100 protein-coding genes, 3 tRNA genes and 15 pseudogenes (2 of these 118 cut by a window edge) are annotated in these 114,760 nt (G+C 65.9%); 40 read left to right on the top strand and 78 right to left on the bottom strand.

The window, feature by feature from the left end:
• The 4 genes and pseudogenes from N0A20_RS07050 to wecB form a co-directional block, all read right to left on the bottom strand.
• Positions 1–579, bottom strand: partial view of an FAD-dependent oxidoreductase gene (locus tag N0A20_RS07050; protein WP_260583199.1) — the 5' portion only. Its footprint begins 528 nt before the window's first position; the window shows 579 of its 1,107 coding nt (coding positions 1–579); the start codon lies at positions 577–579; the stop codon falls past the left edge of the window.
• Positions 580–619: 40 nt separating this feature from the next.
• Positions 620–1,186, bottom strand: a complete 567-nt coding sequence (gene hslV, locus N0A20_RS07045; RefSeq protein WP_260583198.1) for an ATP-dependent protease subunit HslV — start codon at positions 1,184–1,186, stop codon at positions 620–622.
• Positions 1,187–1,345: 159 nt separating this feature from the next.
• Positions 1,346–2,642 (bottom strand): annotated as a pseudogene (gene wecC, locus N0A20_RS07040) (UDP-N-acetyl-D-mannosamine dehydrogenase).
• Entirely contained in the window at positions 2,632–3,747 is a 1,116-nt protein-coding gene (gene wecB / locus N0A20_RS07035; RefSeq protein WP_260583197.1) for a non-hydrolyzing UDP-N-acetylglucosamine 2-epimerase, read from the bottom strand. Before wecB ends, wecC begins: the two are co-directional and overlap by 11 nt.
• Positions 3,748–3,968: 221 nt before the next feature.
• Between wecB and N0A20_RS07030 the strand changes: the two are divergent.
• Both N0A20_RS07030 and N0A20_RS07025 read left to right on the top strand, forming a co-directional pair.
• Positions 3,969–4,268, top strand: a pseudogene (locus N0A20_RS07030) (metallophosphoesterase); the annotation flags it as partial.
• 142 nt (positions 4,269–4,410) lie between these two features.
• The gene (locus N0A20_RS07025) at positions 4,411–4,752 is read left to right on the top strand and encodes a hypothetical protein (RefSeq protein ID WP_260584000.1); all 342 of its coding nucleotides are present in this window, start codon (positions 4,411–4,413) and stop codon (positions 4,750–4,752) included.
• Here the strand turns inward: N0A20_RS07025 and N0A20_RS07020 are convergent.
• The gene (locus N0A20_RS07020; RefSeq protein WP_260583196.1) at positions 4,668–5,231 is read right to left on the bottom strand and encodes a hypothetical protein; all 564 of its coding nucleotides are present in this window, start codon (positions 5,229–5,231) and stop codon (positions 4,668–4,670) included. The two genes, N0A20_RS07025 and N0A20_RS07020, sit on opposite strands and share 85 nt — an antisense overlap.
• Before the next feature lie 49 nt (positions 5,232–5,280).
• Between N0A20_RS07020 and N0A20_RS07015 the strand changes: the two genes are divergently transcribed.
• Complete coding sequence (locus N0A20_RS07015; protein ID WP_260583195.1) at positions 5,281–6,714, top strand: polysaccharide biosynthesis protein; 1,434 nt, start codon at positions 5,281–5,283, stop codon at positions 6,712–6,714.
• A gap of 24 nt (positions 6,715–6,738) precedes the next feature.
• Here N0A20_RS07015 and N0A20_RS07010 read toward each other — a convergent pair whose 3' ends face one another.
• From N0A20_RS07010 to N0A20_RS06840, 34 genes and pseudogenes are all read right to left on the bottom strand, one after another.
• The gene (locus tag N0A20_RS07010; protein WP_260583194.1) at positions 6,739–7,533 is read right to left on the bottom strand and encodes an FkbM family methyltransferase; all 795 of its coding nucleotides are present in this window, start codon (positions 7,531–7,533) and stop codon (positions 6,739–6,741) included.
• A gap of 93 nt (positions 7,534–7,626) precedes the next feature.
• Positions 7,627–8,229: a sulfotransferase family protein gene (locus N0A20_RS07005; RefSeq protein WP_260583193.1), complete on the bottom strand. Its 603-nt coding sequence runs from the start codon at positions 8,227–8,229 to the stop codon at positions 7,627–7,629.
• Between the two features lie 87 nt (positions 8,230–8,316).
• Positions 8,317–9,465: a hypothetical protein gene (locus N0A20_RS07000; RefSeq protein WP_260583192.1), complete on the bottom strand. Its 1,149-nt coding sequence runs from the start codon at positions 9,463–9,465 to the stop codon at positions 8,317–8,319.
• 8 nt (positions 9,466–9,473) lie between these two features.
• Positions 9,474–10,631 carry an N-acetyl sugar amidotransferase gene (locus tag N0A20_RS06995; protein ID WP_260583191.1) on the bottom strand — a complete coding sequence of 386 codons (1,158 nt, stop codon included), beginning with the start codon at positions 10,629–10,631 and terminating at the stop codon, positions 9,474–9,476.
• Between the two features lie 10 nt (positions 10,632–10,641).
• Positions 10,642–11,418, bottom strand: a complete 777-nt coding sequence (locus tag N0A20_RS06990) for a HisA/HisF-related TIM barrel protein (RefSeq protein ID WP_260583190.1) — start codon at positions 11,416–11,418, stop codon at positions 10,642–10,644.
• Positions 11,419–12,249, bottom strand: a complete 831-nt coding sequence (locus tag N0A20_RS06985) for a sulfotransferase family protein (protein ID WP_260583189.1) — start codon at positions 12,247–12,249, stop codon at positions 11,419–11,421.
• 6 nt (positions 12,250–12,255) lie between these two features.
• A complete protein-coding gene (gene hisH / locus N0A20_RS06980; protein WP_260583188.1) occupies positions 12,256–12,864 on the bottom strand; it encodes an imidazole glycerol phosphate synthase subunit HisH in 609 nt (202 codons plus the stop codon).
• A 9-nt stretch (positions 12,865–12,873) separates the two neighbouring features.
• Positions 12,874–13,518 carry a hypothetical protein gene (locus N0A20_RS06975; RefSeq protein WP_260583187.1) on the bottom strand — a complete coding sequence of 215 codons (645 nt, stop codon included), beginning with the start codon at positions 13,516–13,518 and terminating at the stop codon, positions 12,874–12,876.
• Positions 13,497–13,934 (bottom strand): hypothetical protein, encoded by a 438-nt coding sequence (locus tag N0A20_RS06970; RefSeq protein WP_260583186.1) that lies wholly within the window; start codon positions 13,932–13,934, stop codon positions 13,497–13,499. The genes N0A20_RS06975 and N0A20_RS06970 overlap by 22 nt, the downstream gene beginning before the upstream one ends.
• A 72-nt stretch (positions 13,935–14,006) precedes the next feature.
• Positions 14,007–14,714, bottom strand: coding sequence for an acyltransferase (locus N0A20_RS06965; protein ID WP_260583185.1), 708 nt, complete (start codon positions 14,712–14,714; stop codon positions 14,007–14,009).
• Positions 14,711–15,298 carry a lipopolysaccharide biosynthesis protein gene (locus tag N0A20_RS06960; protein WP_260583184.1) on the bottom strand — a complete coding sequence of 196 codons (588 nt, stop codon included), beginning with the start codon at positions 15,296–15,298 and terminating at the stop codon, positions 14,711–14,713. Before N0A20_RS06960 ends, N0A20_RS06965 begins: the two co-directional genes overlap by 4 nt.
• Complete coding sequence (locus tag N0A20_RS06955; protein ID WP_260583183.1) at positions 15,295–16,020, bottom strand: lipopolysaccharide biosynthesis protein; 726 nt, start codon at positions 16,018–16,020, stop codon at positions 15,295–15,297. The genes N0A20_RS06960 and N0A20_RS06955 overlap by 4 nt, the downstream gene beginning before the upstream one ends.
• A gap of 327 nt (positions 16,021–16,347) precedes the next feature.
• The gene (gene asnB / locus N0A20_RS06950) at positions 16,348–18,765 is read right to left on the bottom strand and encodes an asparagine synthase (glutamine-hydrolyzing) (protein WP_260583182.1); all 2,418 of its coding nucleotides are present in this window, start codon (positions 18,763–18,765) and stop codon (positions 16,348–16,350) included.
• Between the two features lie 700 nt (positions 18,766–19,465).
• Positions 19,466–20,584: a DegT/DnrJ/EryC1/StrS family aminotransferase gene (locus tag N0A20_RS06940; RefSeq protein WP_312846613.1), complete on the bottom strand. Its 1,119-nt coding sequence runs from the start codon at positions 20,582–20,584 to the stop codon at positions 19,466–19,468.
• Positions 20,581–21,144, bottom strand: coding sequence for an acyltransferase (locus N0A20_RS06935; RefSeq protein ID WP_312846612.1), 564 nt, complete (start codon positions 21,142–21,144; stop codon positions 20,581–20,583). Before N0A20_RS06935 ends, N0A20_RS06940 begins: the two co-directional genes overlap by 4 nt.
• Positions 21,144–22,205 (bottom strand): Gfo/Idh/MocA family protein, encoded by a 1,062-nt coding sequence (locus N0A20_RS06930; RefSeq protein ID WP_260583181.1) that lies wholly within the window; start codon positions 22,203–22,205, stop codon positions 21,144–21,146. Before N0A20_RS06930 ends, N0A20_RS06935 begins: the two co-directional genes overlap by 1 nt.
• 82 nt (positions 22,206–22,287) lie before the next feature.
• Positions 22,288–23,274 (bottom strand): hypothetical protein, encoded by a 987-nt coding sequence (locus tag N0A20_RS06925; RefSeq protein ID WP_260583180.1) that lies wholly within the window; start codon positions 23,272–23,274, stop codon positions 22,288–22,290.
• Complete coding sequence (locus N0A20_RS06920) at positions 23,271–24,215, bottom strand: NAD-dependent epimerase/dehydratase family protein (protein WP_260583179.1); 945 nt, start codon at positions 24,213–24,215, stop codon at positions 23,271–23,273. Before N0A20_RS06920 ends, N0A20_RS06925 begins: the two co-directional genes overlap by 4 nt.
• Positions 24,215–26,098, bottom strand: coding sequence for a glycosyltransferase (locus tag N0A20_RS06915; RefSeq protein WP_260583178.1), 1,884 nt, complete (start codon positions 26,096–26,098; stop codon positions 24,215–24,217). Before N0A20_RS06915 ends, N0A20_RS06920 begins: the two co-directional genes overlap by 1 nt.
• Positions 26,095–27,498 carry a hypothetical protein gene (locus N0A20_RS06910; protein ID WP_260583177.1) on the bottom strand — a complete coding sequence of 468 codons (1,404 nt, stop codon included), beginning with the start codon at positions 27,496–27,498 and terminating at the stop codon, positions 26,095–26,097. The genes N0A20_RS06915 and N0A20_RS06910 overlap by 4 nt, the downstream gene beginning before the upstream one ends.
• A gap of 3 nt (positions 27,499–27,501) precedes the next feature.
• Positions 27,502–28,443, bottom strand: coding sequence for a GDP-mannose 4,6-dehydratase (locus N0A20_RS06905; RefSeq protein ID WP_409574743.1), 942 nt, complete (start codon positions 28,441–28,443; stop codon positions 27,502–27,504).
• 47 nt (positions 28,444–28,490) lie between these two features.
• Positions 28,491–29,588, bottom strand: a complete 1,098-nt coding sequence (locus tag N0A20_RS06900) for a glycosyltransferase family 4 protein (RefSeq protein ID WP_260583175.1) — start codon at positions 29,586–29,588, stop codon at positions 28,491–28,493.
• Positions 29,585–29,929 (bottom strand): glycosyltransferase, encoded by a 345-nt coding sequence (locus N0A20_RS06895; RefSeq protein WP_260583174.1) that lies wholly within the window; start codon positions 29,927–29,929, stop codon positions 29,585–29,587. Before N0A20_RS06895 ends, N0A20_RS06900 begins: the two co-directional genes overlap by 4 nt.
• Positions 29,874–30,602 carry a hypothetical protein gene (locus tag N0A20_RS06890; RefSeq protein ID WP_260583173.1) on the bottom strand — a complete coding sequence of 243 codons (729 nt, stop codon included), beginning with the start codon at positions 30,600–30,602 and terminating at the stop codon, positions 29,874–29,876. Before N0A20_RS06890 ends, N0A20_RS06895 begins: the two co-directional genes overlap by 56 nt.
• Positions 30,599–31,720, bottom strand: coding sequence for a glycosyltransferase (locus N0A20_RS06885; protein WP_260583172.1), 1,122 nt, complete (start codon positions 31,718–31,720; stop codon positions 30,599–30,601). The genes N0A20_RS06890 and N0A20_RS06885 overlap by 4 nt, the downstream gene beginning before the upstream one ends.
• Before the next feature lie 85 nt (positions 31,721–31,805).
• Positions 31,806–32,669, bottom strand: a complete 864-nt coding sequence (locus N0A20_RS06880; RefSeq protein WP_260583171.1) for an FkbM family methyltransferase — start codon at positions 32,667–32,669, stop codon at positions 31,806–31,808.
• 58 nt (positions 32,670–32,727) lie between these two features.
• Complete coding sequence (locus N0A20_RS06875; RefSeq protein WP_260583170.1) at positions 32,728–33,933, bottom strand: hypothetical protein; 1,206 nt, start codon at positions 33,931–33,933, stop codon at positions 32,728–32,730.
• Between the two features lie 46 nt (positions 33,934–33,979).
• Positions 33,980–35,209, bottom strand: a complete 1,230-nt coding sequence (locus N0A20_RS06870; RefSeq protein ID WP_260583852.1) for a polysaccharide biosynthesis tyrosine autokinase — start codon at positions 35,207–35,209, stop codon at positions 33,980–33,982.
• Positions 35,190–36,206: a Wzz/FepE/Etk N-terminal domain-containing protein gene (locus tag N0A20_RS06865; protein ID WP_260583169.1), complete on the bottom strand. Its 1,017-nt coding sequence runs from the start codon at positions 36,204–36,206 to the stop codon at positions 35,190–35,192. The genes N0A20_RS06870 and N0A20_RS06865 overlap by 20 nt, the downstream gene beginning before the upstream one ends.
• Before the next feature lie 4 nt (positions 36,207–36,210).
• The gene (locus N0A20_RS06860; RefSeq protein ID WP_260583168.1) at positions 36,211–36,867 is read right to left on the bottom strand and encodes a polysaccharide biosynthesis/export family protein; all 657 of its coding nucleotides are present in this window, start codon (positions 36,865–36,867) and stop codon (positions 36,211–36,213) included.
• A 181-nt stretch (positions 36,868–37,048) separates the two neighbouring features.
• The gene (locus N0A20_RS06855) at positions 37,049–37,858 is read right to left on the bottom strand and encodes an O-antigen ligase (protein ID WP_260583167.1); all 810 of its coding nucleotides are present in this window, start codon (positions 37,856–37,858) and stop codon (positions 37,049–37,051) included.
• Positions 37,747–38,439: a hypothetical protein gene (locus N0A20_RS06850; protein ID WP_260583166.1), complete on the bottom strand. Its 693-nt coding sequence runs from the start codon at positions 38,437–38,439 to the stop codon at positions 37,747–37,749. Before N0A20_RS06850 ends, N0A20_RS06855 begins: the two co-directional genes overlap by 112 nt.
• A 90-nt stretch (positions 38,440–38,529) precedes the next feature.
• Positions 38,530–39,798, bottom strand: coding sequence for a nucleotide sugar dehydrogenase (locus tag N0A20_RS06845; protein ID WP_260583165.1), 1,269 nt, complete (start codon positions 39,796–39,798; stop codon positions 38,530–38,532).
• 34 nt (positions 39,799–39,832) lie between these two features.
• Positions 39,833–40,830, bottom strand: a pseudogene (locus tag N0A20_RS06840) (SDR family NAD(P)-dependent oxidoreductase).
• 196 nt (positions 40,831–41,026) lie between these two features.
• Here N0A20_RS06840 and gmd point away from each other — a divergent pair.
• The 17 genes and pseudogenes from gmd (at position 41,027) to N0A20_RS06755 (ending at position 60,648) form a co-directional block, all read left to right on the top strand.
• Complete coding sequence (gmd, locus tag N0A20_RS06835; protein ID WP_409574742.1) at positions 41,027–42,085, top strand: GDP-mannose 4,6-dehydratase; 1,059 nt, start codon at positions 41,027–41,029, stop codon at positions 42,083–42,085.
• Between the two features lie 51 nt (positions 42,086–42,136).
• Positions 42,137–42,916 (top strand): hypothetical protein, encoded by a 780-nt coding sequence (locus N0A20_RS06830; RefSeq protein WP_260583163.1) that lies wholly within the window; start codon positions 42,137–42,139, stop codon positions 42,914–42,916.
• Between the two features lie 25 nt (positions 42,917–42,941).
• Positions 42,942–43,871 (top strand): GDP-L-fucose synthase family protein, encoded by a 930-nt coding sequence (locus N0A20_RS06825; protein ID WP_260583162.1) that lies wholly within the window; start codon positions 42,942–42,944, stop codon positions 43,869–43,871.
• Positions 43,872–43,925: 54 nt separating this feature from the next.
• Positions 43,926–44,660, top strand: a complete 735-nt coding sequence (locus N0A20_RS06820; protein WP_260583161.1) for a protein adenylyltransferase SelO family protein — start codon at positions 43,926–43,928, stop codon at positions 44,658–44,660.
• Positions 44,600–44,731: pseudogene (locus N0A20_RS06815) on the top strand (protein adenylyltransferase SelO family protein); the annotation flags it as partial. The gene N0A20_RS06820 and the pseudogene N0A20_RS06815, both read left to right, overlap by 61 nt.
• Before the next feature lie 49 nt (positions 44,732–44,780).
• Positions 44,781–45,392: a protein adenylyltransferase SelO family protein gene (locus tag N0A20_RS06810; RefSeq protein WP_260583160.1), complete on the top strand. Its 612-nt coding sequence runs from the start codon at positions 44,781–44,783 to the stop codon at positions 45,390–45,392.
• Between the two features lie 121 nt (positions 45,393–45,513).
• On the top strand, positions 45,514–46,299 hold the full coding sequence (rfbF, locus tag N0A20_RS06805; RefSeq protein WP_260583159.1) for a glucose-1-phosphate cytidylyltransferase: 786 nt from the start codon (positions 45,514–45,516) through the stop codon (positions 46,297–46,299).
• Positions 46,293–47,420, top strand: coding sequence for a CDP-glucose 4,6-dehydratase (rfbG, locus tag N0A20_RS06800; RefSeq protein ID WP_260583158.1), 1,128 nt, complete (start codon positions 46,293–46,295; stop codon positions 47,418–47,420). Before rfbF ends, rfbG begins: the two co-directional genes overlap by 7 nt.
• A gap of 15 nt (positions 47,421–47,435) precedes the next feature.
• Positions 47,436–47,885 (top strand): dTDP-4-dehydrorhamnose 3,5-epimerase family protein, encoded by a 450-nt coding sequence (locus tag N0A20_RS06795; protein WP_260583157.1) that lies wholly within the window; start codon positions 47,436–47,438, stop codon positions 47,883–47,885.
• Complete coding sequence (locus N0A20_RS06790) at positions 47,878–48,795, top strand: NAD(P)-dependent oxidoreductase (protein WP_260583156.1); 918 nt, start codon at positions 47,878–47,880, stop codon at positions 48,793–48,795. The genes N0A20_RS06795 and N0A20_RS06790 overlap by 8 nt, the downstream gene beginning before the upstream one ends.
• A gap of 516 nt (positions 48,796–49,311) precedes the next feature.
• Positions 49,312–49,953, top strand: a complete 642-nt coding sequence (locus N0A20_RS06785) for a glycosyltransferase (protein WP_260583155.1) — start codon at positions 49,312–49,314, stop codon at positions 49,951–49,953.
• A gap of 178 nt (positions 49,954–50,131) precedes the next feature.
• Positions 50,132–52,464 (top strand): annotated as a pseudogene (locus tag N0A20_RS06780) (autotransporter assembly complex protein TamA).
• Entirely contained in the window at positions 52,464–56,693 is a 4,230-nt protein-coding gene (locus N0A20_RS06775) for a translocation/assembly module TamB domain-containing protein (RefSeq protein ID WP_260583154.1), read from the top strand. Before N0A20_RS06780 ends, N0A20_RS06775 begins: the two are co-directional and overlap by 1 nt.
• Positions 56,693–56,902: a hypothetical protein gene (locus N0A20_RS06770; RefSeq protein ID WP_260583153.1), complete on the top strand. Its 210-nt coding sequence runs from the start codon at positions 56,693–56,695 to the stop codon at positions 56,900–56,902. Before N0A20_RS06775 ends, N0A20_RS06770 begins: the two co-directional genes overlap by 1 nt.
• Positions 56,903–57,232: 330 nt before the next feature.
• Complete coding sequence (locus N0A20_RS06765) at positions 57,233–57,802, top strand: TMEM165/GDT1 family protein (protein WP_260583152.1); 570 nt, start codon at positions 57,233–57,235, stop codon at positions 57,800–57,802.
• 31 nt (positions 57,803–57,833) lie between these two features.
• The gene (gene dmeF, locus N0A20_RS06760) at positions 57,834–58,790 is read left to right on the top strand and encodes a CDF family Co(II)/Ni(II) efflux transporter DmeF (protein ID WP_260583151.1); all 957 of its coding nucleotides are present in this window, start codon (positions 57,834–57,836) and stop codon (positions 58,788–58,790) included.
• A 256-nt stretch (positions 58,791–59,046) separates the two neighbouring features.
• Positions 59,047–60,648: a hypothetical protein gene (locus N0A20_RS06755; protein WP_260583150.1), complete on the top strand. Its 1,602-nt coding sequence runs from the start codon at positions 59,047–59,049 to the stop codon at positions 60,646–60,648.
• Positions 60,649–60,685: 37 nt separating this feature from the next.
• On the opposite strand, the gene N0A20_RS06750 is transcribed toward N0A20_RS06755, so the two are convergent.
• The 6 genes from N0A20_RS06750 to N0A20_RS06725 form a co-directional block, all read right to left on the bottom strand.
• Positions 60,686–60,880, bottom strand: coding sequence for a hypothetical protein (locus N0A20_RS06750; protein ID WP_260583149.1), 195 nt, complete (start codon positions 60,878–60,880; stop codon positions 60,686–60,688).
• A 102-nt stretch (positions 60,881–60,982) separates the two neighbouring features.
• Positions 60,983–61,216 carry a hypothetical protein gene (locus tag N0A20_RS06745; RefSeq protein WP_260583148.1) on the bottom strand — a complete coding sequence of 78 codons (234 nt, stop codon included), beginning with the start codon at positions 61,214–61,216 and terminating at the stop codon, positions 60,983–60,985.
• Positions 61,206–61,472, bottom strand: a complete 267-nt coding sequence (locus tag N0A20_RS06740; protein WP_260583147.1) for a hypothetical protein — start codon at positions 61,470–61,472, stop codon at positions 61,206–61,208. The genes N0A20_RS06745 and N0A20_RS06740 overlap by 11 nt, the downstream gene beginning before the upstream one ends.
• Positions 61,473–61,813: 341 nt before the next feature.
• Positions 61,814–62,038 (bottom strand): hypothetical protein, encoded by a 225-nt coding sequence (locus tag N0A20_RS06735; protein WP_260583146.1) that lies wholly within the window; start codon positions 62,036–62,038, stop codon positions 61,814–61,816.
• Positions 62,039–62,203: 165 nt separating this feature from the next.
• A tRNA-Ser gene (locus N0A20_RS06730) sits at positions 62,204–62,293 on the bottom strand.
• A 52-nt stretch (positions 62,294–62,345) separates the two neighbouring features.
• Complete coding sequence (locus tag N0A20_RS06725; RefSeq protein ID WP_260583145.1) at positions 62,346–63,071, bottom strand: FkbM family methyltransferase; 726 nt, start codon at positions 63,069–63,071, stop codon at positions 62,346–62,348.
• 370 nt (positions 63,072–63,441) lie between these two features.
• Between N0A20_RS06725 and N0A20_RS06720 the strand changes: the two genes are divergently transcribed.
• From N0A20_RS06720 to mazG, 11 genes and pseudogenes are all read left to right on the top strand, one after another.
• Positions 63,442–64,506, top strand: coding sequence for a lytic transglycosylase domain-containing protein (locus tag N0A20_RS06720; RefSeq protein ID WP_409574741.1), 1,065 nt, complete (start codon positions 63,442–63,444; stop codon positions 64,504–64,506).
• A 10-nt stretch (positions 64,507–64,516) separates the two neighbouring features.
• The gene (locus N0A20_RS06715) at positions 64,517–65,455 is read left to right on the top strand and encodes a septal ring lytic transglycosylase RlpA family protein (RefSeq protein WP_260583144.1); all 939 of its coding nucleotides are present in this window, start codon (positions 64,517–64,519) and stop codon (positions 65,453–65,455) included.
• A gap of 94 nt (positions 65,456–65,549) precedes the next feature.
• Positions 65,550–66,050: pseudogene (locus N0A20_RS06710) on the top strand (D-alanyl-D-alanine carboxypeptidase family protein); the annotation flags it as partial.
• Between the two features lie 34 nt (positions 66,051–66,084).
• A complete protein-coding gene (locus N0A20_RS20580) occupies positions 66,085–66,693 on the top strand; it encodes a hypothetical protein (RefSeq protein ID WP_409574773.1) in 609 nt (202 codons plus the stop codon).
• Positions 66,690–67,313, top strand: coding sequence for a dTMP kinase (gene tmk / locus N0A20_RS06705; RefSeq protein WP_260583850.1), 624 nt, complete (start codon positions 66,690–66,692; stop codon positions 67,311–67,313). Before N0A20_RS20580 ends, tmk begins: the two co-directional genes overlap by 4 nt.
• Positions 67,304–68,284: a DNA polymerase III subunit delta' gene (locus tag N0A20_RS06700; RefSeq protein ID WP_260583143.1), complete on the top strand. Its 981-nt coding sequence runs from the start codon at positions 67,304–67,306 to the stop codon at positions 68,282–68,284. Before tmk ends, N0A20_RS06700 begins: the two co-directional genes overlap by 10 nt.
• 121 nt (positions 68,285–68,405) lie before the next feature.
• Entirely contained in the window at positions 68,406–69,986 is a 1,581-nt protein-coding gene (gene metG, locus N0A20_RS06695; RefSeq protein ID WP_260583142.1) for a methionine--tRNA ligase, read from the top strand.
• Positions 69,987–70,110: 124 nt separating this feature from the next.
• The gene (locus N0A20_RS06690; RefSeq protein ID WP_260583141.1) at positions 70,111–70,887 is read left to right on the top strand and encodes a TatD family hydrolase; all 777 of its coding nucleotides are present in this window, start codon (positions 70,111–70,113) and stop codon (positions 70,885–70,887) included.
• A gap of 136 nt (positions 70,888–71,023) precedes the next feature.
• Entirely contained in the window at positions 71,024–71,788 is a 765-nt protein-coding gene (locus N0A20_RS06685) for an MBL fold metallo-hydrolase (protein ID WP_260583140.1), read from the top strand.
• Positions 71,785–71,958, top strand: coding sequence for a hypothetical protein (locus tag N0A20_RS06680; RefSeq protein WP_260583139.1), 174 nt, complete (start codon positions 71,785–71,787; stop codon positions 71,956–71,958). Before N0A20_RS06685 ends, N0A20_RS06680 begins: the two co-directional genes overlap by 4 nt.
• A gap of 185 nt (positions 71,959–72,143) precedes the next feature.
• Complete coding sequence (gene mazG, locus N0A20_RS06675; protein ID WP_409574740.1) at positions 72,144–72,869, top strand: nucleoside triphosphate pyrophosphohydrolase; 726 nt, start codon at positions 72,144–72,146, stop codon at positions 72,867–72,869.
• 103 nt (positions 72,870–72,972) lie between these two features.
• On the opposite strand, the pseudogene hflX reads toward mazG, so the two are convergent.
• The 5 genes and pseudogenes from hflX to N0A20_RS06650 all read right to left on the bottom strand — a co-directional run bounded on the left by hflX (position 72,973) and on the right by N0A20_RS06650 (position 78,595).
• A pseudogene (gene hflX / locus N0A20_RS06670) lies at positions 72,973–74,308 on the bottom strand (GTPase HflX).
• 8 nt (positions 74,309–74,316) lie between these two features.
• The gene (gene hfq, locus N0A20_RS06665) at positions 74,317–74,808 is read right to left on the bottom strand and encodes an RNA chaperone Hfq (RefSeq protein ID WP_409574739.1); all 492 of its coding nucleotides are present in this window, start codon (positions 74,806–74,808) and stop codon (positions 74,317–74,319) included.
• A gap of 122 nt (positions 74,809–74,930) precedes the next feature.
• Positions 74,931–76,310, bottom strand: a complete 1,380-nt coding sequence (locus N0A20_RS06660; RefSeq protein ID WP_260583137.1) for a sigma-54-dependent transcriptional regulator — start codon at positions 76,308–76,310, stop codon at positions 74,931–74,933.
• Positions 76,300–77,748, bottom strand: a complete 1,449-nt coding sequence (locus N0A20_RS06655; protein WP_260583136.1) for a sensor histidine kinase — start codon at positions 77,746–77,748, stop codon at positions 76,300–76,302. Before N0A20_RS06655 ends, N0A20_RS06660 begins: the two co-directional genes overlap by 11 nt.
• Positions 77,720–78,595, bottom strand: a complete 876-nt coding sequence (locus N0A20_RS06650) for a hypothetical protein (RefSeq protein WP_260583135.1) — start codon at positions 78,593–78,595, stop codon at positions 77,720–77,722. Before N0A20_RS06650 ends, N0A20_RS06655 begins: the two co-directional genes overlap by 29 nt.
• A gap of 692 nt (positions 78,596–79,287) precedes the next feature.
• On the opposite strand from N0A20_RS06650, the gene N0A20_RS06645 reads away from it, so the two are divergent.
• The gene (locus N0A20_RS06645) at positions 79,288–79,800 is read left to right on the top strand and encodes a hypothetical protein (RefSeq protein WP_260583134.1); all 513 of its coding nucleotides are present in this window, start codon (positions 79,288–79,290) and stop codon (positions 79,798–79,800) included.
• Here the strand turns inward: N0A20_RS06645 and ntrC are convergent.
• The 3 genes and pseudogenes from ntrC to dusB form a co-directional block, all read right to left on the bottom strand.
• Positions 79,710–81,129: pseudogene (gene ntrC, locus N0A20_RS06640) on the bottom strand (nitrogen regulation protein NR(I)). The gene N0A20_RS06645 and the pseudogene ntrC sit on opposite strands and share 91 nt — an antisense overlap.
• On the bottom strand, positions 81,126–82,217 hold the full coding sequence (locus tag N0A20_RS06635) for a nitrogen regulation protein NR(II) (RefSeq protein ID WP_260583133.1): 1,092 nt from the start codon (positions 82,215–82,217) through the stop codon (positions 81,126–81,128). The pseudogene ntrC and the gene N0A20_RS06635 overlap by 4 nt, the downstream one beginning before the upstream one ends.
• Positions 82,214–83,230 (bottom strand): tRNA dihydrouridine synthase DusB, encoded by a 1,017-nt coding sequence (gene dusB / locus N0A20_RS06630; protein WP_260583132.1) that lies wholly within the window; start codon positions 83,228–83,230, stop codon positions 82,214–82,216. Before dusB ends, N0A20_RS06635 begins: the two co-directional genes overlap by 4 nt.
• Before the next feature lie 71 nt (positions 83,231–83,301).
• On the opposite strand from dusB, the pseudogene N0A20_RS06625 reads away from it, so the two are divergent.
• The 3 genes and pseudogenes from N0A20_RS06625 to N0A20_RS06615 all read left to right on the top strand — a co-directional run.
• Positions 83,302–84,448, top strand: a pseudogene (locus N0A20_RS06625) (bifunctional 2-C-methyl-D-erythritol 4-phosphate cytidylyltransferase/2-C-methyl-D-erythritol 2,4-cyclodiphosphate synthase).
• Positions 84,449–84,789: 341 nt separating this feature from the next.
• Complete coding sequence (locus N0A20_RS06620) at positions 84,790–85,023, top strand: hypothetical protein (RefSeq protein ID WP_260583131.1); 234 nt, start codon at positions 84,790–84,792, stop codon at positions 85,021–85,023.
• A gap of 57 nt (positions 85,024–85,080) precedes the next feature.
• Positions 85,081–85,596, top strand: a pseudogene (locus N0A20_RS06615) (CinA family protein); the annotation flags it as partial.
• A 174-nt stretch (positions 85,597–85,770) separates the two neighbouring features.
• Here the strand turns inward: N0A20_RS06615 and N0A20_RS06610 are convergent.
• Both N0A20_RS06610 and ettA read right to left on the bottom strand, forming a co-directional pair.
• Positions 85,771–85,995 (bottom strand): PaaI family thioesterase, encoded by a 225-nt coding sequence (locus tag N0A20_RS06610; RefSeq protein WP_260583848.1) that lies wholly within the window; start codon positions 85,993–85,995, stop codon positions 85,771–85,773.
• A gap of 227 nt (positions 85,996–86,222) precedes the next feature.
• Complete coding sequence (gene ettA, locus N0A20_RS06605; protein ID WP_260583130.1) at positions 86,223–87,902, bottom strand: energy-dependent translational throttle protein EttA; 1,680 nt, start codon at positions 87,900–87,902, stop codon at positions 86,223–86,225.
• A gap of 127 nt (positions 87,903–88,029) precedes the next feature.
• Here ettA and N0A20_RS06600 point away from each other — a divergent pair.
• Positions 88,030–89,459: pseudogene (locus N0A20_RS06600) on the top strand (M28 family peptidase).
• A gap of 43 nt (positions 89,460–89,502) precedes the next feature.
• On the opposite strand, the gene N0A20_RS06595 reads toward N0A20_RS06600, so the two are convergent.
• The 5 genes from N0A20_RS06595 to N0A20_RS06575 all read right to left on the bottom strand — a co-directional run bounded on the left by N0A20_RS06595 (position 89,503) and on the right by N0A20_RS06575 (position 93,409).
• Complete coding sequence (locus N0A20_RS06595; RefSeq protein ID WP_260583129.1) at positions 89,503–91,080, bottom strand: hypothetical protein; 1,578 nt, start codon at positions 91,078–91,080, stop codon at positions 89,503–89,505.
• Positions 91,081–91,341: 261 nt separating this feature from the next.
• Positions 91,342–91,418 (bottom strand) — tRNA-Pro (locus N0A20_RS06590).
• 54 nt (positions 91,419–91,472) lie between these two features.
• Complete coding sequence (locus N0A20_RS06585; RefSeq protein WP_260583128.1) at positions 91,473–91,778, bottom strand: hypothetical protein; 306 nt, start codon at positions 91,776–91,778, stop codon at positions 91,473–91,475.
• A gap of 20 nt (positions 91,779–91,798) precedes the next feature.
• Positions 91,799–93,271, bottom strand: coding sequence for a M20 family peptidase (locus tag N0A20_RS06580; protein WP_260583127.1), 1,473 nt, complete (start codon positions 93,269–93,271; stop codon positions 91,799–91,801).
• Positions 93,272–93,333: 62 nt separating this feature from the next.
• A tRNA-Ile gene (locus N0A20_RS06575) sits at positions 93,334–93,409 on the bottom strand.
• Positions 93,410–93,539: 130 nt separating this feature from the next.
• On the opposite strand from N0A20_RS06575, the gene N0A20_RS20040 reads away from it, so the two are divergent.
• Positions 93,540–94,457, top strand: coding sequence for a hypothetical protein (locus N0A20_RS20040; protein ID WP_312846610.1), 918 nt, complete (start codon positions 93,540–93,542; stop codon positions 94,455–94,457).
• Between the two features lie 56 nt (positions 94,458–94,513).
• Here the strand turns inward: N0A20_RS20040 and N0A20_RS06565 are convergent, their stop codons facing one another.
• Positions 94,514–96,169 (bottom strand): histidine kinase dimerization/phospho-acceptor domain-containing protein, encoded by a 1,656-nt coding sequence (locus tag N0A20_RS06565; RefSeq protein ID WP_260583126.1) that lies wholly within the window; start codon positions 96,167–96,169, stop codon positions 94,514–94,516.
• 167 nt (positions 96,170–96,336) lie between these two features.
• Here N0A20_RS06565 and N0A20_RS06560 point away from each other — a divergent pair, with 167 nt between their 5' ends.
• Positions 96,337–96,810, top strand: coding sequence for an Lrp/AsnC family transcriptional regulator (locus N0A20_RS06560; protein WP_260583847.1), 474 nt, complete (start codon positions 96,337–96,339; stop codon positions 96,808–96,810).
• A 906-nt stretch (positions 96,811–97,716) separates the two neighbouring features.
• Here N0A20_RS06560 and N0A20_RS06555 read toward each other — a convergent pair.
• Both N0A20_RS06555 and N0A20_RS06550 read right to left on the bottom strand, forming a co-directional pair.
• The gene (locus tag N0A20_RS06555; protein ID WP_260583125.1) at positions 97,717–98,235 is read right to left on the bottom strand and encodes a hypothetical protein; all 519 of its coding nucleotides are present in this window, start codon (positions 98,233–98,235) and stop codon (positions 97,717–97,719) included.
• A 167-nt stretch (positions 98,236–98,402) separates the two neighbouring features.
• Positions 98,403–98,699 carry an Hpt domain-containing protein gene (locus N0A20_RS06550; protein WP_260583124.1) on the bottom strand — a complete coding sequence of 99 codons (297 nt, stop codon included), beginning with the start codon at positions 98,697–98,699 and terminating at the stop codon, positions 98,403–98,405.
• Positions 98,700–98,767: 68 nt separating this feature from the next.
• On the opposite strand from N0A20_RS06550, the gene N0A20_RS06545 reads away from it, so the two are divergent.
• Positions 98,768–101,116 (top strand): apolipoprotein A1/A4/E family protein, encoded by a 2,349-nt coding sequence (locus N0A20_RS06545; RefSeq protein WP_260583123.1) that lies wholly within the window; start codon positions 98,768–98,770, stop codon positions 101,114–101,116.
• Between the two features lie 102 nt (positions 101,117–101,218).
• Here the strand turns inward: N0A20_RS06545 and N0A20_RS06540 are convergent, their stop codons facing one another.
• The 4 genes and pseudogenes from N0A20_RS06540 to N0A20_RS06525 form a co-directional block, all read right to left on the bottom strand.
• Positions 101,219–101,479 (bottom strand): DUF1467 family protein, encoded by a 261-nt coding sequence (locus N0A20_RS06540; protein ID WP_260583122.1) that lies wholly within the window; start codon positions 101,477–101,479, stop codon positions 101,219–101,221.
• Positions 101,480–101,489: 10 nt separating this feature from the next.
• Positions 101,490–103,127 (bottom strand): annotated as a pseudogene (locus tag N0A20_RS06535) (ribonuclease J).
• A complete protein-coding gene (locus N0A20_RS06530) occupies positions 103,124–103,906 on the bottom strand; it encodes a type III pantothenate kinase (protein ID WP_260583121.1) in 783 nt (260 codons plus the stop codon). The pseudogene N0A20_RS06535 and the gene N0A20_RS06530 overlap by 4 nt, the downstream one beginning before the upstream one ends.
• 3 nt (positions 103,907–103,909) lie before the next feature.
• A pseudogene (locus tag N0A20_RS06525) lies at positions 103,910–104,585 on the bottom strand (biotin--[acetyl-CoA-carboxylase] ligase).
• Here N0A20_RS06525 and N0A20_RS06520 point away from each other — a divergent pair.
• Positions 104,541–104,693, top strand: coding sequence for a hypothetical protein (locus N0A20_RS06520; protein ID WP_260583999.1), 153 nt, complete (start codon positions 104,541–104,543; stop codon positions 104,691–104,693). The pseudogene N0A20_RS06525 and the gene N0A20_RS06520 sit on opposite strands and share 45 nt — an antisense overlap.
• Here N0A20_RS06520 and nuoN read toward each other — a convergent pair.
• The 11 genes and pseudogenes from nuoN to N0A20_RS06465 all read right to left on the bottom strand — a co-directional run.
• Positions 104,633–106,065, bottom strand: a pseudogene (nuoN, locus tag N0A20_RS06515) (NADH-quinone oxidoreductase subunit NuoN). The gene N0A20_RS06520 and the pseudogene nuoN overlap by 61 nt on opposite strands.
• Positions 106,062–107,595 (bottom strand): annotated as a pseudogene (locus N0A20_RS06510) (NADH-quinone oxidoreductase subunit M). Before N0A20_RS06510 ends, nuoN begins: the two co-directional pseudogenes overlap by 4 nt.
• A gap of 26 nt (positions 107,596–107,621) precedes the next feature.
• Positions 107,622–109,670 carry an NADH-quinone oxidoreductase subunit L gene (nuoL, locus tag N0A20_RS06505; protein WP_260583120.1) on the bottom strand — a complete coding sequence of 683 codons (2,049 nt, stop codon included), beginning with the start codon at positions 109,668–109,670 and terminating at the stop codon, positions 107,622–107,624.
• A 4-nt stretch (positions 109,671–109,674) separates the two neighbouring features.
• Entirely contained in the window at positions 109,675–109,980 is a 306-nt protein-coding gene (gene nuoK, locus N0A20_RS06500) for an NADH-quinone oxidoreductase subunit NuoK (protein WP_260583119.1), read from the bottom strand.
• Positions 109,977–110,588 (bottom strand): NADH-quinone oxidoreductase subunit J, encoded by a 612-nt coding sequence (locus N0A20_RS06495; RefSeq protein WP_260583118.1) that lies wholly within the window; start codon positions 110,586–110,588, stop codon positions 109,977–109,979. Before N0A20_RS06495 ends, nuoK begins: the two co-directional genes overlap by 4 nt.
• A gap of 12 nt (positions 110,589–110,600) precedes the next feature.
• On the bottom strand, positions 110,601–111,089 hold the full coding sequence (gene nuoI, locus N0A20_RS06490) for an NADH-quinone oxidoreductase subunit NuoI (protein ID WP_260583117.1): 489 nt from the start codon (positions 111,087–111,089) through the stop codon (positions 110,601–110,603).
• Complete coding sequence (gene nuoH, locus N0A20_RS06485; RefSeq protein WP_260583116.1) at positions 111,086–112,312, bottom strand: NADH-quinone oxidoreductase subunit NuoH; 1,227 nt, start codon at positions 112,310–112,312, stop codon at positions 111,086–111,088. The genes nuoI and nuoH overlap by 4 nt, the downstream gene beginning before the upstream one ends.
• Positions 112,309–112,449, bottom strand: coding sequence for a hypothetical protein (locus N0A20_RS06480; protein WP_260583115.1), 141 nt, complete (start codon positions 112,447–112,449; stop codon positions 112,309–112,311). Before N0A20_RS06480 ends, nuoH begins: the two co-directional genes overlap by 4 nt.
• Positions 112,446–112,721 (bottom strand): hypothetical protein, encoded by a 276-nt coding sequence (locus N0A20_RS06475; RefSeq protein WP_260583114.1) that lies wholly within the window; start codon positions 112,719–112,721, stop codon positions 112,446–112,448. The genes N0A20_RS06480 and N0A20_RS06475 overlap by 4 nt, the downstream gene beginning before the upstream one ends.
• Positions 112,718–114,730 carry an NADH-quinone oxidoreductase subunit NuoG gene (gene nuoG, locus N0A20_RS06470; RefSeq protein WP_260583113.1) on the bottom strand — a complete coding sequence of 671 codons (2,013 nt, stop codon included), beginning with the start codon at positions 114,728–114,730 and terminating at the stop codon, positions 112,718–112,720. Before nuoG ends, N0A20_RS06475 begins: the two co-directional genes overlap by 4 nt.
• Positions 114,730–114,760: the 3' end of a hypothetical protein gene (locus N0A20_RS06465; protein ID WP_260583112.1), read on the bottom strand. 593 nt of this gene lie beyond the right edge of the window; 31 of the gene's 624 nt are visible here — the last part of the coding sequence; its start codon lies beyond the right edge, outside the window; its stop codon occupies positions 114,730–114,732. The genes nuoG and N0A20_RS06465 overlap by 1 nt, the downstream gene beginning before the upstream one ends.

The raw sequence follows: 114,760 nt of genomic DNA, 5'->3' as shown, positions 1-114,760 counted from the left end.
ATCTTCGCCGACCATGATCTGGAAACGCCGCCAGCTATAATCGCGCGCGGCCTTGTATTGCGCGCGCCACTCGGGCGTCACGGCATCCTCCGCGAAATGGCCATAGGGCGACCATTCGCCGCCCGCGATGTTCGACGTGGTGTCGGGCGGCAGCGCCGCGGTGTAGAGCGTGACCGGAAAGCCCGCTTCCTGCACCAGCCGCGCGGTCGACAGTCCCATCACGCCCGATCCGAGCACCGCCACCGGCCCTCGATGCCCCGGCAGGCCGAGATCGGCGGCGAGGCGCGACGTCCCCCAGCTCAGCGTAATGCCGGCGCCGCCGTGGCCGTAATTGTGGACCAGCCGCTTGTCGCCGAGCGTGTCGGCGCGGACGACGAACCCCTGCGCGCGATACGGACGCAAACCCGCTACGGTACGGATGACGCGGTCGGACGCGACCTTGACCGGCGGCAGGCAGGCGGGATTGGGCAAGATTTCGGCCGGGCGCGCCAGGGTCGCCGCGCAGCCCGAAACCAGGCTGGCCGCGCCCAGTGCCGAAGAGGTGGCGATCAGTTTCCGGCGGTCGAGGAGCAGCGTCATGCCGCGACGCTAGATCAGCGCCCGTGGCGCGGCAAGCTGGTCAGGCCGTGCTGTCGATCACTTCCTGCGTGAACTGGTCGTTGGTATAGACGCAGATGTCGGCCGCGACCTCCATCGCCTTGCGCGCCAGCACCTCCGGGTCCTTTTCATAATCGGCGAGCGCCCGCGCCGCCGCGAGGGCAAAATTGCCGCCGGACCCGATCGCCGCGATCCCCCCCGTGGGTTCGAGCACGTCGCCGTTGCCGGTGACGACGAGCGTCACCTCCTTGTCGGCGACGATCATCATCGCTTCCAGATTGCGGAGATATTTGTCGGTGCGCCAGTCCTTGGCGAGCTCGACCGCGGCGCGCAGCAGCTGGCCGTTGTGGCGCTCGAGCTTGGCTTCGAGCCGTTCGAACAGGGTGAAGGCGTCGGCGGTCGCGCCGGCGAACCCGCCGATGACGCTTCCGTCGTGCAGGCGGCGCACCTTCCTGGCATTGGGCTTCATCACCGTCTGGCCCATCGAGACCTGGCCGTCGCCGATAACGACGACCTTGTCGGCATTGCGGGCGGAGAGGATGGTGGTTCCGTGCCAGGGAGCGGCACTGTGCGCATGAGGATCGGTCATGCGGCGCGATATGGGCGATGGGCTGGTGGGGTGCAAGGGGAGGGGATCGAGCTGCCCAATCCCGCTCGCATCGAGCGAAGTCGAGATGCCCCTCGGGCCAGACGCTGTTTCGATAGGTGTCTCGACTTCGCTCGACACGAACGGATCGAGAGGGAGGCGTCAGGCCACCGCGCGCGGCCCCTGCGCCACCGCCGGCCATCCCTGATCGGGCCACAGGCCGCGCGTATCGTAAACGATCTTGCCGCTGCGTTCCTCGAGTGGGACCGATTTGAACACGTCATGGTCGACGAGCACGATCATCACGTCACACTCGGCGAGCGCGTCGTCGAGATCGACCAGCTCGGCGCCGCTGCCCGCGAATTCCATCGGCAGGCCGCGCGCGAAGGGCTCGACGATGCGGATGCGCTGGCCGAACTGGCGGGCGAGCGCCGCGGCGACCTCGACCGCCGGACTTTCGCGGAAATCGTCGATATTGGGCTTGAAGGCGAGGCCGAGCACGCCGACCTTCGCCTGCGGATGGCTCGCGACGAGCGCGGCGGTCGCGGCGATGACGTGCGTGGTCTTCGCCAGATTGACCTCGCGCGCCGTGCGGATGAGACGGCTCTCGTCGGGCGCACCATGGACAAGGAACCAGGGGTCGACCGCAATGCAATGGCCGCCGACGCCGGGGCCGGGCTGCAAGATGTTGACGCGCGGGTGGAGGTTGGCGAGGCGGATCACGTCCCACACATCGACCCCCATCTTGTCGGCGATCATCGACAGTTCGTTGGCGAAGGCGATGTTGACGTCGCGATAGCTGTTCTCGACCAGCTTCACCATTTCGGCGGCGCGCGCCGTGGTGGTTACGCAGGCGCCGCGCACGAACTGGCGATAGAAGGTCATCGCCCGGCGCGCGCAGCGCGGGGTGATGCCGCCAATGCAGCGGTCGTTGTCGACCAGCTCGACGAGGATGCGGCCGGGCAGCACGCGCTCGGGGCAATAGGCGATGAAGATGTCGGGCGTGCCCGCGCAGCGGCCCGGAACCTTCAGGTCGGGGCGCTCGGCGGCGAGCAATTCGGCGACCTTCTCGGTCGTCCCGACCGGCGAGGTCGATTCGAGAATCACCAGATTGCCCGGTTGGAGAACCTTTGCGATCCCGCGCGCGGCGTCGAGGACGTAGCTGATGTCGGGGCGATGCTCGTCGTCGTGCGGGGTCGGCACCGCGATCACGAAGGTGTCGGCGCTAGGCCATTTCGGTCGAGGCGACGAGCGCGCCGCGCGACACGACGCCCTGGACGAGGCCGTCGAGATCGACCTCCTCGATATGCACCTTGCCGTTGTTGACCGTCTCGACGACCTTCGCGCTGACGTCGATGCCAGTGACCTTGCAGCCCGAGCGCGCGATCAGCGCGGCGGTCGGCAGGCCGATATAGCCGAGGCCGACGACGGTGACTTTCTGTTCGATATCAACGGGCACGCGCGACAATCTCCGCAATCTGTTCGCCTGCCGTGCCGTCGCCGAAAGGATTGTGGGCGCGCGCCATGGCGGCATAGGCCTCGCTATCGTCCAAAAGGCTGAAAATTTCGGAAACGATGGTATCGCGGTTGGTACCTACCAGCCGCGCCGTGCCCGCCTCGATGCCCTCCGGCCGCTCGGTGGTCTCGCGCATCACCAGCACCGGCTTGCCGAGCGAGGGCGCCTCTTCCTGCACCCCGCCGCTGTCGGTGAGCACCAGCTCGCTCGATGCAAGCAGGCGCACGAAATGCGGATAATCGAGCGGATCGATCAGCGCGACGTTGGAAAGCGCGCCGAGGATCGGCTCCATCGCGGCGCGCACATGCGGGTTGGGATGGACCGGGAAGATCACCGCGACGTCGCTTCGTGCGGCGATCGCGGCGATCGCGTCGGCGATCGCCTTCATCCCGTCGCCGAAATTCTCGCGGCGATGCGAGGTGACTGCGACGATGCGCCGCCCGGCGAAGCGCGCGAGCAGCGGATCGAGACCTGCCGCCAGCGCCGGCTCCTCGTCGATCCGCGCCTTGGTGGCGAGCAACGCGTCGATCACGGTGTTGCCGGTGATGTGGATATGCGCCGCCGGCACATTTTCGGCCCGCAAGGCCGCCGCTGCGGTTTCGGTCGGTGCGAAATGCAGGTCGGCGACCGCGCCGGTGACCTTGCGGTTCACCTCCTCGGGCCAGGGGTGATAGATATTGCCGCTGCGCAGCCCGGCCTCGACATGGCCGACCGGGATCTTGCGGAAATAGGCCGACAGCGTCGCCGCCATCGTCGTCAGCGTGTCGCCATGGACGAGGATGCGGTCGGGCTTTTCGGCGTCGAAGGTCTCGCCGAGCCCCGTCACCAATCGCGCGAGCAGTCCGTCGAGCGTCTGGTTCGCCGTCATCACGTCGAGATCGACGTCGGGCACGATGCGCGCGATGTCGAGCACCTGGTCGAGCATCTCGCGGTGCTGCGCGGTGACGCAGACGCGGACGTCGAGCCCCGGTTGCGCGCGCAAGGCGTGCACCACGGGGAACATCTTGATCGCTTCGGGACGCGTCCCGAACACCGTCATCACCTTCATCGCGCGCTCGTATATCGGGGGTTCATGCGCCTGGCCCTAGAATATTTTGGTTGTTATCCGCTTAACCGCGCGGGAAAATCGGCGGGGTGTGATCCTTGTCATTGCGCGTGCAACGAGTAAATGCACGGATCCATGCATCCCGATCGCGGTTCGCGTGTTAATGCTGCACTGCGGCATAGGCCGACGGTTGGGGTAGGGCATCAGATTCAATCGGTAAGACCATGTTAAAACGACTTTTCAACCGCAAGCCGGCCCCCGAGCCCGTTGCCGAGGATTGGCCGCAGGTGCCGCCGGGCACGCGCGTCTATGCGATCGGCGACGTTCACGGCCGTCTCGACCTGCTCGACGCGCTGCTTGCGCGGATCGCCGACGAAAGCCGCCGCGACCCGGCCGATACGGTTCATCTGGTCATGCTCGGCGATCTCATTGATCGCGGCCCGCAATCGGCACATGTCGTCGAGCGGCTGCTGGCCAAACCGCCTGGCGTCGACGAGATGCACCTGCTGATGGGCAATCACGAAGAAGCCCTGCTCGAAATCCTTGACGGCGCCCATTCGCAGCTTCCCGGCTGGATCCGCTATGGCGGCGAACAGGCGCTGCAGAGCTATGGACTTGAAGACGCAACCATTTTCGGCGATAGAGAGGCTCTGGTCGCCAAAATCCATGCCGAGCATACCGGCATCGCATGTCCGTTTGTTCCGCTCGATGGTGGATTATGTGCAGATCGGCGATTATCTCTTTGTCCATGCGGGGATTTTTCCCGGACGTCCGCTCGATCAGCAGCAGGTCCACGACCTGCGCTGGATCCGCGACGAATTTCTCGACGATGAGCGGGATCATGGCGTGATGGTCGTCCATGGTCACACCATCACGCCCGACGTCGATTGCCGCACCAACCGGATCGGGATCGACACCGGCGCCTATCGCAGCGGCATACTCACGGCGCTGGTGCTCGAAGGACGGGCGCGGCGTTTCCTGAAGACCGGAGAGAGCGTCGCCGCATGATCCTGACGCGCATCTGGGGAGCGGTCGAAGCACGCATATTGGCGATCCTGGCGTCGCTTGTCGCGCTCGGACGCAGCGAAAAGCGCGCAATCCTGATCGTCGCCGACGCGGTGCTGTGCGTCGCCGCCGTGCTCGTCGCCTTTTCGCTCCGCGTCGGCCAATGGGTGATCTTCGACGCGGCGGTGGGGCTCGCATCGGTGGTCGCGCTGTCGAGCTGGCTGCCGATCTTCCTCATTCGCGGCACCTATAGCTCGATCCTGCGCTTTTCGGGCGGGCGGACAATGGTCGGACTCGGCTATTCGGTGATGCTCTATGCCATCCCGATGATCGTGCTGTTCGGTTTCGTCGGCATGGAAGGCGTGCCGCGTACGGTCGCGGTGATCCAGCCGATCGTCTTTCTGCTGTTCCTTGCGATCACGCGCATCGTTGCGCGCTATGCCGTCGTCGATCTGCTCAAGCGCCGCGACGTCGGCCAGCAATCGATCGCGCTCATCTACGGCGCCGAGCGAAGCGGGGCAGCAACTCGCGATGGCGCTGCGCGGCGACCCGGCGCTGCGCGTCGTCGGCTTCATCGACGACGATCGCAAGATCGAGGGCGAGATCATCGACGGCATTCCCATCTATTCGCGTCCGAAACTGCCCTATCTGGTCGATACTTATGGCGTCACGGACGTGCTGCTCGCGCTGCCGCATGTGACGCGCGCGAAACGCCGCCGGGTGATGAAATCGCTCGAAGATTGGCCGATCCGCGTCCGGATGCTGCCCAACATGCGGCAGATCATCGACGAGCAGGTGTCGATCAGCGACCTGCGCGACGTCCAGATCGAGGATCTGCTCGGCCGCGACCCGGTGCCGCCCAACCAGCTGCTGCTCGGGCGCACGATCGTCGGCAAGGCGGTGATGGTCAGCGGCGCCGGCGGCTCGATCGGCAGCGAATTGTGCCGCCAGATCGTGACGATGCGGCCCGACAAGCTGATCCTTGTCGAATCGTCGGAATATGGGCTGTACGCGATCGGGCAGGAATTGCAGGCAGTGATCCGCGGCCTGCCCGAAGGGCAGCAACCCGAACTGATCGAGGAACTGGGCAATGTCACCGACCAGCCGACCGTGCGCCGCCTGCTGGCGCGCTGGCGGCCCGAGACGATCTTCCACGCCGCCGCCTACAAGCATGTGCCGCTGGTCGAGGCGAACCCGATCGCGGGCATCGGCAACAATGTCTGCGGCACCCTGTTCATGGCAACCGAGGCCGACCGCGTCGGCGTGACCAATTTCGTGCTGATCAGTACCGACAAGGCGGTGCGTCCGACCAATATCATGGGCGCCTCCAAGCGCGTGTGCGAACTGGTGCTGCAGGGTCTGGCGGCGCGCGGCAGCAAGACCATCTTCGCGATGGTGCGCTTCGGCAATGTGCTGGGGTCGAGCGGGTCGGTCGTGCCCCTGTTCCGCGAGCAGATCAGGAATGGCGGCCCGGTGACCGTCACCCACCGCGACGTCACCCGCTTCTTCATGACGATTCCCGAGGCGGCGCAGCTCGTCATCCAGGCGGGCGCGATGGCGAAGGGCGGCGAGGTGTTCGTGCTCGACATGGGCAAGCCGGTGCGGATCATCGAGCTGGCGCGCACGATGATCAACCTGTCGGGCCTGACCGTGCGCGACGAGGATCATCCCGACGGCGACATCGAAATCGCCGAGATCGGCCTTCGCAACGGGGAAAAGCTCTATGAAGAGCTGCTCATCGGCGACGATCCCAAACCGACGAGCCACAGCCGCATCATGCAGGCGCGCGAGGCGATGCTCGAGTGGAGCGAGCTGTCGGTGCGGCTCGACGCGCTGCGCGCGGCGATGGATGCCGGCCTGGCCGACGAATGCCTGGCGATCCTGCGCGGCCTGGTGCCCGAATTTCGGCCTGCCGAAGAAGTCAATCAGGCCGGCGGCGAAATCCAGGCGCCGCTCGCGAGCTGAACGAAGTCCGCTGACCGCTCCCGATCAGCGCGTCAGGCACGCGGCGACGCGCTCGGCGGGGCACATCACATATTCGCACAGGGCGAGGTCGCCATGCACCCCGATCGCCTCGATCGGTGCCAGTTCATAGTCGCCCTCGCGGCCCTCGTGCAGGACACGCAGTATGCGGTAATCGAGTTCGGCAAGGCGCGCTTCGATCCGCGCCTGGCGCGCGATGCGGTCGGTACGGCTTGCGTCGTAGCAGGGCAGGATTTCCATCGAGATCAACGGACGGTCGCGCGCGATGACCGGCGCGAGCGCGTCGATGACGTCGGCCTCGGCCCCCTCGACATCGATCTTGATCAGGCCGACCGGCGGTGCGAGCAGGTCGTCGGGCAAATCGGCGGCGGCGAGGATGGCGACGGTCTTGCGAAAGGTGATCGCCTCGCCCGGGCGAAAGCCTTCCACGATAGATGCCGCCGAATCGCCGCTGCGGCCGTGATAAAGTTGAAGCGTCACGATGCCGCTTTTCAGCCCCAGTCCGGCAGGGATGAGCCGTACATTGGCCCAGCCATTGGCTGCGACCAGTTCCTCGACATAATGGACGCAAACGGGGTTGGGTTCGAAACCGATATAGCGCCGTGCGGGGTCGATTGACTTCGCCTTGATCAGCGTCTGGCCGATATTGACGCCCACATCCAGGAAGGTGCCGGATGTCAACGGCATCAGCCGCCGGAGCAATGTGAGCATCCAGGGTTCGGTGAGTTCGACTATCAGCCCGGCGATGACCGGCAGAACGATACGCTGGCCGCCGATCTCGGTCTCCAGATTGCGGTTCAAGCGATGGAATTGACCGAGCCGCTGGAGAATGCGGTTCCCGAACCATTGGTTTGACCGAATTTCATCTGTCATGGGAACGGTCGCCGCAGCCGGTCAGCGCGTGATCAGGCGTTTGATGAACATCTTGCCGCTGGTTACCGCTCGGGCCAGCGGCCTTCGGCCACCGGCCGGATTCGAATGGGGAAAGGGCACGGCCGGGACCGGATGGTCGAGGAAAGCGCAAAGCTTTTCCCATTCGTCGCCCGCCAGCAGGTTCATTTCGAGCAGCTTGCCCGGACGGTCGGAAAAATAGTCGCGAACGGCGGCATTATGCGCTTCCATAACAGCGACATAATGGTCTTCATTACCGATCGGCGCGCCGCGCCCGATACCATAGATATGCTCGCGCATCGGTGTCGAGACATGCGCGAAATGGCCGGTTTGCGATGCGATCCACGACGCCGGATCGCGCAGCGTCAGAATAAATTTGGCATCCGGCCATTGGGCATCCATCTCGCGATAGACAAGCGGCCAGGGATTGTCCTGGAACGCATCGAACTGCTCCGACAATGCTCGCGTCCGGGCGAGATAGGTTTCGCCGATATCGGGCTCGGACACATCGTTCGGGCCCGTCACGCGATAGCCCAGCACAGAGAGCGCCGATGCCAGCGACGTCGTGCCCGTCTTGTGAAACCCGATTCCGAAAACCTTTCGCATGGGCCGGTCCTATCGCACTGCCGGTGTAGCGCAAGGCGATATTGGCCCGGCACGAGCGGAAAGCGCCCCACGGGAGCGCTTACCAGGTCAGCCTGACCGATCGAGCGCCGAAAGATGGGCGGCGATCTGGCGGAGGTTGGACGCATAGCTGTTCGCGAGCGCAAGTTCGATGCGTTGCCGCCAGCCGGTATCGCGCCCCTCGCGAACCGCAGTCAGCGCCTCGGAGAGGCATTGCGCGATCCGGTCGGGCGCATCGGCGGGGGCCATGAAGATGCCCGGCGCGTTAGCTTGCGCGAGAATGTGGCTGCTCACCACTTCGCCGCCGGTCGCAAAATATTCCAGCAATTTATGGGAGTTGACCCCGTGGTTCGGGTCGAGTTCGCGATCGTAGCAGAGCAGCCAGACATCGACATCGGCCGTCGCGTCGATCAGCGCCTGACCGGTCAGCAGGCCCGGAAGCGCGACATTGGGCTGCAGACGCAATTCCTCGACCCACGCCTGCATCCGGAGCAACTCGGCCGACATTCCGCCCTGGGTCGGTCCGATGAAACGGAACGCGATATCGGGATTGCCCGTAACGAGCCCCATCACCCTCGGCCGGTCGAGCGCGGCTTGGGCGAAGTTTCCGACAAAGCCGACCACTGGCGGTTTGTCCGGACTGCGGCGCGTCGCGCTGCCCAAACGGCGGCGTGCCGCCTCGGCAAACCAGGGGGCGAGCCCGTGCCCGATGACGTGGCGCGGCTGTCCGGCGTCCGGGATTCCCTGCAGGAAGAGCGCATCGACCGCCAGGATCAGGTCGGCATGACGATGGCTGGGTACCCCTGTCGAGATATGATCGACGAGGTGCAGGATCGAGCGGCCGGCACCGAAGGGACGATGGTCGGCGAACTGGCGCGCATTGTCGAAATCCCACAGCAGGTCGATCGGCCCGATGGCCCTCGCGATGGCCGCGGCCCGCAGCGGGGTGATCCTGTCGAACAGCCAGCGCGCCCGGAATTTTAGGCGCGCAAATGGCAGTTCGGGATGCTCGACGACCATGACTCCGGGCGTTTCGCTCGGCGAAACGGTAATAGCCGCGCTGCCGCCCGGCGGGTTCAGGAAGAATACCCGATGACCGAGCGCCGCGAGCTCACGGGCATAATGATGCTTGGACACCTGCAACCCCGCCCAAGGCTGCGGCGACAGGATCAAGATGGTCAGTGGCTCTCCCAGAAGGTCGTAGCGGGGAACGCTCATCGTCGGCTTCACCGCTTCAGCCCAACCGACCGCATGACGCGGCCGACCATGCCGACGAGGCGGAAATAGCGTTCCCGATCCTTGCTGTCGGTGCCGTAAATCTCGTGCCGCTGGTTGGGCAACGCAAGAAGCGCCTCAAATTCGCTTTCGGTAAAGCCCAGCTTCTTGCGGACATAGGCCTTGTCGCGTTCCTGCAACGCCTCTTCATAGGTCGGCTGCTGCAACTCGCGCAGCGCCTCCTCGCGCGTCATCTGGCCCGACAGGATCAGGTTCGACAGATGCGCCTTGCGCTTGTCGATCCCGAATTTCCGCGGGAGGAAGTAGCCCTGATAGAAGCGCGTGAAGAGCGATTCATAATGTTTGCCGCCATAATCGACCCAGTCGAGCTCGCGGATCAGCAATTCCTTCGCCTCGGCCTTGTTATAGTCGATCAGATCGAGCACCGGCTCGCTATGGATGCCGCGGACCAGCTGGTACCACGCCCGCTGCCACACGCCGAGCGCGGGAAGCTTCCTGAGCGGTTTTGTCCCGAATTTTTTGTGAATATTCCGAATGTTTACGAGATCGAATTTCGCATAGTTCCACGACGGCGGCATCACCGATTCGGTCGCGAAATTGAGGCCCGAGAGCATATATTTGAGCCTGTGCTTCGCCGCGAGGCGATAGAGCGCGCCCGAGATCATATGGTCGGTCGGCACCTCTAAGTCGACGACCGAGGCCTTGAAATAGGCGCGCTGAAGATCGCGGAACTCCTCCCAGTCCATCACGAAGGTGTGCAGCTCGAAGCCCAGCTTCTTGCAGATATTCTCGATATTGCGGACCGCGAGCTCGTTGTTCCAGCCATTGTCGAAATGGACAATCAGCGGGCGCAGGTCCCATTGTTTCGCGAGCCAGGTGACATAGCTGCTATCGACCCCGCCCGACAGGCCGATGACGCAGTCATAGGGCTTGCCTTCGCCGTCGGTGCGGATGTCGGCGAGCAGTTTTTCGAGCCGCGCTTTCTTTTGCTCGGCGTTCGGCTGCGTCGCCATCAGCGCCTGATATTCGTGCCAGTGATTGGACACACCCTCGTCGTCGAAGACGATGTCGGGGTCGCTCCCATCCATCACCGTGCGCGTGCAGACGCGCGTCGACGAGGCGGGCAGGGGAGAGGTTGCTTCGGTCACGGGGCCCCGTTCAATCGAGCCTGGCGAACAACTGCTCGCGCAGATCGCCCTCGTCGGGATAGGAGATCAGCACGCCTTGATTCGGCGCGCGGTAGACGAACAGGCTCGACGCCGCCACCGCCGAGGCGCCGGCATCGCGGATCGCGGGCAGGAAATCACCAAGTGCCGCCGCGCCGCCGCACGCGACGACCGGCACATCGACCGCCTCCGCCACCGCGGTCACCGTCGGCAGGTCGAAGCCGGTCCATTTGCCGTCGCGGTCGATGCTGTAGATGATGATCTCGCCCGCCCCCGCCGCGGCCATCGCCTTCGCGGCCTCAACGGGCGACTGGCCCGTCCTGACCTTGCCGCCATGTGTCAGCACCTGTTGCCCGCCGAGCAATTTCTTCGCGTAGGGGAGGGAGACCGCGACCGCCTGCGTCCCGAAGCGTTCGGCGATCGCGCTGACCAGCGCCGGCCGCGCAAGTGCCTCGCTCGACAGCACGACCTTTTCGAGGCCGATCTGGAACAGCTTCGCCGCATCTTCGACACTGCGGATGCCGCCGCCATAGCCCATCGGCAGGAAGGCCTCCTCGACGATGTCGCCGATAGCCGCGAAATTCGGCCCACGCCCATCGGTCGTGGCGTCGATATCGAGCAGCAGGAGTTCGTCGACCATCTTGGTGTTGAAGATGCGGACGGCGTTGATCGGATCGCCGATATAGGTGCGCTTGCCGAACCCGACGGTCTTCACCAGCCGCCGGTCGCGATCGATGGTGAGCACCGGAATGACGCGGACGCGGCGCATTCAGACCTGCCAGTTGGCGAATTTCTGCCCGGTCAGCGCGCGCAGTTCGGCGACATCGGGCGCATAGCGTTCGCGCAGTTCCGCCAGCTCTTCGGGCGACATTTCGCGCTTGTTGAGGCCCCGATACAGATATTTGCGAAAAAAACGGTTCGCCATGAACCGGTGGAAATCGAAAGGCGCGAGGCGCAGCGCGATCCGGTAGAATATCGACCGGCGCCAGTGCAGCGGCGCGATATTCGAATCGTTCGTGTTCGATTCGAAGCGGAACAGCGCCGGATCTTCGACCGCCTCGACGCCGAGAAAGGCGAAGATCCGGTTCATGGTCGCCAGCCGGTCGCGGCGCAGATCGTCGCTATCGACGACCAGTATCTGCTCCATCGGATAATGCTCGAGGAAGAAACGCAGTTGCCAGGCATAGGCGCCGGTCAGGAAATAATGGTCGCTGGCGACGGCCCAGGCCACGTCCTCGGGCGGCTGCTCGGCATAATTTTCCACCAGATGCGACCGATAGCGCTCGATCGGGTCGCGCACGATGTAGACGAGTTTCGCATCGGGGCAGAGCTGCGCCATCTTTTCGGGGGCGCCCTTGTAAAAGGGATGATGCGCCTTGCTGTAATTCTGCGACGCTTCGCCGCGCACGGGAAAGGCGGCATCGAACTGCGCGCGATACCATTCGACCGACCGGTGCGCCTGCTCGCCGGAGAACCAGTTGATTTCCTTGGCCGCCGCCATGTGGATTTGCGGGTGCAGCGCAAGATAGTCGTTGAGGCTCGTCGTGCCGCACTTCATCGCGCCGATGACGAAGAGGTTGGGAAGGGCGCCGTCGGTCATCGTCTGTTACAGGCCTGCAAAATGCCGGAGAACCGCCATGCCGAAGGACAGGCTTTTTTCCGGGTGGAATTGAACGCCGAAGACATTGTCCTGTTCGACCCCGGCTGTGAAGCCATAGCCGTGCTCGGCCCGGCAAAGTTCGGTGGTTGGATCGTCGCAGACGATATGAAAGCCGTGAACATAATAATAGCGCGGATTGCTGGTCGACACGGTCATCCGCCGACCCGCGGCCCATTCGGTATCGGCCCAGCCGATGTGCGGAACCTTCAGCCTCGCGTCCAGCTGGCTGCGGTCGAACGCCACCGTACGCGCCGGAATCCAGCCTAGGCCGGGAAGCTCGCCTTCCTCGCTGCCGCGCGTCAGCAATTGCGCGCCGAGGCAGATGCCGAGTATCGGCACGCCGCGCTTCACCGCTTCGTCGAGCGGACCCGCCAGCCCCTTGTCGTGGAGCCGCCGCATGCCCCAGTCGAACTTGCCCACGCCCGGCAGGATCAGATGGCCGGCTTTGGCGACCGTGTCGGGATCGCCTGTCAGTTCGGCGCTCACGCCCAGATAGGCCAACATGTTGATGATCGAGCGCGGATTGCCCGCATCATAATCGACGATGGTGATCATGGCCGTCGGTCACTCCCCATCGCTCAGCTCCGATATCGCGTTCGAAATTGTCGCGATATGCTCGGCATAGCTGTTCGCAATCGCGAACTGCGCACGCACTTCCGCGAATGGCCGCCCGATTTGGGCATAGTCTTTCCGCATCGCGGCAAGCAACTCGACCATATCGCGATTGTCGTCGAAGGCGGAGTGCTGGATCGCGCCGAGGGGAAAGGGGAAGGACAGCCGGTTCGACAGGATCGGCTTTCCGGTCGCCAGAAATTCGTTGACCTTGTGCGGATAGATCAGGCTGCTTCCTTCCGGATAGCGATAGGTGAGCAGCCAGATGTCGATGTTGTCCGCGGCGGCGATGATCGCCTCGCTGGTCATCCGGCCGGGCAGCGCGACGTTGGCGTTGCCGCGCAGCCGGGCCGTTTCGCGAACCGACGGCGCCTCCCGGCCATAGGGACCGATGATGCGGAACATCAGGTCGGGATGGCCTTCGATGACCGCGTGCAAGGCCTCCCAGTCCATATCGTTGCGGTCGAGGTTTCCGACATAGCCGACCGTCAGCGGCTTGTCGCGGAATGAGGGGAAACCGCGGGCCAACTGCGCCTTGCCGAATTCGACATAGGCATTTTGCGTACCATGCGGGATCAATATCTTGCGCGCCCGCACGGGGGCAGCGACGCCATATAGGCTTCGTTGTTCGACAGGATCAGCTGTGCATGCTTTGCCGACGAAAGTTCGGGCGCGATATTGTCGACGGGATGAAAGACGCGGCGCCCGGCGGAAAAGCGGCGCAGGTCATTGAACAGCAGATTGTCGTCGAAATCCCATACCAGGTCGATAGGCTCTCCGACCGCCCGGACTATCCGCGGTGCGGTGCGGTTCATCAGCGACTGGAACAGCCACCGCGCATGGAATTTCGTGCGATAGGGAAAAGGGATACGGTATCGTACGACATCGACGCCCGTCGCCACGGAGCGTTCGATCGCGACCGTCGTTCCCCGCGCTGCCAGGTCGGGCGGTTCGACGAAAAAGACGTGGTGCCCCTGTTCGCCCAGGAGGCGCGCATAATGATGCTTCGACACCGCAGGCGCGTCCCATCGCTGCGGGGAAATCAGAAGTATCGTTCGCGGCTGCCCAAAGAAACCCTCCATCGGTCAGCAGTCCAGCAATTCCGAATGGAGGGCGAGGCGGGAAAATTCCGGGAAATCCTCGACCGGAATATAGCCGTGGTAGCGATGCTCGCGGCTGTAATCGACACATTGCTCGCGTTCGATGCGGCGGACCGGCTTGGCCGGAACCCCGGCCAGGATCTGATATCCCTCCGGAAAGGAGCGTGTCACGACAGCCCCCGCCGCGACGATGGTGAAAGGGCCGAGTTCGACCCCCGGCATGACCTTGGCACCGCCGCCCAGCCAGCTGTGACGCCCGATCGTCACCTTCGTCGGACTGTGCTGGCGATGATCGTGGATGTCGTGATTGGCAGAGATGATATGGACGCCCGGCGCGATCCAGACATAATCGCCGATGTCAATCAGCCCGATGCCCTGGATATAGCAATTGGGCATGAAGCCCGGCGCGGAATCGATCCCGACCCGGATATTGCGCCAGTTCACGATCTTGCTGGTGCGATCGACCGGCCAATAGGCGCGGTCGGCCTCGCTGAAGACGAACTGGTCGAACCAGTGGACGATGGTCGGACTGACCGCATAGCCTACGGTTTCGCGCTGAACCCGCCACGCCGGATGATTTTTCGCCATCGCACGCAGCGCGAGCCAGCGCGGCAGGAAGCGCGTCGCGCGCAACAGCGATGTCGCCCCCACTTGCTCGTTCAGCCGGTCGGTGGGGCTTTGCCCTTCAATCATGTCGCTGCGGATTCCCTCGATGTCCTGCGATGGCGGTAGGCGATCAGAAAGGCCGTGCCAAGGAATGTGACGTACATGAGGCCCTGCGCCACCGCATAGGCGATGATCGCCCCGATCGGCTCGGCGTGCAGCCAGATGCTGAGCGCGGTCGCGCCGGCGGTCGTCGCGGCGAAAAAGGACGACATCCAGAAATCCAGACGCTGATAACCATGCAGCCACAGGATCTTGGTCAGCGGCATGGTGATGAACTGAAGCCCGATCACCGGTGCCAATATGCGGGCGACCTCGCCCGTTTCGTGCCAGTTCGGCCCGAGGACGAACACGAACAGCGTCGGCGCGATCAAATAGAGCAGGGTGAAGAGGGGAATGCCGATCGCGGTCAGCCCGATCGCCAGCCGGACGAACAAATGGCTGCAACTGCCATAATGGCCGATCTCCTCCGCGCCGCGGCGGAAGAAGACCTGTCCGATCGCCTGCGCGAAGAGCTGGACCGGCATCGCCAGCAAGCCGCGTGCGCGGTTGAAATGGCCGACCAGCGCGAGCATCCCCGCCTGAAGCCCCAGCACATAGACCGGCGCCATCATCGCGGCCTGTTCGACGACCGACGTCGGCGTCGACCAGATCGCGAACTTGCGGTGGCGGATCGCGGCGGCGCGGCGCTGCCCGGGGAGGTCGCGCGCGCGGTCCGCAGCGCGGCGCGATTGCCGTTGACCAGATAGGCGAAGGCGCCGATCTGGCCCATGAAATAGGCGGCCATCAAGCCGGTCGAGCCCCATTTCAGAAAGCCGAAGAGGATCGATGCCGAAACCGTGATGACGATATTGACGATCTGGTAGCGGCTCATGAAGCGATAGCGGTTCTCGCGGTTGGCAAGGGCCTGCAGCGTCGTGGCATTGCCCGACACCAGCACGGTCAAGGGCAGGAACCATAGCCAGGGCCACAGCGCGTCGATGGCCGAGCCACCCGGCAGCAGCAGATAGGCCAGCGCGACCCCAACGAGGACCAGCGCCGATGTGCCGAAGGCGACGCGCAACGCGAGCGCGAGCGTGGCAGCGGCCTCCTCGTCGTGCTTGTCGACGATGATTCCCTTGAAATACTGAAGGTTGCTTAGCGTTCCGAGTACAACGCCGAGCGCCATATAGCTGCCCAATATGCCATAATCGGCGGGCAGGTAGAGACGCCCCAATATCGGCGCGGCGAGGATCGGAACCAGCGCCGAAATGCCTTGCCCCAGCGAGAGCGTGGCGAAATTGCGCACGAACCGGATGCGCGGCAGGTGAAAGAGGCGGTCGAGCAGGAATTTCAATGTCTACACCCGGGTCGCGGCGAAGCGGTCGAGTCCCGCCACGCTGAAGGACGGGCTCTGTTCCGGGTGGCGTGGCACCCGGGAAACATGGCCCGATTCAACGCCGCGCGGCGAACTCGCAACCGGGGCGCGTGCGGCGGAGCTCGATCTCGGGATCGTCGCAAGGAAGATGGAAATGGCGGGCGTCCGGATGGTCGACGATCGTGATCATGACTGCAACAGCACCGTTTCCACCATATCGGCCAGCCCGGATCGTTGAAGACGACCGCGACCCGGGGGCGATATACCGATATCGGGGCGCTCGCAAAGACCGAATTGGGCACGGGATCACAGCCGGACATCGAAAGCCCTGACCCAGGCGGCGAGGCTGATCAGGCGGAACATCGCCTGGTCGTAATCGCCCGCCGTCGGCGTGAGGCCGTCCAGCCGACGCCTTACGAGCGCGGCATCGACGAACGGCGCGAGCGTGCCCAGCGCATCGTCGATCATTGCGCGCATCGCGCCGTTGTTCGCGACCCAATAGCCGGCGTCGGGCGACGAAAAGCCGTTCTTCTGCCGCCGCCAGCGCACCGCGTCGGGCAATTCGGGCACCGCGTCGCGCAAGATGCGCTTCTGCCAGCCGCCGCCGACGCGATAGCGGACCGGCAGGCCGGCGACATATTCGACGAGCCGGTAATCGAGGAAGGGCAGGCGCGATTCGACGCCGAAGGCCATTGCGAAGCGGTCCTGCGAATGGAGCTGATAGGGGATCGACAGCCGCCCGATCTCGGCCAGCACCAGTGCCTCGAAATCGCGCGGCAGTTCGCTGTCGGAGGCGATGGTGCCCGCGATCCCGGCGGGGAAGGCGCCGTCCATCAACACCGAGACGCGCGGCACGGCGCCGAGCTGGCTCGCGATCCATTTGCGCGTCGTGAGCAGCAAGGGTTCGCCGGTCGACAGGCTGCGCGCGCGCAGGTTCGTCCAGACCTCGCCGAACCGTCCCGACAAGAGCGCCGCGCGCTGCGCCGCGAACCAATATTCGCCGTAGCCGCCAAAATATTCGTCCGAACCCTGGCCGTCGAGAAAGACCGTGACGCCATGACCGCGCGCCGTTTCGAACAGCGCATATTCGTTGAAATGGCTGCCGCTCGGCAGCGGCTGATCCTGCAGGCGCGCGAAGGTTTGAAGCCAGCCGGGCGTGAAATAGCCGGGCAGGTCGACCGGCACCTCGATATGGCGATAGCCGAAGCGGTTCGCGACGCTGGCGGCGAGCGCGCGCTCGTCGTGGCCCGCGGCATCGTGCCACGTGGTGAACACCGGATGCTGCGAGGGATCGGCCAGGAGCGGGCGGCTGAGCGCCGCGATCGCCGTGCTGTCGAGTCCGCCCGACAGCGCCGCGCCGAGCGGAACATTGGCGATATGGCGCAGTCGCACCGAATCGCCGAGCAGGTCGCGGATCGTGCTGACGGCCTCGGCATAAGGCGGCCGTGCGGGCTCTATGCGCTCGGCAAGGTCATACCAGCGCCGCCGCTCGACCTTATGGCTCGCGAGATCGATCTCGAGCCAATGGCCGGGAAGCAGGTTCACGATATCGGCGAATAGCGTATGTTCGTCGACATTGAGCCGTCCGGTTTCCAGGAAGATGCGCGCCGCCGACAGATTGGGCCGCGGTTCGACGAGGCCGGTCGCCAGCAATTGCTTCGCCTCCGAACCCGCGATCAGCAGATTGCCCGACAGATGATAGCAGAGCGGCTTGATCCCGAACCGGTCGCGCGCGAGGAGCAGGGTGCCGCGCCTCGCATCGTGGAACGCGAAGGAGAACATGCCGTTGAGGCGGGGCAGGGCATCGCTGCCCCACTCGTCGAGGGCATGGAGCAGCACCTCGGTATCCGACCGGGTGTGGAAACTGTGCCCCAGCACCTCGAGTTCGCCGCGCAATTCCTGGAAATTATAGATGGCGCCGTTGAAGATCAGCCAGCTGTCGCCGAGTTGCATCGGCTGGTTCGACCGGTCGTGGACGTCGATCACCTTGAGCCGCCGATGTGCGAGGCCGACCGATCCCAGTCCGATCACCCCCTCGGCATCGGGTCCGCGGTGCGCGACCGCATCGGCCATCGCCTGCAGGTGCCGCCGCTCGACGGAACGTCCGTCGCGGTGGACGAGGATGCCCCAGCCGCACATGCTCAGTCGCCGTCGGCAGCGGCCAATGCGGCGCCGAAACGCCCCAGATAGCGATGGCGCAGATTGCGGCGCGCGAAGTTGTCGAAATCGCTTGCACGGATATAGCCGTGCGGCGCATCCGCGGCGATTACCGGTGCCGAGCCGATCATGGGTGCCGACGACGCGGGCGGGATTGCCGCCGAGGATCGCGCGGGGCTGCAGGCAGGATCGCGTCACCACGCTGCCGCGCGTCACGACGATATGCTCGGCGAGTTCGACCCCGGGCAGGATCGTGCAGCCGTCCTCGATGATGCAATGATTGCCAATGATTTGCGGATCGGAGTCGAGATAGTTCGTCAATCGGGTCGGATCATGGTCGCCCGAGATCAGCCCGACCTCGCGGCCGACCGTCACCCCGTCGCCGATCACGATACCCATATTGGCGCTGACATAGCATAAGGGCGCGATGCCCGGCCAGCTGTCGCGCCCGAGCAGGACGCGGTTCGGATAGTCGAGCTGGCTGTCGGGATGCATCGGCCAATAGGCCGCGCCGTTGATGCCCAGTACATGCTGCGCGAAGCGGATTTTCCAGGGCACGGCGTGCATCAGCGATCGCCCCATATGCGGTCGAAAAGCGCGGCGTCGACCGCGGTGGCGCGCAGACACGCGATTTCGCCAAGCGGCGTATAGCCGACATAGGCGTTCGGGCGCCGCCAATGCTCGCACGCCGCCGGATCGAGCCTCTTGATGATGCGCGCAGGGCTGCTGGCGATCACGCAATAGCCTTCGGGAAAGCTGTCGGTGACGACGCTGTTCGCTCCGACGATCGTGAAATCGCCCAATGTCACGCCGGCTTCGACGGTGACGTTCATCGTCAGCAGGCAGTATTTGCCGATAAAGATCGAGAAATCGCCGGGCGGCTCAACGGGCTCTTGCCCATCGGGAACCGAGTGCATCCGGACCGCCGGCGCCACCTGCGTATAATCGCCGATATGGATGCCCCCGCGCCCGTCGATGTCGCAGCCGACGCTCCAGCCCGGCGAGGTCTCGGGACCGATCACGACAAAGCGCCCGCCGCGCACGCGGGTCGAGGGGTGCACCGGCCAATAGGCATCGGCATTGCGGCGCAGGATCTTCTGCGAAAACCACATGCGGAAACGCAGTTCGACCTGCGTGCCCGCGGTGTCGATGAAATAGCGGCGCCCGCTCAGCCGGTGCCAATGCGCTTCGAACAGGCGGCGCGCCCGCTCGAGCAGGGTCGCCGGCCAGCTTAGCTGCATGTTCAAAAGGCGGCCCATGCCGGACCCTAGGCCGCGCTCAGCCCCGGCCAGCACGGCGGCGATGACGCGGTCCTGCACTGCGTCGGCCAGATAGGCGTGCATCGGCAGGCTGAACACCTGTGCTGCCCAGCGATCGGTTTCGGCCATGCTGCCCGCGACACGGCATGTGTCCCGATAAGCTCAGCTGGACGTGCATCGGCTCGGGATAATGGACTCCGGTCGGCACGCCTAGCCACCTTCAGCGCATCGAGGATCGCGGCGCGGTTCGGCGATTTCACGGCAAAATAACCCCAGACACTCGTTCGATCCTCGGCGATCATCGGCAGTTCGAGCGCGTTATGCCCTGCGAAAGCCGTCAGATAGCGAGCACCGAGCGCTTGGCGTCGCACGATTTCGTCGTCGAAGACTTCGAGCTTGGCGAGCAGCACCGCCGCCTGGATCGTGTCGAGCCGCCCGCCGACGCCGATGCGCGTGTGATGAAAGCGCTTCGACTGGCCGTGGACGCGGATTTCGCGGCACGCCTGCGCCAGACCGTCGTCGCCGGTGAAGATCGCGCCGCCGTCGCCATAACAGCCGAGCGGCTTGGCCGGGAAAAAGCTGGTGCAGCCGACCAGCGACTGGTTGCCGCTGCGCCGCCCCTTGTAGGTTGCACCGAAGCTCTGTGCGCCATCCTCGATCACCGCGACGCCGTACGGCGCGGCGATCGCGTTGATCGCGTCCATGTCGGCGCACTGGCCATAGAGCGAGACGGGAATGATCGCGCGGGTCTTGCCGGAAATCGCTGCCTTTACCGCCTGCGGGTCGATGGTCGAGGTCGCCGGGTCGATGTCGACGAACACCGGCGTCGCGCCGAGCAGCGCGATCACCTCGACCGTCGCGACGAAGGTGGCCGAGGTGGTGACGACCTCGTCGCCGCTCCCGATATCGAGCGCCATCAGCGCGATCAGCAGCGCCTCGGTCCCCGATGCCACGCCGATGCAATGTTTCGCGCCGGTATAGGCGGCGAGCTTCGCCTCCAGCTCGGCGACCTCGGGCCCCATGATATATTGGCCATGGTCGAGCACCGCCTGAATGCGCGCATCGACCGAGTCCTTCACCGCGCGATATTGCGCCTTCAGGTCATTGAATTCGATCGTTTCGCTCATCGCGGCGCGCATTCGTCGTCGCCGATCCGATAGGCCTTGCCGCATGCGGCGCAGGTCACATCGCCGTCGCCCTCGAGCCGGACGCCGCATTCGCACATCCAGCCGATCCGGCGCGCGGGCACTCCGACCATCAGCGCATAGGGCTCGACGTCGCGGTTGATCACCGATCCGGCACCGACGAAGCCATATTCACCGATCTTCACGCCGCACACGATCGTGCAATTCGCGCCGAGCGTCGCGCCCTTGCGCACGATCGTCTCGCGATATTCGTCCTTGCGCGGGATCGCCGCGCGCGGATTGTAGACGTTGGTGAACACCATCGCGGGACCGCAGAAGACATCGTCCTCCAGCGTCACCGCGTCATAGACCGACACACCGTTCTGAATACGGACATTGTCGCCGATCGTCACATGGTTGCCGACATAGACATTCTGTCCGAGCGAACAGCCCGCGCCGATCCGCGCGGTGCCGCACACATGTACCCAGTGCCAGATCGCGGTGCCGTCGCCGATCTCGGCGCCGGGGTCGACGATCGCGGTGTCGTGGATCTTCACGCCCATCAATAATCCAGCGGCAGGGACACGCGCTTGCCGTCGCGTGCGGACAGATAGGCGGCAATCAGCACTTCGAGGCTCCGAAGCCCTTCGCGGCCGTCGGTCGCGGCATCGCATTCGCCCGCCAGCGTGCCGATGACATTGTCGTAATAGAGCTGGTGCCCGAAGCCATAGACTGACGGTGTGTCATAGGAGGCGCCCGCGACCTCGGCATCGTCGGGGTGCGGCGTGTCGAACTGCCAGTTTTCGATCCTGTTGAGTGCGGTCCCGCCGATTTTCACACTGCCTTTCTCGCCGAGAATGGCGATCGAGCCTTCGAGGTTCTTCGGATAGGTCAGCATCGTCACGTTCATCGACCCCAGCGCGCCCGAACGCCAGCGGATGTTCATCACCGCCGTATCCTCGACCTCGATGTTCCGCGCCAGCGTCGCGGTATAAGCGTGCAGGCTCTCGATCGGGCCGCCGAGCCAGTCGAGCAGATCGACATAATGGCTCGCCTGGTTCATCAGCGCGCCGCCGTCATATTCCCATGTCCCGCGCCACGCCGCGCTGTCGTAATAGTCCTGCGGGCGCGTCCAGAACACATTGACCGCGATCATATAGATACGCCCGAACCGGCCGTCGCCGACCGCCTTCTTGAGCAGTTGCAAAGTCGCATTGCGCCGGTTCTGCTTGACGATGAAAAGTTGGACGCCGGCCTTCTCGCAGACCTCGACCATGCGCAGCCCATCCTGCCAGCGTGTCGCCATCGGCTTTTCCGAAACGATATGACGACCGGATTCGGCGATCTCGATGACCTGCGCCGGATGCAGGCCGCTGGGCGTCGTGACGATCACCGCGTCGGCATCGGTCGCGGCTAGCATTTCGGTCAGCGAAGCATGGCCGCGCGCGCCGGTGCGCTCGACCGCTGACCCGAGCGCGACCGGATCGACGTCGCAGACATCGACGATCTCGGCGCGGTCGGAATGCGCCTCGATCGCCGCGAAATGATTGGCCGAAATCCGGCCGCATCCGACCAGCGCGAAACGCTGGCGGCGGCCCGTAATTGGCTGAATTGCAACGCTCATAAGGTCAGCATTTTCCCGTTGCGACCACCCCGCCTCGGCGCAGATAGTGGCGGAAGGTCTATGGACAAGCTTCCCGCAAAGATCAATCGGCGCGCGCGGTTCCGGCCCGGAAGAGCGCGGCGAAGATCGCGAGCAGCACGAGGTCGATGCCGGCGGTCCAGAAGGGCAGGTAAAGCCAGGCGATGGCATAGGCGACCGGGATCTGCACCAGCAGGGTTACGGCGAACAGAACATAACTGACGCGCGCATGGCCCCAGCGGCGTTTTGCGTGCTGATAGGCATGTTCGCTATGCGCCTGGGTGACATTCTGGCGGCGCAGGAAACGGCGCAGCAGCGTGACCGCGCTGTCGCACAGGAACACCCCCTGCAGCAGCAGCAGCGCGAGCCCGAAACGCCAGTTCGACGCCGCCACCGCCAGCGTCACGGCGGCGGCGAACAGCCCGAGCGGCGCACTGCCGCTGTCGCCCATGAACAATTTCGCCGGCGGGCGGTTGAACAGGAAGAAACCGAGCACCGCGGCGCCGAGCAACAGGATCGGCGGGTCGAGGATCGTCGGCGGCAGGATCAGCAGCGCCCCCGCGACGAAGGCGAGCATCTGGAGCGCAACGATACCGTCGATGCCGTCCATGAAATTGGTGATATTCGCCGAATAGACGAGATAGAGCAAAGCCACGACGAATAGCGGCGCAAACCAGTCCGCGGGCAGTTCGGGCCAGGGCCACAGCAGCAGAAACAGCCCCGCGCAGCCGAATTGGACCGCGAAGCGCAGCGAGGTGGGCAGGGGCGTGCGGTCGTCGAGCCAGCCGAGCCACATCAGTGTGACGACCGCTGGACCCAGCGCCAGCGCCGCAGTGACCTGATCGGGGATCAGCCACGCCGCCGCCGCGAGCAGGACGACCCATACCGAGAGGAACACGATGCCGCCGCCCGTCGGCGTGGCGACGATATGCGCGCTGCGCTCATTGGGCGTGTCGACGAGCCGCTGTTTCGCCCAGCCGACATAGAGGCTCAGCAGCATGACCGTCGCGATCAGGCAGATGCCGGCGAGCGCCAATCCGATGTCGATCATCGCGACACCTCCGCCGCCGCCATTTGCGCGAGCGCCTCGGCCATCGTCATCGGCGGGTGCCAGCCGAGCAATTGCCGCGCTGCTTCGCCATCGACCACCAGCGGATCGCAGAGCCGGTCGATCGCGGCGCGCTGACCGGTCACGCTGCCGGCAAGGCGCAGCAGCGGCGGCGGAACGGGAAACAGCCGCGCCGGGCGGCCGAAGGCCGTGCCGATGCGCGCGAGCAGGTCGCGAACGCTCACCGTCTCGCCGTCGCTCGCAAGCAGCGTGGTGCCCGCCGCGGCCGGATGGCGGCTCGCGGCGACGGCCAGCGACGCTAGGTTGCTCACGGCAACAAGGCTGCGCTGGTTGCGGCACAGACCGAAGGGCAGGGGGCGCCCGCGCGCGACCCACGACACCATGCGCGCGAAATTGGCGCGCACGCCGGGGCCGTAGACGAGCGGCGGGCGGATGACGGTGACTTCGAGGCCGGTTTCGGCGGCAATGGCGTGCAGCGCCTGCTCGGCCTCCCATTTGGATACGCCATAGGGATCCTGCGGATCGGGCCGGTCGTCGGCGGTGAAAGGTCCGCGGCCCCCGGTGGTTTCGCCGTTGACCTTGATCGAACTCAGGAAAACCAGCCGCTTGACGCCCGCCTCAGCCGCCTGGCGGGCGAGCGCCGCGGTGCCATCGCGATTGACCGCGCGAAAGGCCGCGAGCGGATCGGCGCCCTTGTCGTCCATCTGATGCACCCGCGCGGCGCAGTGGATCACGCGCTCGACGCCGGCGAGCGCGGAACGCCAGTCGGTGTCGGGGCCGATGTCGCCGATCGCGGCGTCACCGGGCTCCGCCGCCCGCCGCACCGCCGACCGGACCGGCGCCCCCTGATCGCGAAGCTGCCGCACGATTTCGCCTCCGACGAAGCCGTTGGCGCCGGTCACCAGCGTCAGCGCCCTATCCATCAGGAGGCCCGGCGCGGCACATATTGGAAAATCTTGGTCAGATATTTCGACCAGATCATCAGCGCATTGGTCTTGACCCCGTTGCGCTTGCACGCGACCCTGATCTCGCGGTTGATGATCTTGCGGCTCTGCAGGCCCTGGTTCGACACGCCGCCGGTCGCCATGGTGACGATTGGAGCCGGGACGTGCACCGACGTCCGCCCACCGGTGCAGAAAAAGCGCAGCATCAGGTCGTAATCGGCGGCGATCCGGTAATCGGTCGCGAATCCGCCCATTTCGCGAAACAGGTCCGTGCGCATGTAAAAGCCCGGATGCGGCGGCATCTGGCCCCAGCGCAAGCGCCGCCGCCAGTTGCCCGCGCCCGAATAATAGCGCTGGCGCGCCGGTTTCGCGGGATCGACGATCACCACATCGCCTTGAACCGCGTCGGCGCCGGGATGGGCTGCGGCGGCTTCGGCGAGCCGCGCCACGGCATCGGGATCGCCGAGCCAGTCGTCGGCGTTGAGAAAGCCGACATAATCGCCCGTCGCCAGCGCCGCCCCCTTGTTCATCGCGTCGTAAATGCCCTTGTCGGGCTCCGATACCAGCTTGCCCCTGAACCAGTCGAGCTTGCCGATACGCTCGGCCGTACCGTCGGGCGAGGCACCGTCGACGACGATATGCTCGATATGCGGATAACCCTGGTCGGCGACCGAACGCAGGCAGGCGTCGATCGCCTCGCCGGGATTGTAGCAGACAGTGACGATCGTAAAACGCACGCTCGGTACAACCACCGAGAATCCCCTGATTAAGCTCGGCGACGGGCTGGCAAGCATGTCCGCATAGGCATCGGCAAACTGCTTGGCAATGGCGGGCCAGTGCAGGTGATCGGCAACCCATGCCCGGCCCGTCGCACCCATGGCGACGAGCTCGGCGTCGGGCCGGGCGGTCGCGTCGGCCAGCGCGCCCGCGATGGCGGCGGCCTCGGGGGCGACCCACCAGCCGCAGCCTTCGGTCTCCAGCACCTGCCACGGCGTGCCGGTCGTGGTGATCACGGGCAAGCCATGCGCGAGGGCTTCGGCGGCCGAAATACCGAAATTCTCGGTATAGCTCGGCAGCACGAACAGCGAGGCGGCGTCATAATGGGCGCGCTTGGCGTCGCCGCTCGCCGGCCCGTCGATCGCGATCACCTCCGAAAGCCCGTTCTGGATGATCCGGGCCTCCAGTTGCGCCCGGAAACCCTCTTCGTCGGGGCCGACCAGCTGGAGCCGCCATCCCGCGGGCCGCACCTCGGCCCAGGCATCGACGAGCATCGTCAGCCCCTTCACCGGATGCAACCGCCCCAGGAACAGGGCGGTACGCATCGCATCGACTGCCTTGGGCGCGCGCGGAGCGGCATCGGGAATATCGATTCCGTTGGCGATCAGCAGCGGCTGCCGCTCGGGGTAGCGCTCGCGGATCCGCGCGACCTCGTCCGCCGCCGTCGCGTGCAGCCGCGCCGCGCTTTCGACCCCGCGCTTCTGGTACAGCGCCCAGGCGAGCCGCTTTTTCCAGCGGCGATGCTGCCAGGCCCACGGCTGCATCATGCCCCTGACGCTCAGCAGGCGCGGGATGCGGCGCTCGCGGCAATGGCGGGCGACTTGTGCGCCATAGGGCAGCCACAGTCCGTTGTCGTGCACGGCATCCCAGGGCTGCGACGCCAGCACGTCGCCGACCGGCGCGGTCGAGGGGATCACCCGCCCCGTCGGATCGAAATCGCGCGCGCGTTCGGCGCTGCCGTCGGGCGCCCAGACCGTCACGTCATGCCCGATCCCGCCGAGCGCCCCCGCCAGCCGCCCGACCGAATAGGCCGGGCCGCCCTGTTCGAGGCGGAAGCTGGGATTGATCAGCAGCAGGCGCGTCATACGCGGCTGATTTTCGCCTGCGCTTCCGCAAAGGTCCGGATGTCGAGATAGCGTTCCATCATCTTGGCGATGATGAAGCCGATGATGATCGACGCATAGAAGGACGAAAAAACCGACGACATCGTCGACAGCGGTTGCACCAGCGCCAGCGCGCCGACCGCGAGCGGGACCGCCTCGGTCATCCGGCCATAGACCATCGCGCGATAACATCGCAGGTCGATCCATCGCACCAGGGCGGCGAACATCATCGAGAAGACAATGACGCCCCACAGTCCAAAATTGACGTAGAATTCGAAAAAGGGACCGATGCCATAGGTCGTCTCGCGGCTCGCCTGATAGCCGGTATGGCGGGTCAGGAATTCCGAACCGCCGCGTACGGGCTTGTCGACCCAGATGATGCGCGGGACGAAGGAGAACATGTAGGCCAGCAGCGTCGAACCATTTTCATAGGTATCGGGCTGATACTCGAGCTTTTCGACCGCCATGCCGGTAAACAGCGCCTGGTTGAGGCGCGCGTCGAGCGCGAAGAGCTGATCCTCGTCGTCGGTCGACAGCGGTGTGAATTTCGACAGCGCGTCGAACAGCCCGTCGACGCGCTGTTCCAACGTCGAGGTCTGTTGCCATACGATTTCGCGGAATTCGCCGCGAACGAGCAGATAGTTGATCGACAGGTACAGGAAGACATAAAGGCCGAGCATGAGCGCCAGCAGCGCGCGCCACACGCCCAGCCGCCGACCGACGATCGCAAGCCAGAAACAGCCGATGAAAATGACGGTCGCAAGGGCTTCGGCCAGGATCGCGGTGCCGAGCAGGTTGGCGAGCGGGATTGCCGCGGTCAGCGCCCCGATTTGCCACATGCTGAGGCCCTCGCCCAGCCAGACGCGCCGCAGCAGCGCGAAGCAGATGGCGATGGGCAGCAGGCTGCGGCTGCTGAACACCACGGCGCCGAGACTGGGCACGGCGGTCAATTCGGGTGCCACGAGAATGGCCACGAAAAAGATGCTGCCGACGATCAGCATCGAGCGTTCCGCGGTGCGCAGGAAGCGGGCGGGGTAACGCGCGCGATCGAATTCGAGGCTGTAGTTCTGGCGGAAGTAGGTGGTCAGCCAGATGGCGAAAGCCATCGCGACATAACCGATCATCGACACTTGGATGCCTTTGGCGACGGAAATCCGCGTATAGCCGATACCGAACAGAAAGGCGTTGTTCTGGTGGAAATAGCCCGGCACCAGATGCACGATCGCGCCGATGTGCATGACATAGAGGGCTAGCATGAAGGCGAGCGGGAAACCCAGCGTGCCCTTCGGCGATTTGACCAGATGGACGAGCGTGCCGACAAAGGCCGCAAAGCCCACCGCCAGCCAGAAACCGATCGTCGTTTCGGGGCTCTCGAACAACATGGGTCAGCTATTTCCTGTCTTGCCGGGCCACGCCTCGCCGTCGCGCTGCGCCGCCGCCATTCGCCGCGCCACATCGGCGGCGCCTGCCGCCGCGCGCCAGCCGAGACGCTCGGCCGCTTTCGCTGGCGACGCCGCGCTATAGCGCAGGTCCGAAGGACGGATCAGTCCCGAATGCGTCGTCACATGGCGGCGCCAGTCGAGTCCGAACTCCTCGAAAACGGTCGCGACAAAGGCCTCGAGGCTCGTCGTTCGTCCGGTCGCGATGATATAGTCCTCCGCCTCGTCCTGCTGCAGGATCAGGTGCATGGCCTCGACATATTCGCTCGCCCAGCCCCAGTCGCGCCAGATGTCGAGATTGCCGAGTGTCAGCGTATCGGCACGCCCCGCCGCGATGTCGGCGGCGCCGCGCACGATCTTCTGCGTCACGAAACGCTCGGGGCGCAGCGGCGATTCATGGTTGAACAGGATGCCGTTGCACGCGAACAGGCCATAGGCCTCGCGGTAATTGGCGACTGTCCAGTGCGCCGTCGCCTTGGCCACGGCATAGGGGCTGCGCGGGCGAAAGGGCGTGTCCTCGGTCGCGGGCGTGTCGCCGATATCGCCGAAACATTCGCTCGACCCCGCGTTGTAGAAACGCACCGGCCGCCCGAGGAACCGGATCGCCTCGAGCAGGGTCAGCGTCGCACCGCCGATGCTGTCCATCGTCTCCACCGGCTGGTCGAACGACAGGCCGACCGAGCTTTGCCCAGACAGATTGTAGAGTTCGTCGATCTCGAGCCGGTCGAGCGTCTGGATGATCGAGCGGAAGTCTGCGGTCGCCATCGAATGGATCGTCACCGCGTCGCGGATGCCCAGCCGGTCGAGATTGGCCCCGCGCACCATGTCGCCATCGCGCGACGTGCCCGCGACCTTGTAGCCCAGCGACAGCAGATGCCGGGCGAGCAAGCTGCCGTCCTGGCCGCTGATTCCACAGATAAGCGCAGATTTGGCCACTAACTCGCTTTCGATGTCCCTGCGGCGATGACGGCCGCCTTCAGGCGCGCGACGAAATCGGGCCAGCTGAAGTAATCCAGACCTTCCGGTATTTGCTTGGGCTTTGCAAGCGCGCGCGAAACCGCGTCCGCGATATCGTCGAGATGGTCGGGGTCGATCAACTCGCCGAGCAGGCCGTCGCGCAGCGCCTCGCGGCTGCCATCGACCTTGCTGCCGACGCACGGGATGCCGCAGGCGGCGGCCTCGAGGAACACGAAGCCGAAGCCTTCGCCGCGGCCGGGCAGGGCGAAGACGTCGGCGAGGCGGAAGATATCGGCCTTCCGGTCCTCGGGCACGAATCCCATGAAGGTCGTGTGCCCGGCAACGCCCAGCTCCCGTGCCTTGGCCTCCAGCCGCGCGCGGTCGGGGCCGTCGCCCGCGACGACATAGTGGACGTCGGGATGTTTCGCGACCAGCGACGGCAATATTTCGAGCATCTCGTCGACGCCCTTGTGGCGGTCGCGGCCGGGAAGGCGGGCGAGGGTCAGGACGATCCGCTTGCCCTGCAGGTCCCATTTCTCGACCAGGTCGGCGGGTTTCGGCCCCATCGCATAGCGATCGAGCCGGATCGCATTGGGCAACTGGACGTAATCCGATGCGGGCAGCCGCGCCCAGGCGTTCATCCGGTCGGTGGTGATCTGGCTGATCGACCAGATCGCGACGCACGCTTTCAGATTGGGGATGTGCTTCGGCAACGGATCCCAAACGTCGATGCCATAGACGATCAGCACCAGCGGGCAATTGTTCCGCCGCGCGAGCAGCCGCGCGAAGCTCAGGAAATTGATATGCGCGCAGATCACCAGATCGTAGCGCGATACGAGCATTTCGCGCAGGATCGCCATGGCGAAGCGCGCCTTGCCGCCCGCCGCGCTCTCCACGATCCGCGTCCGCGCCGGCAGCTTGTGCGGCGGCGGGTCGAGCAGCCGCTGCAGCAGCGTCACCTCGGCGTCCGGAAACGCCTCGACGATCGCATCGACGATATCGCGGTTATAGAGGCCGATGCCGCCATTGCCGTTGTCGAGGCCAAAGGCGCCGGGGGTCAGGAAAGCGATGTTCATGGCGTCACCAGTTCGGTCAGCGCGGCCAGCATGACGCGGGCGCGGTCGTCGAAATGCGACCGCAGCGCGACGGTGCGCGCGCGGGCCGCGCCGCGGATCGCCTCCGCCTCATCGGCCGGCAAGGCCAGCAGCTTGCGCGCTTCGGCCAGCATCCCCTCGGCATCGGAGAAATAGAAGGCGTCGCGGTCGGCGATGAAGAAATCGCGATGTTCGGGGCTGTCGGGGCCAAGGCTGATGCCGCCGACCGCCGGCACCTCGAAGCTGCGCAGATTGTGCGATCCCTCGTTATGCGGCCGGAACAGGTTGAGCTGGAAGCGGTAACGGCGCAGGATGCGGAACATGTCGATCCCGGCCTCGGGCGTGCAAATCCGCAAGGTCGCGGTCGGCGTCACGAATTTCTCCCAGCCATAGCCGTAAAGGTCCATCGGCACGCCATTGCCGAGCCAGAAAGCGCACCGCCTCGGCGCGCTCCTCGTCGGGGTTGCCGTTGAAGCAGCCGCGCACGACCTCGGCTTCGGTCGCCAGTTCGTCGTGCAGCGCGTCGTCGATGGCATGGCCGAACGGCAGCACAAGGACCTTCTGCTCCGGATTGGCGGCTTCCAGTTCGCGGCCGATCGGGCCGCTGTACGTCATGTAGAGACGATAGAGCGGCACGCTGTCGCGGACATTCGCGTTGCCCGATCCCGGTGAGAAGAAGCGGAACGGATGGTCGGTATTGTAATTGGCGAGAATGATCCCGCGTGCCGCGATCCGGCGGAGCAGGGCGGGCGGATAGTCGAAGCCCTTGAACACGACCAATATATCGGGGCGGACCGCTTCGACCGCCGCTTCGAGCCGTTTCGCCGCCGCCGAACCCGTCATCCGCTCGAAACGGCGCAATATCCGCCCGGCGAGCGACGTCGGGGCTTCGCCGACGTCATAGGAAACCGCGTCGGCCCCGGCCGCCACCAGCCCGCGAAAATAGCAATCGGGAACGGCCCAGCGATTGCCGCTGACCGGGGTCAATATTTTCACCGCGCCCGCTCCATCCGCTGCGTCACGGGCTTCAACTGCTCGTCATAGGCCCAGTCGCCCGCGATCCGCCGACGCGCGCGTTCGCCCATCGCCCGCACCTGCTTCCGGTCATCGCCGAGGCCGCGAAAGGCGGCCGCGATCGACGCCGCGTCGGCGGGGTCGCAGGCGACGGCGAAGCCGGGATCGACGAACATCGTCCGCCAGTCCTCGCCCGGCCCCACGATCAGTGCCAGCCCCTGGCCCATCGCGTCGAAGCTCTTGTTCGAGGCGCCCGCCATGTAGCGCAAATTGATATCGTCGGCCTCGACCGGCAATGCCGCGAAGGTCGCGTCATAATCGCGCAGCGCAACGACCAGATCGTGATAGGGCATCGCATCGCGGATCAGCAGCCGGTCGGCGCAGCCGCGCTCGGCGGCGCGCGTGCGGAGCCGGTCGTTGTGGCCGCGCGACGAAATGGTCTCATAGCCGATCAGCGTCAGTTCGACCTCGGGGACTTCGGCGAGCGCGTCAATCATCGCCATCGGCACCCGCTGCGCATTGATCGATCCCGCATAGACGATCCGCACCGGCCCTTCGGCATCGCCCTGGCGCGGCGCTCCGACCTCGTCACGGCAGGGCGTGTTCCAGGCGACGATCGGCGCGCGTTCGGGCGGCAGGCCGGCGTCGCGCGCGAGCAGTGCCGCGCGGTCGGCATTGGGCAGGACGACGGCGTCGGCGCGCCGCGCCAGCGCGCCGCGGGCGTTCCATTGCAGGCGGATCCGCCACGAGGCGGCGAGGGCGGGGGAATCATGCTCGTGATAGACGGTGGCGCCGCGATGCAGCAGGCGCAGCGGGCTGCAGGCCAGCGCCGCCATGCTGTCGGCGATATAGAGGCAATCGGGTCGCCAGCGCCGCACGATCGCCGCCGCGCGCGCCGCGAAGCGAAAGGGCGCCGGTCCGCCGTGGCGCACCCAGTCGCAGCTTTCGGCAAGGTCCGCGGGAATCGCCAGCGGGTCGCCGCCGCCGAAATCGACCCCCAGGTACCGCACCTCGTGCCCCGCCGCGCGCCACAGGCGTCCGGCCCGCATCGCGACCGGGAAGGCGCCGGGGTTTGCATATTGGATATACAGGATTTTCATAGCGCGGGCCGCTCCCTACACAGCGCGGCGAGCCGCGGCAACTCTCGTCGCGCGCCCAGGGGCGGCGGACGCCGCTCTACGCCGTCTAGACGGCGATTCCGTGAATATCGATGGCGGGTGCCGATCGCAGCCGTTCGGCGACAAAGGCTTCGTCGCGCACGTAAAGGATGTTGTTCACGGGGGCCACCGGCTGATCGACGAACTCGCGCCCGAAGGGGTCGTAATAGCGTTGGACAAAGCCATGGTCGGCGAACATTTTTTCCATGTCGGGGGTCACCGTCTCGGCCTCGATCGCGCGCAGGCCGGGCGCTGCGAGCGTCGCGGCGGCGCCGGCGAGGACCGACGGTTCATAACCTTCGACATCGACCTTTATCGCCATCGGCACATCGCCGTCCAGCGCGCGGTCAAGCGTCGTGCCGTGGAGCAATATGCTGCCCGGCTCGCTGGCCGGCAGGACATGGTTTTCGGTCCCCATTCCGGTCGAGAACCACAGATCATGTTCGGCGTGGCTCAGCGCCTGTTCGTGCAGCGCGACCAGATCGCCGATCGCGTTCAGCTCGACGTTGCGGCGCAAGATACCCATCGTGTGACGGTCGGGCTCGAACGCCGCGACGCGGGCGCCGGCCACCTTGGCGGCGAGGATCGTGTAGCTGCCGATATTGGCGCCGACATCGACGAACAGGTCGCCCGGACGCAGCAGATGGACCATGAACGCCATGTCGACGAATTCGTGCAGCCCGAAATAGAGATTGCCCGTCGCGCCGGTCATCCCGTGTCGTGCCAGCAGCTTGGCGCCGCCGACCCAGTCGCACACCATCGGTTCGCGCTGAAAACGCGAGCGCAGCTGCCAGCTGAGGATGCGGCCAAGCGTGCGCAGGCGCTGGCGCCGCCCGATCGGGTGGGCCATCGCGTAACGCAGCAGGCGGTGAAGTCCGAACTGTTCGCTCATGGAGCCGGGTCCCGCTGCGAAACGGATAGGCGACCGGTCCGGGCCGACAGCATCGGTCTCACCGGACGGGTTGCAGTTGAACCGACTGGAATTCGGCCTGCAGCGACGCGCTGCCAAAGCCGGCCCCGGCGATCAAGGTGATCCAGTAGTTGCGGCACGGCCCCGGGGGCACGGTGAAGTCAACCGGCTCGGGCTCCGCCCCGCGCGCGAAGCGCAGTTCGGCCAGCTGCCGCGGCCCGCCGGTCTCGGCGCAATCTACCTGCCAGCGCAGCGCGGCATCGTCGTTGCCCGAAATCATGCGGCCGCGCGCGGCGAAACGATAGGCGCCGGGCGCGAGCTGGACGAGCTGGCGAGCGACCATCGCGGGATTTTCCTGGTCCGATACGACGACCAGGCGATTGCCCTTCGCCGTCTCTTCGATGTCCGACCCATAGGAGGCTTCGCGCAGCAGGTGCCAATCGATCGGCGGGTAGGGACCTTCCGCCTCGAACCGGCTGTTATGGATGATTTGCGTTCCCGCCTTGGACACCGGATCCGCGATCGCCCTTTCGAAGGCGCGCGCCGCGTCGAAATCCTGCTGCGCGACCATCAGGCCGATGAGCGTGCGGTCGAGACCGCGATAATTGCCCGGCAAATCCTTGCGGATCGGCAGGATGATCTGCGCCAGCGGCGCCGCCTTTTCGCGCGAATTGACATAATAGCCAAGGAAACTCGGCAGCCAGTCGGGATTGGCGCGGAACAGCCGCTGAAATTGCGGGCGCATCTCGGGTTCGGCGACCGCCTGGGCCAGAATCGGGAAGAGCAGGGCCTGACCGCGCCGCGAGGTGCGGAGCGACGCGTCGACGTCGGTCATTGCCTGATCCATCCGGCCGCGTTTGACCGCGTCCTCGATCAGCCACAGATTGGCGACATAGTCGCGCCGCGTCAGATAGGTCGCGGCAAGAACCAGTGGCTTCACGGGCTTGCCGCGACGCGCATTGTCGAGCCCGATCATGCGATAGGCCGTCGCCAGCGTCGGATTGCCGTCCAGCGCCTCGCGGCTCAGTTTCGCGGCGGCGCCGGTCCGGCCGGCGTCGCCGGTGGCATAGACCATGTCGTTCGCCAGCTGCGCCTTGGCGGTCGCGTTGAACGGGTTGAGCGCCAGCGCGCGCGGGGCGCTGTAGAAGGTCATCACCGTGGACGCCGTGAACAGGGTCACGAGCACCCACAGCACGAACATCGCCGCGCCATGGATCAGGATGCCCCGGTCCGGCAGGCGCACCATTTGCCGTGCGCCCGGTTGACCGATCCTCCTGCCGCCGACTGTGGTCTTATTCCCCCGGCTGCGCGTCGGCATAGCCATAACCATATTCATACCCATAGCCATAATAGGCGCGCTTTTCGTCGAACTTGGTCAGCACCACGCCGAGCAAGGTCGCCCCGGCGGCGCGCAGGCGCGCCAGCGAGTAGCGGATCGCGTTGGTCCGCGCGCCTTCCGCCTCGACGCAATAGACGACGCCTTCGACCTTGCTCGCGAGCAGCGGCGAGTCGGCGAGACCGAGCACCGGCGGCGCGTCGAGCACGATGTGCTGATAATGCTGGCTGAGCGCGGCGATCAGGTCTGCAATGCGGTCGCTCGACAGCAGTTCGGCGGCATTTGGCGGCATCGGGCCCGCGGTGATGAAGGCCAGCCCGTCCGATTCGTCGTGATGCACCATCGAAAGGATATCGTTGTTGCCCGACAGGAAGTTGCTGGTCCCCGCGCCGTTGGCGACCCCGGCGAGGCGATGCACCGACGGCGAGCGAAGGTCGCAATCGACGACGATCGCGGTGCGGCCGATCCGGTGCAGCGACAGCGCGAGCGCGTAGGACGATGTCGACTTGCCCTCGCCCTTGCGCGTCGACGTGCACATCAGCGATTTCGGCACGCCCGTCGTGGTCGAGAAGCGCAGCGCCGTCTGGACCGACAGATAGGCTTCGGACTGGGACGATTTGCGGTCGCGCACCTCTTCGATCGCCAGTTCGTTGTCGGTGTCGGGGATGACGCCGAGCAGAGGCAGTTCGGTGACATCCTGCGCTTCGGCCGGATCGCGGACCGTCGTGTCGATCTGCGCCAGGATGATCGTCAGCAGCGCGGCCAGCGCCAGCCCGACGAGCAAGGCGGTGAACATGTTGCTGATCAGATTGGGACTCGACGGACTGCCGGGCGTCAGGGCGCGATCGACGATCGCGACATTGTTCGTGCCGACGCCGCCGGCGATGCCGACTTCCTTGTAACGCTGGAGCAGGCCGTCGTACAATTCGCGGTTGGTATCGACCTCGCGCTGGAGGATGCCGTACTGGACGCTGCGGCGGCGCTCATCGACCAGATTGGTCTTGGTTCCCGCGACGCGCGAACGCAGCTCCTGTTCGCGGGCGAGCGCGGCGTCATAGGCCGAACGCGCGGCCGCGACGCTCGATCCGCCGACCTGATTGGACTCGGTGGTGATCGCACGGTCGAGTTCCTTGATCTGGCGGTCGAGCGCCTGCGCAGGCGGATAGTCAGGCTGAAAGATCACCATCAGCTTGGCATATTCGGACTGCAGATCCGCCTTGCGCTGGCGCATGGCGGTGACACTGGAGCTGCCGTCGGCGACCGCGGTCGCCTGGCCGGTCGCGGCTTTCAGCGCGCCCTCCGCGGCGATGCGCTCGATGACGGCGCGATTGAGCGCATCGTTCAGCGCGACAAGGTCGGTCGCCATGATCGAGCGTTCGACGGTCGGCGCCTTCGGGTCGCTGCTGTCCGACTGCGCGATGGTCAGGATTCCCTGCCGTTCGGCATAACTCATCATCTCGCGCTCGGCCTCTTCCATCTTGGCCTTGGTCTGCTTGAGCTGATCCTCGAGGAAGCGGCGGGCATAGGACGCCGAGATCGTACCGGCGCTCGAGGTTGTCGGCGATGAAATTCTCGGCCCAGCTGTTGGCGATCTTCGCCGACAATTCGGGATTCGGGGTCGCCACCGAAATATCGACCAGCGCCGAACCGATGACGGGTTTGATCTGGACGACGTTGCCGCCCAGTTTCGATGCGACGCTGCGGGTGGCCTGATCGAGTTCGGCCTTGGACATCACGCGCAGCGACGACGGCGGCGCCTTGCCGCCAAAGGCGGCGAGGAAGGCGGGGTCGCGTGCGAGGTTCAGGCTCTTCGCGACGCGTTCCGCCTGCGAGCGCGCGCGCAGCAGATTATATTGCGTCTGATAGAATTCCTGCTCGACACGCCCGCCGCGCTCGGGCTCGACGCCGTTTATGTTGAGCACCTTGGATTCGGTGCGCGAAATCTCGATCCGCGCGTTCGCGGTATAGATACGTTGCGCGAGCATCGTATAGATGGCGCCGCCGATCAGGCAGGCGACGATCGTGCCGACGATCACCCATTTCCAGCGCAGCGCGACGCGCCAATATTGCAGGATCCACGGCATCGCCGTGGCGAAGCCGCTGCCTTGCCGGGCGGGGTCGCCGTCGCCGGTCTGGCTCGCGGGAATGGCCATCGTCGGCGGCTGGGGTATTGCGTCGGTCATGGAATTAATCGAACTTCCTGCAGATTACCGGATGAGGGCGACGAGAGGCGACACCAGCAGCGGCGTCGTCGCCAAAATATCCTTGAACAGACGGCGGGCGGGCGAGATCGCCGACCACGATGACGTCGTTCGCGAACACCTCCGGATCGTCATAAAGGCCGGTACGGATCGCCTTCAGATTGTAGAGCGCGGCCATCTTCTGGCCGTTGACCGTCCGGAAAACCACGACATCGTCCAGCTTGGCGAATTCGGTGGTGCCCTTCGCGAGCGCGACGGCCCGTATCAGCGACATCTTGCCGACCACCGGATAGAGGCCCGGCTGGGTCACCTGTCCATCGACGGTCAGCACCTGGCTCACCGATTCGGTCACGTTGACGCTGACGTCGGGACGGCGAACGAAGCGGGCGAGCCGCCCTTCGATCGCTTCGGCGAGCTCCGCGGTTGTCTGGTTGGACGCCTGAACCTCGCCGATCAGCGGCAGCTGGATCTTGCCCGACGCGTCGGCCTGGACCTGCTTGCTGAGGTCGGGCACGCCATAGACGTCGACGCTCAGCCGGTCGAACGGGCCGATCAGATAGGGCCGCGTCTCGCCAACCAAGTCGCTTCCCGACGGTGCCGGAAGCGAATTGCCGTCGGTAACCTGCAAGGTCGGTGTGCTCATGAGCTGCGGACGACCGCCACAGCCTAGCCAACAGGCAGGCGGCGGTCAGGCTAGCGATAGCCAAACGAAAATTCACCGAAACATCTTCCCTTTTTTATCTGCCGGCCGCTTGCGAGGGACTAGCCCGCCCGCCCGGCAAAGGAAACCGCAAAATCAAACCTGTCGGAACCCGCCGTCCGCCTCAGCGGAACCCCGCCGAGGTCCGTTGTCCCTTGCGCCGGGCTTTCGGAATATCGGGGCGGCGATACAAAAGGACCGTCGCCAGCGTCGCCATCGACGCCAGCGCGGGGGTGCGCAGCGGATAATCGACGAGGCTCGCCGCCGCGAAAATTCCCAGCATCATCAGCGACGCGACGATTCCGACGCGATCGGTCGCCGCCGCCTGCTCGTTGCTCCAGCCGCGCCTTGCCGCACGCCAGACGATGAAACCCCAACCGGCGAGCAGCCCCAGCGCCGGCAGGCCGCCGTCGATCAACAGCTCCAGATAGTCGTTGTGCGCATGATTCAGATATTGCAGCGACAGCAGCTCGACCGGTTCGACGATCTTGTACGCCGCCTCGAAGCCGCCGAAGCCGCTGCCGAAGGGCGCATAATCCCAGATGATGCCGTTCAGCGTCGGCAGGATCGCGAAGCGCAGGTCGGTCATCACGTCGCCCTGGTCCAGCCGGTCCATGAACCCGCCGCCGAGCACCAGCATCGCGGCCGCGCCGCCGATCGTGGCGACGATCGAGCCAAGCAGGGTCAGCCGCACGATCTGGGCGGCCGATTCGGTCCCCACCGCGGCCCCCCGCATCCGATAGAGGAGCACACTCGTCGCCAGGAAGCTGACGCCGCCGATGGCGAGGCCGGCACGCGACCCGGTCGCCATGATCGCCAGCATCACGGCAACGCCGCCCAATACGCCGAGCAGGGTGGCGGCATGGCTGCCCGCGCGGTCGTTCCGGCCGTGGATGAACCACAGCAGCAACGGCCAATAAAGCGCCAGGAACACCGCGTGGTGATTGCGGTTGGCAAAGAAGCCCACCGCCGCACCGACATTGGTGATGCGGTGGAAATAGGGAGCGCCTTCGTCGGCATGAGCAATTGTAGCATGCCAAAGGTCGCTGCGACGGCGAGAAAGGCGAGCAGGCGCAGCGGCAGCGCGCGCAGGCTCGTGTCGGAGGTGCGGCCGACCACCAGCACGACGGCGAGCGGCACGAGCAGGTCGAGCAGCGAATGGATCGCGCGCCCCGGCGACAGGGCCAGCGGCCGCCAGCCGACCTCGACCCCCGCGGCGGTCATTTTCGCGGCGAGGTCGCCATGGCCCGGAAGCATCGCCCAGAGGCCCGCGGGCAGGGGGATGAGCTGGATGACCATCCACGCCGCCGCCGCGCCGAGAAGAAGGAGCAGCGGGCGATAACGATCGACCAGCTTGCTGCGCCGGGCTTCGTCCCACCAACCGGGCAAGGTAAAGGCGATCGCGGCGATCGCCAGCGTGCGCACGATCACCAGTCCGACGCTGTCCACCCGTGCGGAACCGCCGAATAACAGGATGGCAACCAGAAAAATCGCCAGAAACCAGCGGTCGAACAAGGACTCCCGAGTACGCGACATTCACACTTCCATTATTTTCGTTGACCGGGGCATTAGGCAGATATTGGCGCGAGCGCCACCCCCGGATGGTTAAATTGACCAGTATCGGACCGATGACGCTGCCTCGCCGGGCGGCGGCGACCACATGCGCCGCAGGTCGGCGACGAGTCCGCCGGGGCGCAGCATCGCCGCGAGCCCGGCCGGGGTCAGCGCCTTGATGGCGTCGTGCCGCACCGCCCCGATCACGCAGTCATAGGCCGCATCGCGCGGCAGGGCGGCCAGATCGAGTCCATATTCGTGCCGCGCTTCGCCGGCGTCGGCGTGCGGGTCGTGCACCGCGACCTCATGGCCATGCGCGCGCAGCGCCCGGACGAGGTCGATCACCTTGCTGTTGCGCAGGTCGGGGACATTTTCCTTGAAGGTCAGGCCCAGGATCAGGATGTCGGCCTTGTCCTTGCCGAGCGCGGCATGGACCTCGTCGGCCATCCACTGCGCCATGCCGTCGTTGATCGCGCGCCCCGACAGCACGACCTGCGGATCAATGCCCAGTTCCTGCGCCCGGTGGCTCAGATAATAGGGATCGACCCCGATGCAGTGGCCGCCGACGAGGCCGGGCTCGAAGGGCAGGAAATTCCACTTGGTCCGCGCCGCGTCGAGCACGTCCCACACCGAAATGTCGAGCGCCGAGAAAATCTTGGTCACTTCGTTGATGAAGGCGATGTTGATGTCGCGCTGCGCATTCTCGATCACCTTGGCGGCTTCGGCGGCGCGGATCGATTTCGCGCGGAACACTCCGCCGCTGGTCACCTTGCCATAGACGCTCGCGAGCAGGTCGGTCACCCGGTCGTTCTCGCCCGCCAGCACCTTCATGATCTTGTCGACCGTATGCTCGCGGTCGCCCGGATTGATGCGCTCGGGCGAATAGCCGAGAAAAAAGTCGCGGCCGCGGACCAGTCCCGACAGTTCCTCGATCATCGGCCCGCAGATATCCTCGGTCACGCCGGGATAGACGGTGCTTTCATAGACGACCGTCGGTGTCTTGGCCGGGTCGATCAGCGCCGCGACCGTGCGCGTCGCGCTGCGCACCGGCGACAGGTCGGGGCGGTTGTCGGCGTCGATCGGCGTCGGCACGGTGACGATATAAAGGTCGGCGGCGCGGCCATCCTGCGCGTCGCTGGTCAGCGCCAGGCCGCTACCGGCAAGCGACGCCGCGTCGACCTCGCCGGTGCGGTCGTGCCCGTCCTTGAGCTCGGCGATGCGTCCGGCATTGCTGTCGAGCCCGACGGTGTCGAAATGCTTCGCAAGCTGGACCGCGAGCGGCAGCCCGACATAGCCCAGCCCGACGACGACGATCTTCATTCTCTACAGCTCCTTGGGGGACAGGGGCGGGGCATCAAATCCGGTGATAGTCGCGGTACCAGTTGACGAAATTGGGGATGCCGACGTCGATCGGCGTCGTCGGTTCGTACCCCAGATCGCCCGAGATCGCGCTGATGTCGGCGTAGGTTTCGGGCACATCGCCGGGCTGCAGCGGCGCCATTTCCTTGATCGCCTCGCGCCCGCACGCTTCCTCGATCAGCGCGATCATCCGCGTCAGTTCCTCCGACCGGTTGTTGCCGATATTGTAAAGCCGGTGCGGCGCGGCGCTGCCGCCGGCCTTGAGTTCGCCGTCGTCGGGCGGCGGGTTGGCGATGCAGGCAGCCACGCCAGACACGATATCGTCGATATAGGTGAAATCTCGGCGCATCGCCCCGGCGTTGAACACCTGGATCGGCGTGCCCTCGAAGATCGCCCTGGTGAAGATCCACATCGCCATGTCGGGTCAGCCCCATGGGCCATAGACGGTGAAGAAGCGCAGGCCCGTCAGCGGAATGCGATAGAGATGGGCGTAGGTTTCGCTCATCAATTCGTCGGCTTTCTTGGTCGCGGCATAGAGCGACATGGGATGGTCGACACGATCCTCGACGCGGAAGGGCAAGTCCTTGTTGCCGCCATAGACCGAGGAGGAGGAGGCATAGACCATCGGCACCTGCCGCTCGCGCGCGACTTCCAGCAGGTTCAGATGGCCGACCAGGTTCGACTGGACATAGGCGCGCGGGTTGTCGATCGAATAGCGAACCCCCGCCTGCGCGCCGAGATGCGCGATATCGGCGAATTTCAGATCGACGAGCGCGGCGTCGAGTGCATTCGCATCGGCAAAATCGACCTGGCGAAAGGTGAACAGGTCACCGAATTCCTCGGACAATTTCGCCAGGCGCGCGCGCTTCAGCGCCGGGTCGTAATAGTCGTTGACGATGTCGATGCCGACGACTGGCTGAGCCTTCGCCCATCAGCCGCCGCGCAAGGTGGAAACCGATGAAGCCGAGCGGCCCCTGTGATGAGCACGGTCACATATGTCTCCTGTACGAGGGTAGGCCCCCAAGCGGAAGCGCCGCGATAGACAGCTAGACCCCTGCGAACAAGCGCGAAGTTGTGCAGGCGCGAACAGGCCGGTTGACTTCGCGGGTCAGGCGCGGGAAGGGAAGGGCCGCTTTAGAATCGACCGATTGCCTCCCCTGCCGCCCCATAGTGAATGAGGAACAACCTCTTGTCTGAACAGGAAAAAGTCGCTCTTGTAACCGGCATTACCGGGCAGGACGGGGCTTATCTCGCACGGCTCTTGCTCGAAAAGGGCTACGTCGTCCATGGCCTGAAGCGGCGCTCGTCGTCGTTCAACACCGGCCGGATCGAGGATATCTATCAGGATCCGCATGTCGAGGGCGCGCGCTTTCACCTGCATCACGGCGACCTGACCGACAGCACGAACCTGATCCGCATCGTTCAGGAAACCCGGCCGACCGAAATCTATAACCTCGCGGCGCAGAGCCATGTCCAGGTCAGCTTCGAGACCCCCGAATATACCGCGAACAGCGACGCGATCGGCACGCTGCGCCTGCTCGAGGCGATGCGCATCCTCGGCATGGAAAAGACGTGCCGTTTCTATCAGGCATCGACCTCGGAACTTTATGGCCTGGTTCAGGAAGTGCCGCAGCGCGAAACCACTCCCTTTTATCCGCGCAGCCCCTATGCGGCGGCGAAGCTCTATGCCTATTGGATCGTCGTCAACTATCGCGAAGCCTATGGCATGCACGCGTCGAACGGCATCCTGTTCAATCACGAAAGTCCCTTGCGCGGCGAGACCTTCGTGACGCGCAAGATCACCCGCGCCGCTGCGGCGATCAGCCTCGGCAAGCAGGACCGGCTCTACCTCGGCAACCTCGACGCCAAACGCGACTGGGGCCACGCCGCCGAATATGTCCGCGGCATGTGGATGATGCTGCAACAGGACGAACCCGACGATTATGTTCTCGCGACCGGTGAGACGACCCCGGTGCGCGACTTCGTCGAATGGGCGTTCGAGGACGTCGGCATCGCGCTCGAATGGAAGGGCGAGGGCGTCGAGGAAAAGGGCTATTGCACCAGCACCGGCAATTGTCTCGTCGAGGTCGATCCGCGCTATTTTCGTCCGACCGAGGTCGACCTGCTGATCGGCGACGCGTCGAAGGCGCATCAGAAGCTCGGCTGGCGCCACGAGACGCCGGTGCGCGAATTGTGCCGCGAAATGGTGCGCGAGGACGTGCGACAATTGGCGTCCGCCGCGGGCTGATCACGCGCGATGCTGTACCATAATCCATCTCTGAGTTCCGTGGATTTTGGGTTGTTCCGGACGCCGGGCGCGGGTCTCGGCAATCTGCTGTTCCCGATCCTGCGCGCGGTCATCGGGCAACAGGAGCGCGGCGGCACCTTCGTCTACCCGACCTTCGCGCAGTTCAAATGGGGGCCGCTGCTGCGCGGCGAGCGTGACAAGCGTTTCTATACCGATGTAGCAAGGGCGCGGCGCGGCGGCGAATGGGGCGACTGGCTGCGCTCGCGCCTCCAAGGCCCCTCGGTCGGCGAGGACGAGGAGCGCGCCGCGACGCTCACCGACGGCGTGATCCGATATTCGGGCCTGCGCGACTATTTCCACGATCTCGCGGGTCATCAGCCGCTCGTCCGTCAATGGTACGCCGCCAACATGCGCACCGGCCCGGCCGGCGAGGATTACGACATCGCCGTGCATATCCGCCTCGGCGATTTCGTCGCCGATCCGGGCCAGACCGGCGACGTCAACACCCGCACCTCGTTCGACTGGTACCGCGGCGCGATCGAGGCCGGGGCCAAACAGCTGGGACTCGCCAGCCCCCGCCTGCTCATCTTCACCGACGGCAGCTTCGACGAAGTGCGCGAAGGACTCGGCGCCGCCGACCTCCGCTTCGACGAAAGCGGCCAGGCCGCCGCCGCGATGGCCCGCATGGCGCGCGCGCGGCTGATCGTCACCTCGCGCTCGACCTTTTCGATGTGGGGCGCCTTTCTCGGCGACGCGCCGGCGATCTGGGACGGCAATTTCGACTACCGCGAATTTTTCCCGCACCGCGCCGGCCTCGACATCAGCCTGTAACCGGCGCCGCGAAGAGAAAGAGACTATGAACCTCGAAAACAAACGCGTCTGGGTGGCGGGCCATCGCGGCATGGTCGGCAGCGCGCTCGTGCGCCGGCTGGCCAGCGAGAATTGCGACGTGCTGACCGCGGGCCGCGACACGCTCGACCTGCTCGACCAGGCCGCGGTGCGCGCCTGGGTGGCGCGGGAAAAGCCCGACGCGGTGTTCCTCGCCGCGGCGAAGGTCGGCGGCATCCTCGCCAACGACAGCTTCCCGGCCGATTTCCTCTACCAGAATCTCGTCATCGAAACGAATATCGTCGATGCCGTGCACCGCGCCGACGTCGCCAAGCTCTGCTTCCTCGGCTCGTCGTGCATCTATCCGAAGTTCGCCGAACAGCCGATCGTCGAGGAAGCCTTGCTCACCGGCCCGCTCGAACCGACGAACGAATGGTATGCGATCGCCAAGATCGCCGGGATCAAGCTCGCGCAAAGCTATCGCCGCCAATATGGCGCCGACTATATCTCCGCGATGCCGACCAACCTCTACGGTCCCGGCGACAATTTCGACCTCGCGTCGAGCCACGTCCTGCCGGCGCTGATCCGCAAGGCGCATGAGGCGAAGATCGGCGGCGCGCGGACGATGACGCTGTGGGGTACCGGCACGCCGATGCGCGAATTCCTGCACGTCGACGATTGCGCCGACGCCTGCGTCTTCCTGATGAAGACCTATTCCGGCGCCGGACATGTCAATGTCGGCTCGGGCACCGATATCGCGATCATCGACCTCGCGCGCCTCGTCGCCGACGTGGTCGGCGCCGATGTCGAGATCGAGCTGGACACGACCAAGCCCGACGGCACGCCGCGCAAGCTGATGTCGAACGCCAAGCTCGCCGCCATGGGCTGGTCGCCAAAGGTCGGATTGCGCGACGGCATCGCCGCCACCTACGACTGGTTCCTCGCGCACCACGCCTGACGCGCTTGCATTCGGGGGCGCGAGGCTCGACATAGAAAGGCGAGGAACAGGCTCATGGACATCGCCTTCGACAACAGCTTCCACCGCGAGATGGAAGGCTTTTACGCCCCCGCCGGAGCGGCGGCGCCGCCGGCCCCGGAGCTGCTCCTCTTCAACCGGACGCTCGCCGAAAAGCTGGGTCTCGCGGCCGCCGACGCCGATGACGAAGCGCTCGCGCGCCTCTTCTCCGGCCATTCCGTGCCGGGGGGCGCCAACCCGCTCGCCTTTGCCTATGCCGGGCACCAGTTCGGCCATTTCTCGTCGCAGCTCGGCGACGGCCGCGCGCTGCTGCTCGGCGAGATCGTCGCGCCCGGCGGCGAACGCTACGATGTGCAGCTGAAAGGGTCGGGGCCGACGCCCTTCTCGCGCAACGGCGACGGCAAGGCGGCGATCGGCCCGGTGCTGCGCGAATTTCTCGTTTCGGAGGCGATGGCGGCGATGCATGTGCCGACGACGCGCGCGCTTGCGGCGGTCGCGACCGGCGATCGCGTCCAGCGCGAACGCGCGCATCCCGGCGCGGTTCTGACCCGCATCGCGTCCAGCCACATCCGCGTCGGCACCTTTCAGTTCTTTGCCGCCCATTTCGGTCCCGACCATGTCATCCAGCTGTCGGACTATACGATTCGCTTCGGCATTTCCCCGACCTTGCCGGACGGGCCAACCCGCATCTTGCCCTGCTGTCGGCGGTCATCGAGCGCCAGTGCCTGCTCGTCGCGAAATGGATGGGAATCGGCTTCGTTCACGGGGTGATGAACACCGACAATGTCGCGGTCAGCGGCGAAACGATCGACTATGGTCCCTGCGCCTTCCTGGATCGCTTCGCGGTCCACACCGTCTACAGCTCGATCGACGCCAACGGCCGTTACGCCTATGGCAACCAGCTCGGCGATCATGAACTGGAACATGGCCCGCTTCGCCGAAGCCCTGCTGCCGGCGATCCATTCGGTCGACCCCGGCGATGTCGAGGCCGCAAAGACGCTGGTCGCCGATGTCGGCGAGCAATTCCGCGCCATCTGGCTCGCGACGATGCGGCAAAAGCTGGGCCTCGGCGCGCCGCATTCCAGCGATGCCGCGCTGATCGACGGGCTGTTCGACGAACTGGAGCGGCATCGCCCGGACTTCACCCTGTTTTTCCGGGCATTGGCGACGATATTGCGCGGCGATTCGTCGGCGATGGAGGCGCTGCTCCCGGCCCCCGATGCGATGGCGCCGTGGATCGCGCAATGGTGGGCGCAGCTCGACCGCGAACCGATCAACCCGATCGAGCGCGCCGCCGCGATGGACGCCGTCAATCCGCTCTACATTCCGCGCAACCACAAGGTCGAGGAGGCGCTGGCGGCGGCGGAGCAGGGCGATCTGGCCCCCTTCCTGGCGCTGCTCGACGTCGTGCGTGCGCCCTATGCCGAACGGACCGACTGGTCGGACTACGCCGGACCGGCACCCGCGGACGACGCGCCCTATGTCACCTTCTGCGGCACATGAATTGCCGCTCGGGCCTCGAAGCGCGTTGCAGCGTCGCGGCTTTGCGGCTACCGACCGGGCGCCTGACCAACCGATTGTTTCCGCTGCATCCTGACCATCAGAACGGAATGAGCTCACCCATATGAAAGCCTTGATTCTCTGCGGCGGTCGCGGGACCCGTCTCCGCGAAGTCTCCGAAACGCTGCCCAAGCCGATGGTGCCGATCGGGGGCAAGCCGATCGTCTGGCACATCATGAAAATCTATGCCGCGCACGGCATCAACGAATTCGTCCTGCTGCTGGGCTACAAGGGCGACATCATCCGCGACTTCTTCCTCAACTATGCGAACCAGTCGTCCGACGTCACCGTCGACCTGTCGAAGCGCGGCGAGGACCGGTTGCAGTTCCACAAGCATCAGAGCGAGGACTGGAAAGTCACGCTCGCCGAAACCGGCGAGGATGCGATGACCGGCGCGCGCATTCGGCGCGGCGCCCGCTATCTCGACGACGTGACCCATTTCTGCGCCACCTATGGCGACGGCGTCGGCGATGTCGACATCAGCGCGCTGGTCGATTTCCACAAGGGGCATGGCAAGACCGCGACGCTGACCGGCGTCTATCCGCCGGGTCGCTTCGGCGAACTCGGCACCGAGGGCGGCGTCGTTGCCAGCTTCAACGAAAAGCCGCAGGTTTCGGGCGGACACATCAACGGCGGCTTCTTCGTCTTCAACCGCGATTTCGTCGACCATTATCTCGATGACCGCGAGGATCTGATCCTCGAACGCGAGCCGATGGAGCGCCTGGCCGCCGACCGCGAACTGATGATGTTCGAACATAATGGCTTCTGGCAGCCGATGGACACGCCGCGCGAATATTCGCTGCTCAACGAACTATGGGCCGATGGGCAGGCGCCCTGGAAGACGTGGTAAGCGGCCCGATGTTCGGCGACGCCTATCGCGGCAAGACGGTGCTGCTGACCGGGCATACCGGTTTCAAGGGTTCGTGGCTGGCCGAATGGCTGCTGACGCTCGGCGCCAACGTCGTCGGTTTCTCGCACAAGGTCGATGACGGCCCGACGCATTTCGCCAGCATCGGGCTGGCCGACCGCCTGACGCACATCATCGGCGATGTGCGCGACGCCGGTGCCGTCGACGATGTCGTTGCGACACACAAGCCCGACTATGTGCTGCACCTCGCCGCGCAGGCGCTCGTTCGCTATAGCTACGACAATCCGGTCGAGACGATGGCGACCAACGTCATGGGCACGGTGCATGTGCTCGACGCGCTGCGCCGTGCCGGGCGGCCCGCGGTCGCGGTGTGCGTCACCTCCGACAAATGCTACGAGAATCGCGAGATATTGTCGGGCTATCGCGAGGACGACCCGATGGGCGGCCACGACACCTATAGCGCGTCGAAGGGGGCCGCCGAAATCGCCGCCCACAGCTATCGCCGCAGCTTCTTCTCGGCGCCCGACAGTCCGGTGAAGATGGCGACGGTACGCGCGGGCAACGTCATCGGCGGCGGCGACTGGTCGGTCGACCGCATCGTCCCCGACTGCGTGCGCAGCCTGTCGAAGGGCGAGGCGATCCGTATCCGCAACCCGCGCGCGACACGCCCGTGGCAGCATGTGCTGGAATCGCTGAGCGGCTATCTGTGGGTCGGGGCGCTGCTCGGCGGCGCGGCGACGACCGCGCGGGTGAAATCGCCGACCGATGTCACCGAAGCCTTCAACTTCGGTCCCTGGGTCGAGGCGAACGGATCGGTCGAGCGGCTCGTGACCGAATTTCTCAGGCACTGGCCCGGCGAATGGGTGAATGCGGCCGAAGCCGGCGCGCCGCACGAAGCGGGTCTGCTCGGCCTGTCGATCGACAAGGCCTATCACAAGCTCGAATGGGCGCCGACGCTAGACTTCGCGGGCGGCGTCGCGCTGACCGCGGGCTGGTATCGCGCGGTGGTCGCCGACGGCGCCGATCCGCTCGGACAGACGCGTCACGATATCGAAACCTATGTTGCCCGGGCGCGGACGAAATCGCTCGCCTGGGCGGCCTGACCATAAGGAAAAACCATGATCGACGGCGTCATCATCACCCCGCTGCGGCAGATTCCGGACGAACGCGGCAAGATCATGCACATGCTGCGCGCCGACGCGCCGCATTTCGAGAAATTCGGCGAAATCTATTTCTCCTGCGTCCAGCCCGGCGCGATCAAGGCATGGCATATCCACAGCGAGATGGTGCTCAACTATGCGGTCGTTCACGGCCGCATCAAATTCGTCCTCTACGACGATCGCGAAGGATCGCCGACGCGCGGCGAACTGATGGAAATCTTCATGGGCGAGGATAATTATTGCCTCGTCACCGTGCCGCCCTTCGTGTGGAACGGCTTCAAGGGTTACGGCCAATATCCGGCGATCGTCGCCAATTGCACGACGATCCCGCACCGTGCGGACGAGATCGACCGCATGGACCCGTTCACCGACAAGATTCCCTACAACTGGGATCTCAAGCATGGCTGAAGGCCGCCTGCTGCTCGTCGGCGGCAGCGGATATTTCGGGGCGCGGCTGGCCGGGGCGCTGGCGGGCGAGTGGGATGTCGCGGTCACCGTGCGTTCGGATACGCCCGCGCGCGCCGCGTGGCTGTGTGAAACGGGCATCGCCTCCTGCCATTATGACAGCAAGGTCGATGCGGAACTGCCGGGCGGCGATTTCGACGCGATCGTCAACCTCGCGATGCCGGGCGCGCAGGCGGCGGGCAAGGATGCCGGCGGCGCCATGGAGCAGGGGCTTTCCACAGCAGCGGCATGCCTAGCCGCGTTGCGGCAGGGCAGGGCGCAGCGGCTCATCCATTTCTCGACCTTCCACGTTTATGGCGGCAATGCCGCCGAACTCTACAGCGAGGACATGCCGAAAGCGCCCGGCCATCCCTATGGCCAGACCCATCTTGCGGTCGAGGGCGAACTGACCGCCAGCGACGTGGCCGACCGCATCGCGATCCTGCGTCCCACCAACATGGTCGGCGCGCCCGCGCACCGCGACCTTGGCGAACAGGCGGGGCTGATCTTCCTCGATCTGTGCCGCCAGGCTGCCGAAAGCGGCGCGATGACGCTGCGCAACGACGGGCGAAGTTACCGGGACATTCTTCCTTTCGAAGACGCCATTGCCGCCGTCGCCCTGCTGCTTCGCGCCGAAACCGGGTGGAACAGCCTCTTCAACCTCGGCGCCGGGCAGGCGATCACGATGCGGGCGCTGGCCGAAACCATCGCCTCCGCCGCGCCGCAACCCGCCGCTATCGCCTATGGCGACGGCACCGACGCTTTCCGCAGCCCGTTCACCGTCGATATTTCGCGCCTCGCCGCGCTCGGCTGGGACCCTTCGGCGAGCATCGCCGACGAGGCGCGCCGTACCATTGCCGCCTTTGCCGCGTGACGGGTCCGCGCCTCCTCGCCATTTCGCTGTCGTGCCACGAGCCGGTGAACCGCGCGCTGTTCCGCGAGATCGGAGCGCTCGATATCCCGGTTCATCTGGTCGTCCCGCGCCGCCACTTCGTCGGCGGAAAATGGCGCGACACACCCGATTTCCCGCCGGAAAATTACGAACTGACCTTGCTCGACCTGACCGGCACCAACCAGCGCACCCACACGCTGCAGGGCTTGCAGGCGGTCGTCGATGCCTTCCGCCCCACCCACATCTATTGCGACAGCGACCCCGCGAGCATGATGGTGCGGCAGGCGAAACAGGTCGCGCCGGACGCGCGGCTCTGGTCGCTGACGGCCGAGAATATGCCGCAGAGCCTGGGCGGCGACCTGCGGAAAGCCGCCGAAACCCGCAGCCCCGCTCGGCATCGCCTCGGCGCTCGTCAAAGCCTGGCTTCGTCATTCGGCGAAGCGCAAGGTCGATCGTGTCCTGACGCTCAGCAAGGACGGCACCGCGCTGATCGAGGCGATGGGACTGACCGCGACGCAGGTCCCGCTCGGCTTCGACCCGCGCCTGTTCCAGCCGCTGCCCGCCGTGCGCGAAGCGGTGCGGGCCGAGCTTGGCCTGACGCGCCCGACGATCGCCTATTTCGGGCGCCAGACGCCCGAAAAGGGCATCCATCTGCTGATCGATGCGCTCGACCGCATCCGGGACGGGAACTGGCAGTTCCTGATCGACGATTTTATCGGCGCTTCGGCCTATACCGCTCAGCTTCAGGCGCAAATCGAACGGCTGGGCCTGCGCGAGAGGGTGATCTTCTTCGAATCGAAGCATGAGGACATGGCGCGCTACATGAATGCGGCGGACATCATCGTCCTGCCGTCGATCAGCACGCCCAAATGGAAAGAACAATACGGCCGCGTCATTCAGGAAGTCATGGCGTGCGGGCGCACCATGGTCGGCAGCCGCTCGGGCGCGATTCCCGAGGTGATGGGCGGACAGGGGCATCTCTTCGACGAAGGCGATGTCGGCGCTCTTGCAAAGCTGCTCGCTACCCTGCTCGAAAAGGGCGATTTCGCCGACGAAGCGGCGCGCGCCTATGCCCTCGCCAACCTCTCGGTGAACCGCCAGGCCGAAATCATGGCCGGCCTGCTGCGCCGGGAAGGCTGAGCGCGCGGAACCACTTTCGCCCGCTCGACGTTGCTGCGGACAACGGCAGGGGACATGATTTGCGGACCGTCATCCATCCGTCGCATCCTGCCAGAAACCGGTTGCGCCGCCGACCGCTGCGGGTCAGAAGCCGGTGATTGGCAGTCCGCAGATGCAAATTTCTGAAAACCCTCGCATAATGATGCGCCCGGCCGCGGCGAGGCCGTCGTTGCGCCCGCTGCTCGCGCTTTCGGTCTCGCTGCTCGGCCTTGCCGCAACCGCGGCGCAGGCCCAGGACGCGCCCGCACCGCCGCCGGTCACCGAAACGGTCGCGCCCGAAGCTGAGATGGCCAAGCCCACGCCGCCGCCGCCCGGTGCGCCATTGCCGATCGTCGAGCCGATCATCGAGGATGAGGAATTCGATCGTTCGATCCCGCCGATTTCGGCGGAGGACGACCCCGAACTCGACGTTCCGCTCGAATCGATCGCCGAGTTCGAGCGCCGTCAGGCGGCGAAGGCCGCTGCCGGGGGCGAACCCGTTCCCGGCTCCGAACCCGCCCCGACCCCCGCGCTCGCCGACGGCGACCCCGTCGAGGCGATCGGCGACGCGCCGGTGAACGATGCCGAACTCGCGGCACCCTTGCCGCCGCTCGACAGTTTCAACGTCGAGCCGGTCGAATTCGCCGAACCCGAATCCGCCGACGATGATGTGAAGATCGCCTATAGCGTCCAGGTCAACGGCCTCGCGCCCGCCGACGACAGCACCCACGCCGACCTCGCCGACCTCTTCGAGGATCTGTCCGCGCTCCACGACGGTGACGGCGAGGCGGCGAACGCCGCCATGGTCCGCGCCCGCCTGACCGCCGACGCCGACCTGATGCGCCGCATCCTCGCGTCGGAGGGCTATTATGACGCGCTGGTCGATACCCGCATCGACCGCGGCGGCGGCAATGACGGCGAACGCGCGCAGGGGGGTGCCCCGTCTACAGGCGCCCAGGCACCGGCCAACACCGGCCCGCGCCAGCGCCGCCCGCTGACCGCGATCATCGACGTCACGCCGGGGCAGCGGTACACGCTGTCCGATATCGTGATCGACGCGGCCCCGACCGTACCGCCGACGCTGATCAAGGATAATTTCCCGCTTGCCGTCGGCGAACCGATCGTCGCGGAGCGCGTGCAGGGCGCCGAGGCTGCGATCGCGCTCAAATTGCCCGAGGAAGGCTATCCCTTCGCGGTGGTCGGCCAGCGCGACATCTTGCTCGACGGCGCGATCGCCGCCGGCGTGTATACGCTGCCCGTCGATATCGGCCCGCGTTCGCGTTTCGGCGGGTTCGAGACGACCGGCAAGCTCGCGTTCGATGTCGAGCATGTCGAACTGCTGGCGCGTTTCAAGCGCGGCGAACTCTACGACAGCCGCAAAACCGACGACCTGCGCCAGGCGCTCGTCGCCACCGGCCTGTTCGCGACGGTGGCGGTTGAGCCGCAAAAGACCGGCGAAAGCGCGGGCGACGGCACCGAATATGTCACGATGCTGGTGACGCAGGAGGCGGGGCCGCCGCGCACCCTCGCCGCCAGCGCGGGCTATGGCACCGGCGAGGGTATCCGCATCGAGGGCAGCTGGACCCACCGCAACCTCTTCCCGCCCGAAGGAGCGCTGATCGTCCGCGGGCTGGCGGGCACGCAGGAACAGGCGCTGGGCGTGACCTTCCGCCGCTCGAACGCCGGGCGCCGCGACCGCACCTTCGCACTGGTCGCCGAAGCCTCTCATAGCGATTACGACGCGTTCGAGGCCCTGACCGGACACATAGGCGCGCGCATCAGCAGCGAATCGACCCCGATCTGGCAAAAGAAGATCACCTATGCCTATGGTCTCGACCTGATCGCGACGAGCGAAGACGACTATGATTTCACGCGTGGCGCACGCAACCGCAGCGTCTATTATATCGCGGGCCTGACCGGCCAACTCGGCATCGACCGCAGCGACAGCCTGCTCAACCCCACCAAGGGGTTTCGCGTCACCGGCCTGCTGCAACCCGAAGGTTCGCTGAGCGGAAGCTTCTCGCCCTATGCCCGCGCGCGCGTCGACGTCAGCGGCTATTATCCGGTGACCGAAAACATCGTGCTCGCGGGCCGCGTTCGCGTCGGTTCGATCCTTGGCGCCTCGCGGGAAAACCTTGCCCCGTCGCGGCGCTTCTACGCCGGCGGCGGCGGCTCGGTGCGCGGCTTCGGCTATCAGGAACTGGGCCCCAAGGACCCGAACGATGATCCGATCGGCGGGCGCAGCGTCAACGAGGCGGCCGTCGAGGCACGCTATCGCTTCGGCAACTACGGCATCGTCGGTTTCGTCGATGCGGGGCAGGTGTACCGCGGCTCGACCCCGGACTTCTCGAACCTGCGCTATGGCGTCGGCATCGGCGGGCGTTTCTATACGAATTTCGGCCCGATGCGCCTCGACATCGCGACGCCGATCGACCGCTGCGGCCCGGCGAATCGCGGATCAGCGTCTATGTCTCGATCGGACAGGCCTTCTGATGGCCGAAGATGCCGCCTTCGACGACAGCCCGCCGCCGCCGAAACCGGCGCAGTCCTGGCCGCGCCGCATCGCGCGCTGGACCGCGATCGGCATTGCCGGGCTGATCGCGCTGATCGGCCTGTTCCTGATCGGGCTCAACAGCGACGCCGGGCGGCGCTTCGTCGTCACCCAGATCGAGAAATATGAATTCGAAAACGGGATGAAGATCGGCATCGGCCGCCTCGACGGGTCACTGTTCGGCGCCATGTCGATCCGCGACCTGACGCTGTCCGATCCCAAGGGCGTTTTCCTGCGCTCGCCCGAGGTCAAGGTCGACTGGCGGCCCTTCGCCTATTTCCGGAATCATATCGACATCCGTTCGGCGACCGCGCAGACGATCACGATGCAGCGGATTCCGGCCTTCAGGCCCGTCCCCGACCGGGGCGAGCCGCTGCTGCCCGACATCGACATCGATGTCGCCCGATTGCAGGTCGACCGCTTCATCTTCGAAGCCCCGGTCGCGGGTCGGCGGCAGGAAGCGCGCCTGACGGGCAAGATCGCCATCGCCGACCGCCGCGCGCAGGTCACAGCCAATGCCGAAACGATCGGCGCCGATGCGAAGGGCGACAAGCTGGCCGTCATCCTCGACGCGGTGCCCGAATCGAACCGGCTCGCGATCGACATGGATATCAACGCGCCGCAGGGCGGCGTGCTCGCCGCGATGGGCGGGTTCAAGGAGCCGCTGACCGCGAAGCTGTCGGGCAAGGGCGACTGGAAGGCGTGGAACGGCACGCTCGTCGGCGATCTCGGCACCCAGCCGCTCGCGCGCCTCGGCCTGACCGCCCGCGACGGCACCTTCGCGGTCAAGGGCACCGCCCGGCCGTCGCGCCTGCTCGCCGCCGGGCCGGCCGCCGACCTGCTCGGCTCCGAAACCGCTATCGACCTCACCGCGCGCCTCGACGAGCGCAAGGCCGACCTCGACGGCCGCGTTTCGTCCGAAGCCTTTCGCCTGGGTATCAGCGGCGGCGTCGATCTCGGCGCCAGCCGTTACGACACCCTGCAACTCGCCTTCGTGCTGCTCAAGCCCGGCGCCATCGCCCCCGCCGTGCGCGGCAGCGGACTGCGCGCGCAGGCGCGGCTGGACGGCGAGTTTCGCCTACCGACGGTCGAATATCAGGCGAACGCGGCCAGCCTCGCGGTCAACGACATCGTCATCGAGGCGCTGAACCTGTCGGGCAAGGCGCGCGTCGATCCCGACCAGATATTCATCCCCGTGGCGGGCCGCGCGACGCGCATCCGCGGGCTCGACACCGTCGCGGGTGGCACGCTGGTGCAAGTCCGCCTCGACGGCGATCTCGCCTATAAGGACGGCCGCCTGCTCAGCGACAATATGCGTCTGAAATCCAGCCGCATCGAGGCCAAGGCCATATTGATCGCAGACCTCAACCGCGGCTTCTACACCGGCGCGATCGACGGGCGGATCGACGATTATCGCATCGAAAGCGTCGGCATTTTCGACATTGATACCGACGCCGACCTCAAGACCGCGGCGAACGGCGGCTTCGAGATCGTCGGCCGCGTCCGCGCGCGCTCGACCCGGCTGTTCAATTCGGGGGTCCGCGACCTGCTCGGCGGCAATGCGGTGGCGTCGGGCGACGTGCGCTACGGCACCGACGGCATCATCCGCTTCGCCAACCTGCGCCTCACCGCTCCGCTGATGCGCGTGACCAGCGGGCAGGGAAGCTACGACCCCAACGGCCAGATCCAGCTCACCGCGCGCGCTTCCTCGACCGACTACGGTCCGCTCGGCCTCCAGCTCGCCGGCACGATCACCGATCCGCGCGCTACCCTCACCGCCGACCGCCCCGGCCTCGGCATCGGGCTCCAGAAGCTCGTCGCGCGCATCACCGGCGCCCCGAACGGCTACCGTCTCGCCGCGACCGGCGAGACCGATTACGGCCCGCTCGCCGCCGATGTCGTGCTGCTGACCGCCAAGGGGCCGCTGACCATTGATGTCGAACGCGGCGACCTGTCGGGCATCGGCTTCAAGGGCCGCCTGGTACAGAGCGCCGCCGGCCCCTTCACCGGCCAGCTCGACGCCTCGGGGCAGGGGCTCGGCGGCCTCGTCCGCCTCAGCGCCGCGGGGAAATATCAGGCGGCGGCGATCAATGTCCGCGCCAATAATGTCGTGCTGCCGGGACCCGCGCAGCTCGCCATCGGCTCGGCGGTCGTCGATGCCGACGTCATCCTTTACGATCGCCCGCGCGTCATCGCCGACATCCAGGTCGCGCAGACGCGCATCCGCGAATTCGACATCGCGGTCGGCCGGGTGAAGATCGATTATCAGGATGGCGCGGGCAAGGCGCAGGCGCTGGTCGAGGGATCGAGCGGCGTGCCCTTCCGCGTCGCCGCCAACGCCGACCTCGCGCCGAATCTTTGGCGGGCTTCGGTGCAGGGCCGCGCGACCGGCATCAATTTCCGAACCACCAGCCCCGCGCGCATCATTCCCGGCAAGGACGGTTACGAACTGCTCCCGACCAATGTCGATTTCGGGCGCGGCAGCAGCGCGCGGCTCGCGGGCCGTTTCGGCGAGGGCATCATGGTCCAGAGCCGCCTCGACCGCGTCAATCTGGCGCTGCTCAACGCGGTCTATCCCGACATGGGGCTCGGCGGCCGCGCCACCGGCAGCCTCGATTTCGAGCAGGCGAACAGCACCGCCTTCCCGCGCGCCGACGCGCGGCTGACGATCACCGACTTCACCCGCACCACCGCCGCGACGGTCAGCCAGCCGGTCGACGTCAATTTCGCGGGCAAATTGCTTGCCGATGGCGGCGAGGCGAGCGCGGTGATGCGCAAGCGCGGCAGCGTCATCGGCCGGCTCAAGGCCTCGCTGCGTCCGCTGCCGCCGGGCAGCGGCGACTGGATGACGCGGCTGCGCGCCGCCCCGCTCGGCGGCGGCATCCGCTATAACGGCCCCGCCGACACGCTTTTCTCCTTCGTCGGGTCGGGCGATCAGCGTGTGGGCGGGCCGATTGCGGTCGCCGCCGATTTCAGCTGCCGTCTCTCCGACCCGTGTCTGAACGGGGTGATCCGCGGTAATGCGCTGACCTATGAGAATATCACTTACGGCACGCGGCTGACCAACATGGTCGCGAACGGACGTTTCTCGGGCGACCGGCTGGAAATCGAACAGCTCACCGCGACCGCGGGCGACGGCACGGTCAAGGCGTCGGGCTTCGTGAGCCTTGCCGCCGCCGACGGCTATCCGATGAAGATCGACGCGGTACTCGACAATGCGCGCCTCGCGCGCAGCGACGACCTGTCGGCGCGCGCGACCGGCACGCTGACGCTCGAAAAGGTCGCGGGGCAGACCGCCTTGCTCTCGGGCGACCTTCGCCTTCCCGAAACCCGCTACCGCATTGTCCGCCAGGGCGCCGCGAGCGTGCCCGTGCTCACCGGTGTGCGCCGCAAGCCGCCCGCGGGCCGTCCCCGGATCAGCGGCGACGGCCTCGCTTCGGTCGGCACCAGCCTGTTCGACCTGATCCGCCTCGACATCCGCCTGCGCGCGACCGACGAAATCTATGTCAGCGGCATGGGGCTTGAATCAGAATGGATGGCCGACGTGACACTGAAGGGCACCACACAGGCGCCGCGCGTCACCGGCGAGATCGAACTGGTGCGCGGGACATTGGGTTTCGCGGGTCGTTCGTTCGAGCTGTCGGAGGGCAGGGTGAGCTTCCCGACCGGCGACGCCTTCGACCCGTCGATCCGCCTCGTCGCGAGCGATACGATCGAGAATGTGACGGTGACCGTCAACGTCTCGGGCCGCGCCCAGAACCCCCAGATCGCTTTCTCGAGCGTGCCCGGCCTGCCGCAGGACGAGATCGTGTCGCGTATATTGTTCGGGAGTTCGATTACCGAGCTGTCGCCGCTGCAGGCGGTGCAGCTCGCCGCCTCGCTCAACAGCCTGCGCGGCAGCGGCGGTTTGAGCCCGCTCGGCGCGCTGCAATCGGCCACCGGCATCGACCGGCTGCGCGTGCTCGGTCCCGACGACGCGCAGGGCCGCGGTACCGCGCTCGCCGCCGACCAGCATATCACGAACGACATCTATCTGGAGGTCATCACCGACGGCCGCGGCTATACCGCGACGCAGCTCGAAATCAGCCTGACTCCGGCGCTGTCGATCCTCAGCCAGGCGGGCGGGTCGGGCCAGACCAATTTCAGCGTCCGGTATCGTAAGGATTATTGATGCGCGCCGCTCCTCTCCTCCTGCCGCTGCTGCTGCTCGCCGCCTGCAAGGACGAACCGAAATTCGAGGATCGCTATGAAAAGGCGGCCGACGAGATTCAGTCGCGCGCCAAGGCGATGGATGCCGACATCGCCGCCGCCGACAAGGCGGCGAAGGACGCGGGGGAGGCAACTTCGTCCACCTCCTCCCCTTCGGGAGAGGGGCAGTGAGACTTGATCCGGCATAGCCGGGCCGTAGTCGAGCGGGGTGGGCCAGCGGCCCTGCGCAACTTCGCTGGCCCCACCCCAACCCCTCCCCCGAAGGGGAGGGGCTTGCACAGGCAGCAACTCCCGTCTAACGCGACCAAGTCATCTGGGGAGTAGCCAGCCGTCCGTTCGGGACGGGCCATCGTGTCAACATACTCGGTCGAGAGGCCGTGGTGCGGTGGAAGCGGGAACACCGTTTGGGCGAGACCAATGGCATCGACCCCACGTCCGGGCCGGGCGGCGGGTTTCGATGTCCGTTGGAATCGCAACGCCGCCCGGCCCCGGAGTCACTCGATGGAAGCTCTCTTCACCTCGACCGCGGTCGTCGCGCTCGCCGAGATCGGCGACAAGACGCAATTGCTCGCGATCCTGCTCGCAACGCGCTTCAACAGGCCGCTGCCGATCATATGCGGCATATTGGTCGCGACCCTCGCCAACCATGCGCTCGCCGCGCTGCTCGGCGCCTCGGCCGCCGCCTTTCTCGACAGTCCGGTCTTCCGCATCGCTATCGGCATCAGCTTCATCGCCATGGCCGCCTGGACGCTGATCCCCGACAAGTTCGGGGACGACGAAGCCCCCAAACCGCGCTTCGGCGCCTTCGTCACGACGCTGATCGCCTTCTTCCTCGTCGAGATGGGCGACAAGACGCAGGTCGCGACGATCGCGCTCGGCGCGCAATATCACAGCGTCGCACTGGTCACCGCCGGCACCACGCTCGGCATGATGATCGCCAACGTCCCCGCGATCTTTCTCGGCCACGAACTGCTCAAGCGCGTGAACCTCGACACCGTGCGCAGGGTCGCGGCGGGACTCTTCCTCGTCATCGGCATCTGGGTCTTGGCGCAGGCCGCGGGCTGGCTATAGGGTGGCAGGCGGACAAGAGGGGTCGCGGCTTATGTCTTTCGATAGCGAGATCAACGGGCTGACCCACGATCATGTCTTCCTCGGCCCCGGCCATGACGAGAATGGCCGCCGCACCCTGTGGGTCGTCGCGATCACCGCGGTGATGATGGTGGCGGAGATCGTCGCGGGGCTCGCCTTCAACTCGATGGCGCTGCTCGCCGACGGTTTCCATATGGCGACCCATGCCGGCGCGCTCGGCATCGCCGCCATCGCCTATGCCTATGCGCGCAAGCATGCGCGGAGCCCGCGCTACAGCTTCGGCACCGGCAAGGTCGGGGACCTTGCGGGTTTCGCCTCGGCACTGATCCTCGGCATCGTCGCGATCGGCATCGCGGTCGAATCGGCACAGCGGCTGATCGACCCGCGCCCGGTCGATTTCCTCGACGCCACCGTCGTCGCGGTCATCGGCCTGATCGTGAACATCGTCTGCGCGGTTTTGCTCGGCGGCGGGCACAGCCATGGTCCGGGCCATGATCACGACCACCACGCGCATGACCATGATCCCGGCCACCATGACGATCACGGCCACGCCGAACCCGTCCGCCACGGCGACAACAATATGCGCTCGGCCTATGTCCATGTCCTCGCCGACGCCTTGACCTCGGTGATGGCAATCGCGGCGTTGCTCGGCGGACGCTATCTCGGCTGGATATGGCTCGATCCGGCGATCGGTATCGCCGGTTCGATCGTCATCGCGGTCTGGGCCTGGTCGCTGATCCGCGACACCGCCGCGGTGCTGCTCGATGCTAGCGAACCCGCACTCGAAGCGAAGATCCGCTCCATAGTCGGAGCCGATGCCGGCTTCCGGCTCGCCGACCTCCATGTCTGGCGTGTCGGCCCCGCCGCGCATGCCGCGATCGTTTCGGTCGAGGGCGGCGACTGCGAAACGATCCGCGACCGGCTGAAGGCGATCCCTGAAATCGCCCACCTCACCGTCGAAACCCGCTGAAAGGCGTACATGGACATCGGCCCCGCGCGCCTGTAGCCTCCGCGCCGATGCATCATGAGCACGGGGGCCTCGCCGATGTTCAAGCTTGTCACTCTGGCCGCAGCCACCGCGATGGCGGTCACCATCTCCAGCGCCGCCGAGCGGCGCGCACCGGTTTTTTCCGAGGCGACGCTCGCCGCGCTCGACCCGACCCGCGCGGGCCGCATGGGCGTGCCGTCCCGCCGCGGCCGCCGCGGCGCTCGACCGCCGCCTCGCGATGGCGCGGCGCTATATCGCCGATACGCCGAGCGGCGGGGCCGCACCCATGCCGCTGCTCGCCAGCATCCCGCGCACCCAGCTTCCTGCCGGCAAGCTCGATGGCGACGCGCGCCGCTATTTCGACCAGGGCCTGCTGCTCGCTTATGGTTTCAACCATGCGGGCGCGATCCGCTCGTTCCGCGAGGCACGCCAGCTCGATCCCGGCTGCGTGATGTGCTGGTGGGGCGAGGCGCTCGCCAACGGCCCCAATATCAACGCCGGCATGGACGATGCGAACAACCGTGCCGCGCTCGCCGCGCTCGACCGGGCCAAAGCCGCATTGGGCTCGGTCTCGCCCGAGGAACGCGCGCTGATCGAGGCGCAGTTGCTCCGCTATTCGCCCGCCGGCGACAGCGACCGCGCCGCGCTCGATATCGCCTATGCCGACGCCATGCTCGCCGCCGCCGCGCGCTTCCCGGCGAACGACGACATCGCGATCCTCGCCGCCGAAGCCGCGATGAACACCAGCCCCTGGAATTACTGGACGGCGGACGCGGCCCCGATCACCGATCGCATCGGCACGGCGATCGCGCTGGTCGAGCAGGTGATCGCGCGCAATCCTGCCCACCCGCAGGCCGCGCATCTCTATATCCACCTGATGGAGGCGGCGCGGCCGGGAAAGGCCGAGGCGGCCGCCGACACATTGGTGGGGGCGACGCCGGCGACGCTCGGCCACCTCGTCCATATGCCGTCGCACATCTATTACCGCATCGGACGTTACGCCGATTCGATGCGCGCCAACATCCTCGCCGCCCGCGCCGACGAGGAGTATCTGGCGCTCGTCGGCGACGATGCGCTCTACCGCTACGGCTATTATCCGCACAACGTCCATTTCCTGCTGACCTCGGCGCAGATGGTCGGCGACATGCGGACGGTGATGGCGGAGACGAAGCGGCTGCGGGGCATTCTCGACACCGACACCGCGCGCGGCCTGCCCTGGGTTCAGGCGATCCACGCCGCCCCGGCCTTCGCGCTCGCCCAATATGCCGACCCGGCGCAGATTCTCGACGAAACCGCACAGCCGTCCGACCTCGCCTATGTCGAGGCGATGCGCCATTATGCGCGCGCCATCGCTTTTGCGGAACTCCGCAAGGACAAGGACTTCGCGGCCGAAATAGCCGCGATGCGCGAACTGGAAACATCGCCTGCGGTTGCCGCGATGGTCGAGCTCGGCTTCCCGGGCCCCGACGTCATCCGCCTCGCGACGCTCGTCGCCGAAGGGCGGCGGGCGCATTGGCGCGGCGACCCGATGAAGGCGGTTGCCTTGTTCGAGCAGGCCGAAAAGATCGAGGCGACGATCCCCTATAACGAGCCCCCGATCTGGTATTTCCCCGTCGCCCAGTCGCGCGGTGCCGCGCTTTTCTCTGCCCGCCGCTACGAAGACGCCCGCGCCGCCTTCCGCAAGGCGCTGTTCGAGGCGCCGAACGACGGCTGGGCGCTCTACGGCCTGTGGATGACCGAGGCGAAGCTGGGCAACAAGGCCGAGGCGGCAGCGGCGGATGCCGCGTTCCGGCGGACCTGGACGGGGGATGCGGCGTGGCTGAAGATGCGGCGGCTTTAGCCGGAGCACGGACCATCTCCGGAATTGCCGGGCCCCGTCAGAACCGGGGCAGCGACAACAGGGCTATGGGCGGGAAATTGCCGCCCGCGATGGTGAGGTAATAGCGCCGCGAAGAGCCTTGCTCCCTGACGATGACATCGACCTCTTCATTCTGAAACCACACCCAGAAGCGATGCGTTCCGGCGCTGATCCAGTCGATGATCTGATCGGCCAGAAACAGGCTCTCGCCCACCTTCACCGCGTCAATATGATGCGGCCGCCTGCTGCTAGGCGCTCGGGCGAACGGCGGTGATCTCATAATCGGCCATGGGCTCGGGTCTTCCCGTCCGAAGCGCTAGTAGCGCACGGGAACAATGCGGATCCGGTCGATGGCGCCGGGGGAGGCGCGCGATCGCGCGATGGCGGCCGCGCGCAGCTCGTCGAGAATGATCGTGTCATAGCCGCTTTCGTCGGGCTGCATGGGAAGATCGGTTTCGACGACCAGGATGACCTTCCGGGCAAGCCCGTCGATTTCCCATTCGAACCAGCACCGCACGATATGGCTTGCGCCCTCGCGATCATCCGTCATGTCGGTCGCCCGGTATCACCGACCGCGAACGGATTTCGCGTTCGACGCTCACATAGCCCGCCTTGCTGCGCGTCGCGACCGCGATGGGGCGGCCGCCCAGAAGCGCGTTTTCGGTATTGAGGAAGTCCAGCGCGGGTTCCCGCCCGCCGAGCAGCTGGAATGCGAGCGCACTGATCGCGCCCTGCCGCTGTGCCTCCTGCGGAGGAAGCGGCGTGACCGTGCGATTTCGCCGAAACGGATTCGAACGGGTGATCACCGGAGCGGCGCCGGATTGGCTTCGATCAGACGTCACTGGTCTGCTCCCCCGGCGCGCCGGATTCGGCGCGACAAGCCCGGCTCAATGCCATGAGCGTCATCTGGTGATGATAGAGAAATTGGCTGAAATCCACGTGCATCTCCCTGTTGCGGGAGCGCGGTCGTCTCTCAGTCGCCGAATGCAGGACGAAGCCAGCGATCGTCTATATATGGGAGCGATGCCCCCGTTTTCAAGGGTTCGTCCCAGCTCGCGGCGACGGGCGCAGGCTTGGCGGCAGCGGCGTCCCGGTGGCCGCTTGCCAGCCTTCTCCGGTCATCGGACCCCGATAAACGCCGCGACGTTCAATGCCCCCTGTCGTTTATGAGCATCGCGACCGACCAGCCCCGATTGTTCAACTCGGTGGTTTCCTCTCCGCGGCTCGGCTGACGGATATGGACGAGTCTGAGGCCGGTCAATTCATCATCGCCCTCTTCCCATGGCAATGCATGCCTGCTGCTGAAGAGGGACATGAGACGCGCCCGCTGGGCCGACTGCAGCGCGTCGAAAATTTCCTGATGATTGGTCATCGTTTGGCAAATACCACGTCCACAGCCGCGGAACCATCGGTTTCGGGTGATCGGCGGGCCGCTGGGTCACGGGCACGCCGCTCCATGGGGCCGTACCGGTTAGAAAAACCCGAGCGGGATATATCGAGCGATCGAGGACAATCGGCGGTATTTTGCGGACGCATTTGGCGGACAGGGTGGGATTCGAACCCACGGTGAGCTTGCGCCCACGGCGGTTTTCAAGACCGCTGCCTTAAACCACTCGGCCACCTGTCCTCGCCGCGCGCCATAGCGCGCCGCCCGCGCGCGGCAAGCGAAACCTCGTCATTCAGGCTTTCGGCACGACCACATAATCGGCGCCGGTCAACGGATCGTCGACGTCGCAGCGCAACAGCCGCATCCGATGGATCAGCCCCCCGATGGCACGGGTATCGAAGCGATAAAGGTCGAAATCATAAGGCACGGTGCCTTTGATCCCGCCGTAATCGGTAAAGCGCTCGATGGTCGATTCGGATACTTCGAACCACAGCAGCGGCCAGCACCGCTCCAGCGTTGCGCGCAATCCGGTCAGAACCTGCGGCTCGAAGCCCTGCACGTCGATCTTGATCGCATCGACCCGGTCGCCCAGCCCCTGCTCGTCGACCACCTCGTCGCCGATCCGTATGGGCAGGGCGATTTCGCGGGCGTTGGCAGGCGCGGAATCGGCATCGAACGTCCCCATGCCCTGCCTCGCATCCGTGGGCTGATAGAAAATCAACGTGCCGTCGCGATCGGCCAGCCCGATGTTCAGCGCCGTAATATTGCGTGCCGACCCCGTCTCGATATTGCGCTCCAGTCGTTCGAAGACCAACGGATTGGGGTCGAGCGACACGACGCTGCGAAATGTTTCGGCAAAGGTCAGCGAATGCAGGCCGACATTGGCTCCGACATCCAGGCACACGTCCGTCTTGCCGCGGCGCCTGGCAAGGTCGCAGAAAATCCGTTTCTCCTCGCCTTCGTAATCGCCGAGGAACAGCACGTTCCATTCGACAAACGAGGCGGGATCCAGGTTCACCGTGCCGCGCGAAAAGCGGATCGTGACATCGCCATGCGCAGCGCGTTCCGGTCTGCTGACGGTCGATACCAGCCGAGCGCCATCCGCGCACCCGGCGCAAGGGAGAGAAGAATCTCAAAACGCTCGGCGCGATAGTCATATTGTCCCCAGGCATCGGCGGAAGTCTCGGCCTACAGATGGCCGGGGACGGCGTCAACAAGACACCATGTTCCGGGTATAGCGGCGATTTTTCCGCCGCTGCCTGCCGTTCCGCACGCCTGGCCGGAGGCCGTCCGCATCGCTCCATCCGCCGCGCGAATGACTCGTTTCGTCCCTCGGGTGGCTGTTCATGGCGCGTGCATCCGTGCCAGATCATGCCTATGGGGTGGACATGATACGCAGCAAATCTTCTGGAATCGGATCCTTTCTCGGTTTCGCGGCGGTAATCGCCTCGGCCTGGTCGATGGCGGCCTCGGCCCCGCTCCATGCGCAGAGCGGCGACGCCGGTTTCGACGCCTATATCCAGTCGCTGTGGCCCAAGGCGCAGGCGAGGGGAGTGTCGCGCGCGACCTTCGACCGCGTCACCGCGGGGCTGCGCTACAATGCGCGCGTCGTCGCGCTCGACCGCGACAATCTGGGCGCCCCGCCCTCGGCCGACACGCCGATTCCGGCCTTCGCGCCGTACAAGGCGAAACATGTCGATGCCGCGCGCATCGGCGGCGGGCGCCGCGTCCACGACCGGCTGCTGCCCCTGCTGTCGCGCATCGAGCAGCGCACCGGCGTGCCGACCAGCATCATGATTGCCATTTACGGGCACGAAACCGCCTATGGCCAGGTCACCGGCGGTTTCGACCTGCCGGAGGCGCTCGCGACCCTCGCCTATGAAGGGCGCCGCCGCAGCCTGTTCGAGCCCGAACTGCTCGCGACGATGGAAATGGTCGAACGCGGCGTGCCGCGCGGCGTGCTCAAGGGCAGCTGGGCTAGCGCCTTCGGCTATCCGCAATTCCTGCCTTCGGTCTATCTGCGTGTGGCGGAGGATGGCGACGGCGACGGCAAGGCCGAAATCTGGTCGAGCGAGGCCGATGCGATCGAATCGATCGGCGGCTATCTGCGCAATGCCGGCTGGCGCGCGGGCCAGCCGTGGGGCGTCGCGGTCGGCGTGCCCGCCGGCTTCGACCGCAACCGCGTCGCCAGCAGGCTTCAGCCCACCCGCTGCCCGCGCGTTTTCGCGCGCCACAGCCGCTGGCGCTCGATCGCCGAATGGCGCGCCGACGGCTTCCAGATCGCGGGCGGCCGCTGGCCCGACGGCCGCGTCCAGGCGACCCTGCTCGAACCCGACGGCCCGGGCCGCACCGCCTATTTGCTCACTGGCAACTATCGTGCGATACTCGATTACAATTGTTCCAATTTTTACGCGCTGTCTGTGGGGTTGCTGGCGGATGAAATCGATCGGTAAGCGGAGGGTCATGCTGGCGGCAACCATGCTGCTGGCGGGATGCGGCAGTGTCGACGGCAAGCGCGACGGCGGCCCGGTGGCCGGACCCGCGCCCGCGCCGACGGGCGCCGCCGTGGTCGACGGCCCGCCAAAGCTCGGCGCGCCTTTCACCGTCGCGGGCACGACTTATACCCCCGCCGACATCGCCGACTATGACGATGTCGGCTATGCGAGCTGGTATGGCGAGGAACTCGCGGGATCGCCGACCGCGATCGGTGAGCCCTTCAACCCCGACGGGATCAGCGCCGCGCACAAGACCTTGCCGCTGCCGAGCTATGTCGAGGTCACCGCGCTCGATACGGGCCGCACCATCCTCGTGCGCGTCAACGACCGCGGGCCGATGGTCAATGACCGGCTGATCGACCTGTCGCGCGGCGCCGCGCAGCAGCTTGGTCTCAACGGCGGGGTCGCCGCGGTGCGCGTCCGCCGCACCAACCCGCCGATGGCCGAAAGGGCGCAATTGCGCAGCGGCGGCGCCGTGGCCGAACGCCTCGCGACCCCCGACACCTTGCTCGTCCTGCTGCGCAAGAAGCTCGACGACAAGCCGGTGCCCGCGGGCATGGCGAGCGCGACGGCGAGCAAGCCCACCCCCTCGGCCCCCGCGCCGGGCGGCGACCGCTTCATCGTCGAAGGTCCGGGCGCGAAACCGGCGGCAACGACGGCGCCAAAACCCGCCGCCGCGAAGCCCGCGCCCGCCGCGGCCGGCAGCTATGCGGTGCAGGTCGCCGCCTTCAGCAGCGAGGCGCGCGCCAATGCCGCGGCCAAATCGGTCGGCGGCAACGTCGTAAAGGCGGGCAACCTGTGGCGCGTGCGGATGGGGCCCTTCGCCAGCGAGGCCGATGCGCTGAGTGCGGCGGCCAAGGCCAAGGCCAAGGGCTTCCGCGACGCGCAGGTCCAGCGCAACCGCTGACGGCCCATGACGGGGCGCATTTCCACGCGTGCCAGGGCAGGGGGCGCCGCGGCTGCGGCGCTCGCGCTGCTGCTCGTCCCCTCGACGGCGCCGCATGGCCGATCCGGCGAAAAAGGCTCCCGCCCCGGTCAGCCGCCCGCTCTACACGACGCAGGCGCCGATCGTGATGCTCAAGGACATGGATTCGGGCGCGATCCTCTTTTCGCGCGGCGCCGACAAACATTTTGCGCCCGCCTCGATGGCGAAGGTGATGACCGCCTATGTCGTGCTCGACCTGATCAAGGACGGCAAATTGTCGCGCGACACCATCTTCACGGTCGACGAGGCGACGTGGAAGAAATGGAACGGCAGCAGCGGCGGCTCGACCATGTTCCTGCGCCCGCGCGAAAAGGTCAGCGTCGACGAACTGCTCAAGGGGCTGATCACCGTCTCGGGCAACGACGCCGCGGCGGTGCTGGCGGTCGGCATCGATGGAAGCGAGGAACTTTTCGTCAAGCGAATGAATGAGGTAGCGCGAAAAATTGGTATGGTGTCGAGCCGCTTCGGCACGCCCAACGGCTGGCCCGACGGCGGCGTGACCAAGGTGTCGGCCGCCGACCTGATCACGCTCGCCGACCGGCTGATCCGCGATCATCCCGCGGGCTACACGCGCTATTTCTCGATTCCCAGGCTCCAGCACGGCACCGCGCCCGACGGCAAGCCGATCGTCCAGCCCAATCGCAACCCGATCCTCGGCCGCTTCGCCGGCCGCCGACGGGCTCAAGACCGGCCACACGGCGGAGGCGGGCTATTGCTTCCTCGGCTCGGCGAAGCGCGACGGGCGCCGCCTGATCATGGTCATCGCGGGCATGAGCAGCGAAAAGGCGCGCCGCGACGAGGCCGAACGATTGATGGCCTGGGGCTTCGATGCGTGGGAAGGCCGCGAGATCGTCCCCGCGGGCGCGAAGATCGGCACGATCGAGGTGGGGAAGGGGACAAGGCCCACGCTCGAGGCGGAGGCCGCCATTCCCGTCCGCATGACCGTGCCGAAGGGCTATGCGGGCGGCTACCGCGCCACGCTGCGCAGCCGCAGCCCGCTCGCCGCCCCGGTCGCGCGCGGCACCCGCGTCGCCGAGCTCGTCGTCACCCCCGAAGGCCTGCCACCGCAGACCACGCCCTTGCTCGCCGCGCACGACGTCGCCGCGGGCGGCTGGCTCGACCGCGCGCGCATCGGCTTCTACCGGCTCACCGGGCTGTGAGCGGCCGTTTCATCACGCTCGAGGGCGGCGAGGGGGTCGGCAAGTCGACGCAGATCCGCGCGCTCGCCACCGCGCTGACGGCGCGCGGCATCGACGTCGTCACGACGCGCGAGCCCGGCGGGAGCCCCGGTGCCGAGGCGATCCGCGCCCTGCTCTTGGAGGGCAGCGACGATCGCTGGACTGCGCGCGGCGAGGCCTTGCTCTTCGCCGCCGCGCGCGCCGACCATGTCGCGCGCACGATCCGCCCCGCGCTCGCACGCGGCGCCTGGGTGCTGTGCGACCGCTTCGTCGACAGCTCGCGCGCCTATCAGGGCGCGGGCGGCGGCCTCACCGACACCGACATCCTCACCCTCCACCGCATCGGCTCCGAAGGCCTGCTCCCCGACAGGAGCTTCCTGCTCGCCCTTGGTGCCGACGAGGCGGCGAAGCGCCTGTCGGTCCGCGACGCCGCCGGAGCCGACCGCATGGGCAGCAAGCCGGCCGATTACCAGCAGCGCCTCGCCGCGCGCTTCGCCGAGATCGCCGCCGCCGAACCCGGCCGCTGGCGCGTCATCGACGCGGGCGGTGCCCCCGATGCCGTGACCTCGGCCATCCTCGCCGAACTGACGCCATGGCTCTGATCGGCCACCAGACCCCCGAGGACGCCTTCCTCGAAGCCTGGGCCGCGGGCAGGCTCCACCACGCCTGGCTGCTCGCCGGGCCGCAGGGCATGGGCAAGGCTGCCTTCGCCGCCCGCGCCGCGCGCTTCCTCGTCACCCACGGACCCGGCGGCATCGGCGAGGCGCCGCCGCTCGACGACCCCGGCGACGCCGCCGCCGATCGCCTCGTCGAAGCGGGCAACCATCCCGAAATCCTCCACCTCGCGCGGCAGGCGAAGGACAAGGGCAAGGAGCCCGCGCGCAACATCACGATCGAACAGGTGCGCGAACTCAAGGGCCGGCTGCATTTCTCGCTGTCGCTCGGCGCGTGGCGCGTCATCATCGTCGACGCGATCGACGACCTCGAACCTTCGGCCGCCAATGCGCTGCTCAAGACGCTCGAGGAGCCACCCGCGCAAACCATCTTCTTCCTCGTCAGCCACTCGCCGGGCCGCCTGCTCCCGACGATCCGCTCGCGATGCCGAACCCTGCGTTTTCAACCGGTTGAGCATGACGTCATGACGGCGTGGCTGCATGAATTGCGGCCGATGACCGAGATGGCCGAGCTGCGCGCGACCGTCGCCGCGGCGGGCGGCGTACCCGGCAAGGCGCTCGCGCTGATCGACAGCGACGTCGGCGCGATGGAGAAGAAACTGCTCGCGATCGCCGCGTCGGGCGACCCCGACAATCGCCTCCGCGAAGCCCTCGCGCGCGAAGTCGGCGGCGCGTCGAACCGCCCCAGGCTCGAACTTGTGATCGACATCGTCCCCGGCCTGCTCGCCCGCCTCGCGCGCGAGCGCCCGGTCGCCGAGGTCGCGCCGGTGCTCGCGCAGTGGGACCGCGTGCAGCGCACCGTCCGCGACGCGATCCGCGGCTCGTACGACGGCGCGATGGTCGGGTTCGAGATCGGCAATTGCCTCGCCGAACTGGCGCCGAAGGCCGCGGCACGATAACCGTCGCCCCCGCGCAGCGGGGCCGCAAGCAACCTTGCGCAAGGCCGATGGCGGCCCCCGCCTGCGCGGGGTCGACGTGCGGCCACTTCCCCCGGCGCCCACGACCCGCTAAGGCGCGGCCATGCCCGACACCAAGACCCCTTTCTACATCACCACCGCGATCAGCTACCCCAATGGCCGCCCGCATATCGGCCATGCCTATGAGGCGATAGCCACCGACGTGATGGCGCGGTTCCAGCGCGCGCGCGGCCGCGACGTGCGTCTGACCACCGGCACCGACGAGCATGGCCTGAAAATGTATCAGACCGCGCGCGACCAGGGTCGTCCGACGATCGAGCTCGCCGATGAAATGTCCGGATATTTCCGTGAGATGTATGCCAAACTGAATATCAGCTTCGATCATTTCATGCGTACGTCGGACCCCGCGCATCATGCGGCGTCGCAGGCGCTGTGGCGCGCGATGGAGGCCAATGGCGATCTCTATCTCGATCGCTACGAAGGCTGGTATTCGGTCCGCGACGAGGCCTTCTACGACGAAAGCGAACTGACGCAGGGGGAAGGGGAGGCCAGGCTCTCGCCGCAGGGTACCCCAGTCGAATGGACCGTCGAGGAAAGCTGGTTCTTCCGCCTGTCGGCCTATCAGGACAAATTGCTCGCGCTCTACCACGACAACCCCGATTTCATCCGCCCCGAAAGCCGCCGCAACGAGGTGCTGCGCTTCGTCGAAGGCGGGCTGAAGGATCTCAGCGTGTCGCGCACCAGCTTCGACTGGGGCGTACCGGTGCCGGGCTCGCCGGGCCATGTCATGTATGTCTGGGTCGACGCGCTCACCACCTATATGTCGGCGCTCGGTTTCCCCGGCCGGGACGGCGAATGGGGACGGTTCTGGCCCGCCGACATCCACATGATCGGCAAGGATATCGTGCGTTTTCATGCGGTTTATTGGCCGGCTTTCCTGATGAGCGCGAAGCTTCCGCTGCCCAGGCAGGTGTTCGGCCACGGCTTCCTGCTCAACCGCGGCGAGAAGATGTCGAAATCGCTCGGCAATGTCGTCGATCCGATGGAACTGGCCGATCGTTTCGGCGTCGATGCGCTGCGCTATTATCTGCTGCGCGAAGTCAGCTTCGGGCAGGACGGCAGCTATTCGGCCGAGGCGATCGTGCGCACCGCCAATGCCGATCTCGCGAACAGCTTCGGCAACCTCGCGCAGCGCAGCTTGTCGATGATTTTCAAGAATCTGGATGGCAGGCTTTCAGCAGACTATGAGCCGGTGCCGGACGACGGGGACTTGCTCGCCGACCTCCACGCCATGGCGACCGAGCGGCTGCCACGCGAGTTCGAGCAGCTCGCTTTCTCGGTGGGCATCGAGGACTGGATCCGCGCGGTGTTCGCCTGCAACCAATATGTCGACGCGCAGGCGCCGTGGGCGCTGCGCAAGACCGACCCCGAGCGGATGCGCGGGGTGCTGATGACGCTGTTCCAGGCGGTGCGCACGCTCGCGATCGCGATCCGCCCCGTGGTGCCGGCCGCTGCCGACGCATTGCTCGACCAGATGGGCATCGCCGAAGACGCGCGCGATTCCGCGGCGCTCGCGGATGCCGGCTGGTTCGCGACGCTCGCGGCGAGCGGCTTCACCGTCGGCCAGCCCGTCCCGATCTTCCCGCGCCTCGAACCGCCCGAGGGAGAGGGGGAAGGGGAATGACGACTGCTGCCATAGGCCCCTCCGTCATTGCCAGCGAAGCGAAGCAATCCAGAGCGGCACTGCACCGCCCTGGATTGCCGCGTCGTTTCGCTCCTCGCATTGACGAGACGTTGAGAGTTCCCTGATGCTCGTCGATTCCCACTGCCACCTCAATTACAGGGGGCTCGCCGAGCAGCAGGGCGAGGTGCTGGCGCGCGCACGCGAACGCGGCGTCATCGCGATGCTCAACATCGCGACGCGCGAAAGCGAATGGGACGACGTGCTCGCCGCCGCCGAGGCGAATGACGATGTCTGGGCGAGCGTCGGCATCCACCCGCACGACGCCGACGATCATCCCGACGTCGACACCGCCAAGCTCGTCGAGCGCGCCGCGCACCCACGCGTCATCGGCATCGGCGAAACCGGGCTCGACTATTATTATGACAAGAGCGACCGCGTGCGGCAGCAGGACAGCTTCCGCCGCCATATCCATGCGGCGCAGGCGACGAACCTACCGGTGATTGTGCACACTCGCGACGCCGAAGAGGATACGCTGGCGCTGCTCGGCGAAGAAATGGGCAGGGCAGCATTCCCCGGCGTGATCCATTGCTTCACCGCTAGCGACGACTTCGCGCGCAAGGCGCTCGACCTCGGCCTCTATATCTCGATCTCGGGCATCGTGACCTTCAGGAACGCCGCCGATCTCCAAACCACCGCCAAGTGGCTGCCGCAGGACCGGCTGCTCATCGAAACCGACTCCCCCTTTCTCGCCCCCGTCCCGCACCGCGGCAAGACCGGCGAACCGGCCTTCGTCGCCGACACTTTGGCTTTCCTCGCGGATCTGCGCGGAGAAGATCGCGACGCGCTGTCCGAAGCGACAAGCCTCAATTTTTACAGGCTTTTTTCCAAGGCGGCGCCATGACGTCACAGGGTGCCCGTGCCCACTTTCCCGTTCGCCCTGAGCTTGTCGAAGGGCCGTTCTTTCTTTTGACGCCGCAAAACGAAGGACGGTGCTTCGACAAGCTCAGCACAAACGGGTTGAGTTTGGTTTTTCAGTCATGAAGGTCCGCATCCTCGGCTGCGGCACCTCGTCGGGGGTGCCGCGGCTCGGCAACGATTGGGGCCAGTGCGATCCCGACAATCCGCGCAATCTGCGCAGCCGCGCCTCGATCCTGATCTCGCTCGGCGGCTATCGCATCCTCGTCGACACCAGCCCCGACATGCGCCTGCAACTGCTCGCGGCACAGGTGGGCGAGGTCGATGCGGTGATCTGGACGCACGAACATGCCGACCACACCCACGGCCTCGACGACCTGCGCCAGGTCATGCACCTGCGCGGCTCGCCGGTGCCCTGCTATGCGCGCGATCATGTGCTCGATACGCTCAAATGGCGATTCACCTACGCTTTCGCCGGCAATGCCGGCTATCCGGCATCGGTCGATCCCGTCGACTTGATGGATCAGCAATCGATCGGCCCGATCGAGGTATCGGCGATCGAAATGCCGCACGGTCCGATCAAGGCCAGCGGCCTGATCTTCAGCGACGGTGCGCACAAGATCGGATATGCCACTGATTTTTCAAAGTTTACGGACGATATGGTCGATTTTTTCCAGGGCATCGACCTGTTCGTGATCGACGCCCTGCGCCGCTATCCGCATCCGACGCATCCGCACCTTGCCATGTCGCTCGCCGCGCTCGAAAAAGTCGGAAGTCCGCGCGCGATCATCACGCATATGGACAATACGATGGATTATGACGACCTTGCCGGCGAACTGCCGCCGGGCGTCGAGCCCGGCTATGACGGGCTGGAGGTGCAACTATGAACGATACGGCCGTCCATCTGATCTGGGGCGCGGGCTCGCTGGCGCTGGTGGTGAGCGCGCTTGTCGCGCGCCAATTGCCGATGAAGGACTGGGTCAGGATGGCGCTGGCGTGGGTCGCGATCTTCGGTCTGGTGTTCCTGGTGATCCGGACTTGGCAGGCAGTGACTTGAGCGCGACATCGTGGGCATCGTCATTGCGAGGAGCGAAGCGACGCGGCAATGACGAGGTGATGAAGCAACGAGTACCCTCTCTCCCGCTCACATCGTATTTAACATAATATATATTATCGGATAAATTCATGTCCCAGGATGCCGCCCCATCGCCCCCGTCCCCCATCGAGCGCCTACTTGGGGTCATGGCCCGTCTGCGCAACCCCGACGGCGGCTGCGAATGGGATCTCGCGCAGGATTTCTCGACGATCGCGCCCTATACGATCGAGGAAGCCTATGAGGTCGCCGATGCGATCGCCGGCGGCGACCCCGCGGCCATCTGCGACGAACTCGGCGACCTGCTGCTCCAAGTCGTCTTTCACAGCCAGATCGCGGCCGACGGCGGGCTGTTCGGCTTCGACGATGTCGCGACCGCCATCTCCGACAAGATGGAACGCCGCCATCCGCATATCTTCGGTGACGTCACGACGTCCGACGTGCGGCGGCAATGGGAGCAGATCAAGGCCGACGAGCGCGCCGCCGACGGCCCCAAGGGCGCGCTCGACGGCGTCGCGTTGTCGCTGCCGGCCTTGCTGCGCGCGCAGAAGCTGCAATCGCGCGCCGCGCGCGTCGGCTTCGACTGGCCCGACACCGACGGCCCGCGCGACAAGATCGCCGAGGAACTTGCCGAAGTGGCCGAGGCATCGAGCGATGCCGAACGCCATGAGGAGGTCGGCGACCTGCTCTTCGCCGTCGTCAACTACGCCCGCAAGCTCGGCGTCGATGCCGAGAGCGCGCTGCGCGACGCCAACAGGAAATTCGCGCGACGCTTTGCCGCCATGGAAGCCGATGCCGGCGGCAGTCTCGTGGGATTGCCGCTCGATGCGCAGGAAGCGCATTGGCAGGCGGTCAAGGCGGCGGAGCGTAGCTAACCCTACCCCGCACCCCGTTCGCCCTGAGCTTGTCGAAGGGCCGTTCTTTCTTTCCAAGTCGCGCGGAAAAGGACGGCGCTTCAACAAGCTCAGTACGAACGGATCAGGATACCTTGCCCGGAAACAGTCGCTCGAACCGCGCCATGTCCGCAGGATCGAGCCGCACCGTCAGCACATGCCCCTCACCCTCGGGCGCGTCGCCCAGCACCTCGCCGCGCGCGTGAAGCCACGCCGCCGCCTCGCCCTGCCCATAGCCCAGGAAAATCCGGTGCAATTTATGCTGCGCGGTCAGCTGCGCCGCCATCAGCTCGCGCGCCGCATCGACGCCTTCGCCGCTGACCGCCGAAATCACCGCGACGTCACTCCGCCGCGCCGCCATCTCCGCGATGACGGCACGCGCCTCGGGATCGGCGGTGTCGATCTTGTTCCAGATTTCGATCTGCGGGATCGCCGCGGGGGCCTCCGCGTCCCCTTCCCCGCCGTCCCGCGGCCCGTTCACCCCCAGCGAGATCGAGGATGGCGACAACATCGGCATATTGCGCCTCGCTGTCGGGATGCACGATGTCGCGGACGTGGACGATCAGGTCGGCGGTGGTGACCTCCTCCAGCGTCGCGCGGAAGGCCGCGACGAGTTCGGTCGGCAGGTCGGAGACGAAACCCACCGTATCGGACAAGATCGCCTTGTCGATGCCGGGCAGCCTTATCTCGCGCATCGTCGGGTCGAGCGTTGCGAACAGCATATCTTCCGCCATGACGTCACTTCCCGTCAGGCGGTTGAAAAACGTGGATTTTCCGGCGTTCGTATAGCCGACGAGCGCGACCACGGGCCAAGGCGCGCGCTGGCGCTTCGACCGCTGGAGCTGCCGCGTCCGCCGCGCTTCCTCCAGCTGTTTGCGGATGCGCGCCATGCGGCCCCGGATCATCCGCCGGTCGGCCTCGATCTGCGTTTCGCCTGGACCGCCGAGGAAACCGAAGCCGCCGCGCTGGCGTTCGAGGTGGGTCCAGCTGCGCACCAGCCGCCCCGCCTGATAATCGAGATGCGCCAGTTCGACCTGCAGCCGCCCTTCCGCCGTCGCTGCCCGCTCGCCGAAGATTTCGAGGATTAATCCTGTCCGATCAATGACTTTGGCCCCGAAAGCCGTCTCCAGATTGCGCTGCTGGATCGCCGTCAGTGCCGCATCGACGATGACGAGCTGCGCGGCAACTTCGCCAACTTCCGATTTAATGGCCTCAATCTGCCCGACGCCCAGCAGGGTGGCCGCGCGTGTCTGCCGCAGCCGCAACGGATAGACCGCCACGACCTCCAGCCCGATCGCGAGCGCCAGCCCCTTCGCCTCCTCGGCGCGCGCGTCGAGGTCGCGCGACAGGCGCTGGCTATGCCATTCGGGCACGATCAGCACCGCGGTGGCGCCGCGCGCGACCTCGTCATTATCGGACATGGCGTCGGTCAGGCGTCGCCCTCGGGCTCGCTGTCGGTCAGGTTGATCGGGCCGTTCGGCTGCACCGTCGAAATCGCATGCTTGTACACCAGCTGCACCTGCCGCTCGCGCTCGAGCAGCATGCAGAACAGGTCGAACGCGACGATATCGCCCTGGAGCATGACGCCGTTGACGAGGAACATCGTCACCGATTCGTCCGATTTGCGCACTGCATTCAGGAACACGTCCTGCAGCGCCTTGCCCTTGCTGGGCGGCGCATCGCGCAGGCTGTCGCCGAGCGCCGAGAGATCGAAGTCGTGCGACGGCATCACCGTCGAAATGGCATGCTTGTAGACGAGCTGCGACTGGCCGTCGCGGCGCAGCAGCAGCGAGAAATTGTCGAACCAGGTGATGATGCCCTGCAATTTGACGCCCTTGACGAGGAACATCGTCACCGGGGTCTTGCTGCGGCGGAGGGCGTTGAGGAAGAGATCTTGGAGATTCTGGTTTTTATCGGACACATTGGCCTCCTGTTCTTGGCGGACGAAGCCGCTTGATGCCCCTTGCTGGGCCACCATGTTCGTCATGGCGTGCCCAATATGCGGCAAAGCACCGGGAACGTCTAGCGTAAAGCCGATGGATGCTAGGCTTCGCCGTCCGAATGATCGGTCAAACCCAGAAGCTTCAGTTTCCGGTGCAACGCCGAGCGCTCCATGCCGATGAAGGTCGCCGTGCGCGAAATATTGCCCGAGAAACGATTGATCTGGATGCGCAGATATTCGCGCTCGAAATTCTCGCGCGCTTCCTTCAGCGGAATCGCGGTGATCGATTCGGCATTGGGCAGGATGTCGGTTCCGCCGCGCACCAGTTCGGACGGCAGCATATCGGCATCGATGCGCCCGAGCCGATCGCTCGGCGCAAGGATCATCACACGCTCGATGACATTGCGCAATTCGCGAACATTGCCCGGCCAATCGTGGGCCTGCAACGCCGCCATCGCTTCGGCGCTGATTTCGGGGGGCGGCGCGCGGCGATCGGCGGCGTAGCGGCCGACGAAATGCTCGCACAGCGCGGCAATATCGTCGCGCCGCTCGCGCAGCGACGGGATATGCACCGGCACGACATTGAGCCGGTAATAGAGGTCCTCGCGAAACCGGCTTTCGGCGATCTCGGTCATCAGATCGCGTGCCGAGCCGGAGATGATCCGTACATCGACGCGGATCATCGTGCGGCCGCCGACCCGGGTGAAGCTCTGGTCGGTGAGCACGCGCAATATCTTGCCCTGCGTGGTCAACGGCATGTCGGCAACCTCGTCGAGGAACACAGTGCCGCCGTGCGCCTGCTCGAGCAGGCCGACGCGGATAGCGCCATCCTCGCTTTCGGAGCCGAAGAGTTCGGCCTCGACCGTCTCCGGATCCATGCGCGCCGAGGAAATGACGCGGAAGGGCGCGCTGTGGCGGCCGCTCCAGCCATGAAGCACGCGCGCCGCCACTTCCTTGCCGACGCCGGCGGCGCCGGTGATCAGGACGCGGCTGCCCGTGCCGGCAACGCGCTTCAGCGTCGCCCGGACATTGTTGATCGCGGCACTGGTGCCGGTCAGTTCGTCGGCGGGCCCCGCGCGTTCACGAAGGCGCTCATATTCGAATTTCAGCCGCTCGCTCTCGGTCGCGCGCGCGACGAGATGAAGCAGGCGCTCGGCCTCGAAGGGCTTTTCGATGAAATCGAAGGCGCCGCGCCGGATGGCGGCGACGGCGGTATCGAGCCCGCCATGACCCGAGATGACAATGATCGGCAGCGTCGGATCGAACGCCTTGATCGCCTCCACCAGCCCCAGCCCGTCGAGCCGCGAACCTTGCAGCCACACGTCGATGAGCGCGAGCGACGGGCGCCGCTGGCGGATCGCCTCGAGCGCGGCGTCGCTGTCCGACGCGGTGCGCGCCTCATATCCTTCGTCTTCCATGACGTCGGCGACGAGCTCGCAAATATCGCGCTCGTCGTCGACGATCAGAATATCAAGCGCCATGATCGTCTCTGTTCTGGCGGTTCCGGAAGCGGCCCGGAACCGATTCGGCCTGCCCTGTTGTGGTGGTGTCGCTGCCCGTCCCGGCGAGCGGGCGCAGGCGGTCGGGGTGGAGGGTCAGCGTGACGCACGTCCCCTTCCCCGCCCGATTGTCGCTGAAATCAAGCTCGCCATAATGCTGCTCGACGATCTTCTTGACGATCGCGAGGCCGAGACCGGTGCCGCCCTGGCGGGTCGTCATATAGGGTTCGGCGATGGTGTCGCGGGCCTCGGGAAGGCCGATACCGTCGTCGGTGATGCGGATCAGAACTTCTCCATCTTTTCCCATATCGAGGATGGCCTGAACGTGGCCCAAGGGTAAAGTTTCGTCATTTTTCCTGTTTTCTTCAATTGCTTCCACCGCATTCTTGACGATATTCGTCAATGCCTGCGAAAGAAGTCTCCGGTCGCAGACCAGGGGTTCGATATCGTTCGGCACCTTGACGCTGAATTCGATGTCGGGCTTGGCGACCTCGAACAGGAACACCGCCTGTTTGAGGATGTCGCGGATATCCTCGACCCCGAAGGTCGGCTTGGGCATGCGCGCGAAGCTCGAAAATTCGTCGACCATGCGGCGCATGTCGTGGACCTGGCGGATCACCGTGTCGGTCAGCTTGCGGAACGTCGCCTGATCGCCCTCGACCTTGTCGCCGAAGCGGCGTTGCAGGCGCTCGGCGGCGAGCTGGATCGGGGTCAGCGGATTCTTGATCTCGTGCGCGATGCGGCGCGCGACGTCGGACCAGGCGGCGCGGCGCTGGTCGAGCAATTGCTGGGTGATATCCTCGAAGCTGAGCACGAAACCGTCGCCCTGCGCGACCGCCTTGGCAGCAAGCGTCGCGGGCTCGGCCTCCTTGCGCGCCAGCTGGACCACGGCTTCGCGCTGGTCGCCGGTGATCAGCCGCGCCAGCTCGGGCGCGACCTCTTCGAGCGGGCGGCCGGTCAGCTCTTCCGCGCGGCGGCCGATCAGGCGCTCGGCGGCGGCGTTGACGAGCAGGATGCGATGATCGGCATCGACCGAAACGACGGCCGACGAGACTCCGCTCAGCACCGCCTCGATGAAGCTGCGGCGGGCTTCGATCTGTTCGTTGGCGCTGACCAGCGCGCTGGTCTGCCCCTGAATCTGTTCGGTCATCCGGTTGAAGGCGCGGCTGAGGACCGAAATCTCGTCGTCGTGACTCGATGGCGTCACGCGCACCGACAGGTCGCCTTCCGCCGCGGTACGCGTCGCGCCGACGAGCGTACCGAGCGGGCGCACGATGCGGTCGGCGACGACGATCGCCGCGATCACTGCGAGCGCGAGCAGGAGCAGCGACCCCAGATAGAGCGCCCCGTTGAATTGCAACTGGAGCAGCTGCGACCGTTCGAAGAGCGCATTATAATCGGCGAGCACCGTCGCCGGCACGGACCGACTGCTGGAACCCGGGCACGTTGAAATCGCGCGAGGCGTAGACATAGGCGCGCCGCGCACCGGGCAGCTTGGTCGCCGCCTCGATGCGGTCCGACCGGCGCACGACGACAACATCTTCGCCGGCATCGAGCCGCTTTAGCATCTCGGGGGTCAGGCGGTTTTCGGCCGCCCGGTTGTCCGGATCGACCCCCGCCGCAGTTCGCGCGACCCCATCGCCGCCGATTTCGATCAGCGCCGATTCATTGAGGTTCCGGACCACCACCTGCTGGAAATAATAGTTGGAAAAATTGGGGTCATCGATGCGCGCGCGGCCAAGGAAGTTGCCGAGATCCTTGGCCATCGCGATGGTGTTGGCGCCGACTTCGCGCTGGTTCTCCTGATAATAGCCCTCCGCCAGGCTCGCGGCATTTTCGAACATACCGCGCGATCGGTCGGAAAACCAGAAATCGACCCCGAACTGAAAGAGCAGCGAGGCAAAGATCGCCACGAGCAAGGTCGGCGCCGCCGCGATCAGCGAGAAGAGCGCGACGAGGCGGACATGGAGACGCCCGCTGCCGCCCGCCATCGAGCGCATGGCGCGGGCGCGCGCGACACGGCTGCCGATCAGCACGATCAGCGCCATCGCGGGCACGAGGTTGGCCACCATGATCGTCGCGACCAGCGCCGGGGTGAGCAGCCGTTCGCTCTGGGCATCGCCGGTCAGGAAAATATAGGTGGCGATGCCGACGCTGACGATGACCGCCAGCGTGTAATATTCGGGACCGGCGAAGGTCCAGACGCGCGAGCGGGTGCCCTGCCCCTCGGCCTCCATCTGATTCACCGTCGTCGCGCCGTTCGCCATTGTTGCTTTGCTACGACAAACCTGTTGCATAGAAAACACACAATGTGCGGTCAGGTCACAACTGATCGCGGAAATCGGTTCGATCGGGCGTTGGCCGCGACGGTCGGGCCGAAACGAAACGTGGATTATCCTCGCCGCCCAGGTTGATCGTCATTGTCGTCGAAGCGAAGCAATCCACGGCGGGTAGGCCACTCCGGAGTGCTTCCCTTTCATCGCCCGTCACGGCGCGGGCCCTCCCTTGTCAAAGTTCCGGGGTGCGCCTAACCCCCCGGAAGGGTTGGGCCCGGATGCTTCGACCGGCACACTCCGTCATCAAAGATTGCTTCCGCTGAGCTCTATTCCAGCCACTCCCTACTTCGAACAGCTCAACATCGGGGTGGGCCGCCGCACGCTTGCCATCGGCCTGGCCGTCGTGATTGCGGCGCTCCTGCTGTTCATGCTGCTGTCGTGGGGCTCGGAAAAGCCGCCCCATCTTGAGGAAGAATTCGTCAGCGTCCTGAGCCTGCCGTCCGCGGAGGCGCCGCACGATGCGCGGGTACCGAGCAGCCCCAGACAGGATCGGGCGACATCGCCACAGCCAGCCCCCGATCAACCGCAGCAGCCGAGACCAACCGAAGCGCTGCCCGCGCAAGCGGCTCAACCGAAACCCGCCTCCACCATGCCGAGCTCAGGTCGAATGGCGACCATCGCCGGTGAATCCGCCCATCGGCACGCGCGCACCCGGCGGACAGGTCTATGGACCGCCCAATAAAGGCGATTCCCCGGCCCTTCGCGACTCCGAGCGGGTGGGAACGGCGCCGAATGGCGAGGCGCTCTACGCCGCCGCCTGGTATCGCGAACCGAGCGACGACGAGCTGCGCGGCTATCTGTCGACCGCCAGCGGACCCGGTTGGGGACTGATCGCCTGCCGGACCGCGCCGGATTACCGCGTCGAGGATTGCGTCGGACTGGACGAATATCCCAACGGGTCGCAAATCAATCGCGCGGTGCTCGCGGCGGCGTGGCAGTTCAAAGTGCGGCCACCTCGGGTCGGGGGGAAATCATTGGTGGGAAGTTGGGTCCGGATCAGGATCGACTACAACCGCGGCCTAGCGCTGACCGCCCCCAAAGCCGGTCAGACCCGCATCGGGTCGATCTCCAGCTGCCCCAGCCGCTTGCGCAGCGTGTTGCGGTTGATCCCCAGTCTCCGGGCCGCCTCGAGCTGATTGCCGCGCACGTCGCGCAGGACGCGGCGGAGAAGCGCCGCCTCGACGATCGCCTGGAGTCGTTCGTGGATCGCGCCGTCCTGTTCGGCGGCGGCCAATTCCTCGCGCGCCCAGTCGTCGACCGCGCGGCCGATGGCATCGGCGGGGGCGACGATCGGCGTGCCCTCCCCGCTTTCGTGCAGCACGGCCTCGACGTCGCGGACGCCGACGACGGTATCGCGCGACAGCACGGCGAGACGCTGGACGACGTTGCCCAGTTCGCGGACATTGCCGGGCCAGTCATAGCGTTCGAGCAATTGCATCGCGGCGGGCGCGAACTGGCGGTCGGGCAGGCCCGAGGCGCGCCCCGCGTCGACGAAATGGCGGATCAGCGCCGCTATGTCGCTGCGCCGGTCGCGCAAGGGCGGTAGCGTCACCGGAATGACGTTGAGCCGGTAGAACAGATCCTCGCGGAAGCGCCCGTCGGCGACGAGCGTGCGCATGTCGCGGTGCGTCGCGGCGACGACGCGGACGTCGGCACGCAGCGCCTGGCTGCCGCCGACGGTCGAATATTCGTTGCTCTGCAGCACGCGAAGCAGGCGGGTCTGCGCCTCCAGCGGCATGTCGCCGATCTCGTCGAGGAAGAGCGTTCCGCCCGCCGCCTGTTCGAACCGGCCAGCGCTGCGGCTGGTGGCGCCGGTGAAGGCGCCCTTTTCATGGCCGAACAGCTCCGCCTCGATCAGTTCGCGCGGGATCGCGGCCATGTTGATCGCCACGAAAGGCCCGGCGCGGCGCAGGCCGGTGGCGTGGATCGCGCGCGCGACGACCTCCTTGCCCGTCCCCGATCTCGCCAAGGATGAGCACCGCCAGGTCGTTCGAGGCGAGCCGCGCGATGGTGCGATAGACCGCCTGCATCGCCGGAGCGCGACCGACGAGGCCATGGCTGTCGGCGGGGCCCGCGTCGGCCGCCACGGCGGGTTCGGCACGGCGGCGCTTGAGCGCGGCGCGAACGCTGGTGGTCAGATCCTCGAGGTCGAACGGCTTGGGCAGATAATCATAGCTGCCGATGCCGGTCGCGCGCACGGCGGTGTCGAGCGTGTTCTGCGCCGACAGCACGATCACCGGCACGTCGGGATCGACTCCGGCGCCCGACAGCGAGTCGATGCCGTCGCCGTCGGGCAGGACCACGTCGGTGATGATGAGATCGGGTTCGTTCCCCGCAAGCCAGGCGTTGCGCTCGGCAATGGTGGTGACCGCCGCGAACACCCCCGATTCGCCGACCAGCGTTTCGCGGATGATGAGCGCGATCGTCGGATCGTCCTCGACGAGCAGGATCGTCTTTCCGTTCATGCGGTGCGCCCCTCTTTCGCCGCGGGCAGGTGGATCCGGAAGCGCGTCCATTCGCCGTCGCGCAGATGCTGGACCGTGCCGCCCATGTCGCGCGCGAGCTTGGCGACCAGCGCGAGGCCGAGACCCCGCCCCTCGCGCTTGGTCGTGACGAACGGGTCGAAGACGTCGCCGCGGATTTCGGCGGGAACGCCGGGGCCGTTGTCGCTGATCGCGACCTCGATCGGCAGCGCGATGCGCCCGCGCCCGTCGCCATTGTCGATCGAGAGGCCGTGGCGGTACGCCGTCGCGATGCGGACGGTGCCGTCGTCGCGGCCCGCGAGCACCTCGCTGGCGTTGGTGAGGAGATTCTGGAGAATTTGGACCATGGCGTCATGGTTGCCGAGCACGAGCGGCAGCGACGGATCGAAATCCTCGGCAAAACGGATGCCGGGAAGCTGGCGGGCGCGCACCGCCTCCATCGCCTGGTGGATCGGCTGGTAGAGGTTGAGCGGTTCGCAGGCGATCGGCTGGCCGCGCGAGAAATGCTCCATCTGGTCGATCAGGTTCGCGATGCGGTCGACCTCCGCGACGATCAGTTCGGTGAAGCGCGCCTTGCCGGCGTCGGCGCCGCGCGCGAGCAGTTGCGCCGCGCCGCGGATGCCGGCCAGCGGATTCTTGATCTCGTGCGCCAGCATCGAGGCGGCGGCGCCGGCGGCGCGGCCCGAACGGCCGATCGACCCGCCCATCAACTCGGCCTCGCGCTGCGACGGGACGAGTGCGAGAATGCGGTGGCCGCTCTGGCCATAGGGGACCATCTGCATATCGACCGCGATCGATTTGCGGCCGCCGACGCTGATCTCCGCGCCGTGGGCGAAGAGCGCCGAATAGGCGGGATCGCTCATCCGCTGGCGGTAATTGCGGTCCATGTCGATGACATCGTAGACGACCTGGCCGACCATCGCGGCGCGGCCGGTATTGCAAAGCTGTTCGGCGGCGGCGTTGACGAAGAGGATGACGCCGTTGCGGTCGATGAGCAAAGTCGCGACGGGATGCGACTGGATCAGTTCGTCATGGTCGAAGGTCGGGATGCTCGACGTCAGCGCGCTCACGCGGCGGCCCTGGTCAGATGCGGTCCGTAAAAGGCCTCGAGCGCGTCGAGCACGCCCTGGCTGTCGGGAATCTGGTTGACCTTGTTGCGGAACTCGGCCGAGCCGTGCAGCCCCTTGACGTACCAGCCGAGGTGCTTGCGCGCCATATTGACGCCCGTGATTTCTCCATAATGGTCGATCATCGCCCGATAATGCGATGTAATGACGTCATATTGTTCGTCTAGGCCGGGATCGGGGCGCCCGGCCTCGCCGCGCAGCGCCGCCATCACCTGCCCCAGCAGCCAGGGGCGACCATAGGCGCCGCGGCCGATCATGACGCCGTCAGCGCCGCTCTGCGCGAGCGCGGTCTTCGCATCATCGGCCGAGCAAATGTCGCCGTTGACGATCACCGGGATTGATACCGCGTCCTTGACCTGGCGCACGAACGCCCAATCGGCCTCGCCGCGATACATCTGGTTGCGGGTGCGGCCGTGGACGGTGACGAGCTTGGCACCGAGATCCTCGGCGATATGCGCGAGTTCGGGGGCGTTGAGGCTGTCGTGGCACCAGCCCATGCGCATCTTGACCGTCACCGGCACGCTCACGGCCTTGACGCAGGATTCGATCAGCGCGGCGGCGAGCTTCAGGTCGCGCATCAGCGCCGAGCCCGCTTCGCCGTTGGTGACCTTGCGCACCGGGCAGCCCATGTTGATGTCGATGATCGCCGCGCCGCGATCCTCGTTGAGCTTCGCCGCCTCGCCCATTTCATAGGGAGTGCAGCCGACGAGCTGCATCGACACCGGCTCCTCGACCGGGTCCCAGGCGGCTTTCTGGATCGACTGGCGTGTCTCGCGGATTGCGGCCTGGCTGGCGATCATTTCGGTGACGTTGAGCCCCGAGCCGTAATAGCGCACGAGCTTGCGGAACGGCAGGTCGGTGACGCCCGTCATCGGCGCGAGGATCACGGGATCCGCGATGGTGATGTTGCCGATACGGATGGGCCGCAGCCCGGGCGGCGTGGGGGGGATCGTCATCATTTTGCCTAAAATTTGGGCAGCGCCTACCCTATTGCCGCGCCGACAGCAAGCGATTACCCGCGTGAGCCATGGATGAAGCCGCCCTCCCCGCCCCTGCCGCCGCCGTCATCGTGGCGGCCGGTCAGGGATTGCGCGCGGGCCAGCCGCTCCCCAAGCAGTTCGCCCCGTGGCGCGGCAAGCCGGTGGTACGCCATTCGGCGGAGGCGCTGGCTGCGGCGGGGATCGGGCCGATCGTTGTGGCGATCCCCGAAGGCGGCGATGCGCTGGCCGAAGCGGCGCTTGCGGACATTCCCGGCGTGCGGCTGGTCACGGGCGGTGCGACGCGTCGGCAATCGGTGCGGCTGGCGCTGGAAGCGTTGGCGGACGACCCGCCCGCACGGGTGCTGATTCATGATGCGGCGCGGCCGGTTTTGCCCGCCGCGGTGATCGCACGGCTGCTCGCGGCGCTCGACGCACGGCCGGGCGCGATCCCGGTGCTGTCGGTGGTCGACAGCCTCACCGAGGCCGACGGCAACGTGATGGGCGCGCCCGCACGGCGCGAGCGGCTGCGCCGGGTGCAGACGCCGCAGGCGTTCGACTTTGCTGCGATTCTGGCGGCGCATCGTGGCTGGAGCGGCCCCGACGATGCTGGCGATGATGCGCAGGTTGCGCGGGCGGCGGGGCTAGCGGTGGCGCTGGTCGAAGGAGACGAGGCGTTGCATAAACTGACCTTTGCTAGGCGACTTCGCCGCCGCGGCGCCTATGCGTGTGGGAACCGGCTACGACGTCCACCGGCTCGCGGCGGGCGAGGAATTGTGGCTTTGCGGCGTGAAGATTCCGCATGATTTCGGGCTCGCCGGGCATAGCGACGCCGATGTCGCGATCCATGCGCTGGTCGATGCGATCCTGGGGGCGATCGGCGAAGGCGATATCGGCCAGCATTTCCCGCCGAGCGACGCCCAGTGGCGTGGCGCGCCGTCGTCGCTGTTCCTGCGCCATGCCGCGCGGCTTGCGGCCGAAAAGGGCTACGCGATCGGCAATGTCGATGTCACGATCATCTGCGAGGCACCGAAAATCGGTCCGCATCGCGCGGCGATGCAGGACACTGTCGCGGACTTGCTGGGCATCGCGCCCGACGCGGTGAACATCAAGGCTACGACGACCGAGCGCCTTGGCTTTGCGGGGCGCGGCGAAGGCATTGCGGCGCAGGCGGTTGCGGCGCTAAGACGATATTAAGACGGCTTTGGGACCGGACTTCAAGGGGGCAACGATGGCACGACGGTTTATGGCTTTGATCGCGGGCGCGGCGCTGGTCGCGGCGGGTCCGGCGCAGGCGCAGAGCATGGCCTGCATCACGCCGGGCGAAATGGAGGGGCTGGTCACCTATTTCGTTCCGCAGGTGATAGACGGCGTGATCGAAACCTGTTCCACGCATCTGCCAGCGGACAGCTATGTGCGCGCCGGGCTGCCGTCGCGTGCTGACGAGCTGCGCGGCATGAGCGACACCTCCTGGTCGAGCGGCACGTGCCGCCTTCCTCAAGATCGGGGCACGCAAGAGCGACAAGAATGTGGAAGAAATGGCCGAACTCCCCGACGAGATGCTGCGGCCGATGCTCGACCTGTTCCTGGTCGAGGCGATGGGCATCAAGCTGACCCCCGACAGCTGCGGCGAGGTCAACGACATCAGCGAGGCGCTCTCGCCGCTGACCGGCGCCCAGACGGCGCATCTGCTGGCGGTGACGCTGAGCGCCGCGGCGCGCGGCGACAAGGAAATCGGAAGCTGCCCGCGCAGCGAGGCCGGACAGGGCTGAAGCCCGCCGCCCGCGCGCATAAAGGAGAATTTCAGTGCTCTCCATCTTGTCTCGCCGATGACCGGCGCCCGTCAAACCAAGGAGCGGAGCGCCAGACGCGCGGCGCTCGCCGACACCGTGCTGGCGGCCAATCGCGCGGCCGCGCGGCGAGTCGCGGTCGCCGAAAGCTGCACCGGCGGCATGGTATGCGTGGCGCTGACCGACGTTCCCGGCAGTTCGGACGTGTTTTCGGCGGGCTTCGTTACCTATTCGGCCGATGCCAAGCAACGCCAGCTCGACGTCAGCACCGAGATATTGGAAACGTTCGGAGAAGTGTCGCTGGCCACCGCTTGGGCGATGGTGACCGGCGCGCTGGCGAACAGCGACGCCGACGTCGCGGTCGCGATCACCGGGATCGCCAGCCCAGGCGGCGGATCGGAGAAGAAGCCGGTCGGGCTCGTGGTCTTCGCGCGCGGGCTGCGCGGGCAGGATCCCGACGCTTATTTCACCCAGCGGGTACAGTTCGAAGACGGCGACCGCGGATCGATTCGCCACCATGCCGCGATGTTCGCGCTCGACTTGCTCCGGCCCGAAAAGGATGAGCTCGGGCCGTCCGAGGATATTGCGCTGCTCGAGCACGATGAAGCGCACGCGCGTCGCGTCCGCTTTCGGGGTTCAGCAGACCTTTCAGGCGCGCTGATCTTGCCTTTCGCGGGCGGGAGGGCAGCTAAGTGTCCGTCTTTACCCGAATGCCGACGTCGTTGCCGGTCACGGAATGGCGTAGGTCACATTCGCCTGCCCGACTGGTTTGTCGGGGTCGTCGGTCCAGATGCGCACGTCCATGACGGCAAGCCGCTTGCCGAGCCGCAGCATCGACGCGTCGGCGAACAAGGGGCCGGGCCGGCAAGGACGCAGGAACTGATAATTGAGGCCGCTGGTCACCGCCATCGCCACCGGGCCGATATGCGCAAGGACGAGCGCATAGGCAGCCATGTCGGCGAACCCCATCTGCGTCGGGCCCGAGATCAGCCCGCCCGGACGGAGCGCCTTGTCATTGGGGTCCATCCGTGCCCGGACATGGCCCGGCGCGGCACAGACCACATAGCCGCGCGACCCCGGTTCGGCATGGGGGAAGGCCCGCTTCATGAAATCGTTGAGCGCATCCGCATCCAGGCGGATCGCGCTCGACGAGATTGGAGTGCCCTCCACCGCCATGCCGGTCAGCGCGTCAGCTTCTTGTAGGTCGTCGCGTGCGGACGCGTCGCGCCGTCGCCGAGGCGGCGGATCTTGTCCTCCTCATAGGCCTCGAAATTGCCCTCGAACCATTCGACATGGCTGTCGCCCTCGAAGGCGAGGATGTGCGTCGCGAGGCGGTCGAGGAAGAAGCGGTCGTGGCTGATCACCACGGCGCAGCCCGCGAAATTCTCCAGCGCTTCCTCGAGCGCGGCGAGCGTTTCGGTGTCGAGGTCGTTGGTCGGTTCGTCGAGCAGCAGCACATTGCCGCCCTGTTTCAGCATCTTGGCCATATGGACGCGGTTGCGTTCGCCGCCGGAGAGCTGGCCGACCTTCTTCTGCTGGTCGACGCCCTTGAAATTGAACGCGCCGACATAGGCGCGCGTCTGCATCTCGTGCTTGCCGATGTTCATCAGCTCGTGCCCCCCCGAGATTTCCTCCCAGACATTCTTGTTGGCATCGAGCGCGTCACGGCTCTGGTCGACATAGCCGAGGCGCACGGTGTCCCCGATGACGACCTCGCCGTTGTCGGGGGTTTCCTGGCCGGTGATGAGGCGGAAGAGGGTCGACTTGCCCGCGCCGTTGGGGCCGATGACGCCGACGATGCCGCCCGGGGGCAGCGTGAAGGAGAGGTCCTCGAACAGCAATTTGTCGCCATAGGCCTTCGAGATATTATGGACCTCGATCACCTTGCCGCCGAGGCGTTCGGGGACCTGGATGACGATCTGCGCCTTGCCGGGGGTGCGGTTTTCCTGGGCCTCGACGAGCTGGTCGAAGGATTTGATACGCGCCTTCGACTTGGCCTGACGCGCCTTGGGCGACTGCCGGATCCATTCGAGCTCGTCCCTGATCGCCTTCTGGCGGCCCTGATCCTCGCGCGCCTCCTGTTCGAGGCGCTTGCCCTTCTTTTCGAGATAGGTCGAGTAGTTGCCTTCGTAGACGAAATAGCGGCCGCGATCGAGTTCGAGGATCCAGTTCACGACATTGTCGAGGAAATAGCGGTCGTGGGTGACGAGAATGACGTTCCCCGGATAGTCGACGAGATGCTTCTCCAGCCACGCGACGCTTTCGGCGTCGAGGTGGTTGGTCGGCTCGTCGAGCAGCAGGATCGACGGCTTTTCGAGCAGCAGGCGGGTGAGCGCGATGCGGCGCTTTTCACCGCCCGACAGATTTTCGACGCCCCAGTCGCCCGGCGGACAGCGCAGCGCCTCCATCGCGATTTCGAGCTGGTTGTCGAGCGTCCAGCCGTCGACCGCGTCGATCTTTTCCTGGAGTGTGCCCATTTCCTCCATCAGCGCGTCGAAATCGGCATCCTCGGGCGGGTCGGCCATCAGCGCGCTGATCTCGTTAAAGCGCTCCATCATGTCGGCAACGGGGCGGACGCCGTCCATGACATTTTCCTTGACCGTCTTCCTGGGGTCGAGTTCGGGCTCCTGCGCCAGATAACCGACGGTGATCCCCTCGCCCGGCCAGGCTTCGCCGGCAAAATCGGTGTCCATGCCCGCCATGATCTTCATCAGCGTCGACTTGCCGGTGCCGTTCGGGCCGACGATCCCGATCTTGGCATCGGGGTAGAATTGCAGGCTGAGGTTGTTGAGCGTCGGCTTTTGCGCGCCGGGATAGGTCTTGGTCAGACCCTTCATCACGAAACTATATTGGGCGGCCATGGGATTTGCTCCGGTGGTGGCTGGGCCGCGCGGGCGGCCGGGAGAGATGTTGCGCGCCGGTTAGCGAATGGGCGGCTGCTTGGCAATCGGCGCTTGCGCGCGCGCTGCTGGCGGTTACGAAAGCGACATGAAAATCATCGCTCCCCTGGTCCGCACGGCGGGCTTCGCCTTTGCCTCCACGGCGTTCATCGCCTCCAGCGCCACCGCCATTCCGCCTCCTCCGCCGCCGACCGCAGTTCAGTTGGCACAGCGCGGCGACGATATCGCCTGGTCGATCACCGAGGATCTGACGACCGAGATCGGCCAGCGCATGGCGGGGACCGAAGCCGAAGCCGCCGCGCGGCGCTGGGCGGTGGCGCGATTGCAGGCAATGGGGTTCGCCAATGTCCGTGAGGAACAGTTCGACATGCCGGTGTGGGTGCGCGGCACCGAGGAGGCGTCGCTGATCGGCCCGTTCCTTCCCCAGAAGCTGACCATCTCGGCGCTCGGCAACAGTGCCTCGACCGGACCCAAGGGGATTGAAGGCGATATTGTCTATTTCGCGAGCTATGATGCGCTGGTCGCGGCGCCCGACACGCAGGTGAAGGGCAAGATCGTCTTCATCGACAACCAGATGGAGCCGGCGCAGGACGGCAGCGGCTATGGCCAATATGGCCGCGGGCGCTTCCTTGGCGCCAACGCCGCGTCGAAGAAGGGCGCGATCGCGGTCGTCATCCGCTCGATCGGCACCGACAACCACCGCGTGCCGCACGTCGGCGGCACCAATTTCGAAGACGGCGTGAAGCCTATCCCCGCGGGCGCGCTGTCGAACCCCGACGCTGACCAGCTGGTGCGCCAGTGGAAGCGCGCGCTGATGATGCCCAAGGAGCAGACCGAACTCGGCTATATTCCCGAGCCGGTGCGCATGAAGCTTGTGCTGACCCCGCAGAATCTGGGCACGAAGCATTCGGGCAATGTCGTTGCCGAGGTGCCGGGCAGCGATCCTGCTGCGAGTCCAGTCATGATCGCCTGCCACCTCGACAGCTGGGACCTCGGTACCGGGGCGATCGACGATGCGGCGGGCTGTGGCATCGTCACGGCGGCCGCGAAGCATGTGATGACCGCTGCGACCAGCCGCGCCGCACGATCCGCATCCTGTGGGCGGGCGCCGAAGAGGTCGGGGTGTTCGGCGGCAAGGCCTATTTCGCAAAACATGGCACGGAGAAACATGCGGTCGCGCTTGAATCGGATTTCGGGGCGGACCGCGTCTGGCGCGTCAATTTCAAATTGCCCGCCAGCGCCAAGGGACTCGAGGACCGGATCGCCGCCGAACTGTCCGCTTTCGGGATCGTGCGCGGCAAGACGCCGGCGAGCGGCGGGGCCGATATCGGTGCGCTCGTCGCGGCCGGGATCCCCGCGATCGACCTGCAACAGGACGGCACGCGCTATTTCGATCTGCACCATACGGCCGACGACACGCTCGACAAGATCGATCCGGCGCAACTCAGGCAGAATGTGGTTGCCTGGACCGCGACTCTGGCGATTCTCGCCGAAAGCAGCGACGCCGAACTGCCTTGATACTCAACTAAAAAGGTAGGATTTCTGCCGCCGCCGCCTCAACTCAATTATTTTTGTTGACGATTGGCACGGAACGGCTAAATCCCGCCGCTCGCGGGACGGGAAACTTCCCCATCGCGGAAAGGCATTTTAGGGAGCCACACATCATGAAGAAGTTTGCTGCTATCGCCGTTGCTGCCAGCATGTTCGCCCTCGCCGCTTGCGGTGAAAAGGCTGCTGAAGAAGCCACCCCGGAAGCCCCGGCTGCTGAAGCCGCTGCCGAGCCCGTCGCCGAAGGCGCCGACGCCGCCGCCGCGACCGCCGAAGCCGCTGCCCCGGCCGCCGAAGGCGCTGCTCCGGCCGCTGCCGCTCCGGCCGCTGAAGGCGCCGCTGCCGCTCCGGCTGAAGAAAAGAAGTAAGTCGCAGCCCTTCGGGGCGATGACTGAAACGAAAGAGGCGGCCTTCCTCGGGAAGGCCGCCTTTTTTCGTTCGATGTATCTGACGGCGGCCAAGATCGCCGCCGCCCCGCGCGGATCATTTGCGTTCGACGACGATCTTGATCGCTTCCATCCGCTCGGCTTTCGCCGCGCGTCCCGCAATATTGTTCGCTCGTCACCGGCCCGACGTCGGCGTGCCCTTCGAGATGGCACCAATATTGGAGCGAGAAGAAAGGCGCCGCTGGCCCGGTCAGGCGCACTGCCCAGCCTTCAACACGCCGGCTTTCGCCCCGCGTGCCGCAAAACCGGGGCTCGCTCATATAGGGCGTGTCGCCGCTGCCCTCGATATGACACATATATTCCAGCCCAAGTCCCGGCACATTGTCGGTGATGTCGAGCGACAGCCCCTCCAGCCGTAGGCTGCGGCCCTTCGTGCCGACCCATTCGCCGCCCACGCCCTTGATGTCGGCGAGTGACTGGATGTGCGTCAGCACCTCGATCCGCGGGCGAAAGCCCTTGATCTCCCAGGGCTCGACTTTCGCCGGCGCCTCGTAGCGCGGGATCGCGATCCGCTCGGGCTGGAAGCCGTTCGCCGACACCGTCAGCCGCATCGGCTGTCCTTCGACGCGCCGCACGTTGAGCGGGTGATAGCTTTGCGCCGACATGGTTTCCGGCGGCTCCTCGGTGAACGAACCTCCGGCGAGTTCGACCCTCAGCGTCGCCGGAGTTCCGGGCGGCGGCGAATTCCAGAAAATGTCGGCGGCGAAATAGTCGGGCGATATCTCGATCGGGATCAGGTGGAGCCCGACGGCCTGCTGCTTGCGGATGCGCAGGCATTCGACATAGGCGCTGAATGCCTCTCGCGGCACGAACTGCGCGACATAATAGGCCGACTCGTTAAAATCGTAATTAAACCGGCTTTGTTGGACCTCTCGCGAACGCGCCTCGTTGAACTGGTCGAAATTGGCAAAGGCGCTGATCGGCGTCCCGTTGACGATGAAATCCGCTCCGCCCGACAAGCTCTTGCGCTTGCTCTCGAAATTGGAGCGGTCGATCAGGTTCATCGTCGCGATGCGCAGGCTGGTATCATATTGCCAAGCGACGTTGCTCGAAATCAGTACATCGGAACATCGCTCGGCCTGGGCTTGGGCCGGAACGGCGCAGAAGGCGGATAACATAGCGGCGGCGTAGGCATAACGGTACATGGTTCACCCTCCCCTGAAGGACCAGGCGCCGGACCGGCGGATGCTGGGGCCAAAGAGAGCGCTGGTCGTTGGGGGAGGCGACCATGTTTGCCCGACCGATAATAGGCGATGATATGTCCGTTATGGATGGCTGCAGGCGCAATTTATCCGCGTCTAGCCCGGCTTTGCCGTTCAAGCCATTGATCTGGAACCCATTAAACCACCATGCGAGCCGCGGCTGGCAGCCGAAAACGGCGCGGTTTGATCCATGATGGCCAAAAATGGTCGGGGAGACAGGATTCGAACCTGCGACATCCTGCTCCCAAAGCAGGCGCGCTACCGGGCTGCGCTACTCCCCGAACCGCGGACGGCCTTAGGTTTGGGTCCGGCGAAGGGCAAGTGGAAAGCGGTGCCTACTCCGTACATTCGACCTTTCCGGGCACGACATCGAAGCGGCGCGCTCCGACCATGCCGGGTGGCAGCGGCTTGCCGACGATCGCGACGGCGAGGATGCAACGGCCCGCCGTGACGCGATACTGGTCCTCCGCCACCCATTCGACGCGGTCGATCGGGCGCCCCTCGAAGGCGCCGACGACATCGGCGTTGTCGAGGATTGCCTTCAATTCGGCGGTTCGCTGATATTGCGGCGGCAAGGCGGCATGTGCCGGCAGGCTGGCGGCTAGAAGCGCCGCGGCGGCGTAACGATACAGATATTTCATGACCTTGATCTCCTGACTGCCTATCCCGCCGATGTCGCGATCAGCCGCGCGTAGAAGTCGATCATGCGCTTGAAGCTGTCGACCTTCATATGTTCGTTGGTGCCGTGGATCATCGCCGATTCCTTCAGCGAGAAGTGCATCGGCATGAAGCGATAGACGTCCTCGGACACCGGTTCCATGCTGCGGCTGTCGGTACCTGCGACGACGAGCGTCGGGGTCAGCACCGCCTGCGGCGCATCGGCGCGCGCGGCGGCCGCGATCCATTTCCAGCCCTGCGAGCTGGTGGAGGAGATGCGCGAGGGTTCGCGCGGCGGCTTCACCCAGGCAAGATCGACCTTGGCATCGCCGACCGCCGCCTTGGCACGTGCCATGACGTCGGCGGACGTGTTCCACGGTGCAATGCGGTAGTTGATGAGCGCACTGGCCGATTGCGGCAGGACATTCTCCTTGGGGCTGCCCTCCAGCATCGTGGGAGCGATGGTGGTGTGAAAGGCCGCGGCGGTGGTCGGCGCACTGCCAAGCTGGCGCTTCAGGAGCGGAGAAAACAGCCAGGGGTTGGCGACCGCCATCTTGGTCGTGCCCCCCTTTTTCGCGGCGAGCGCCTCGATCATCGAGGCGCCCGGGCCGCGGAATTCGATCGGGAAGGGATCGCCGGTGATGTCTAGCACCGCCCTTGCCAGCGTTTCGACGCCTGTTTCGGCGGGCGGCATCGAGCTGTGCCCGCCGGGCGCATTGGCGGTGACCTTCAGCGTGGCATAGCCTTTTTCGGCAATGCCGATCATGATCGCGGGGCCGTCGATGACAGGCGTGTCGGTGAGCACGATGCTGCCCTCGTCGAGAGTGAAGATCGCCTTCACGCCCTCGGCCTTCAGCTTTGCCGCCGCGGCGATCGCACCGGTGCCGCCGGCTTCCTCGTCATGGCCCGAGACGAGATAGATGCCGCGTTTGGGTCTGAACCCCGATTTCGCCAGCGCCTCGATCGCCTCGAACAGGCCGATCAGCGAGCCCTTGTCGTCGACCGTGCCCCTACCCCACACCGCGTTTTCGGCGATGGTCCCGGCGAAAGGCGGATATTTCCAGTCCTTCTCCGTCCCTTCGGTCACCGGCACGACGTCCTGATGCGCCATGAGGATGACCGGCGCGAGCGAGGCATCGCTGCCCGGCCAATGATAGATGAGCGTCCGGTTCGGCAGGATCGTCCGCGTCATGGCGCCATGGGTCGCGGGATAGGTCGCCGCAAGCCAGACATGGAGCCGGTCCCATTCGGCGATCTGGTTGTCGGCCGGGTCCTGATGCGAAATGGTCGGGATCTGCGCCGCGGCGCTGAGATGCGCGACGGCGTCGGCGAGATCATAGGCGGGCGCGGCGGCGAGCGGGATATCGCCGCCATCGGCGATGTCGGCGGGCGCAAAGCTGGCGGTGCGGAACGCGACCGTGCCGGCGACGACAGCCAAGACAGCAAGTCCGCCGAGCAGGATTGTTCGTTTCTTCAAGCCCATCGCTCCCCGATATTTTCGGGCATTGGAGCGGGGCGGGTTTCGATTTGCAAGGAAAATGGTGGGCCCGGCAGGACTCGAACCCGCAACCTAGCCGTTATGAGCGGCCAGCTCTAACCATTGAGCTACAGGCCCCCGGAGGGATGATGCGCGATAGCGGAGCGTAGCAAAGCTTGGCAAGCGCGTTCAGCCGCTCGGCCGCATTCCGCTGCGCCATATCGAGAATTTCAGCCGTCGTCGTCGGTTCGACGCCGCGTTTGGCGAGATGATCGAGCACCACGCCCCACCAGCGATAGAAATCGGAAAGATCGGCGTCGGTGCGAACATAGGGGGTATTGCCCGGCTGCAGCGACGGCGAGTGGAACGAGAAGTTGAGTATGGGCAGCCGCGTCTCGACCGCGATGTCGATGGCGTGGCACGCCTTGGCGGCGGGAATGCCCTCGGGCGTCAGCGCAATCCGCTCGGCAAGGCCGAGCCGCGCGAAGGCCGCGTGGCTGTTCGACGAGGTCCGATGGTAAAGCCAGCGCCCCGCTTTTCCGAGCAGCCCGCCGAAGACGGTGGTCACCGGGACTTCAAGCAAGCGCCGGTCGGCGCTCCGCGTCCACCAGGGATAGAGCGGCATGGCGCGATAATCGGGGCCATGGCCGGGACGGTAATCGAAGCCCGAGCGCACCGACGTGTCGCAGCGGAAGCCGAGATCGGCGAGCATCGCCGCGCTGTCGGGACCGAGGCCATAGCGCCCGGCACGATAGACGGTCGGAGCTTCGCCGAAGCCGTCGCGAATCGCATCGCGCAGTGCGGTCATCTTGGCGCGCTGCAGTTCGGGCGGCAGGTTGCCGGTATAGCTGTTGCGCTCGTTCACCTCTTCGTCGTGCGGCGGCGTGACCCAGGGATGCAGCTGCGCCCCGACCTCGCACCGCCCCGCCGCGCGCGCTTCGCCGAGGATCGCGACGGCACGGTCATCGGCGACGATCGGCCAGTCGACGAGATAGATGGGCGCGACATTCGCGGCTTCGAAATAGCTCTGGCAATCGGCCAGCGCGGGAACCGAATCGAGCCGGTATCCGATGCGCGCAAAGGGTGCCGACCAGTCGAAGTCCTCTTCGGTGTCGATGGTGACCCAGAAACGCGGCTTTTCGTCCGGTCGCAACCGGACCAGATCGGATGCCGCGGGCGGCTCTAACAGATTGTCCGCCCGTTCCACCGAGCCCTTCCCCCGCACGAGGCGCCCCGCCCCGATCAGTCGTTCCGCTGCTGGACCGTCGAATCCGCAGCCGATGCCGGGTTGGCCGAGGGAAGGTGCAAGGTCAAGGCGTTATGCCCGATATCGAGGCGTCCCCCCGCCGCCCGCGCGAGACTGTCAACGAGACGCAGCGAGAAGCCGAGACTGAGAATCGCGGCGCCCGGCGCGTCGCCCTCGGGGCTGTAACTGGGGTCGAGCAGGTCGCGCGCGGGGGTGAAGCGGATCGCTACCGGGCGGACGAGGCGCAGCTGGAGTTGATCCTTGTGCGCCGGATCGGTCAGCAATTGCCCGACGAGCGATGCATTCGATTCGGATACATCGACGAGCGCGGTGATCAGGCGGCCGATCATCCGGCGTGCACCGATTTCCTCGACCGCAGCGTGAAAGGGACCGCCGACGCGCGAGATGCTGATACCGACGCCATGGTCGACGAAAAGGGGTGCAAGGTCCCGCTCGACCTGCGCAGTGATCGCTTCGATATCGCAGTGGCCGCTCGCCGGGGCGGATGTCTCGGCGACGGGCCGGGTCGCGGCCTGCAGATCGTCGATGATCGCCTGTACAGCAGCCGCATCGGCGACGATCGTGTCGGCCATCGCGCGATAGGCGCTGCTCACGGGTCCGAACATCTGGCCCGAGATGATCTGCGCGAAGCCCGAGATGGCGTTGAGCGGACTGCGCAACTCGTGGATCAGCTGGCGGATCGAATCGCCGGCATTGTCCTCGGCGGGCAGGCCATAGGGAATTTCGTTGCGCTGCGGACGCCGAGCACTGCCGCGATAGCCGCGAAACTGGCCGCTGGCGCGGTCGAACCAGGGCAGCGCCGAAAAACGCCATTCGCCCGCGTCGGTCTCGGAACCATCGAGGATCATCCGCGCGTTGATCATCTCGGCGCGCTGGCGGAAGGCCCCCGCTGCAGCCCCGTCGGTGCCGGGCTCGCCGCCGAGCGCCGCCTCGGCGATCGACAGGCCGATCACGGCGCCGCGCGCTATGCCCTCTACCCAGTGGATGACGCCATCGGGGCCGGTTTCGAACAGGAAGGATTCGCGTGCCGCAGGCGCTGCCGGACGCGATGCGACGGCAGCGGCGGCCTGACCGCGACCGGCCTGATATTTGTCGATACGGCGGACAAGCTCGCTGATCTGGCTCGGCTCGGTGTCAGCAGGCGGCGCCACTACGGGATCGGACTCGATCGCTGGCTCGGCGATGCGGTCGGGTTGCGGCAGTGCGACCGACGCGGCTCCCAGACTCGCGAGTGCGCGATTGACGCCTTCGGGCAGGTCGCGCCGCGCCGCGAGGAAGGAACGCGCCATCGGGCCGGTCGCGGGAAGCAACGCAAGCCAATCCTCCTCGGCGAGTTGCGCGTCGCGGAGCATCGCGTGCGACACCGCAGGCACGTCATTGGCATAGAGGGCGACGATAGGGGCAAAACGGCTGTGTCGCGCGATCGCCCGCGCGCAATCGTGGCGGACCCCCTCGGGTATCTGCGGGCGCAGGACCGCGAGCGCATGAAGCGCGCGGCGAATATCGTCATCGTCCAGTTGATTACCGCGCTGAGCCAGAATATCGGAGAGCTGACGCCAGGCCGCGACGCAGGATCGCCGGTCGGCCGGAGCCTGACGCAAGATGGTCGCGATCATCGTATCGGCGGTCACGCGGCGCGGCCCCCACCCCTCAAACTGGTTAGCGTATGTTTACCGGCTAGCGTGAATCCCGCGGTCATGAAAGCGCCTTAACCAAGCGCGTCGCATTGTGGGACAATTGCAATCGCCTGAAATATAATTATGGTCAGAGGCACCAGAGGGAAGCGGAAGTTACAATGATGGCGAGTCAGAAATTTGATCAAATCGACCTGCAAATCCTGCACGAGCTACAGAAAGACGGGCGGATGACCAACGTCGAGCTTGCCCAGCTGGTCGGATTGACCGCCCCGCCTTGCCTCCGCCGCGTGCGGGCGCTCGAGGAATCGGGGGTGATCAAAAGCTATCATGCCGACCTCGACGCGGCGAAGCTCGGGTACGGGATCACGGTGTTCGCGATGGTGAGCCTGCGCAGCCAGGCCGAGTCCGACCTCAAGGCCTTCGAGGACTATGTCGGTGCGCTGCCCGAGGTGCGCGAATGCTATATGCTCAACGGTGAGATTGATTTCCTGCTCAAGGTGGTCGCGCGCGACCTGCAAAGCTTCCAGTCGTTCCTGACCGCGCACCTGACCTCGGCACCCAATGTGACGAGCGTCAAAACCTCGCTGACGATCCGTACGGCGAAACAACTGGCCGGTATTCCGGTCGAGCCCTGATCCCCGGCCTCTGCCGGGGCCTGAGGGGCGCGAAGCCGGCGTTTTTTAAAAAAAGGCGCCAACCCGGTTGGGTGGCGCCTCTTTTCATTCCAGCTCTCCGGTGTCAGCTGGCTAGGCGCCGCCACGTCAGCGGGAGCAGCCGCCGGTGCATCGAGCTTCACCACCCACAGGTCGGCGAGCCGCTTGCGCTGTCCCGTCACCTGGGCGAAGCTCGCCTTGGCGCCTGCGGCATCGCCCGAAAGCGCTTGTGCGACACCCATGCGATAGGTCCAGAGCTCCTTGTCGCCGCCTGCCGCGATTGCCGCCTTGTACAGCGGAATCGCATCGGCGTAGCGGCGATAGCCCACCATCGCATCGCCGGTGGCGCCGGCGGTCTTCGCGACCGACAGCGTCGAAGGCTTGGCCGCATAAGCGGTCAGCGTCGATTCCTCATCACCCATGCGTTCGGCCTGCGCCTTGGCAATCTCGTCAAGCTTGGCGTCGGGATCGGCAATGACCTTGCTCGCCTTGCCTTCCTTGATCAGCGCGACGACTTCGCCGGGCAGCGCCGCCTCGGTCGCCAGCGCCGCATATTCCAGATATTCGGGGCGCTGGAGCATGGAATTGGTCGCACGCATCAGCCGCAGGATGTCGAGTCCGACTTCCTTGCTGTCCCCCGATTGCTGCAGAAGGATGAACAGGGCCTGGCGCCAAACCTGCGGCTGGTTGTAATCGCGCAGGCGCAGCGTCATCAGGTCGAGCACTTCGCTATTCCGTTTCGCTGCCTGCAGCTTCTGGATCGGGCGAACATATAGTTCGTCGGATGGACGCTGGTCAGCGGCGCGGCTCGTTTCGATCGCGGCCTTCGCGACGGCGATCCCCTTGTCGAGCTCATTGCTCTGCAACAGGCTGTCCATCAGGAAAACATCAAGCTGCGGTTCTTTGGAGCTCGGCCGCCTTGGCGGCTTCGAGCCGCTGTATGGCTTTGGGATAATCCTTGTCGGTATAGGCGAACTGGCCCGAGTAGAAATTATAGGGCGCAAGACTTTCCGGCGGGACCAGAGTGGTTCCGAGCATGCCGTCGAGACCCTTGCCCTGTGTCGCCTTGTCCGAGTTCAGAATACCAAGCTGGAGCGTGTAAAAGGACAGCCAATATTTGTCCTCGGTGGTCGATGCCGTACCCTCACCCTCGGTGAGCGCAGCCTGAAGGGCGGCCGCGTCCTTGGCATTGGCCGCCTCCATCATCTTCTTGACCGACGGGGCGAAACCCTTGCTGGCGGGGATGGTCGTGCCCTTCTTGGCCTCTTCTTCCTTCTTGCCCTTCTTTTCCTTCTTGGGCTTGTCCTGATCCTGGGCGGCCGCGGGGGTGGCCGACATCGCCATCAGCGCGCAGCCGAGCACGGCGGCCGTGGCCGTCGCGGGCATCGAGCGAAAACGGGTGAACATGCGAAATCTCTCCTTCGATTCGGCGGCCGCGCGCATCGGCACGCGCAGGTTCGGCCGCGCCTGAAACGCGGCTAAACCCCTGACGTTGCCATGGCAAGACAGGCCGTTGAAATTTGCACTGGCAGGGAGCGGCTGAACGGCGATTGAACCCTGACGATGCTCGCGGTTCAGGCGACTTCGTCGATCGCCCGGTTGATGTCGCGCAGCACCGCCGGATCGCCCGGCGCGCCCGCCATCGCGGCCTCGGCGAGCTGGATCAGCGGAATGATGCCGAAGGTCGCGGCCAGCCCCTTCAGCCGCAGCGCCGCGACGTTCCAATTGGCGTCGCAGCGGGCGCGGCGCATCAGGTCGGCCAGCTCGCGGGCGCTGCCGGTAAAGGCGTTGCGCAGGTCGAGCGCCATCGCGGCATCGTCGCCGATGGCGGCGGTCAGATAGCGATCGAGTGGTCCACTGTCGAAAGACATTCCACAGCCTTGACAGCCCATGGTTAAGTTTCCGTTTCGTGGCGGGCATTTGCTGCTATGATGCCGGTATGACGGGGCACAAGAAAATTGTCGGTTTGTGGCAGGAATCCGGGGAAAATCCGGAAACGGACGGTCAGGCCGCGGAGCGGGTTGAGGCGAGCGCGGCCGAAGCGGCGGCGGCGCCCGAACGCGACTGGCTCGACCCGTCGACGCTCGCCGCGGATGATGAGGCCGAAGATATGGAAGCGAGCGGTTCGACCTTTCGCGACCGCATTGCCCCCACCCTACTGATCCTGCTCGGCCTCGGCTGGGCCGGTTTTGCCGCCGCCGCGGCGACCGGGAATTTCGCCCGCGCGCCCGGCACGGCCGAATGGCCGGGCCTGATCGCGACGATCGCGATGCCGCTGACCCTGCTCGTCGTGCTGTGGATGGCCCTGCTGCGGTCGAGCCGGTCCGAGCAGGCGCGCTTCGCCAAGGTCGCCGCGGCGCTGCGTGACGAAAACACCCGGCTCAACCAGTCGATGCACTCGCTCGGCCTTCACCTCGCCGATGCGCAGCGTCAGCTCGCCGAGCAGGCGACTACCGTGCAGCAACTCGGCCTCGATACGGTCGCGAGGCTGACCGAAAGCAGCGACAAGCTGGCGACCAACGCGTCGGTGATCGCCAATGCGCACGACCAGCTCGCGCGTTCGGGCGACGTCGCCTTGCAACGGATGGACGGGCTGCTCGCCGGTTTGCCGCGCATCGACGATGTCGCACAGCGTCTGGCGGGCAATTTCCGCGAAGCGGGACTCGTCGCGCACCAGCAGGGCGCCAGCCTGGAAGCCAAGCTGGCGGCGCTCGCCGAGGAGGCCGTAAAGGCCGCCGAGACCGGCGAGGCATCGGCGACGGTATTGCAGAACGTGATCGGATCGCTCGAAGCCCGCGCGAAGCAGGCGGAGAGTGAATTGCTTGCCGTCTCGGCGCAGGTGACCGGCGCGCATGAGACGACGCTGGCGCAGGTGACACAGGTCGCCGCGGCGCTGCACCACGAACTGACCTCGACGGTCGACACGATGAGCGCACGGCTGGGCGAGACCTGGCAGGCGTTCCGCGACGGGGTGGCAAAATCGGCGGGACAGCTCGACGACCGGCTGGCGATCGCGCGCCATGCGAGCGACGATATCGGCGCGCAACTCGCCGCCCATGGCGTCGCCAGCGAGGAGCTGGCGGCGCGGATCACCGGTCATGTCGCCGAAATCGGCGACCGGCTGGAATTCCTTGACGTCAGCGTATCGGCGAGCGCCGGAGTCATCGGCCGCGCGATCGACGACACCAAGGAACAGCTCGCGACGTTCATGCAGCAGACCGAGGCCGGCAATGGCTCGGCGCGCCAGCTGATTTCGCACGCCGAATCGCTGCTGCTGGCGCTCGACGCCGTGACGCGCGAGATGGACGAAACGCTGCCGCACGCGCTCGACCGCATCGGCGCCCATGGTCAGGCGACGCGGACGACGCTCGGCGAGTTGCGGCCGTTGCTCGAAGCCTCCGAACTGGTGGCGCAATCGACGCTGTCGCATGTGAATGCCGTACAGGCCACACTGGCATCGAACGAGACGCAGATGGCGGGACATGCGGAACGCCAGCAGGCGCTGGTCGAACGGATCAACGCCTCGCTGGCCGAGGCGGATGCGGCGCTCGCCAAGCTGCGCGACGGGGCGGATCAATTCGCCGAACAGGGCGGCGCCAAGATGATCGCGACTTTGGGCGAGGTCCGCCAGACCGCCGATTCGGCGGCCAGTCAGGCCCAGCAGACGATCGAAAAGCTCGTCGCGGGCACGCGCGAGGCGATGCAGTCGTCCGCAACCGAAGCGATCGACGCGGCGTTCCGCAGCGAAATCATGAAGCAGCTCGATGCGATCGGCGAGGCGTCCGAACGCGCGGTGGCGGCGGCGAACAATGCCACCGACCGGTTGATGCGCCAGCTCATCACGATCATGGACACCAGCGCCAGCGTCGAGGCGCGCGCGGCCGAAGCCGAAGCCGCGATCGCCGCGTCCGACCGCGATTCGCTGGCGAAACAGGTCGGGCTGCTGACCGAATCGCTGAAATCGACCGCGATCGACCTGACCAAGATCCTGTCGAGCGAGGTCAGCGACACCGCGTGGGACGCTTATCTGAAGGGCGACCGCGGGGTCTTCGCGCGGCGCGCGGTCAAGCTGATCGAGAATAGCGAGGCGAAGGAAATCCTGCGCGTCTATCAGAATGACGACGCCTTCCACGCCGCGGTCAACCAGTTCATCCACGATTTCGAGGCGATGCTGCGCCTGCTGATGAACACGCGCGACGGGTCGGCAATCAGCGTGACCCTGCTGTCGTCGGATATCGGCAAGCTCTACGTGGCGCTGGCGCAGGCGATCGACCGGTTGCGAAACTGAGCCTCGTCATTGCGAGGAGCCGCAGGCGACGCGGCAATCCAGAGTTTGCGTAAACCGCCCTGGATTGCTTCGCTGTGCTCGCAATGACGCCGTATCGAGGCGTCAAGCCCGCCCGCTCAGCACGTCGGGATCGGCCCAGCCGTTCACATAGGCGATGTAGTAAAGCACGAAGCACACCGCCGCGGCGATCGTCATCTGGAGCAGGACGCGCTTCGGACGAAATGTCGCGGGGGCGCCGCGGTCCTGGCCCGGAATCAGCGGTGCATCGGCATCCTCGGCGCGGCGGCCGTGAAACGGCAGCACGAAAAAGGCGCTGAACACCCAGAAAAGCGTGAAGATCGCGAGCGCCGAGGTCCATTTCATGGCGCTCCCCCTACAGGTCGACCAGCATGACGTCGACGACCGGCTTCTTGCCGGTCCAGTCGGTCGCGATGCGGCGGACGCCGAGGCGGATCGCCTCGCGCATCTTCTCGACATCCTTCGCGCGGCGCGAGCGCGGCCATTTCGGCCGCCTCGCGCATTTCGTCGATGAAGGCCTCGCGGTCGTCCTCCACCGGTACGCCGCGATAGCTGACCGCGCTTTCGGTGAACTTGCCTTCGGTGAAGATGACCGCGACGGTGATGTGACCGTTGATCGACAGCTTGCGCCGCTCGTTGATCGTTTCGCCGTCGGCGGGCAGGATGACGTCGCCGTCGAGGATCAGCCGAGCCCGAGCGGACGCGTTCGACGATCCTGGCTAGGCCCCGGCGCGAGCCGGACGAGGTCGCCATTTTCCTGGATCAGCGTATCGGGCACGCCCTGTTCGAGCGCGAAGCGTGCCTGTTCGTGCATATGGCGGATCTCGCCATGTACGGGGACCACCAGCTTCGGCCGCAGCCAGCCGTACAGCGCGGCGAGCTCGGGCTGGCCGGGGTGGCCGCTGACGTGGATATGCGCCTGTTTCTCGGTCACGGTCAGCACGTCGCGCGCGGCGAGCTGGTTCATGATGCGGCCGATCGCAACCTCGTTGCCGGGGATCTGCTTTGACGAGAAGACGACCGTGTCGCCCGCTTCGAGTTTGATCTGGTGCATGTCGGCGGCCATGCGCGCGAGCGCGGCGCGCGGTTCGCCCTGCCCGCCGGTGGCGATCACCATCAATTTGTCGCGCGGCAGGCGCATCGCCTCGTCGAAATCGACCGTTGCGGGGAAGTCCTTCAAATAGCCGACCGAGCGCGCGACGCCGAGAATGCGGTCGAGCGAGCGGCCTGCGACGCACAGCGTGCGCCCCGTCGCCTTCGCAACCTCCCCCAGAGTCTTGAGCCGCGCGGCGTTCGACGCGAAGGTGGTGACGATCACCCTGCCCTTCGCGGCGCCGACGGCGCTCAGCAGCCCGTCCTTCAGACCGCCCTCGCTGCCCGAGGCTTCGGGGTTGAAGGCGTTGGTCGAGTCACCGACGAGCACATCGACGCCCTCGTCGCCGATCGCGGTCAGCGCCGCGGCGGTCGAGGGGGTGCCCAGCACCGGATGATCGTCGAGTTTCCAGTCGCCGGTGTGGAAGACGCGGCCATAGGGCGTGTCGATCACCGCCGCACTCATCTCCAGGATCGAGTGAGCGAGCGGCATCAGGCGGATACCGAAGGGACCGAGCTGGAACGCGGCGTCGATGTCGACCGTCCTGATCTCGACCTCGTCCTGCAAACCCTCTTCGGCCAGCTTGTGCGCGATCAGCCCGGCGGTGAAACGATTGGCATAGAGCGGCACGCCGAGTTCGGCGGCGAGATAGGGCAAGGCGCCGATATGATCCTCATGGCCGTGGGTCAGGACGATCCCGAGCAGGTCCTTCTTGCGGTCCTCGATGAACTCGAGGTCCGGCATGATGATGTCGATGCCCGGATAATCGTACGTGCCGAAGGTCACGCCCAGATCGAGCATGATCCATTTGCCGTCGCAGCCATAGAGATTGGCGTTCATGCCGATCTCGCCCGACCCGCCGAGCGCGAGGAAGAGCAGTTCCTTGCCGGGGGTGGTCATGCGGCATTCCGTTGGTTGTACAAATGCATCAATCCATTGAGGGTGAGATCGGGTTCGATCCGGTCGAAAAGGTGCGCCTGTTCCTGGAACAGGGTCGCAAGGCCGCCGGTCGCGATGACGGTGAGCGGCTTGCCGATTTCGGCCTTCATGCGCGCGATCAGCCCCTCCATCATCGACACATAGCCCCAATAGACGCCGATCAGCATCTGGCTTTCGGTCGTGCGGCCAATGACGCTGGTGGTCGCGGGCGCCTCGATCGCGATGCGCGGCAGCTTGGCCGCGGCGGCGACCAGTGCTTCCAGAGAGAGGTTGACGCCGGGCGCGATGATGCCGCCGAGATAGGCGCCGTCGGGCCCGATATGGTCGAGCGTCGTCGCGGTGCCGAAGCTGACGACCAGCTTGTCGCTGCCGGGCTCGATCGCCTGCGCCGAGATCGCGTTGACCGCGCGGTCGGCGCCGACCGACTGCGGCTCGTCGACCTTCAGCGCGATGCCCCAACTCACCGGCGCGCGGCCCGCGACGAGCGCGTCGACGCCGAAATATTTATGCGCGAGCAGCTGGAGATTGTGGAGCGCGCGCGGGACGACCGTCGAGATGATGACCGCGTCGACATCAGCGCGGTCCTGCCCCTCGATGCGCATCAGCTGGTCGAGCCAGACCATATATTCGTCGGCGGTGCGGCGGTCGTCGGTCGCGATACGCCAGCGCGCAAGCAGGGTCGCTCCATCGAACAAAGCGAATTTGGCGTTGGTGTTGCCGACGTCGATCGCGAGCAGCATGTCCTATTTCCCCTCCACGGACCGGCGCAGGTCGACGTCGCCCGCGTGGATTACCATGGTCTCGCCACCGTCGCGGCGCAAGCGTAGGGCGCCGTCGGGCGCGAGGCCGTCGAACACACCGTCGATGCCCTGTTCCGACACGCGCAGCGGCGTGCCGACGGGATGCGCCTGCGGCAGCCAGGCGGTGATGATGCGCCCGATGCCTTCCTGCCGCCAGGTCCACAGCGCATCGGTCATCGCGATGGCAAGCGCTTCGGCAAAACGGTCGCGGTCGAGGCTGGCGCCCTTGTCGGCGAGCGCCGCGGTCGGGCGGTCGGGCAGATCGGGCGCGGTCACGAGATTGACCCCGATGCCGATCACGATGCTGTCGCCGGTGCGCTCCATCAATATGCCCGCGCATTTGGCGCCGCCCACCAGCAGGTCGTTGGGCCATTTGAGCTGCGCCCCAAGGCCGGGGGCCAGCGCGGCGACCGCCCTCGCCAGCGCGACCCCGGCGACGAGCGCCAGCGTCGTGGGCGAAGGATCGCCGCGCGGTGAGATGGACCACCGTCGATCCCATGAAATTGCCCTGTCCGTCGTTCCAGCCGCGTCCCAGGCGGCCGCGCCCGGCGGTCTGGCGGTCGGCGACGAGCCAATGCCCCTCACCGACATGCTCGCCGCCGGCAAGCCGCGCCAGCAGGTCGGCGTTGGTCGAACCTGTCTGCGCGATCCGCTCGATCGGCGGGATCAGAAGAGCACCGCCGCAGCGGCCGCCGACGCGGTGCCGAGCATCGGGATGAACAGATAGCCGATCACCGAGAGCCACAGCGCGCCGGCATGGCCATGATCGCGCCTTCGACGATGTTGCCGCCGCCGCTGATCTCGACGTCCGATTTTTCGTCGAAATACATCGTCTTGATGATCATGATATAATAATATGCGCCAATGACGGAAGCGACGATACCCGCGACCGCCAGCGGCACGAGATTCGCGTCCACCGCGGCCTGGAACGCCAGATATTTGGGCCAGAAACCGAAGAGCGGCGGAATGCCGGCGAGGCTGTACATGAACACGGCCATCGCGGCGGCGAGGCCGGGGCGACGCTCCGACAGGCCGGCGAGCGCCGGGATGCTCTCGATCCGGTTGCCGTCGGTATCGCTGAGTTGCAGCACGACGAGGAAGGCGCCGAGCGTCGTCACCACATAGACGAGCAGATAGGTCAGCACCGCCTGCACGCCGAGCGGCGTTCCCGCGGCGAGGCCGATGAGCATGAAGCCGACATTGTTGATCGACGAATAGGCGAGCAGGCGCTTGATATTCTTCTGACCGATCGCGCCGACCGCGCCGAGGATGATTGAGGCGAGCGCGAGGAAGATGACGATCTGTTGCCAGGCGCCGATCGCCGGGCCGATCGCGTCGATCACGACGCGCGTCATCAGCGTCAGCGCCGCGACCTTGGGCGCGCTGGCGAAGAAGGCGGTGACCGGGGTCGGCGCGCCTTCATAGACGTCGGGGGTCCACATGTGGAACGGCACCGCGCTGATCTTGAACGCGAGGCCCGCGAGCACGAAGACGATTCCGAAGATCAGCCCGGGGTTGAGGTCTCCGCCCATGCGCGCGGCGATGGTGGCGAAGTCGGTCGTGCCCGAAAAGCCATAAAGCAGCGAGATGCCATAGAGCAGCATGCCCGATGCGAGCGCGCCGAGGACGAAATATTTCAGGCCCGCCTCGCTCGACCGGTCGTCGCTGCGCATGAAGCTGGCGAGCACATAGGCGGCAAGGCTGTTGAGTTCGAGCCCAACATAGAGCGTCATCAGGTCGCGCGCCGAAGCCATGATCCCCATGCCGAGCGCGGCGAAGAGGATCAGCACCGGATATTCGGCGCGCATCCCGCCCGCGAAGAAGCGCGGCGCGACGAGGATCGACACCGCGCTGGCGCCATAGATGATCAGCTTCGCGAAGCCGCCGAACGCATCGACCGACAATGTGCCCGAAAAGACCGTGGTGTCGGTGCCGAACAAGGCGACCACCGCGACCGCCGCGGCACCGAGCGTCAGCAGCGCGGCGAGTTGATACAGCCCGACCTGGCGGTCGCCGAGGAAGGTGCCGAGCATCAGCGTGACCAGCCCGCCGACCGTCAGGATCAGTTCGGGCCAGATGAGGGCGAGATCAGCGGTCATTGGCTGCCTCCCGCATGGTGCGCTTCGGCCGCCGCTTCTCCGTGCGCGGGTTCGGCGGCTTTCGGCCTGCCCGCGCTGACATGCGCGTCGCCGACGGGCTTGGCGGGGGCCAGCCGCGCCACCACCGTGGTCACGTCGCCGCGGATCGGCGCGAGGAAGCTTTCGGGATAGACGCCCATCCACAGCGCGACGGCGGCCAGCGGCACCATGATCGCCCATTCGCGGGGTTTGAGATCGGGCATCGCCTTCACATCGTCCTTGGTGAGGTCGCCGAATACGACGCGGCGATACAGATAGAGCATATAGGCTGCGCCGAGGATGATGCCGGTGGTGCAGATGAAGGCGACCCAGCTCGATGCTTCGTAAATGCCCGCGATGCTCAGGAATTCGCCGACGAAACCGCTGGTGCCGGGCAAGCCGATCGACGCCATCGTGAACAGCATGAAGAACAGCGCATAGGCCGGCATGTTCACCGCGAGCCCGCCGTAACGGTCGATCTCGCGCGTGTGCAGCCGGTCGTAGATCACCCCGACGCAGAAGAAGAGCGCCGCCGAGACGACGCCATGGCTGAGCATGACGATCGTCGCGCCCTCGATCCCCTGCTGATTGAAGGCGAAGAGGCCTGCGGTGACGATCGCCATATGCGCGATCGACGAATAGGCGATGAGCTTCTTCATGTCGCTCTGCACCAGCGCGACGAGGCTGGTGTATACCACCGCGACCATCGAGAGCGCAAAGACGATCCACATGAGCTGCGCCGACGCGTCGGGAAACATCGGCATCATGAAGCGGACGAAGCCATAGCTGCCCATCTTGAGCAGCACGCCCGCCAGGATCATCGAACCCGCGGTCGGCGCCTGGACGTGGGCGTCGGGAAGCCAGGTATGGACCGGCCACATCGGCATCTTGACCGCGAGGCTGGCGAAGAAGGCAAGCCACAGCCAGGTCTGCATCTCGACCGGGAAATCATAATTCATCAGCGTCGGGATGTCGGTCGTACCGGCCTCCGCGATCATCGCGATCATCGCGATCAGCATCAGCACCGAACCGAGCAGCGTATAGAGGAAGAATTTATACGCCGCATATTTGCGGTTCGCGCCGCCCCAGATGCCGATGATGAAATACATCGGGATCAGGCTCGACCTCGAAGAAGATGTAGAAGAGCAGCAGGTCCTGCGCCGCGAATACCCCGATCATGACGACTTCCATGACGAGGAACATCGCCATGTACAGGCCGACGCGCTTGGTCACCGATTCCCAGCTGGCAAGGATGCAGAAGGGCATCAGGAAGGTGCTGAGCAGGATCAGAACCAGCGCGATGCCGTCGATCCCGAGCGCGTAGTCGAAGGGACCGAACAGCCCCTTGTGCAGTTCCTGGAACTGCCATTGCGCACCGCCGATGTCGAAGCTGACCCACAGCAGGATGCCGAGCGCGAGATCGACCAAAGTCGCGACGAGCGCGACCCAGCGCGCCTGCCGGGCACCGAGGAACAGGCAGCCCACCGCGGCGACCGCGGGGACCGCCAGCATCATCGAGAGGATTCCGTTGCCGCAGCTCACAGGAACCTCACCATGGCCCAGCTGGCAAGGCCGACGAGCCCCAGCAACATCACGAACGCATATCCATAAACATAACCCGATTGCAGCCGGACCGCGAGCCGGGTCCCCCCTTCCACGAGCGCCGCGGCGCCATCGGGACCGAAGCGGTCGATGGTGCCTTCATCCCCACGCTTCCAGAAGAAGCGGCCGATCGCGAAGGCGGGCTTCACGAAAAGGATGTTGTAGAGCTCGTCGAAATACCATTTGTTGAACAGGAAACGGTGCAGCAGCCCGAACTGCGCCACGAATTTCGCGGGCAGGCTGGTGTTGCGGATATAGCTGTTCCACGCCAGGAACAGGCCGATCGCCATCACCGTGAACGGCATCCACTTCACCCACCACGGCACCTCGTGCGCGGCGTGCATCAGATGCGCGTCGAACGCCAGCATGCTGCCGCGCCAGAAGGTTGCGCCTTCCTCCGGATAGATGAACTGATGATGGAAGACGAGGCCCGCGAAGACCGCGCCGACCGACAGGACTGCGAGCGGGATCAGCATGGTCAGCGGGCTTTCGTGCGGGTGGTATCCCGCCGTGCCGTCGCCCTTGGCGTCATGATGATGATGATCGTCGTGCGCCGCATGGGCATGGTCGTCATGACCGCGATCGTCGTGGACCGCGTGCTGGATATGCTCGCTCTGCTCCCAGCGCGGCTTGCCATAGAAGGTCAGGAAGACGAGGCGCCACGAATAGAAGCTGGTGAGCAGCGCGGCGAAGATGCCGACCCAGAAAGCGACTTGGCCGCCGCCGCCCGCCGCGAACGCGGCCTCGAGGATACCGTCCTTCGAATAGAAGCCCGCGAAGCCGACCACGCCGGCGATACCGACGCCGGTGATCGCCAGCGTCCCCATCATCATCGCCCAGTAAGTGAGCGGGATATGCTTCCTGAGGCCGCCATAATAGCGCATGTCCTGTTCATGGTGCATCGCATGGATCACCGAACCCGCGCCGAGGAACAGCAGGGCCTTGAAGAAGGCGTGCGTAAACAGGTGGAACATCGCCGCGCCATAGGCGCCGACGCCCGCCGCGAAGAACATGTAGCCGAGCTGCGAACAGGTCGAATAGGCGATGACGCGCTTGATATCCCACTGCGTCGTGCCGACCGTCGCGGCGAAGAAGCAGGTCGCGGCGCCGACGAAGGTGACGACGCCGAGCGCGACGGGCGCGGTCTCGAACATCGGCGACAGGCGGCAGACCATGAACACGCCCGCGGTGACCATCGTCGCGGCGTGGATCAGCGCCGACACCGGGGTCGGGCCCTCCATGGCGTCGGGAAGCCAGGTGTGCAGGCCGAGCTGCGCCGACTTGCCCATCGCCCCGACGAACAGCAGCAGGCACAGGATCGTCATCGTGTCGAGCCGCATCCCCAGGAAGGTGATGCTGCTCCCCGCCATGCCCGGCGCGGCGTCGAGGATCGCGGGGATCGAGACGGTGCCGAACACGAGGAAGGTGCCGAAGATGCCGAGCATGAAGCCGAGGTCGCCGACGCGGTTGACGACGAACGCCTTGATCGCGGCGGCATTGGCGCTCGGCTTCTTGTACCAGAAACCGATCAGCAGATAGGAGGCGAGACCGACGCCTTCCCAGCCGAAGAACATCTGCACGAGGTTATTCGCCGTCACGAGCATCAGCATCGCGAAGGTGAAGAGCGAGAGATAGGCGAAGAAGCGCGGCTGGTCCGGGTCCTCCTCCATATAGCCCCAGCTGTAGAGGTGGACGAGCGCCGACACCGTCGTGATGACGACGAGCATCACCGCGGTCAGCGTATCGACGCGCAGCTCCCAGTTGAACTCGAGCGCGCCCGAGCTGACCCAGTGGAGCACGGTCACGACGTCGGCCTCTCCGCCGCCGCCCGTCACGAAGGACAGGAAGATCGGCCAGCTCAGGGCGCAGCTCGCGAACAGCGCACCCGTGGTGATCAGCTTCGACGCGAAGGGGCCGATGGCCCGCTGGCCCAGCCCTGCGACAAGCGCCGCGAACAGCGGCAGGAAAACGATCGCCTGGATCACCGGTTTACCCCTTCATCCGGTTGGCGTCATCGACCGCGATGGTGCCGCGGCCGCGGAAATAGATCACGAGAATGGCAAGCCCGATCGCCGCCTCGCCCGCGGCGACGGTCAGCACGAACATCGCGAAGACCTGCCCGACGAGATCGTTCAGCGCCGCGCTGAACGCGACAAGGTTGATGTTCACCGCGAGCAGGATCAGCTCGATCGCCATCAGGATGACGATGATATTCTTGCGGTTGATGAAAATGCCGAGCACGCCGAGCGTGAACAGCACCGCCGAAACGGCGAGATAATGGCCGACCGAGATCACAGCTGTACCCCCTGTCCGACGCCCGGATCGACGAGGCGCGTCGCATCCTCCGGACGGCGCTGGTTCTGCGCCGAGACATTCTGGATGCGCACGCCGCCGCGCTGGCGGTGGGTCAGCACGATCGCGCCGATCATCGCGACGAGCAGGACGATGCCCGCCGCTTCGAACAGGAAGATGTAGCGCGTATAGAGCAGTTCGCCGATCTGCTGGATATTGCTCTTGTCGGTGACGACGGGGGCCGCGCGGGTCGCAAGATCGACCCCGCCAGCGCTCCAGGCGCCGACCGCAAAGATCATCTCGGCCGCGAGGATGATAGCGACCAGCGCGCCCAGCGGCAAATAGCGCACGAACCCGGCGCGCAACTCGGCGAAGTCGATGTCGAGCATCATCACGACGAACAGGAACAGCACCGCGACCGCGCCGACATAGACGATGACGAGCAGCATCGCGATGAACTCGGCCCCCGCGAGCAGCATCAGCCCTGCCGCGTTGAAGAAAGCGAGGATCAGCCACATCACGCTGTGGACCGGGTTGCGGGCAAAGATCACCATCGCCGCCGAAGCGATCACGATGGTGGCGAAGAGCCAGAAGGCGGCGACCTGAATCATGCGTGCGCGCCCTTACCGGTAGGGCGCGTCGGCGGCAAGATTCGCCGCGATCGCGCGTTCCCATTTGTCGCCGTTGGCGAGCAGCTTGGCCTTGTCGTAGAGCAGTTCTTCGCGCGTTTCGGTCGCATATTCGAAGTTGGGTCCCTCGACGATCGCATCCACGGGACATGCCTCCTGGCAGAAGCCGCAATAGATGCATTTCGTCATGTCGATGTCGTAGCGCGTCGTGCGGCGCGATCCGTCATCGCGCGGCTCGGCCTCGATCGTGATCGCCTGCGCCGGGCACACCGCTTCGCACAGCTTGCAAGCAATGCAGCGTTCCTCGCCGTTCGGATAACGGCGCAACGCATGCTCGCCGCGGAAGCGGGGCGACAGCGGGTTCTTCTCGAACGGATAGTTGATCGTCGCCTTGGGCTTGAAGAAATATTTGAGCGTGAGGGCGTGTGCCTTCACGAATTCCCACAAGGTGAAGCTTTTGACGAGATGGGCGATAGTGGTCATGACGACACCTTCGTGGAACCCTGAATTTTGCTGCGGCAGATGCCGTCCCAGCTGTTTTTCGGCGGCCCGCCGCGATAGGTCTTGCCCGTCTCATTGTCGGTCATTTGCGAAATATAGACGCGCTCGCTGTCACGGCAGTCGCCGTAGCGGGTCACCATCAGCCAGCCCGAGATCAGGAAGATCCAGATCAGCGAGATCGGCAGAAAGATTTTCCAGCCCAGCCGCATCAGCTGGTCATAGCGGTAGCGCGGGACGGTCGCCTTCACCCAGCTGAACACGAAGAAGAAGAAGAGGATCTTCGCGAACAGCCAGATCACGCCCGGAATGTCGAACCAGGGGATCAGGTCGATGTTGAGCGGCGGCAGCCAGCCGCCCCAGAACAGCACCGCGTTGAGCGTGCACATCAGGAGGACGTTGGCATATTCGCCGAGCCAGAACAGCGCGAAGCTCATCGACGAATATTCGGTCTGGTAACCCGCGACGAGCTCGCTTTCCGCTTCGGTCAGGTCGAACGGCGCGCGCGCGGTTTCGGCGAGCGCCGAGATCAGGAACATCACCGCCAGCGGGAAGAGCAAAAGGTTGAAGCCGAAGGCATTGACGATGCCGAGCCCAAACCCTTCCTGCGCCTTCACGATCGCATTCATGTTGAAGCTGCCGGCATAGAGCACGACGCCGATCAGGATGAAACCGATCGACACTTCATAGGAGATCATCTGCGCCGACGCGCGCAAGGCGCTGAAAAACGGGTATTTCGAGTTCGACGACCAGCCCGACAGGATGACGCCGTAAACGCCGAGCGACGAGATCGCGAGGATGTAGAGCAGCCCGACATTGATGTCGGCGAGCACCGCGCCCGAATTGAACGGGATCACCGCCCACGCCATCAGCGCCACGGTGAAGGTGATGATCGGTGCGATCAGGAACAGCCCGCGGTTGGCGCTCGACGGAATGATCGTTTCCTGCAGGAACACCTTCAGACCGTCGGCGAACGACTGCAGCAGGCCGAAGGGGCCGACGACGTTCGGACCGCGGCGCAGCGCGATCGCCGCCCAGATCTTGCGGTCGGCATAGATGATCATCGCGACCGCGAGCATCAGCGGCAGCGCGATCAGCAGGATGCCGCAGATCGTCGCCAGCGCCCATGCCGCGTCATAAGACATGGTGACGCGCGCCCATTCCCATGGCAGGCCAAGAAATTGGAAATCCTGAAAGAACTCGGTCATTTCCGGGTCCCGTCCTGGTTGCGCCAGCCGTTATGGGGGCCGGGCCGCTCCGACTTGTCCTTGGGATTGAAGCCGCGCCAGACGGCATAGCCCATGCCGGCGAGCAGCATGGACGCGATGGCATGTACCGGGGTCATTCCGCGGCCTCCGTTTTGATTTGCATGCGCCCCCAGATTGCCAGCGCCACATGGATCAGTACCCCGGTACCAACCGCGTAAATCGCTTCGCGCAGCGCATCGGCAAGCACCCGCAAGGTTGCAAGGCGGAGCGCCGACTGGTCGGCGTAGGGAGAAGCCATGCCGTTGATTTCGACAACGCCCAACGCAAAATAGGCAAAGAACAGGAGCACTGCCGCCGCGTAGAAAAGGCGCGGGCTGCGCTGGACCCATTCGGGAAGGTCGCCCCTCATTCCGCGGCCTCCGCAAAATCGGCGCCATGAATCAGCTCTTCCGAGCAGCGCTGCATCGTCGGCGACGCGCGGCAGATGGCGTTGGTGAGATAGAAATCCTTGATCGGCGACGGGATCGCGCGCGCTTCGGGCTTTGCGGGCAGTTCGGGCACCGTCCAGCCATAGTCGGCCAGCCCTTCCTGCCCGAGCGCCGGCACCGCCGCGATCATCGCCGCGCGGCACTGGTCGAAGCTGTCAAAGCCCACCGACACGCCGAGCGCATCGGCGAGGGCGCGAAAGATGCTCCAGTCCTCGCGCGCGTCGCCGGGGGCGAACACCGCCTTTTCGCTGCGCTGGACGCGGCCCTCGGTGTTGACCGTCGTGAAATCCTTTTCGGTCCACGCCGCGGCGGGCAGGATGACGTCGGCGGCATGCGCGCCCTTGTCGCCATGGTGACCGACATAGACTTTGAACGTGTCGGCGAAGGCGGAGAAATCGACCTCGTCGGCGCCGAGAAAGAAGGCGAGCTTCGGCTTGGCAGCGGCGATATCCTTGATCCCGCCAGGCAGGCCGTAGCCGAGCATCAGCGATCCCATGCGCGCGGCCGAGAAATGCACGACGTTGAAGCCGTTCCAGCCGTCTTTGACCGCATCCACCGCCTTGGCGAGCGCGAGGCCCGCGCCGTGCACGCCCGGCACCGACAGCGCGCCGCCGCCAAACACCAGCATCGGCCGTTCGGCGCGCTCCAGCGCGTCGGTCACATGCCCCGGCAGCTTCGCGACGAGCGACGCATCGTCGCCGAGCCACTCGACCTTGTAGGTCAGATCGACCTCCGGGCCGATGCCGAAGACCTTCGCCCCCTTCTTCCACACTGCCTTGCGGACACGCGTGTTGATGAGCGGCGCTTCCCAGCGCAAGTTGGTGCCGACGAGCAGGATCACGTCGGCGTTTTCGGCCTCGGCGATGGTCGTATTGAAATTGACCGCCGACAGGCTGGTGAGGTCGTAATCGAGCCCCGTCTGCCGTCCTTCGAGCAGGCTGCCGCCGAGCGCATGGACCAGCGCCCTGGCCGCGAACATCGTCTCGCAATCGGCCATGTCGCCCGCGACCGCGGCGACCGACGATCCGGCGTCCACCGCCTTGATCGCGGCGAAGGCGTCCGCCCAACTCGCTTCGACGAGCTGGCCGTCCTTGCGCACATAAGGCCGGTCGAGGCGGCGGCGGATCAGGCCGTCGACATGGTGGCGCGTCTTGTCGCTCGCCCATTCCTCGTTCACATCGTCGTTGACGCGCGGCAGCACGCGCAGCACCTGGCGCCCACGGCTGTCGATACGGACGTTGGTGCCCACCGCGTCCATCATGTCGATGCCCAGCGTCTTGGTGAGCTCCCAAGGCCTCGCCTCGAAGGCGTATGGCTTCGACGTCAGCGCGCCGACCGGGCACAGATCGACGATATTGCCCGAAAGCTCGCTGTTCACCGCATGTTCGAGATACGACGTGATCTGCATATTCTCGCCGCGATAGATGGCGCCGATGTCCTCCACGCCCGCGACTTCCTCCGCGAAGCGGACGCAGCGCGTGCACTGGATGCAGCGGGTCATCACCGTCTTGACGATCGGACCCATATATTTCTCGGTCACCGCGCGCTTGTTCTCGTCATAGCGCGAACCGCCGCGGCCATAGGCGACCGACTGGTCCTGCAGGTCGCATTCGCCGCCCTGGTCGCAGATCGGGCAGTCGAGCGGGTGGTTGATGAGCAGGAACTCCATCACCCCCTCGCGCGCCTTCTTGACCATCGGGCTGTCGGTCTTGATCACCTGCCCTTCGGCGATGGGCAGCGCGCACGACGCCTGCGGCTTCGGCGGCCCCGGCGCGACCTCGACGAGGCACATGCGGCAATTGCCGGCGATCGAGAGGCGTTCATGATAGCAGAAACGGGGAATTTCCTTCCCCGCCAGCTCGCACGCCTGCAGGACGGTGGCGCCCTGCGGGACGTCGAGTTCCACGCCGTCTACGGTTACTTTGGGCATCAGTCGAGTTCTCTGCGCAGGAGCAATTGC

Origin of the sequence: Sphingopyxis sp. PET50, from assembly GCF_025244705.1 — a bacterium.
Classification (GTDB): domain Bacteria; phylum Pseudomonadota; class Alphaproteobacteria; order Sphingomonadales; family Sphingomonadaceae; genus Sphingopyxis.
Note: the sequence above shows the minus strand (reverse complement) of the source record. Positions and strands in the feature narration are given on the sequence as shown.

Excerpts from the sequence above, each read along its gene's own strand:
- hslV (WP_260583198.1), bottom strand. The coding sequence starts at position 1,186 with ATGACCGATCCTCATGCGCACAGTGCCGCTCCCTGGCACGGAACCACC.
- wecB (WP_260583197.1), bottom strand. The coding sequence starts at position 3,747 with ATGAAGGTGATGACGGTGTTCGGGACGCGTCCCGAAGCGATCAAGATG.
- N0A20_RS07025 (WP_260584000.1), top strand. The coding sequence starts at position 4,411 with ATGCCGAGCATACCGGCATCGCATGTCCGTTTGTTCCGCTCGATGGTG.
- N0A20_RS07015 (WP_260583195.1), top strand. The coding sequence starts at position 5,281 with ATGGCGCTGCGCGGCGACCCGGCGCTGCGCGTCGTCGGCTTCATCGAC.
- N0A20_RS07005 (WP_260583193.1), bottom strand. The coding sequence starts at position 8,229 with ATGCGAAAGGTTTTCGGAATCGGGTTTCACAAGACGGGCACGACGTCG.
- N0A20_RS07000 (WP_260583192.1), bottom strand. The coding sequence starts at position 9,465 with ATGAGCGTTCCCCGCTACGACCTTCTGGGAGAGCCACTGACCATCTTG.
- N0A20_RS06990 (WP_260583190.1), bottom strand. The coding sequence starts at position 11,418 with ATGCGCCGCGTCCGCGTCATTCCGGTGCTCACCATCGATCGCGACCGG.
- N0A20_RS06985 (WP_260583189.1), bottom strand. The coding sequence starts at position 12,249 with ATGACCGACGGCGCCCTTCCCAACCTCTTCGTCATCGGCGCGATGAAG.
- hisH (WP_260583188.1), bottom strand. The coding sequence starts at position 12,864 with ATGATCACCATCGTCGATTATGATGCGGGCAATCCGCGCTCGATCATC.
- N0A20_RS06965 (WP_260583185.1), bottom strand. The coding sequence starts at position 14,714 with ATGATTGAAGGGCAAAGCCCCACCGACCGGCTGAACGAGCAAGTGGGG.
- N0A20_RS06960 (WP_260583184.1), bottom strand. The coding sequence starts at position 15,298 with ATGATGGCGCCGGTCTATGTGCTGGGGCTTCAGGCGGGGATGCTCGCG.
- asnB (WP_260583182.1), bottom strand. The coding sequence starts at position 18,765 with ATGCACGCCGTGCCCTGGAAAATCCGCTTCGCGCAGCATGTACTGGGC.
- N0A20_RS06940 (WP_312846613.1), bottom strand. The coding sequence starts at position 20,584 with ATGAGCGAAACGATCGAATTCAATGACCTGAAGGCGCAATATCGCGCG.
- N0A20_RS06935 (WP_312846612.1), bottom strand. The coding sequence starts at position 21,144 with ATGGGCGTGAAGATCCACGACACCGCGATCGTCGACCCCGGCGCCGAG.
- N0A20_RS06930 (WP_260583181.1), bottom strand. The coding sequence starts at position 22,205 with ATGAGCGTTGCAATTCAGCCAATTACGGGCCGCCGCCAGCGTTTCGCG.
- N0A20_RS06925 (WP_260583180.1), bottom strand. The coding sequence starts at position 23,274 with ATGATCGACATCGGATTGGCGCTCGCCGGCATCTGCCTGATCGCGACG.
- N0A20_RS06920 (WP_260583179.1), bottom strand. The coding sequence starts at position 24,215 with ATGGATAGGGCGCTGACGCTGGTGACCGGCGCCAACGGCTTCGTCGGA.
- N0A20_RS06915 (WP_260583178.1), bottom strand. The coding sequence starts at position 26,098 with ATGACGCGCCTGCTGCTGATCAATCCCAGCTTCCGCCTCGAACAGGGC.
- N0A20_RS06910 (WP_260583177.1), bottom strand. The coding sequence starts at position 27,498 with ATGTTGTTCGAGAGCCCCGAAACGACGATCGGTTTCTGGCTGGCGGTG.
- N0A20_RS06900 (WP_260583175.1), bottom strand. The coding sequence starts at position 29,588 with ATGAACATCGCTTTCCTGACCCCCGGCGCCTTTGGCCTCGACAACGGC.
- N0A20_RS06895 (WP_260583174.1), bottom strand. The coding sequence starts at position 29,929 with ATGTTCCGCATCCTGCGCCGTTACCGCTTCCAGCTCAACCTGTTCCGG.
- N0A20_RS06885 (WP_260583172.1), bottom strand. The coding sequence starts at position 31,720 with ATGAAAATCCTGTATATCCAATATGCAAACCCCGGCGCCTTCCCGGTC.
- N0A20_RS06880 (WP_260583171.1), bottom strand. The coding sequence starts at position 32,669 with ATGAGCGAACAGTTCGGACTTCACCGCCTGCTGCGTTACGCGATGGCC.
- N0A20_RS06875 (WP_260583170.1), bottom strand. The coding sequence starts at position 33,933 with ATGGTGCGCCTGCCGGACCGGGGCATCCTGATCCATGGCGCGGCGATG.
- N0A20_RS06870 (WP_260583852.1), bottom strand. The coding sequence starts at position 35,209 with ATGGTGATCTTTCAGCCTGACTATCCGCCTGCGCAGGCGCTCGACCGC.
- N0A20_RS06865 (WP_260583169.1), bottom strand. The coding sequence starts at position 36,206 with ATGACCGACGCAATACCCCAGCCGCCGACGATGGCCATTCCCGCGAGC.
- N0A20_RS06860 (WP_260583168.1), bottom strand. The coding sequence starts at position 36,867 with ATGAGCACACCGACCTTGCAGGTTACCGACGGCAATTCGCTTCCGGCA.
- N0A20_RS06845 (WP_260583165.1), bottom strand. The coding sequence starts at position 39,798 with ATGAAGATCGTCGTCGTCGGGCTGGGCTATGTCGGGCTGCCGCTCGCG.
- N0A20_RS06825 (WP_260583162.1), top strand. The coding sequence starts at position 42,942 with ATGAACCTCGAAAACAAACGCGTCTGGGTGGCGGGCCATCGCGGCATG.
- N0A20_RS06820 (WP_260583161.1), top strand. The coding sequence starts at position 43,926 with ATGGACATCGCCTTCGACAACAGCTTCCACCGCGAGATGGAAGGCTTT.
- N0A20_RS06810 (WP_260583160.1), top strand. The coding sequence starts at position 44,781 with ATGGCAACCAGCTCGGCGATCATGAACTGGAACATGGCCCGCTTCGCC.
- rfbF (WP_260583159.1), top strand. The coding sequence starts at position 45,514 with ATGAAAGCCTTGATTCTCTGCGGCGGTCGCGGGACCCGTCTCCGCGAA.
- N0A20_RS06795 (WP_260583157.1), top strand. The coding sequence starts at position 47,436 with ATGATCGACGGCGTCATCATCACCCCGCTGCGGCAGATTCCGGACGAA.
- N0A20_RS06790 (WP_260583156.1), top strand. The coding sequence starts at position 47,878 with ATGGCTGAAGGCCGCCTGCTGCTCGTCGGCGGCAGCGGATATTTCGGG.
- N0A20_RS06785 (WP_260583155.1), top strand. The coding sequence starts at position 49,312 with ATGGGACTGACCGCGACGCAGGTCCCGCTCGGCTTCGACCCGCGCCTG.
- N0A20_RS06775 (WP_260583154.1), top strand. The coding sequence starts at position 52,464 with ATGGCCGAAGATGCCGCCTTCGACGACAGCCCGCCGCCGCCGAAACCG.
- N0A20_RS06770 (WP_260583153.1), top strand. The coding sequence starts at position 56,693 with ATGCGCGCCGCTCCTCTCCTCCTGCCGCTGCTGCTGCTCGCCGCCTGC.
- N0A20_RS06765 (WP_260583152.1), top strand. The coding sequence starts at position 57,233 with ATGGAAGCTCTCTTCACCTCGACCGCGGTCGTCGCGCTCGCCGAGATC.
- dmeF (WP_260583151.1), top strand. The coding sequence starts at position 57,834 with ATGTCTTTCGATAGCGAGATCAACGGGCTGACCCACGATCATGTCTTC.
- N0A20_RS06755 (WP_260583150.1), top strand. The coding sequence starts at position 59,047 with ATGGCGCGGCGCTATATCGCCGATACGCCGAGCGGCGGGGCCGCACCC.
- N0A20_RS06745 (WP_260583148.1), bottom strand. The coding sequence starts at position 61,216 with ATGACGGATGATCGCGAGGGCGCAAGCCATATCGTGCGGTGCTGGTTC.
- N0A20_RS06735 (WP_260583146.1), bottom strand. The coding sequence starts at position 62,038 with ATGACCAATCATCAGGAAATTTTCGACGCGCTGCAGTCGGCCCAGCGG.
- N0A20_RS06720 (WP_409574741.1), top strand. The coding sequence starts at position 63,442 with ATGATACGCAGCAAATCTTCTGGAATCGGATCCTTTCTCGGTTTCGCG.
- N0A20_RS06715 (WP_260583144.1), top strand. The coding sequence starts at position 64,517 with ATGCTGGCGGCAACCATGCTGCTGGCGGGATGCGGCAGTGTCGACGGC.
- N0A20_RS06700 (WP_260583143.1), top strand. The coding sequence starts at position 67,304 with ATGGCTCTGATCGGCCACCAGACCCCCGAGGACGCCTTCCTCGAAGCC.
- metG (WP_260583142.1), top strand. The coding sequence starts at position 68,406 with ATGCCCGACACCAAGACCCCTTTCTACATCACCACCGCGATCAGCTAC.
- N0A20_RS06690 (WP_260583141.1), top strand. The coding sequence starts at position 70,111 with ATGCTCGTCGATTCCCACTGCCACCTCAATTACAGGGGGCTCGCCGAG.
- N0A20_RS06685 (WP_260583140.1), top strand. The coding sequence starts at position 71,024 with ATGAAGGTCCGCATCCTCGGCTGCGGCACCTCGTCGGGGGTGCCGCGG.
- N0A20_RS06680 (WP_260583139.1), top strand. The coding sequence starts at position 71,785 with ATGAACGATACGGCCGTCCATCTGATCTGGGGCGCGGGCTCGCTGGCG.
- mazG (WP_409574740.1), top strand. The coding sequence starts at position 72,144 with ATGGCCCGTCTGCGCAACCCCGACGGCGGCTGCGAATGGGATCTCGCG.
- N0A20_RS06660 (WP_260583137.1), bottom strand. The coding sequence starts at position 76,310 with ATGGCGCTTGATATTCTGATCGTCGACGACGAGCGCGATATTTGCGAG.
- N0A20_RS06650 (WP_260583135.1), bottom strand. The coding sequence starts at position 78,595 with ATGGCGAACGGCGCGACGACGGTGAATCAGATGGAGGCCGAGGGGCAG.
- dusB (WP_260583132.1), bottom strand. The coding sequence starts at position 83,230 with ATGACGATCCCCCCCACGCCGCCCGGGCTGCGGCCCATCCGTATCGGC.
- N0A20_RS06620 (WP_260583131.1), top strand. The coding sequence starts at position 84,790 with ATGGCCGAACTCCCCGACGAGATGCTGCGGCCGATGCTCGACCTGTTC.
- N0A20_RS06610 (WP_260583848.1), bottom strand. The coding sequence starts at position 85,995 with ATGGCTGCCTATGCGCTCGTCCTTGCGCATATCGGCCCGGTGGCGATG.
- ettA (WP_260583130.1), bottom strand. The coding sequence starts at position 87,902 with ATGGCCGCCCAATATAGTTTCGTGATGAAGGGTCTGACCAAGACCTAT.
- N0A20_RS06595 (WP_260583129.1), bottom strand. The coding sequence starts at position 91,080 with ATGTACCGTTATGCCTACGCCGCCGCTATGTTATCCGCCTTCTGCGCC.
- N0A20_RS06585 (WP_260583128.1), bottom strand. The coding sequence starts at position 91,778 with ATGAAATATCTGTATCGTTACGCCGCCGCGGCGCTTCTAGCCGCCAGC.
- N0A20_RS20040 (WP_312846610.1), top strand. The coding sequence starts at position 93,540 with ATGATCGAGCACCACGCCCCACCAGCGATAGAAATCGGAAAGATCGGC.
- N0A20_RS06560 (WP_260583847.1), top strand. The coding sequence starts at position 96,337 with ATGGCGAGTCAGAAATTTGATCAAATCGACCTGCAAATCCTGCACGAG.
- N0A20_RS06555 (WP_260583125.1), bottom strand. The coding sequence starts at position 98,235 with ATGTTCACCCGTTTTCGCTCGATGCCCGCGACGGCCACGGCCGCCGTG.
- N0A20_RS06550 (WP_260583124.1), bottom strand. The coding sequence starts at position 98,699 with ATGTCTTTCGACAGTGGACCACTCGATCGCTATCTGACCGCCGCCATC.
- N0A20_RS06545 (WP_260583123.1), top strand. The coding sequence starts at position 98,768 with ATGACGGGGCACAAGAAAATTGTCGGTTTGTGGCAGGAATCCGGGGAA.
- N0A20_RS06540 (WP_260583122.1), bottom strand. The coding sequence starts at position 101,479 with ATGAAATGGACCTCGGCGCTCGCGATCTTCACGCTTTTCTGGGTGTTC.
- N0A20_RS06530 (WP_260583121.1), bottom strand. The coding sequence starts at position 103,906 with ATGCTGCTCGCGATCGACGTCGGCAACACCAACGCCAAATTCGCTTTG.
- N0A20_RS06520 (WP_260583999.1), top strand. The coding sequence starts at position 104,541 with ATGCCCCTCACCGACATGCTCGCCGCCGGCAAGCCGCGCCAGCAGGTC.
- N0A20_RS06495 (WP_260583118.1), bottom strand. The coding sequence starts at position 110,588 with ATGATTCAGGTCGCCGCCTTCTGGCTCTTCGCCACCATCGTGATCGCT.
- nuoI (WP_260583117.1), bottom strand. The coding sequence starts at position 111,089 with ATGACCACTATCGCCCATCTCGTCAAAAGCTTCACCTTGTGGGAATTC.
- nuoH (WP_260583116.1), bottom strand. The coding sequence starts at position 112,312 with ATGACCGAGTTCTTTCAGGATTTCCAATTTCTTGGCCTGCCATGGGAA.
- N0A20_RS06480 (WP_260583115.1), bottom strand. The coding sequence starts at position 112,449 with ATGACCCCGGTACATGCCATCGCGTCCATGCTGCTCGCCGGCATGGGC.
- N0A20_RS06475 (WP_260583114.1), bottom strand. The coding sequence starts at position 112,721 with ATGAGGGGCGACCTTCCCGAATGGGTCCAGCGCAGCCCGCGCCTTTTC.
- nuoG (WP_260583113.1), bottom strand. The coding sequence starts at position 114,730 with ATGCCCAAAGTAACCGTAGACGGCGTGGAACTCGACGTCCCGCAGGGC.